The 114,202-nt window shown below is 59.4% G+C and carries 102 protein-coding genes and 3 pseudogenes (2 of these 105 cut by a window edge); 50 read left to right on the forward strand and 55 right to left on the reverse strand.

Features of this window, described 5'->3' with window-relative positions; all coding sequences use genetic code 11:
• The 6 genes from K4O48_RS07805 to minC form a co-directional block, all read right to left on the reverse strand.
• Positions 1-297: the 5' portion of a carboxy terminal-processing peptidase gene (locus tag K4O48_RS07805; RefSeq protein ID WP_222911458.1), read on the reverse strand. 1,800 nt of this gene lie to the left of the window's left edge; only the first 297 of its 2,097 coding nucleotides appear in the window; it begins with the start codon at positions 295-297; the stop codon falls past the left edge of the window.
• Between the two features lie 528 nt (positions 298-825).
• On the reverse strand, positions 826-2,115 hold the full coding sequence (locus K4O48_RS07810; protein ID WP_222911459.1) for a M18 family aminopeptidase: 1,290 nt from the start codon (positions 2,113-2,115) through the stop codon (positions 826-828).
• A gap of 182 nt (positions 2,116-2,297) precedes the next feature.
• Positions 2,298-2,933: an RluA family pseudouridine synthase gene (locus K4O48_RS07815; protein WP_222911460.1), complete on the reverse strand. Its 636-nt coding sequence runs from the start codon at positions 2,931-2,933 to the stop codon at positions 2,298-2,300.
• An 80-nt stretch (positions 2,934-3,013) separates the two neighbouring features.
• Positions 3,014-3,271, reverse strand: coding sequence for a cell division topological specificity factor MinE (gene minE / locus K4O48_RS07820; RefSeq protein WP_019341568.1), 258 nt, complete (start codon positions 3,269-3,271; stop codon positions 3,014-3,016).
• Complete coding sequence (minD, locus tag K4O48_RS07825) at positions 3,268-4,083, reverse strand: septum site-determining protein MinD (protein WP_222911461.1); 816 nt, start codon at positions 4,081-4,083, stop codon at positions 3,268-3,270. Before minD ends, minE begins: the two co-directional genes overlap by 4 nt.
• 92 nt (positions 4,084-4,175) lie before the next feature.
• Positions 4,176-4,907 (reverse strand): septum site-determining protein MinC, encoded by a 732-nt coding sequence (gene minC, locus K4O48_RS07830; protein WP_222911462.1) that lies wholly within the window; start codon positions 4,905-4,907, stop codon positions 4,176-4,178.
• Between the two features lie 160 nt (positions 4,908-5,067).
• Between minC and K4O48_RS07835 the strand changes: the two genes are divergently transcribed.
• A complete protein-coding gene (locus tag K4O48_RS07835) occupies positions 5,068-6,018 on the forward strand; it encodes a lipid A biosynthesis lauroyl acyltransferase (protein ID WP_222911463.1) in 951 nt (316 codons plus the stop codon).
• Here the strand turns inward: K4O48_RS07835 and K4O48_RS07840 are convergent.
• The 4 genes from K4O48_RS07840 to K4O48_RS07855 form a co-directional block, all read right to left on the reverse strand.
• Positions 6,008-6,853, reverse strand: coding sequence for a pirin family protein (locus K4O48_RS07840; RefSeq protein ID WP_222911464.1), 846 nt, complete (start codon positions 6,851-6,853; stop codon positions 6,008-6,010). The genes K4O48_RS07835 and K4O48_RS07840 overlap by 11 nt on opposite strands.
• A 94-nt stretch (positions 6,854-6,947) precedes the next feature.
• Positions 6,948-7,703: a VacJ family lipoprotein gene (locus K4O48_RS07845; RefSeq protein WP_222912033.1), complete on the reverse strand. Its 756-nt coding sequence runs from the start codon at positions 7,701-7,703 to the stop codon at positions 6,948-6,950.
• Positions 7,704-7,710: 7 nt separating this feature from the next.
• Positions 7,711-9,003 carry a serine/threonine protein kinase gene (locus K4O48_RS07850; protein WP_222911465.1) on the reverse strand — a complete coding sequence of 431 codons (1,293 nt, stop codon included), beginning with the start codon at positions 9,001-9,003 and terminating at the stop codon, positions 7,711-7,713.
• 410 nt (positions 9,004-9,413) lie between these two features.
• Positions 9,414-9,638, reverse strand: coding sequence for a DUF2061 domain-containing protein (locus K4O48_RS07855; protein WP_222911466.1), 225 nt, complete (start codon positions 9,636-9,638; stop codon positions 9,414-9,416).
• A gap of 257 nt (positions 9,639-9,895) precedes the next feature.
• Between K4O48_RS07855 and K4O48_RS07860 the strand changes: the two genes are divergently transcribed.
• The 6 genes from K4O48_RS07860 to K4O48_RS07885 all read left to right on the forward strand — a co-directional run bounded on the left by K4O48_RS07860 (position 9,896) and on the right by K4O48_RS07885 (position 16,008).
• Complete coding sequence (locus K4O48_RS07860; RefSeq protein ID WP_222911467.1) at positions 9,896-10,210, forward strand: DUF485 domain-containing protein; 315 nt, start codon at positions 9,896-9,898, stop codon at positions 10,208-10,210.
• A complete protein-coding gene (locus K4O48_RS07865; protein ID WP_222911468.1) occupies positions 10,210-11,865 on the forward strand; it encodes a cation acetate symporter in 1,656 nt (551 codons plus the stop codon). The genes K4O48_RS07860 and K4O48_RS07865 overlap by 1 nt, the downstream gene beginning before the upstream one ends.
• Positions 11,866-11,972: 107 nt before the next feature.
• Positions 11,973-13,192, forward strand: a protein-coding gene (locus tag K4O48_RS07870; protein WP_222910989.1) for an IS3 family transposase whose coding sequence is annotated in 2 segments (ribosomal slippage) — positions 11,973-12,321 and positions 12,321-13,192 — 1,221 coding nt in all. Because the reading frame shifts where the segments join, the coding sequence is not laid out codon by codon here.
• Positions 13,193-13,392: 200 nt separating this feature from the next.
• Positions 13,393-14,199: an SDR family oxidoreductase gene (locus K4O48_RS07875; protein WP_222911469.1), complete on the forward strand. Its 807-nt coding sequence runs from the start codon at positions 13,393-13,395 to the stop codon at positions 14,197-14,199.
• A 109-nt stretch (positions 14,200-14,308) separates the two neighbouring features.
• Complete coding sequence (locus tag K4O48_RS07880; protein WP_222912034.1) at positions 14,309-15,454, forward strand: MFS transporter; 1,146 nt, start codon at positions 14,309-14,311, stop codon at positions 15,452-15,454.
• A 131-nt stretch (positions 15,455-15,585) separates the two neighbouring features.
• Complete coding sequence (locus K4O48_RS07885; RefSeq protein ID WP_222911470.1) at positions 15,586-16,008, forward strand: hypothetical protein; 423 nt, start codon at positions 15,586-15,588, stop codon at positions 16,006-16,008.
• A 3-nt stretch (positions 16,009-16,011) separates the two neighbouring features.
• Here the strand turns inward: K4O48_RS07885 and K4O48_RS07890 are convergent, their stop codons facing one another.
• From K4O48_RS07890 to K4O48_RS07910, 5 genes are all read right to left on the reverse strand, one after another.
• Positions 16,012-16,242 carry a YheU family protein gene (locus tag K4O48_RS07890; protein ID WP_222911471.1) on the reverse strand — a complete coding sequence of 77 codons (231 nt, stop codon included), beginning with the start codon at positions 16,240-16,242 and terminating at the stop codon, positions 16,012-16,014.
• Positions 16,243-16,251: 9 nt separating this feature from the next.
• A complete protein-coding gene (locus K4O48_RS07895; protein ID WP_222911472.1) occupies positions 16,252-19,014 on the reverse strand; it encodes a hybrid sensor histidine kinase/response regulator in 2,763 nt (920 codons plus the stop codon).
• Positions 19,015-19,229: 215 nt separating this feature from the next.
• The gene (locus K4O48_RS07900; RefSeq protein WP_222911473.1) at positions 19,230-20,429 is read right to left on the reverse strand and encodes an osmoprotectant NAGGN system M42 family peptidase; all 1,200 of its coding nucleotides are present in this window, start codon (positions 20,427-20,429) and stop codon (positions 19,230-19,232) included.
• Positions 20,430-20,550: 121 nt separating this feature from the next.
• Positions 20,551-22,293 (reverse strand): N-acetylglutaminylglutamine synthetase, encoded by a 1,743-nt coding sequence (ngg, locus tag K4O48_RS07905; RefSeq protein WP_222911474.1) that lies wholly within the window; start codon positions 22,291-22,293, stop codon positions 20,551-20,553.
• Positions 22,294-22,378: 85 nt separating this feature from the next.
• Complete coding sequence (locus K4O48_RS07910) at positions 22,379-24,151, reverse strand: N-acetylglutaminylglutamine amidotransferase (protein WP_222911475.1); 1,773 nt, start codon at positions 24,149-24,151, stop codon at positions 22,379-22,381.
• Positions 24,152-24,370: 219 nt separating this feature from the next.
• Here K4O48_RS07910 and K4O48_RS07915 point away from each other — a divergent pair, with 219 nt between their 5' ends.
• Positions 24,371-24,844, forward strand: a complete 474-nt coding sequence (locus K4O48_RS07915) for a MarR family winged helix-turn-helix transcriptional regulator (RefSeq protein WP_222911476.1) — start codon at positions 24,371-24,373, stop codon at positions 24,842-24,844.
• 27 nt (positions 24,845-24,871) lie between these two features.
• Here K4O48_RS07915 and K4O48_RS07920 read toward each other — a convergent pair whose 3' ends face one another.
• Complete coding sequence (locus K4O48_RS07920) at positions 24,872-25,726, reverse strand: LysR substrate-binding domain-containing protein (RefSeq protein ID WP_222911477.1); 855 nt, start codon at positions 25,724-25,726, stop codon at positions 24,872-24,874.
• A 95-nt stretch (positions 25,727-25,821) separates the two neighbouring features.
• Here K4O48_RS07920 and K4O48_RS07925 point away from each other — a divergent pair, with 95 nt between their 5' ends.
• Positions 25,822-26,058, forward strand: a complete 237-nt coding sequence (locus tag K4O48_RS07925; RefSeq protein ID WP_222911478.1) for a DUF1127 domain-containing protein — start codon at positions 25,822-25,824, stop codon at positions 26,056-26,058.
• 41 nt (positions 26,059-26,099) lie between these two features.
• On the opposite strand, the gene mnmC is transcribed toward K4O48_RS07925, so the two are convergent.
• Positions 26,100-28,067 (reverse strand): bifunctional tRNA (5-methylaminomethyl-2-thiouridine)(34)-methyltransferase MnmD/FAD-dependent 5-carboxymethylaminomethyl-2-thiouridine(34) oxidoreductase MnmC, encoded by a 1,968-nt coding sequence (mnmC, locus tag K4O48_RS07930; RefSeq protein ID WP_222911479.1) that lies wholly within the window; start codon positions 28,065-28,067, stop codon positions 26,100-26,102.
• Between the two features lie 184 nt (positions 28,068-28,251).
• Between mnmC and pap the strand changes: the two genes are divergently transcribed.
• Together pap and K4O48_RS07940 are read left to right on the forward strand one after the other, a co-directional pair.
• The gene (gene pap, locus K4O48_RS07935) at positions 28,252-29,733 is read left to right on the forward strand and encodes a polyphosphate:AMP phosphotransferase (RefSeq protein ID WP_222911480.1); all 1,482 of its coding nucleotides are present in this window, start codon (positions 28,252-28,254) and stop codon (positions 29,731-29,733) included.
• 140 nt (positions 29,734-29,873) lie between these two features.
• Entirely contained in the window at positions 29,874-31,058 is a 1,185-nt protein-coding gene (locus K4O48_RS07940) for a thiolase family protein (RefSeq protein ID WP_222911481.1), read from the forward strand.
• Positions 31,059-31,503: 445 nt separating this feature from the next.
• On the opposite strand, the gene K4O48_RS07945 is transcribed toward K4O48_RS07940, so the two are convergent.
• Positions 31,504-32,895 carry a class II fumarate hydratase gene (locus K4O48_RS07945; protein WP_222911482.1) on the reverse strand — a complete coding sequence of 464 codons (1,392 nt, stop codon included), beginning with the start codon at positions 32,893-32,895 and terminating at the stop codon, positions 31,504-31,506.
• A 148-nt stretch (positions 32,896-33,043) separates the two neighbouring features.
• On the opposite strand from K4O48_RS07945, the gene K4O48_RS07950 reads away from it, so the two are divergent.
• The 8 genes and pseudogenes from K4O48_RS07950 (at position 33,044) to K4O48_RS07980 (ending at position 40,990) form a co-directional block, all read left to right on the forward strand.
• Entirely contained in the window at positions 33,044-33,553 is a 510-nt protein-coding gene (locus K4O48_RS07950; protein WP_222911483.1) for a DUF2059 domain-containing protein, read from the forward strand.
• 12 nt (positions 33,554-33,565) lie between these two features.
• On the forward strand, positions 33,566-33,865 hold the full coding sequence (locus K4O48_RS07955; RefSeq protein WP_222911484.1) for a BolA family transcriptional regulator: 300 nt from the start codon (positions 33,566-33,568) through the stop codon (positions 33,863-33,865).
• Positions 33,866-33,999: 134 nt separating this feature from the next.
• A complete protein-coding gene (locus tag K4O48_RS07960) occupies positions 34,000-34,935 on the forward strand; it encodes a rhodanese-related sulfurtransferase (RefSeq protein ID WP_222911485.1) in 936 nt (311 codons plus the stop codon).
• Between the two features lie 61 nt (positions 34,936-34,996).
• Positions 34,997-35,629 (forward strand): DsbA family protein, encoded by a 633-nt coding sequence (locus K4O48_RS07965; protein ID WP_222911486.1) that lies wholly within the window; start codon positions 34,997-34,999, stop codon positions 35,627-35,629.
• A complete protein-coding gene (locus K4O48_RS07970) occupies positions 35,622-37,403 on the forward strand; it encodes an ABC transporter ATP-binding protein (protein ID WP_222912035.1) in 1,782 nt (593 codons plus the stop codon). The genes K4O48_RS07965 and K4O48_RS07970 overlap by 8 nt, the downstream gene beginning before the upstream one ends.
• A 1,111-nt stretch (positions 37,404-38,514) precedes the next feature.
• Positions 38,515-38,598: pseudogene (locus tag K4O48_RS20690) on the forward strand (hypothetical protein); the annotation flags it as partial.
• A 201-nt stretch (positions 38,599-38,799) separates the two neighbouring features.
• Positions 38,800-39,504, forward strand: a complete 705-nt coding sequence (locus K4O48_RS20695; protein WP_409518944.1) for a methyl-accepting chemotaxis protein — start codon at positions 38,800-38,802, stop codon at positions 39,502-39,504.
• Between the two features lie 169 nt (positions 39,505-39,673).
• Complete coding sequence (locus K4O48_RS07980) at positions 39,674-40,990, forward strand: APC family permease (RefSeq protein ID WP_222911488.1); 1,317 nt, start codon at positions 39,674-39,676, stop codon at positions 40,988-40,990.
• Here the strand turns inward: K4O48_RS07980 and K4O48_RS07985 are convergent, their stop codons facing one another.
• Positions 40,991-42,031: a metal-dependent hydrolase gene (locus K4O48_RS07985; protein ID WP_222911489.1), complete on the reverse strand. Its 1,041-nt coding sequence runs from the start codon at positions 42,029-42,031 to the stop codon at positions 40,991-40,993.
• 136 nt (positions 42,032-42,167) lie between these two features.
• Here K4O48_RS07985 and arfB point away from each other — a divergent pair, with 136 nt between their 5' ends.
• Entirely contained in the window at positions 42,168-42,581 is a 414-nt protein-coding gene (arfB, locus tag K4O48_RS07990) for an alternative ribosome rescue aminoacyl-tRNA hydrolase ArfB (RefSeq protein WP_222911490.1), read from the forward strand.
• Between the two features lie 103 nt (positions 42,582-42,684).
• Here the strand turns inward: arfB and K4O48_RS07995 are convergent, their stop codons facing one another.
• Positions 42,685-43,992: an MFS transporter gene (locus K4O48_RS07995; RefSeq protein WP_222911491.1), complete on the reverse strand. Its 1,308-nt coding sequence runs from the start codon at positions 43,990-43,992 to the stop codon at positions 42,685-42,687.
• A 287-nt stretch (positions 43,993-44,279) separates the two neighbouring features.
• Complete coding sequence (locus K4O48_RS08000; RefSeq protein ID WP_222911492.1) at positions 44,280-45,170, reverse strand: LysR family transcriptional regulator; 891 nt, start codon at positions 45,168-45,170, stop codon at positions 44,280-44,282.
• 125 nt (positions 45,171-45,295) lie between these two features.
• Between K4O48_RS08000 and K4O48_RS08005 the strand changes: the two genes are divergently transcribed.
• The 8 genes and pseudogenes from K4O48_RS08005 to K4O48_RS08040 all read left to right on the forward strand — a co-directional run bounded on the left by K4O48_RS08005 (position 45,296) and on the right by K4O48_RS08040 (position 53,408).
• Positions 45,296-46,117, forward strand: coding sequence for a MaoC family dehydratase N-terminal domain-containing protein (locus K4O48_RS08005; protein WP_222911493.1), 822 nt, complete (start codon positions 45,296-45,298; stop codon positions 46,115-46,117).
• A gap of 205 nt (positions 46,118-46,322) precedes the next feature.
• Entirely contained in the window at positions 46,323-47,504 is a 1,182-nt protein-coding gene (locus tag K4O48_RS08010) for an acyl-CoA dehydrogenase family protein (RefSeq protein ID WP_222911494.1), read from the forward strand.
• Between the two features lie 147 nt (positions 47,505-47,651).
• The gene (locus K4O48_RS08015) at positions 47,652-48,056 is read left to right on the forward strand and encodes a VOC family protein (protein ID WP_222911495.1); all 405 of its coding nucleotides are present in this window, start codon (positions 47,652-47,654) and stop codon (positions 48,054-48,056) included.
• Positions 48,053-49,405: an MmgE/PrpD family protein gene (locus K4O48_RS08020; protein ID WP_222911496.1), complete on the forward strand. Its 1,353-nt coding sequence runs from the start codon at positions 48,053-48,055 to the stop codon at positions 49,403-49,405. The genes K4O48_RS08015 and K4O48_RS08020 overlap by 4 nt, the downstream gene beginning before the upstream one ends.
• 514 nt (positions 49,406-49,919) lie before the next feature.
• Positions 49,920-50,090, forward strand: a complete 171-nt coding sequence (locus tag K4O48_RS08025; protein ID WP_222911497.1) for a hypothetical protein — start codon at positions 49,920-49,922, stop codon at positions 50,088-50,090.
• A gap of 118 nt (positions 50,091-50,208) precedes the next feature.
• A complete protein-coding gene (locus tag K4O48_RS08030; protein ID WP_222911498.1) occupies positions 50,209-51,414 on the forward strand; it encodes a CaiB/BaiF CoA transferase family protein in 1,206 nt (401 codons plus the stop codon).
• A 121-nt stretch (positions 51,415-51,535) separates the two neighbouring features.
• Positions 51,536-52,363 carry an HpcH/HpaI aldolase/citrate lyase family protein gene (locus K4O48_RS08035; protein WP_222911499.1) on the forward strand — a complete coding sequence of 276 codons (828 nt, stop codon included), beginning with the start codon at positions 51,536-51,538 and terminating at the stop codon, positions 52,361-52,363.
• A 54-nt stretch (positions 52,364-52,417) separates the two neighbouring features.
• A pseudogene (locus K4O48_RS08040) lies at positions 52,418-53,408 on the forward strand (TRAP transporter substrate-binding protein).
• Positions 53,409-53,551: 143 nt separating this feature from the next.
• Here the strand turns inward: K4O48_RS08040 and K4O48_RS08045 are convergent.
• Positions 53,552-53,959, reverse strand: coding sequence for a PA2817 family protein (locus K4O48_RS08045; RefSeq protein ID WP_222911500.1), 408 nt, complete (start codon positions 53,957-53,959; stop codon positions 53,552-53,554).
• 263 nt (positions 53,960-54,222) lie between these two features.
• The gene (locus tag K4O48_RS08050) at positions 54,223-56,670 is read right to left on the reverse strand and encodes an acyl-CoA dehydrogenase (protein ID WP_222911501.1); all 2,448 of its coding nucleotides are present in this window, start codon (positions 56,668-56,670) and stop codon (positions 54,223-54,225) included.
• A 261-nt stretch (positions 56,671-56,931) separates the two neighbouring features.
• Here K4O48_RS08050 and K4O48_RS08055 point away from each other — a divergent pair, with 261 nt between their 5' ends.
• The 3 genes from K4O48_RS08055 (at position 56,932) to queF (ending at position 59,575) form a co-directional block, all read left to right on the forward strand.
• Positions 56,932-57,864, forward strand: coding sequence for an ABC transporter ATP-binding protein (locus K4O48_RS08055; protein WP_222911502.1), 933 nt, complete (start codon positions 56,932-56,934; stop codon positions 57,862-57,864).
• The gene (locus K4O48_RS08060) at positions 57,861-58,640 is read left to right on the forward strand and encodes an ABC transporter permease (RefSeq protein WP_222911503.1); all 780 of its coding nucleotides are present in this window, start codon (positions 57,861-57,863) and stop codon (positions 58,638-58,640) included. The genes K4O48_RS08055 and K4O48_RS08060 overlap by 4 nt, the downstream gene beginning before the upstream one ends.
• A 104-nt stretch (positions 58,641-58,744) precedes the next feature.
• Positions 58,745-59,575 (forward strand): NADPH-dependent 7-cyano-7-deazaguanine reductase QueF, encoded by an 831-nt coding sequence (queF, locus tag K4O48_RS08065; protein ID WP_222911504.1) that lies wholly within the window; start codon positions 58,745-58,747, stop codon positions 59,573-59,575.
• 70 nt (positions 59,576-59,645) lie between these two features.
• Here queF and K4O48_RS08070 read toward each other — a convergent pair whose 3' ends face one another.
• Entirely contained in the window at positions 59,646-59,912 is a 267-nt protein-coding gene (locus K4O48_RS08070; RefSeq protein WP_222911505.1) for a DUF4404 family protein, read from the reverse strand.
• Between the two features lie 224 nt (positions 59,913-60,136).
• On the opposite strand from K4O48_RS08070, the gene K4O48_RS08075 reads away from it, so the two are divergent.
• Positions 60,137-60,838 (forward strand): VacJ family lipoprotein, encoded by a 702-nt coding sequence (locus K4O48_RS08075; protein WP_222911506.1) that lies wholly within the window; start codon positions 60,137-60,139, stop codon positions 60,836-60,838.
• Positions 60,839-60,931: 93 nt separating this feature from the next.
• Here K4O48_RS08075 and K4O48_RS08080 read toward each other — a convergent pair whose 3' ends face one another.
• On the reverse strand, positions 60,932-61,231 hold the full coding sequence (locus K4O48_RS08080; protein WP_222911507.1) for a PilZ domain-containing protein: 300 nt from the start codon (positions 61,229-61,231) through the stop codon (positions 60,932-60,934).
• A gap of 204 nt (positions 61,232-61,435) precedes the next feature.
• On the opposite strand from K4O48_RS08080, the gene rssB reads away from it, so the two are divergent.
• Positions 61,436-62,620 (forward strand): two-component system response regulator RssB, encoded by a 1,185-nt coding sequence (gene rssB / locus K4O48_RS08085; protein ID WP_222911508.1) that lies wholly within the window; start codon positions 61,436-61,438, stop codon positions 62,618-62,620.
• Positions 62,617-63,099, forward strand: coding sequence for an anti-sigma factor antagonist RssC (rssC, locus tag K4O48_RS08090; protein WP_222911509.1), 483 nt, complete (start codon positions 62,617-62,619; stop codon positions 63,097-63,099). The genes rssB and rssC overlap by 4 nt, the downstream gene beginning before the upstream one ends.
• Here rssC and tal read toward each other — a convergent pair whose 3' ends face one another.
• The 4 genes from tal to ccoN form a co-directional block, all read right to left on the reverse strand.
• Positions 63,100-64,026 carry a transaldolase gene (gene tal, locus K4O48_RS08095; RefSeq protein WP_222911510.1) on the reverse strand — a complete coding sequence of 309 codons (927 nt, stop codon included), beginning with the start codon at positions 64,024-64,026 and terminating at the stop codon, positions 63,100-63,102.
• A gap of 123 nt (positions 64,027-64,149) precedes the next feature.
• The gene (gene dusA, locus K4O48_RS08100) at positions 64,150-65,154 is read right to left on the reverse strand and encodes a tRNA dihydrouridine(20/20a) synthase DusA (RefSeq protein WP_222912036.1); all 1,005 of its coding nucleotides are present in this window, start codon (positions 65,152-65,154) and stop codon (positions 64,150-64,152) included.
• A gap of 927 nt (positions 65,155-66,081) precedes the next feature.
• Positions 66,082-66,297: a hypothetical protein gene (locus K4O48_RS08105; protein WP_222911511.1), complete on the reverse strand. Its 216-nt coding sequence runs from the start codon at positions 66,295-66,297 to the stop codon at positions 66,082-66,084.
• Between the two features lie 3 nt (positions 66,298-66,300).
• Positions 66,301-67,749 (reverse strand): cytochrome-c oxidase, cbb3-type subunit I, encoded by a 1,449-nt coding sequence (gene ccoN, locus K4O48_RS08110; protein ID WP_222911512.1) that lies wholly within the window; start codon positions 67,747-67,749, stop codon positions 66,301-66,303.
• A gap of 257 nt (positions 67,750-68,006) precedes the next feature.
• Between ccoN and K4O48_RS08115 the strand changes: the two genes are divergently transcribed.
• Positions 68,007-68,402 (forward strand): MarR family winged helix-turn-helix transcriptional regulator, encoded by a 396-nt coding sequence (locus K4O48_RS08115; protein ID WP_222911513.1) that lies wholly within the window; start codon positions 68,007-68,009, stop codon positions 68,400-68,402.
• Positions 68,403-68,420: 18 nt separating this feature from the next.
• On the forward strand, positions 68,421-69,617 hold the full coding sequence (locus tag K4O48_RS08120; protein WP_260523712.1) for a cytochrome P450: 1,197 nt from the start codon (positions 68,421-68,423) through the stop codon (positions 69,615-69,617).
• A gap of 1,067 nt (positions 69,618-70,684) precedes the next feature.
• On the opposite strand, the gene K4O48_RS08125 is transcribed toward K4O48_RS08120, so the two are convergent.
• The 3 genes and pseudogenes from K4O48_RS08125 to K4O48_RS08135 all read right to left on the reverse strand — a co-directional run bounded on the left by K4O48_RS08125 (position 70,685) and on the right by K4O48_RS08135 (position 72,472).
• Entirely contained in the window at positions 70,685-71,026 is a 342-nt protein-coding gene (locus K4O48_RS08125; protein WP_222911514.1) for a DUF2149 domain-containing protein, read from the reverse strand.
• Positions 71,026-71,106 (reverse strand): annotated as a pseudogene (locus K4O48_RS20700) (MotA/TolQ/ExbB proton channel family protein); the annotation flags it as partial. The pseudogene K4O48_RS20700 and the gene K4O48_RS08125, both read right to left, overlap by 1 nt.
• A gap of 289 nt (positions 71,107-71,395) precedes the next feature.
• Positions 71,396-72,472 (reverse strand): ArsO family NAD(P)H-dependent flavin-containing monooxygenase, encoded by a 1,077-nt coding sequence (locus tag K4O48_RS08135; protein WP_222911515.1) that lies wholly within the window; start codon positions 72,470-72,472, stop codon positions 71,396-71,398.
• A gap of 377 nt (positions 72,473-72,849) precedes the next feature.
• Between K4O48_RS08135 and K4O48_RS08140 the strand changes: the two genes are divergently transcribed.
• The 3 genes from K4O48_RS08140 (at position 72,850) to K4O48_RS08150 (ending at position 77,295) form a co-directional block, all read left to right on the forward strand.
• Entirely contained in the window at positions 72,850-75,051 is a 2,202-nt protein-coding gene (locus K4O48_RS08140) for an OsmC domain/YcaO domain-containing protein (RefSeq protein WP_222911516.1), read from the forward strand.
• 100 nt (positions 75,052-75,151) lie between these two features.
• Complete coding sequence (locus K4O48_RS08145; protein WP_222911517.1) at positions 75,152-76,867, forward strand: amidase; 1,716 nt, start codon at positions 75,152-75,154, stop codon at positions 76,865-76,867.
• A gap of 188 nt (positions 76,868-77,055) precedes the next feature.
• Entirely contained in the window at positions 77,056-77,295 is a 240-nt protein-coding gene (locus K4O48_RS08150; protein ID WP_222911518.1) for a hypothetical protein, read from the forward strand.
• A gap of 241 nt (positions 77,296-77,536) precedes the next feature.
• On the opposite strand, the gene K4O48_RS08155 is transcribed toward K4O48_RS08150, so the two are convergent.
• The 5 genes from K4O48_RS08155 to K4O48_RS08175 all read right to left on the reverse strand — a co-directional run bounded on the left by K4O48_RS08155 (position 77,537) and on the right by K4O48_RS08175 (position 83,101).
• Positions 77,537-78,580, reverse strand: a complete 1,044-nt coding sequence (locus K4O48_RS08155; RefSeq protein ID WP_222911519.1) for a hypothetical protein — start codon at positions 78,578-78,580, stop codon at positions 77,537-77,539.
• Between the two features lie 193 nt (positions 78,581-78,773).
• The gene (locus K4O48_RS08160) at positions 78,774-79,103 is read right to left on the reverse strand and encodes a DUF3325 domain-containing protein (RefSeq protein ID WP_222911520.1); all 330 of its coding nucleotides are present in this window, start codon (positions 79,101-79,103) and stop codon (positions 78,774-78,776) included.
• Positions 79,100-80,626, reverse strand: coding sequence for a PepSY-associated TM helix domain-containing protein (locus K4O48_RS08165; RefSeq protein WP_222911521.1), 1,527 nt, complete (start codon positions 80,624-80,626; stop codon positions 79,100-79,102). The genes K4O48_RS08160 and K4O48_RS08165 overlap by 4 nt, the downstream gene beginning before the upstream one ends.
• Positions 80,623-80,919 (reverse strand): DUF3649 domain-containing protein, encoded by a 297-nt coding sequence (locus tag K4O48_RS08170; protein ID WP_222911522.1) that lies wholly within the window; start codon positions 80,917-80,919, stop codon positions 80,623-80,625. Before K4O48_RS08170 ends, K4O48_RS08165 begins: the two co-directional genes overlap by 4 nt.
• Positions 80,920-80,944: 25 nt before the next feature.
• On the reverse strand, positions 80,945-83,101 hold the full coding sequence (locus K4O48_RS08175) for a TonB-dependent siderophore receptor (RefSeq protein WP_222911523.1): 2,157 nt from the start codon (positions 83,099-83,101) through the stop codon (positions 80,945-80,947).
• Between the two features lie 315 nt (positions 83,102-83,416).
• Between K4O48_RS08175 and K4O48_RS08180 the strand changes: the two genes are divergently transcribed.
• Complete coding sequence (locus K4O48_RS08180) at positions 83,417-83,605, forward strand: hypothetical protein (RefSeq protein ID WP_222911524.1); 189 nt, start codon at positions 83,417-83,419, stop codon at positions 83,603-83,605.
• A 117-nt stretch (positions 83,606-83,722) separates the two neighbouring features.
• Here K4O48_RS08180 and K4O48_RS08185 read toward each other — a convergent pair whose 3' ends face one another.
• From K4O48_RS08185 to K4O48_RS08230, 10 genes are all read right to left on the reverse strand, one after another.
• A complete protein-coding gene (locus tag K4O48_RS08185) occupies positions 83,723-84,811 on the reverse strand; it encodes a polysaccharide biosynthesis/export family protein (protein ID WP_222911525.1) in 1,089 nt (362 codons plus the stop codon).
• A gap of 573 nt (positions 84,812-85,384) precedes the next feature.
• Positions 85,385-86,299 carry a GDP-mannose 4,6-dehydratase gene (locus K4O48_RS08190; RefSeq protein ID WP_222911526.1) on the reverse strand — a complete coding sequence of 305 codons (915 nt, stop codon included), beginning with the start codon at positions 86,297-86,299 and terminating at the stop codon, positions 85,385-85,387.
• A gap of 259 nt (positions 86,300-86,558) precedes the next feature.
• The gene (gmd, locus tag K4O48_RS08195) at positions 86,559-87,590 is read right to left on the reverse strand and encodes a GDP-mannose 4,6-dehydratase (protein ID WP_222911527.1); all 1,032 of its coding nucleotides are present in this window, start codon (positions 87,588-87,590) and stop codon (positions 86,559-86,561) included.
• A 158-nt stretch (positions 87,591-87,748) separates the two neighbouring features.
• The gene (locus K4O48_RS08200; RefSeq protein ID WP_222911528.1) at positions 87,749-88,510 is read right to left on the reverse strand and encodes a WecB/TagA/CpsF family glycosyltransferase; all 762 of its coding nucleotides are present in this window, start codon (positions 88,508-88,510) and stop codon (positions 87,749-87,751) included.
• Positions 88,500-89,384 (reverse strand): glycosyltransferase family 2 protein, encoded by an 885-nt coding sequence (locus K4O48_RS08205; protein ID WP_222911529.1) that lies wholly within the window; start codon positions 89,382-89,384, stop codon positions 88,500-88,502. Before K4O48_RS08205 ends, K4O48_RS08200 begins: the two co-directional genes overlap by 11 nt.
• A complete protein-coding gene (locus K4O48_RS08210; protein ID WP_222911530.1) occupies positions 89,344-90,600 on the reverse strand; it encodes a hypothetical protein in 1,257 nt (418 codons plus the stop codon). The genes K4O48_RS08205 and K4O48_RS08210 overlap by 41 nt, the downstream gene beginning before the upstream one ends.
• A 342-nt stretch (positions 90,601-90,942) precedes the next feature.
• Positions 90,943-92,004, reverse strand: coding sequence for a glycoside hydrolase family 5 protein (locus tag K4O48_RS08215; protein ID WP_222911531.1), 1,062 nt, complete (start codon positions 92,002-92,004; stop codon positions 90,943-90,945).
• Between the two features lie 173 nt (positions 92,005-92,177).
• Positions 92,178-94,388, reverse strand: coding sequence for a polysaccharide biosynthesis tyrosine autokinase (locus K4O48_RS08220; RefSeq protein ID WP_222911532.1), 2,211 nt, complete (start codon positions 94,386-94,388; stop codon positions 92,178-92,180).
• A 15-nt stretch (positions 94,389-94,403) separates the two neighbouring features.
• The gene (locus tag K4O48_RS08225) at positions 94,404-94,841 is read right to left on the reverse strand and encodes a low molecular weight protein-tyrosine-phosphatase (RefSeq protein WP_222911533.1); all 438 of its coding nucleotides are present in this window, start codon (positions 94,839-94,841) and stop codon (positions 94,404-94,406) included.
• A 159-nt stretch (positions 94,842-95,000) separates the two neighbouring features.
• Positions 95,001-96,437, reverse strand: coding sequence for an undecaprenyl-phosphate glucose phosphotransferase (locus K4O48_RS08230; RefSeq protein ID WP_222911534.1), 1,437 nt, complete (start codon positions 96,435-96,437; stop codon positions 95,001-95,003).
• A 372-nt stretch (positions 96,438-96,809) separates the two neighbouring features.
• Between K4O48_RS08230 and yegS the strand changes: the two genes are divergently transcribed.
• The 3 genes from yegS (at position 96,810) to K4O48_RS08245 (ending at position 99,619) form a co-directional block, all read left to right on the forward strand.
• On the forward strand, positions 96,810-97,739 hold the full coding sequence (yegS, locus tag K4O48_RS08235; RefSeq protein ID WP_222911535.1) for a lipid kinase YegS: 930 nt from the start codon (positions 96,810-96,812) through the stop codon (positions 97,737-97,739).
• Between the two features lie 118 nt (positions 97,740-97,857).
• Positions 97,858-98,790 (forward strand): chemotaxis protein CheV, encoded by a 933-nt coding sequence (locus K4O48_RS08240; RefSeq protein ID WP_222911536.1) that lies wholly within the window; start codon positions 97,858-97,860, stop codon positions 98,788-98,790.
• A 25-nt stretch (positions 98,791-98,815) separates the two neighbouring features.
• Complete coding sequence (locus tag K4O48_RS08245) at positions 98,816-99,619, forward strand: MOSC domain-containing protein (protein WP_222911537.1); 804 nt, start codon at positions 98,816-98,818, stop codon at positions 99,617-99,619.
• Between the two features lie 274 nt (positions 99,620-99,893).
• Here the strand turns inward: K4O48_RS08245 and K4O48_RS08250 are convergent, their stop codons facing one another.
• Positions 99,894-101,822, reverse strand: a complete 1,929-nt coding sequence (locus K4O48_RS08250; protein ID WP_222911538.1) for a transglycosylase SLT domain-containing protein — start codon at positions 101,820-101,822, stop codon at positions 99,894-99,896.
• A 269-nt stretch (positions 101,823-102,091) separates the two neighbouring features.
• Here K4O48_RS08250 and K4O48_RS08255 point away from each other — a divergent pair, with 269 nt between their 5' ends.
• Positions 102,092-104,002, forward strand: a complete 1,911-nt coding sequence (locus K4O48_RS08255) for an ATP-binding cassette domain-containing protein (RefSeq protein ID WP_222911539.1) — start codon at positions 102,092-102,094, stop codon at positions 104,000-104,002.
• A gap of 116 nt (positions 104,003-104,118) precedes the next feature.
• Positions 104,119-104,811, forward strand: a complete 693-nt coding sequence (locus tag K4O48_RS08260; protein ID WP_222911540.1) for a DUF6901 family protein — start codon at positions 104,119-104,121, stop codon at positions 104,809-104,811.
• 36 nt (positions 104,812-104,847) lie between these two features.
• Here the strand turns inward: K4O48_RS08260 and K4O48_RS08265 are convergent, their stop codons facing one another.
• Positions 104,848-105,288, reverse strand: coding sequence for a universal stress protein (locus K4O48_RS08265; protein ID WP_222911541.1), 441 nt, complete (start codon positions 105,286-105,288; stop codon positions 104,848-104,850).
• Positions 105,289-105,499: 211 nt separating this feature from the next.
• Here K4O48_RS08265 and K4O48_RS08270 point away from each other — a divergent pair, with 211 nt between their 5' ends.
• The 3 genes from K4O48_RS08270 to K4O48_RS08280 all read left to right on the forward strand — a co-directional run bounded on the left by K4O48_RS08270 (position 105,500) and on the right by K4O48_RS08280 (position 107,344).
• The gene (locus K4O48_RS08270) at positions 105,500-105,967 is read left to right on the forward strand and encodes an MFS transporter (protein WP_222911542.1); all 468 of its coding nucleotides are present in this window, start codon (positions 105,500-105,502) and stop codon (positions 105,965-105,967) included.
• Positions 105,968-106,028: 61 nt separating this feature from the next.
• A complete protein-coding gene (locus K4O48_RS08275) occupies positions 106,029-106,805 on the forward strand; it encodes a class II glutamine amidotransferase (RefSeq protein WP_222911543.1) in 777 nt (258 codons plus the stop codon).
• The gene (locus K4O48_RS08280) at positions 106,805-107,344 is read left to right on the forward strand and encodes a DUF2937 family protein (RefSeq protein WP_222911544.1); all 540 of its coding nucleotides are present in this window, start codon (positions 106,805-106,807) and stop codon (positions 107,342-107,344) included. Before K4O48_RS08275 ends, K4O48_RS08280 begins: the two co-directional genes overlap by 1 nt.
• On the opposite strand, the gene K4O48_RS08285 is transcribed toward K4O48_RS08280, so the two are convergent.
• The 5 genes from K4O48_RS08285 to K4O48_RS08305 form a co-directional block, all read right to left on the reverse strand.
• Complete coding sequence (locus K4O48_RS08285) at positions 107,319-107,849, reverse strand: hypothetical protein (protein WP_222911545.1); 531 nt, start codon at positions 107,847-107,849, stop codon at positions 107,319-107,321. The two genes, K4O48_RS08280 and K4O48_RS08285, sit on opposite strands and share 26 nt — an antisense overlap.
• Before the next feature lie 27 nt (positions 107,850-107,876).
• Positions 107,877-109,055: a VWA domain-containing protein gene (locus K4O48_RS08290; RefSeq protein ID WP_222911546.1), complete on the reverse strand. Its 1,179-nt coding sequence runs from the start codon at positions 109,053-109,055 to the stop codon at positions 107,877-107,879.
• A gap of 48 nt (positions 109,056-109,103) precedes the next feature.
• Positions 109,104-109,502, reverse strand: coding sequence for a GFA family protein (locus K4O48_RS08295; RefSeq protein ID WP_222911547.1), 399 nt, complete (start codon positions 109,500-109,502; stop codon positions 109,104-109,106).
• Between the two features lie 50 nt (positions 109,503-109,552).
• Positions 109,553-110,398 carry an AAA family ATPase gene (locus K4O48_RS08300; RefSeq protein WP_222911548.1) on the reverse strand — a complete coding sequence of 282 codons (846 nt, stop codon included), beginning with the start codon at positions 110,396-110,398 and terminating at the stop codon, positions 109,553-109,555.
• 142 nt (positions 110,399-110,540) lie between these two features.
• Positions 110,541-111,614, reverse strand: coding sequence for a DUF748 domain-containing protein (locus tag K4O48_RS08305; RefSeq protein WP_222911549.1), 1,074 nt, complete (start codon positions 111,612-111,614; stop codon positions 110,541-110,543).
• 143 nt (positions 111,615-111,757) lie between these two features.
• On the opposite strand from K4O48_RS08305, the gene cysK reads away from it, so the two are divergent.
• Entirely contained in the window at positions 111,758-112,732 is a 975-nt protein-coding gene (gene cysK / locus K4O48_RS08310; protein WP_222911550.1) for a cysteine synthase A, read from the forward strand.
• A gap of 27 nt (positions 112,733-112,759) precedes the next feature.
• Here the strand turns inward: cysK and K4O48_RS08315 are convergent, their stop codons facing one another.
• Positions 112,760-113,683 carry a DMT family transporter gene (locus K4O48_RS08315; RefSeq protein WP_222911551.1) on the reverse strand — a complete coding sequence of 308 codons (924 nt, stop codon included), beginning with the start codon at positions 113,681-113,683 and terminating at the stop codon, positions 112,760-112,762.
• A 160-nt stretch (positions 113,684-113,843) separates the two neighbouring features.
• Between K4O48_RS08315 and aceK the strand changes: the two genes are divergently transcribed.
• Positions 113,844-114,202 carry the 5' end (the start) of a bifunctional isocitrate dehydrogenase kinase/phosphatase gene (aceK, locus tag K4O48_RS08320; protein WP_222911552.1) on the forward strand. It continues 1,366 nt past the right edge of the window, so 359 of the gene's 1,725 nt are visible here — the first part of the coding sequence; it begins with the start codon at positions 113,844-113,846; its stop codon lies beyond the right edge, outside the window.

A 114,202-nucleotide genomic window follows, 5' to 3' on the forward strand; every position in this document is an offset into this window, starting at 1 on the left:
GAACTCGTTGCGCCAGGGCTCGAACTCGGCCAGGTCGCTCGCAGTGAAATAGCTGCGTGAAGGGTCGAGCATTTCGATATAGCTATCGAAGATCTTCGCCGAGCGGGCGTCATTGAGTGGCGGCTTGTTGTAGTGGTGACGTTTGAGCAGTTCGACGACGTTGAGGCTGGCAATTACCTGATCACGGTCGGGTTGCAGGTAGTCCCAAGCGTGCCCGTCCGCAGGCTTGGCTAGGAGGGTGTTGGCATGGAGGCCTAGTAGCAGGGCGAGACAGCCTGCGGTCAAAGATCGTTTCATTTTAGAGGGGCGGCGCGAGGCTGAGTAATAACGCATAGTAGGCCATCAAATCAGGCGCCGGGGCAGGGTCCGCCCGGCGGGAAAAAACAACAGCCCGATGGTACCTGGCGGCGAGCAGGCCGCGAGACAAATCCGACCAGGGCGGCAGGGCGAACCCCGCGCCACACAATACCTTATTGGCAGTGAATGGTATTAGACGGGCGTATCGCTATGTAGCCTGAAGTGGAATTCATCAGCAGCCTGCACTGCCAGCGGAGTATCGATTTAGCGGGCGCAGGTATGAACCACTATGGAGGCAGCATCAAGGCATTGCAAGGCGTCGAGGGATTGGTAGCGGGGCGGAGCGAAGCTGTACCAGGTTTCACGCATACAGAGTGTATCGCTCGTCCAGCCCCCTCGCAGCCTTCCGAAGTTTGAATGCGGAAGCTGCCTGTGCAGCGATGCCGCAACCAGGCCGCGGCAGAATAACGTTGGCGATGGATCACCGGGTCGAGGGGACGACCCGGGCTAGTGCGCCTGACGCTCGGGTCAGGGCAGCTCGGGGCTTGAGTAGAACGCGCTCAGCACCTTGACCAAATGAGCCAGGTCCTGGCTGCCAGCGAGTTCTCGAATCGAATGCATGCCAAAGGTCGGCAGACCGATGTCCACGGTCCGCACGCCCAGCTGGCTGGCCGTGATCGGGCCGATGGTCGAGCCGCAGCCCATGTCGCTTCGAGTCACGAAGCTCTGCACTGACACTTCATTTTCGAGGCACAAATGACGGAAGAAACCGGCGGTTTCGCTGCTGGTGGCGTATCGCTGATTGCTGTTCACCTTGATCACCGGGCCGGCATTGAGTTTCGGGCCGTGATTGCCGTCGTGCTTGTCGGCATAGTTGGGATGCACCGCATGTGCGTTATCGGCTGAGATCAGTAGTGAACGGTTGATGCTGCGTTGGAAGGCTTCGCCTTCGGGCAGGATGCGGCGTAAAACCTGCTCGAGAAATGGTCCGTCCGCACCGCACATTGAGGCGGAGCCGACCTCCTCATGATCGGTGCAGACCAGTACGCACGTTTCCTCCGAGCCGGCACGCAGCAACGCTTGTAGCCCGGCGAAACACGACAGCAGGTTGTCCAGCCGTGCCCCGGCGATAAAGTCGCCATTCAGGCCGATGACGGCCGCGCTCTGGGTGTCGTAGAAGCTCAGTTCGAAATCCAGCACTACGTCGGCTACTAGCCCATGTTCGCGGCTGAGCTGATCAGCTAGCAAGGCACGGAAATCCGGTCTGTCCTCGCTCCCGATCTGGGCCAGAATAGGCGGCAGTTCGTTTTGCGGATTGATTGGCCAGCCCTGGTTGGCGTCCCGGTTGAGGTGGATCGCGAGGTTGGGTATCGTCGCGATCGGCAGTTTGAAATCGATTAGCTGGCTCTCAATGCGACCGTCACGGCTATAGGTCACGCGACCCGCTAGAGAGAGATCTCGGTCGAACCAGGGCGCTAGGAGTGCACCACCGTAAACTTCTACGCCGAGTTGCCAGAAGCCCTGACGCTGGAGCTCCGGCTGAGGTTTCACTCGCAGGCATGGGCTGTCGGTGTGGGCGCCGACCAGACGCATGCCATGTTCGATCAGCGCTTTGCTGCCGAGCTGGAAGGCGATGATCGCAGAGTCGTTCCGCGTGACGTAGTAGCGGCCGCCAGGTTCTGTATGCCATGTCTCTCGCTCATCCAGCGCTCTGAAACCAGCGGACTGCAGGGTTTTGGCGAGGCTGGCGGTGGCATGGAACGGGGTAGGGGAGGCCTTGAGGTAATCGATAAGACCCTGGTTAAGTTCTTCGCGCATGACGAGCTCCAGACTGCGAGGCGTGAAAGTCTATAGCATTCGTCGCGTAGCCGATAAGGTGAAGGCCGAAGCTGGATCGCGTCGCAGTGCTGAATCTCAACGGCGCCGCGCAATGCCCTTGTGAAAGTGTCAGTGGTTCGGGTATGCCGTTGCGCCGAGGGTCGCTTTCATAAAATCCGGCATCAGAAGGGAGCGGGGCAGTCCAAGCGCAGGCGTTCCCCTGTCTGCGGATGGGTCAACGCGAGCATGCTGGCGTGCAGACAGAGCCGGTCATGTGCGGCCAGCGCCTGTTCATGCGCATAAAGCCGATCGCCGAGCAGCGGGTGACCGATTGAAAGCATGTGCACTCGCAGCTGATGCGAGCGGCCAGTGATGGGGGTCAGCTCAACGCGACTGTAATGGCCGCACCGCTCGAGGACGCGCCAGTACGTCAGCGCGTGCTTGCCCAATTCGTGATCAACCACGTGGCGCGGTTTGGTTGGCGGGTCGTAGCGCAGCGGAAGATCAATGCTGCCGCTCTGATGTTCCGGCTCGCCCCAGCATAGGGCGGTGTACGCCTTTTCGGTTTCACGGTCGTGAAACTGCCGCGACAGTTCTCGGTGGGTGTCCGCATCACGCGCGAGGACGATCAGACCCGACGTTTCCCAATCAAGACGATGAACGATGCGCGCTTCTGGATAGCCGTTTTCCTGGAGGCGGGTGACCAAGCAGTCCTTGTTGTCATCTGCGCGACCGGGCACGGAGAGCAGCAGGGTGGGTTTGTTGATGACCAGTAGGGCGGCGTCCTGATAGACGAACTGGAGGTTGCTAAGAGGCATTTAAGATTCCGGAAACGCAATCGGCGACCGAAGCCGCCGATGATTCTGTCGCGAGAAGCGAGCTGGCCACTGCGCGTCGATTAACGATCCGGCAGTGTGATGTTCAGTTCAAGGATTGAGCAGCTACCTTGATCTTCCAGGGCGACCTGGACCTGATCACTGTCGATGTTGACGTACTTGCGGATGACCTCGACCAGTTCTTTTTGCAAGGCTGGCAGGTAATCGGGCTGGGTACGCTGGCCGCGCTCATGCGCGACGATAATTTGTAGGCGTTCCTTGGCGATGTTAGCAGGCGTTTCCTTCTTCTTGCGCTCGCGAAAGAAGTCAAGAAGGTTCATTCGCGACCTCCGAACAGTCGTTGCAGGAAGCCCTGCTTTTTCACATCAAGGAAGCGATGATTCACTTCTTTGCCCAGCAGTCGATCAACTGCGTCGCTGTACGCCTGGCCGGCATCGCTCTGATCATCAAGGATGACCGGTACGCCCTGGTTGGATGCCTTGAGCACCGCTTGTGATTCCGGAATAACGCCCAGCAGGCGGATCGACAGGATCTCCTCGACGTCCTCGACACCGAGCATTTCGCCTTTAACGACGCGCTCTGGGTTGTAACGGGTCAGTAGCAGATGTTCCTTGATCGAGTCTTCGCCGTTCTCGGCACGACGGGACTTGCTTGCCAGCAGGCCCAGCATGCGGTCCGAGTCGCGAACCGAAGAAACCTCTGGGTTGGTCACGACGATGGCTTCGTCGGCGAAGTACATCGCCAAATGCGCGCCTTTCTCGATGCCTGCTGGAGAGTCGCAAATGACGAATTCGAACGTTTTGGCCAGCTCATCGATCACCTTGCCGACGCCTTCCAGCGTTAGCGCATCCTTATCGCGGGTCTGGCTGGCGGCCAGCACGAAGAGGTTCTCGAGGCGCTTGTCTTTAATCAGTGCTTGGCTGAGGGTGGCATCGCCCTGGATGACATTGACGAAGTCATACACGACGCGACGCTCGCAGCCCATGATCAGGTCCAGATTACGCAGGCCAACGTCAAAGTCGACGATGACGGTCTTGTGGCCGCGCAGGGCGAGGCCGGTACCGATGGCGGCGCTGGTAGTGGTTTTACCGACGCCACCTTTGCCGGAAGTGACTACGAGGATCTTGGCCAAGGTGATTCACCCTAAATATAGAAGTCGGGACCGTCAGCCGAATCGGCGTCGGAAAGCCCGTTTTGGTGCTTGAAAATTCGCGGCAGTATCCGTTAAAGGCGGGTGATGTTCAACACGTCGCCGGATAGCGTCATCTGTACGGCTTCGGTCCAAAGCGGGTCACGCCGCAGGTCTTCCGCGACCTTGTAGTGCCCGGCGATTGAGACCATTTCGGCGGCGAGCTGCTGACAAAATATCCGCGCATTCGTGTCCCCTTTGATGCCCGCCAAGGCGCGCCCACGAAGCGGACCGTACACATGGATGTTTCCATCGGCGAGAAGTTCCGCGCCAGGACTGACGGCAGCCAGCACAATCAGGTCGCCGTCTCTGGCATAGACCTGCTGGCCGCCGCGGATCGGGGTGGTCACTACGCGGGTAGGGCGGTAGGCCGGTTCGGCTGGTTTTCCCGGCTCTGCCGACGCCTTGCCGGTCAGGTCCAGCTTGCGTTCCTTGGCACCGGACGGCGGCAAAACCGGAAGGTCTAGCGTGCTGGCTGCTTCAACGATTTGCGGATCTCCAGCACGCAGGGCCAAGGTGCGCAGACCATGCTTGCGGCACAGCGCGACGAGCGCCGGCAGGTCCAGATCGCAGCTAGCGGGCAGCTTGTCCAGTGCAAGCACCAACGGCGTATTGTTGAAAAAGTCCGGCGCCTGCCCGACCTTTATGGCGAGCTGTTGATCGAGACGTTCCAGATCGTTCTGCGTCAGCTCCAGTACGGTAATGGCGAGCATGCTGCCTTTGAGCTGGAACACGGGGGATTGGTCGAGAGGATCGGCTTGGCTCATGGTCTGCCTGCTGCGGTAAATGGCGAGGACTTATAGCGGGGCAAACCGTTGCCTGCAAGTCTGCCCGGGTTGAGCGGAGGGATGCCGTGTATCGAGACGCCGCCGCAATGGCAGGCGTTTTCTCGCTAGAATGCGCGCTTTTACCGGTTCGAGCGTGCCGATGGATCGTCCCCGTTTCAATGCTTCGTTTCTCCACCCGCGTTTCTGGCCACTGTGGCTGGGCCTTGGGTTGCTATGGCTGGTCGTCCAACTGCCGTATCGGGCGCTCTTGATGCTTGGGCGCTGCCTCGGCGCGCTCATGTATCGGGTGGCCCGTTCGAGACGACATATTGCGCGGCGGAACCTTCAACTGTGCTTTCCCGAGCTGAGCGATAAAGAACGCGAGCGAATGCTGCGTGAGAATTTCGCCTCGACGGGGATCGCGTTTTTCGAGATGGCCATGAGTTGGTGGTGGCCCAAGGCGCGGCTACAGCGGCTGGCACGGATCAAAGGACTGGAGCATTTGCAGCAGGCCCAGGCGGACGGTCAGGGCGTGATTTTGATGACGCTGCATTTCACCACGCTGGAAATAGGCGGCGCACTGCTTGGGCAGTGGCACACCATCGATGGGATGTATCGCGAGCATAAGAATCCAGTCTTTGACTACGTGCAGCGGCGCGGCCGCGAGCGGCACAACGATGATGCGACGGCGATTGAACGAGAAGACGTGCGCGCCATGATCAAGGTGCTGCGCGCGGGGCGAGCGATCTGGTACGCCCCCGATCAGGATTACGGCCGCAAGCAGAGCCTGTTTGTACCCTGGTTCGGCATTCCGGTGGCAACGGTGACTGCTACCACCAAATTTTCGCGCCTGGGGCGGGCTAAGGTGATGCCTTACACGCTGGAGCGTCTGCCCCGTGGCGAGGGTTATAGCCTGGTGGTGCATCCTCCACTGGAAGATTTTCCAGGCGAAAGCGAGGAGGCCGATTGCGGACGTATCAACGAGTGGATTGAAGATGCGGTCAGGCAGCACCCGGAGCAGTATCTGTGGGCGCACCGCCGCTTCAAGACCCGGCCCGTTGGGGAGCCGAGCCTCTACCGCAAGCTGCCAAAGAAGCCGATTACCCCATAAGGACGCCAGCGCGAAAGTCACGCAGCGCCTGCTCGATCTCCTCTCGGCTGTTCATCACGAACGGGCCGTACTGAACGATCGGCTCGCGGATGGGCCTGCCGGCCAACAGCAGTACACGCGCACCTTCGCTGGATGCCAGGTTTAGCCAGCCGTGTTCCGACAGCCTGGCGAGCTTGTTTTTCGCCAGGCGCTTGCCGGCGACAGTGATCTCGCCTTCGAAAACATAGAGGAGCAACCGGTGCCCGTCGACCAGCTGCGGCTCGATGCTGCCGCCGGCGGGAAGGTTCAAATCAAACAGCTGGGGTTCGGTATCGGGCCGTTGCACCGCGCCTGGCTGATCGACGCCTTCGGCCATGAGCCGGCCGGCGATGACGACCGCTTCGATGCCGCTTGGCAACGTTATCCGAGGGATTTCCGCAGGCATGAAGTCGCGGTAGTCGGGATCATCCAACTTGCTCTTTGCCGGTAGGTTCAACCACAGTTGAAAGCCACGCATCACGCCGTGTTCCTGCTGTGGCATTTCACTGTGGATCACACCGCGCGCCGCCGTCATCCATTGCACACCGCCGCTTTCGAGCAGCCCGACATTACCCAGATGGTCTTCATGGCGCATGCGGCCTTCGATCATATAGGTGATCGTTTCGAAGCCGCGGTGCGGGTGAGGTGGAAAGCCGGCAAGGTACTCATCGGGGTCGTCGGAGCCGAATTCGTCAAGCATCAGAAACGGATCGAACTGCTCCGGCGCGGCGCCGCCAAACAGCCGTGTCAGGCGAACACCGGCGCCGTCAGAGGTGGCGCGGCCGGTGCTGATTGAAAGCACTTCACGTATAGACATAACTGCTTGCTCGCTTTGAAGATCGAGCACAGCGTACTGCCGGGTCGCCGCTTGAAGGGTGCAAATACTCAGTGAGTTCTATCGAATAAGCGGATCATTCCTCGATCTGCAGCTCGCGCGCCCGAGTATAGACATAGCGGACTTTCTCGTACTCGAACGGCGAATTCAGTTGTCCGTAGCGGAGGCTCGTCGTGTGGCGAATGTCGATCAATCGCAGCGCGGTGAGGCCGAATTCGCCACCGCTCGCCTCGGCGTAGCTGAAATAGTCGAATTGCCGTTCAACACCGAAATCCATTGCTTGACCGGCGGTGTCACGCAGGTTGGACGGTCCGAGCGCCGGCAAAATCAGATAGGGGCCGTGAGGGACACCATAAAACCCAAGGGTCTGGCCGAAGTCCTCGTTATAGCGGGGAAGGCCCATGCGGGTGGCTGGGTCCCAGATACCGCCGACACCGAGGATGGTATTGAACAGCAGGCGAGCTGTGGTATTCATCGCGCGCTCGCCTTTCAGTTGCGCCATGCTGTTGAACAGCGTTGGTATTTCGCCGAGGTTGCTGAAGAAGTTACTGACACCGGTGCGCACTATCTGCGGGGTGACGTAGCGATAACCGCGCACCGCGGGCAGCATCACCCACTGATCCAGCCGGTAGTTGAAGTAGTACATGCGGCGGTTCAGCGACTCCCAGGGGTCATAGATATTCAGGGCGTCGAACGTAGCGCGCTCGAATTCGCGTTGATCCAGCCCAGGGTTGAACTCCAGTTCGCGCAGAGGAAAGGTGAAGCCGTCCTCGTCTGCGATAGGCGTCTGGGCGTTGGCAAGTCCGCTGGACAAAAAGAGCAGCGCAAGCAGATAACGTTTAACCACGGAAAAACTCCAGCATCGCTTGGGCATTGACCCGGTAATTAAGGTTGCCGCAATGGCCGCCACGCGGATAAAGCGTCATGCGATCGCCGAAGGTCCGACGCAGGAAGCCCAGGTCACCGGCGCCCAGAATGATGTCATCAGCGTTATGCATGACGGCGATCTTGGGGCTCTCGCGTAAGTAATCTTCCAGCGCATAGAGGCTGACTTGTTCAACCAGTTGCGCCAGGCTCCCCCCATCTTGCTGGGCGCGCCACATGGGGATGAGCTGCTCGGTGATGTAGCAATCGAAATCACACAGCAGTGAACGTCGGAAGAACGGCTCGAGGCTGGTGCCTTCATCGATTGGATAGTCCGGCGGTACGACTAATCCTCTGCGGTTTATCAGATCCGAGGTGAACACGATGTCCGCCGCGGAGAAGCGAAATACCGAGCCGATCAGCATCGCCATCTGTTCGTCGGTCAGCCGCAGAGCGGAGCGCTGGAAGTCGAACAGCATGGCCTCGTCGAGGTTGATCGAACCGTGCTGGCGGTAATATCGGGTGAGCTTCTCCAGGATGACTTCATAGAACGTGGTGGTGCTATCGATGTCCTCGACACGGGTCTGCACCAGCTTGTCGAGGTTGTTGATGGAGGTGTACACATTCACCGGCGGGTTAAGCATCAGTACGCGTTTGAAATTGAAGCTCTGACGCGTCTCGTCAAGCTTGCTGACAAAGGCGGCATGGAGCGCGCCGAGGCTGTAGCCGGTGAGGTTGAATTCGGTTACAGGTAGCTCATGCTGTTGGGCGCGGACCGCTTGCATCACTCGATAGAGGTCCTTCGCATCATCGGGGCTGTAGCCCGGCGTGGCGTAGCGTGAGGCAGCGGCGATGAAATCGAAACTGGTGGGCGAGGACAGCTGCACCACGTGGTAGCCAGCCCCGTAGAAGAGCCGTTTAAGATCCTCGGTCTTGCCCGACGCATAGCTTGCACCGGTCCCTGAGATGATGAACATGAGCGGGGCTGGGCCGGGTTGCCGCGCCAGGCGATAGGTCAGTCGCTTAACCGCCCAGAAATTGTCCGGCAGGGTGAATTCACGTTCGGGGCGCAGCCGCAACTTATAGTCAGCTTGATCAATGTCGTCATCGCTGGGGACCTCGGCGCGCAACGCGGCGGGAGTGGTCGCTATCGTCGCTTCGAATGGGTTGTCCAGCGGGTAGCCATACTGCTCAACGCTGATGTCTGCGGCGAATACTGGCATTCCGGACAGCGACAGCAGCGCAGTGAGGCACGTGAGCAAGCGCATGGACGGGGCTTTCCTGGGACTGGTTTGGATGGTCGGCAAACTCGTAATACCTGAGGTTGGCTAACGATGATGGGGCTGCGGGGAACTGCAGCGTTAGCCGCAATTGCCGTGGAACTGACACAGCGATGACTCGAAGGGATGGTGAGTGTATCGGTTCCATACCCAGCACTTGCCTTTTTATGCAGCGCTTGAAGGCGTCGCTCGTTGTCATGTAGCTCGGGTGGCGAATTAAGCCCTGCGAGGCGAAGCGCGTCATTCATTGACCACAGACAGGTCGGCTGGTTGCGTTCTGACGATATCGGTCGTTAACGATATTTACGACCGACGGTCTGCCAGGACGCTGAGTGCTTCGCCGCAGCGAATTGGCGAGCCCGGCGGCACCGTTGCACAAGCGTAGGGCGTCGTTTGAGCTAGGCCTGATGATGCAGCCAGGCATGAGCGGGAATCCGCTCGCGTGGCTTCTGGCGGGTTTCCAGTCGGTGCCAGATCTTTTCGTGGAAGTAGAAACCCACCGAGTTGCAAAGTGGCTCGATCGCGGCAACGAGGCCACCCGCGGCGAGACTTCCAGTCAAGGCATAGGTCACCGAAAAGGCGATGCAGAAGTGCATCAAGGTGAACGTGATTGTCTTGGTCATGGTGTGTCTCCGAAAACGCAGTCGAGATTGATTCTCTGTTGGCGAGTAGTCTCGCTCCGTCAGGCCCTTATTGAAAATCGCGGTGTTTGATGACCGGCATAGGAATGTCCTATGCGTCCCGATTGATCGTCCGGAGGCTCTAAAACGGCCCTTTCAGAAAATAAAAACCAGACGATGGTCGAGTGGTGTTCGGTCTGTCGGGCTCTAAAGTACCCGCCTGCCCTCATCAGGGGGTTGTGATCCTGTGGAGACAGACGATGCAAAACGAAGATGTTTATCGGCAAATCTATGCCAATCCGCGCTTCCAGGAACTGGTCGCTAAACGTGGCCGCTTCGCGTGGCTGCTGTCGGCCATCATGCTTGGCGCCTACCTCGCCTTTATTCTGTTGATCGCTTTCGATCCAGCCATTCTTGGTATTCCGCTCACGGCGGATACGGTTACCACTTGGGGCATTCCCGTCGGGGTTGGTGTGATCTTCATGGCGTTCATTCTCACGGGCATTTACGTCCAGCGAGCCAATGGCGAGTTCGATCGCATCAATCAGGAAATCCTCAACGAGGCTCAGCAATAATGATCATGCGTCTTTTGATGGCGGCCGTTCTTTTGGCTGCCTCCCCCTTGCTGCTCGCGGACGCCATCACCGGCGAAGTCGAGAAGCAGGCGACGAACTACACCGCGATCATCATGTTCGTGGTGTTCATCGTTTTCACGATGGGTATTACCAAGTGGGCGGCCAAGCGCAATACGTCCACATCTGACTATTACACCGCCGGCGGCAGCATCACGGGTTTTCAGAACGGTCTGGCGATTGCGGGTGACTTCATGTCCGCGGCGTCATTCCTGGGTATTTCGGCGCTGGTTTACACCAGCGGCTACGATGGGCTGATCTACTCCATCGGCTTTCTGGTTGGCTGGCCGGTCATTCTGTTCCTGATGGCCGAGCGTCTGCGCAACTTGGGCAAGTTCACCTTCTCCGACGTGGCGTCCTATCGCCTCGGGCAGACGCAGATCCGCATCCTCTCGGCGTTTGGCTCGCTGATCGTGGTGGCCTTCTACTTGATCGCGCAGATGGTAGGGGCTGGGAAGCTCATCCAGTTGCTGTTTGGCCTTGATTACTACGTGGCCGTGGTGCTGGTCGGCGTGCTCATGGTCATGTACGTGCTGTTTGGCGGCATGCTTGCAACAACGTGGGTGCAGATCATCAAGGCGGTGCTGCTGCTGTCCGGTGCAACCTTCATGGCCGTGATGGTCATGAAAGCGGTGAACTTCGACTTCGGCAGCCTCTTCGCCGAGGCGGTGAACATTCACGAAAAGGGCGCCGCGATCATGAGTCCGGGCGGTCTGGTTTCCGACCCTATCTCCGCGATTTCCCTCGGTTTGGCCTTGATGTTTGGTACTGCCGGTCTGCCGCATATCCTCATGCGCTTCTTCACCGTGGCGGACGCCAAGGAAGCACGCAAGAGCGTCTTCTACGCGACTGGCTTCATTGGCTACTTCTATATCCTGACGTTCATTATCGGGTTCGGCGCGATTCTGCTGGTCAGCACCAATCCGGAATTCAAAGACGCTGCAGGCGCCATCATCGGCGGCACCAACATGGTTGCCATTCATCTGGCGAACGCCGTTGGCGGTAATCTTTTCCTTGGCTTCATCTCCGCCGTGGCGTTCGCCACGATTCTCGCGGTGGTCGCCGGACTGACGCTCGCCGGTGCATCCGCGGTGTCACATGACCTGTATGCCTGTGTGATCAAGAAAGGCAAGGCCAAGGAAGAGGACGAGATGCGCGTCACCAAGATCACCACGCTGACCCTGGGCGTGGTGGCAATTCTGCTGGGTATCATCTTCGAAAAGCAGAACATCGCCTTTATGGTGGGCCTGGCATTCTCGATCGCAGCCAGCTGCAACTTCCCCGTGCTGTTCCTTTCGATGTACTGGAAGGGCTTGAGCACCCGCGGCGCGCTCATTGGGGGCTCGTTGGGTCTGGCGACGGCGCTCGTCCTGACGGTTATAAGTCCGACCGTCTGGGTGGACGTGTTCGGCTATGCCGAAGCGATCTTCCCGTATAAATACCCGGCGCTGTTCTCGATGATTGTCGCGTTCGCAGGCATCTGGTTCTTCTCGGTTACTGATAAGTCCAAGTCGGCAGGCCTCGAACGTGAACGTTTCTTCTCGCAGTTCGTTCGCTCGCAGACCGGGCTCGGCTCGAGCGGTGCTGTTGCGCACTGAGCACCTCGGCAACAGTAAAAAGGGCAGCCTCTTGGCTGCCTTTTTTTGTTCTGGTGTCCCGTCCTGAATAAGGTTTACACCTTCGGCCCGAGAATCTGGAGGTCTCGATGGATCAAGGTGTAAAGCGGACTCAGCGTGATTACTCGCTGACTTTTAAATTGGCTGTGGTTGATCAGATCGAAAAGGGCGAGCTGACCTACAAGCAGGCACAGGGTCGGTATGGGATCCAAGGCCGGTCTACTGTTTTGGTATGGTTGCGTAAGCATGGTCGGCAGGATTGGAGCCAGGGGGCCTCGATTCGAGCCGACAGGAGCCAAACCGTGGCCGACCCGAAAGATCTGACGCCCGAGCAACGCATCAAGGAGCTGGAGCAGCAACTGCAGTTCGTGAGCCAGAAGGCCCAGTTCTTCGAAGCTGTGGTCGATGTGTTGGAGAAAGATTACGGCGTTTCGATCGTAAAAAAGCGACCCGGCAAGTCCTCTCGCAAGAACAAGTCAAAGGGCTGACTATCGTCAGGGCTTGCCAGTTTCTTTCCATCAGTCGTCAGGCTTACTACAAGCGCAACCGTGCCGCTGATCAGCGCCATATGCAGGCCGAGCAGGTGGCTCGCTATGTCGAACGAGCTCGGCTACGCCAGCCGCGGATCGGCACGCGCAAGCTGCATCACCTTCTGCACAACCAGCCCGATAACAGCCTGAAGATCGGGCGCGACCAGCTATTCAGGATCTTGGCCGAACGTCGTCTGCTGGTGCTGCCCAAGCGCGCGTACCACAAGACTACCCATAGTTTTCATCGGTTTTATCGGCATCCAAACCGGCTCAAGCCTGGCCCCGAGCAGATCACGGTGGCTGCGCCTGAACATGTTTGGGTGGCTGATATCACTTACCTACCTGCTCGAAGTGGTCCTCTGTATCTAAGCCTAGTCACTGACGCCTACTCACGAAAGATCATCGGCCATCATGTCCATAAGGGCTTGCATGCCGAGTCCGTGGCGATCGCCTATAGGCAAGCACTGAGAGGGCGCCAGGGTCATCAGGTGCTGGTCCACCACTCTGATCGCGGCATCCAATATTGCTCGGCGCTTTATCAGGCGCTGCACAAACGCCACGGTGTGCAGTGCTCAATGACTGACGGCTACGACTGTTATCAGAACGCGCTTGCGGAGCGGGTGAATGGAATCCTGAAGAACGAACTGCTGCTTCGCAGCCCCAATGATTTGGAACAGGCTAGAACGATGGTCAGCGAGGCCATCAGGATCTACAACACGGAGCGGCCGCATCTGGCCCTGAAATACAAAACGCCCGATGCGGTGCATCGGGCGTTTTAGGGACCGAAATCCAGCTGAAACGGTGTAAACCTATTTCAGGACTAGACATGGGCTGTCTGGCAAACGCCCGATCGGCGAGCTTCGGCAGGCGTCAATCCGGCTCAAGATATGGCTGTCATTCAGCATTTCGATAGAGGACAGGCCCGGCGCCTGCTTTCGCTAGACTCCTTGCAACTTAACGAACAAGAAGGCAGCACACGATGCAAAACCGCATGATGGTCACTGGCGCCGGTTCCGGTCTTGGTCGCGAAATCGCGTTGCGCTGGGCACGCGAGGGCTGGCAATTGGCATTGTCGGATGTCAACGAGGCCGGGCTGGCAGAAACCTTGAAAATGGTGCGCGACGCCGGCGGCGATGGCTTTACCCAACGCTGCGATGTGCGCGATTACAGTCAGCTGACGGCACTGGCCCAGGCCTGCGAAACCAAGCTCGGTGGCATTGACGTTGTGGTCAATAACGCCGGCGTTGCGTCCGGCGGCTTCTTCGACGAACTCTCTCTGGAAGATTGGGACTGGCAGATCGCGATCAACCTGATGGGCGTGGTCAAGGGATGCAAGGCGTTCCTGCCGTTGGTGCAGAAAAGCCACGGCAAGATCATCAACATCGCGTCCATGGCCGCCCTGATGCAGGCCCCCGGAATGAGCAACTACAACGTGGCGAAGGCTGGCGTGGTTGCCCTATCCGAGAGTCTGCTGGTCGAGTTGAAGCAGCAGGAGGTGGACGTCCACGTGGTTTGTCCGTCGTTCTTCCAGACCAACCTGATGGACTCTTACCGCGGGCCGACCCCGAACATGAAGGCGCAGATCAGCAAGCTGCTCGAAGCGTCGCCTATTACCGCCGCCGACATCGCTGATTACATTTATCGGCAGGTGGCCGAAGGCGTATTCATGATTCTTCCGCACGAAGAAGGCCGTATGGCCTGGAAAATAAAGCAGCAAAATCCCCAGGCCATCTACGACGAGATGGCGGTGCTGGCGGAGAAGAAACGCGCCAAGAGCAAAACCTGACCAGCAGGTCCGTTTTGCTTGCCGTGTTCCGGGGTCGGGAGTAGGGTTGCCGGTCCGACCCTGGCCGACCCATGGATTCACAGTGAAAAACCCATCTCGCTGGCTGCTCATGCTGGCCCTGGTGCTTGCCGCCATCAATTTGCGACCCGGTATCACGTCTTTTGCCCCGCTGATCGAGCGTATCGCCACAGAGCTGAGCCTCAGCCGAAGCCTGATCAGCCTGACCACCGCGCTTCCCGTATTGCTGATGGGACTGCTGGCACCGCTGGCGCCACGCCTGGCCGTGCGTTTCGGGCTCGAGCGGACTATTGGTCTGTGTCTGGGCCTTATTGCGCTTGCGCTACTGTTGCGTCTGTTCGGCGAGAACGCCGCACTGTTGATCGGCACCGCCGCGATGGTTGGTGCTGGTATCGCCGTCGCCGGTCCGTTGCTATCGGGCTTTATCAAACGATATTTCTTCGATCGCATGGGAAAGACGGCCGCATTCTACTCATTGAGCATGGCAGTCGGCGGCACCATTGGGGTAGTGCTGACAGCACCGGCAACTCAGTTGCTAGGTGAGCGCTGGACGTGGGGCCTGGCGCTATGGACCCTCCCGGCGATGTTGGCCTTGGCAATTTGGTTGCGCCTACCCAACCAGGCTGAGGCAGCCGTCGAACAGCGTGCCGGATTGCCATGGGGCGAGCCCCGGGCCTGGCTGGTGAGCATCTATTTCGCCCTGCAAGCCGGACTGTTCTACGCCCTCGCGACGTGGCTGGTCGCCCGCTATCACGAGGCAGGTTTCAGCTTGCTGCAGAGCAATGCCTTCTTTAGCGGCTTCATGCTGATTGGTCTGCCAAGTGCGTTTGCCATGCCTTGGCTGGCGCAGCGCTTCGGCAATCGACACCTGATGATGGCCGGGTGCGGTGTGCTGGCGACGATCTGCCTGCTGGTGATCGCATCGCGACCGCAGGTTCAGCCGTTGCTGATCTGCATGCTGCTGGGTGTGGCCCTGAACGGTACGTTTTCCATGTCGCTGGTATTGCCAATGTACGAGGCCAATACGCCGCTGGCCGTGAGCCGCCTGACGGCGATGATGCTCTGCACCGGCTACAGCCTGGCGTGTTTCACGCCTGTACTGACCGGGTTGGGGCGCGATATCGCAGGTGACTATGAGTGGCCGTTCTTCGTATTGGCGAGCATGTCGGCATTGATGTCTGGACTCGCCTTGCGATTGGCGCCGAGGCGAGCCGCAGCTGATGCGATGGCGCCTTGAACATACCCTTTTAATCGGTGGGATGTGGCCCGGGTCACTCTTGCGCGGTCTGGAGGCGCTCCGCTGAGCACGGGTGCTGGAAGCCAGGCTGGATTTCGTTAACATCTCGTTCTTTCGCCTGGAGAACCCCAGTGGAGCCGGAATCCATTGTCTACGGCAGTATCCGTGACTGGCCCTCCGCCGATGCTGAGCAGCATCGACAGCGCCGCGCCGTTAATCGTCGTGCGTTGGATAGCTTGCCGCGGGGGGAGGGGTGGCCCTTTATCGGGCGGGAGATGTTTGCCTGCTGTGCGGACGAGGGTGTGTATCAGACCCAGGTGATTCACTTCGGCGCCAGCTACCGCGCGGTGGAGTATGAATGGGCGCTGTGGGTTCGCAGTTTCGAAGCGTTACTTGACGAGCTCTACTGGACCAGCGCGGTGGTTCATTTGGAGACGGAGCTCAACGGCACTCACACCTTCCGCTGGGAAACAGAAAGCGGCTCTCATAGCCCACATCAGCATGATCTGCGCATGCGCTGTGCATGGGAGCGCGACGGCGGCGTGCTGGGCTGAGCCTCAATCTTCCAGCCATTCCTTGGGCACGTCACGTCTGAGCGCTAGCTGGCATTGCTGGTGGTCGGCGTCGAAGACAATCACCGCCGTGCCCTTGCTCAATGCATGGCGTACCCGTTCAACGCGGACGTCCAGTGGCGTCTCGTCCCCATTGTCCGTGCCTTCACGGGTGACAAAATCCTCGATCAGGCGGGTGAGGGTTTCCGGTTCTAGCTGATTGTGTGGGATGAGCATGGGTTCGTTTCAGGTCGGACGGTCAGATTCGGCGATCGTCGAGGAGTGTAGGAAGCGATCCAGGCAAGCATACAGCTGCTCGCTTTCCAGTGGTTTGCCGATGAAGTCGTCCATTCCGGCGTCGCGGCCTTGCTGGCGGTGGCCGTCGAGGACGTGGGCAGTCAGGGCAACGATCGGCACTGAGGCGATCCCCCGTTCGATCTCGAGACGGCGGATCTGCCGACTCGCCTCGAAGCCATCGAGTTCCGGCATCTCGCAATCCATCAAGATAAGCTGAACGGCAGACGGTTGTTCGCTGTAAACCGACACCGCCCGCCGACCGTTCTCCGCAATCATCACTTCGTATCCACGCTTTTTCAGCAGACTTGAAACCACCATCTGACTGACGGGGTTGTCTTCTGCGATGAGGATGCGCGGAGGCGAGGCCGACGCCTTGGGGCCTGGCGCGGCTGGCTCAACGGATTGGCTGCCCGTGGGTTGGTAGAGGCGATGCAACGCATCACGCAGCGGGCCAAGCAGGAGCGGTAGCGCCAAATTGGCGAGCCGAAGCGTCGGTACCAGAACGGGATATTCGGTGTGCGGCGGGCAAAGCAGCATCACGCGCTGATTCGATTTGAGTTGGGTGCCCAAGGCTGTCAGCCAGTTCCGGGGCTTCCCTGGCCACGGCGCGATGATTATCAGCAATGGCGTGTCGGCGTGATCGTCGAGATAACGCGGCAGTCGTTGCGGTTCTTCGCAGCGCACCACTGACATACCCCAACGCATCAATAGATTGCTCATGGCATCGAGCGCATGAATGTCCTGGGAAGCGATCACTGCCGTGCGACCTTCCAGCAGGGTCGTCAGCGAATCAATGTGGCTGTCCGCATCGAGCAGCGGAAGGTCGAAGCTGAAACAGCTGCCCTGACCAGGAGTGCTCTGCACCTCTATCTGGCCACCCATCATTTCCACCAGCTCCTTGCTGATGACCAGCCCGAGACCGCTGCCGCCATAGCGGCGCGTAGTGCTGGAATCGCCTTGAGCAAAGGAAACGAACAGCTGCGCGATTGTTTCTTCGCGCATGCCGATACCGCTGTCGGAGATCGAGAAGAGCAACCGTGGCGCATCTGCCGGACCCTGAACGCCGACCTCGAGCATGACGCAACCGTGTTCGGTGAACTTGAGCGCGTTGTTCAACAGGTTCAGCAAAACCTGCTTGAGTCGGGTTGGATCGCCACGGACTCGCCGCGGCACACCTGGCATCAGGCTGACATGAAGGCTCAGCTGCTTTTCCAATGCCTGGGCGGTAAACAGGCTGATGGTTTCCGAGACCACCGCTTCCAATTCGAACTCGATGTCTTCCAACACCAGCTTGCCGGCGCCGATCCGCGCGTAGTCGAGAATGTCGTTGATCACCGACATCAACGAGGCGCTTGAGCTTGAAATGGTATCGAGATAGAAGCGCTGATTGCGATCCAGCGAGGTCTCGCGAAGCAGTTGCAGCATGCCGATCACGCCGTTGAGCGGCGTACGGATTTCGTGACTCATTTTTGCCAGAAAACGGCTTTTGGCCTGGTTCTCGCTTTCCGCGCGCGCCGCCGCCTGACGGGACCGGAAGCCTTCCTCCTTGAGGAGATTGATGCGGTCGGCGAGGCCGATGGACAGAGTGATCAACTCGAAGGCGATACCGGCCTTGACGATCCCCGAACCATACATTCCAAACAGATTGAAGCCCAGGGAGCCTGCCGTAACGATGACGAAGGTCATCAACAGCACACCCCACGCCAGCGTGTAATAGAACCCATAGCGAACACCGTGCCGCCAGACGAATGCACCGGTGAGCAGCAGACCGATAGACGAAGCGATCACCATGACGCTGGCAAGAATGCTCCATGTCTGCTGGTTCAGCACAACGCCGGACAGCAGGCCGCCGAACGAGATCAGGAAGGCCACACGCAGCGCGAAATCGAGCCTCGGGAAATATTCACGCGTATGCAGGAAGTGGCGACTGAACTGGATTGATATCAGGCAGTGGCTGAGCATCAAGGCATAGATGGCGACCGCTACGACGCCGCCGTCGTCGGATAGCCATTTAACCAACAGGCCGTCAAAGCTGAGCGCAAACAAGCCGACATTGAGGTTGTAGACCAGGTACCAGAAAAACGCCGGTTCACGGAGCGACAGAAACAGGAAGAGGTTGTAGCAGAACATCGCGAACAGCACGCCGTAGAAGGCGCCGGCAAGGCTCATCGATTCCTCGGCTGCGGCAGCATTCGCCCCGTAGCTGCTGAAATACAGGGGCATGTACAGCGTGCTGCTGCTCTTCACCCGCAGCAGTAGCGTTGAGGTACCGGGTTGCAGGTCGACAGGAAACCAGTAGTTACTGACTTTGACTGAGCGCTCGTCGAAAGAGTGGCTGTCGCCGGACTGCTGTCGGCTTATGCTGCCGTCGGGATTCCGCAGATACAGTTCAATGTGATCCAGCAGGGGGTAATTGATCTCGAAGAAGCCGCCAAGCGATGCGGCGAGGCGGTTGTCCAGCTCGACACGAAACCACCATGTGTCGGTGCTCTTGCCTTTGTTGGCATGCGTGCCACGGACCGGCTCGAAGGTTTTTTCCGGCAGACCGAAGACTTCGTCGGCGCGGAGTTCGGCACCCGGGTCGCGCAGAAAATATGTCCAGTGACCGAGCGGTTGGCGGAACTCTTCCGATTCGACCGGTACGGGCGTGAACGCCGACACCTGCGCCGATAGGCAATAGAGAAAAATAACCAGGCAGAGACGCGGCAGCATGTAGGAACCCGAATGGTACAAAGTCGGCGGTCAAGCGGGGCACCAGTACCCACAGCATGCGGGAGATGGGTGCGCGAATGGCAAGCGAACTTCGCCTGGTGCCTGATCTGCTCAAGCAACCCATAGATATCAGACGCTTGCGACTTTGCCCGGATCAGAGCCGCCTCGCAATCGGCAATTGCCTCAACTTGGCGGCATATCATGAAACCTGAAATTCAATCGGATGAATTGTCGGAACGCTTGTCGAAGATCGAATCGACTGGCGGGACGCGGGTATCGTTTTCCATCTGCGCATCATGCTCGAGCTGGTGGCTGAAGCTCTCGAGCGAGCCATGGCTCGTATTTGCGTCGCTGGCGAACACCGGTGGGCTCAGCAGGTAGGTACTGATCAGACGGCTCATCGCTGCCAGGCTGTCAATATGGGTCCGTTCGTAGCCGTGGGTCGCATCGCAGCCGAACGCAAGCAGGGCGGTACGGATGTCGTGTCCTGCCGCAATCGCCGACTGAGCGTCACTGTGGTAATACCGAAACAGGTCACGGCGCACCGGTATATTGTGGTTCTCACCCAGTTTGATCAGGTGCCGTGACAGGTGATAGTCATAGGGCCCGCCAGAGTCCTGCATCGCAACGGTTACGGCGTGCTCGCTTGACTCCTGACCTTTGGCGCTCGGTGCGATGTCGATGCCGACAAATTCACTGACGTCCCACGGCAACGCGCCGGCCGCACCGGAGCCTGTTTCTTCGGTAATGGTGAATAAGGGATGACAGTCGATTGGCAATTCCTGGCCACTCTCGACCACAGCCTTCAATGCAGTCAACAACGCCGCGACGCCCGCCTTGTCGTCTAGGTGCCGTGCGCTGATATGGCCGCTTTCGGTGAACTCGGGCATCGGATCGAATGCGACGAAATCGCCGATGTTGATACCCAGACCAACGGTGTCGGCTCGGCAGGAGGTATGTGCATCCAGGCGTAGCTCAACGTGGTCCCAGCTGATAGGCATCTCATCGACTGCCTTGTTGAACGCGTGGCCGGAGGCAAGCAATGGCAACACGCTGCCGCGGATGACACCGTTGTCGGTGAACACACTGACGCGGCTACCTTCGGCGAATCGGCTTGACCAGCAGCCGACTGGCGACAGGCCCAGGCGACCCGTGTTGTGAATCTCTCGAACGCTGGCGCCGATGGTATCCAGGTGCGCGGCGATGGCGCGATCGGGGCTGTCCTTGAGGCCTTTGAGTGTCGCGCGAATGGTGCCGCGCCGAGTCAGCTCGAAGGGGATATCCAGTTCTTTCAGGCGTTCGGCGACGTAACGCACGATGGTGTCGGTAAACCCGGTGGGGCTGGGAATCGCCAGGGTTTCCAGTAATACGCGTTGCAGGTAGTTGAGATCGGGCTCGGGTAGCTTTGCAGTCATGATAATTCCTTGGTGGCACGTGAATGGCTGCCGCCATGCGGTTGACTGAATGTGCGCGGTGCCATGTTAAGCGTGGCGCCGCGGACGACGGTTGTGCCGCCTGGTCCGTGGCGCTTCACGGCTAATGGGTGTTATGGCTGAGCGGAAACAGCAGGTCGATGAATCGCTCCGCGGTTGGCTGCGGATGGTGGTTCGCCAGGCCGACGCGCTCATTGGCCTCGATGAATACGTACTCTGGTTGGTCCGCGGCCTGCACCAGCAGATCCAGGCCAACGACAGGAATATCCAGCGCACGTGCGGCGCGAACGGCCGCATCGATCAGCTCGGGATGGAGTCGATCCGTGACGTCATCGAGGGTGCCGCCGGTATGCAGGTTCGCGGTCCGTCGCACGGCCAGATGCTCGCCGCGTGGCAGGACGCTGTCGTAGTCGAAACCGGCATCTTCGATGCAGCGCTGGGTTTCTCTGTCCATCGGAATCCGGCTCTCGCCACCGGTCGCTGCCTGACGGCGGCGACTTTGGGCTTCGATCAGTTCACGGATGCTGTGGCTTCCATCGCCCACCACCTCCGCGGGCCGGCGAATGGCTGCTGCCACCACGTCGTAGCCGATCACCACCACGCGTAAGTCAAGACCTGGGTGGTAGCTTTCGAGCAGCACGCGCTGGTCGAACTGGCGTGCCTGGACGATAGCGCTCCCCAGCGCCTCAACGCTGCGCAGATCAACCGAGACGCCGTGACCCTGTTCGCCATCGACGGGCTTGACCACGACGCTGCCGTGTTCCTCGAGAAACGCGGCGTTGCTTTCTTCTGACCCTGCCAATTGTTGCGCCGGCAGTTTCAGGCCGGCTTTGGCAAGGGTGCGATGGGTCAGGCATTTGTCCTGGCACAACGTCATGCTGACCGCGGAGGTCAGGTCTGACAGCGACTCGCGGCAGCGCACCTTGCGGCCGCCCTGGGTCAGCGTGAACAGCCCAGCCTCGGCGTCATCGATACTGATCTCGATGCCGCGTCGACGCGCTTCGTCGACGATGATCCGCGCGTAGGGGTTCAGCTCGGCTTCCGGCCCGGGACCGAGAAACAACGCCTGGTTAATGGTGTTCTTGCGTTTGACGGTGAAGGTCTGCAAGTCGCGGAAGCCGAGCTTGGCGTACAGCGCCTTGGCCTGCTTGTTGTCATGCAATACGGACAGGTCCAGGTAGGCCAGGCCACGGCCCATGTACTGTTCGATCAGGTGACGGACCAGCGCTTCGCCAACGCCCGGGCGCGTGCAGCTCGGGCCGACCGCCAGACACCAGAGGCTGGAGCCGTTCTCGGGGTCGTTGAACGCTTTCTGGTGGTTGATCCCCATGACGCTACCAATGATCTGTCCGGAGTCGTCATCCTCAGCCAGCCAATACACCGGCCCACCGTTTTCACGTGGTGTACACAATTCAGGATTCACCGGCAGCATGCCGCGTGACTGATACAGGCAGTTGATCGCCTTCCAGTCAGCGTCGCTTTGCGCCCGGCGAATGCCGAAGCCACGGAAACTGCGACGTGCCGGACGGTAATCGGTGAACCAGATCCGCATCGTATCGGAGGGGTCGAGAAACAGTTGTTGCGGGGCGTAGGAGAGCACCTGATGTGGGGCTGCGACATATAGAGCGATGTCACGCTCGCCCGCTTGCTCGTCGAGCAGATCGGTGGCCAACTCGGCCGGGTCGGAATAGGTATGACCGATCAGAATGCGGCCCCAGCCACAATGCAGCGTTACCGGGCGCTGAGGCTCTTCCTGCCCATCTTCGGCAAGACGCGCCTGCAATCGCTCGTAGGTCGGTGCCTGGCCGCGCAACAGCCGCTGTCCGTAAGCTTGAGACTTCTGCATGGTGTTTTCCTTGGAACATGTCATGACGACCGGAACAGGCGAAGCACGCTGCTCACGCTAGCTCAGCGTCGTCACAGACGAGTGCTTATAGGCCTTGCTCGCTCAACCATAGGTTGACTGCTGCCAGTTGCCACAGTTTCGAACCCCGCAGAGGCGTCAGCTGGCCTTCCGGGTCATTGAACAGTTTCTCGAGCATCGCCGGGTTATACAGGCCGCGATCCTGGCTCGGGTCCGTCAGCAATTCGCGCACCCAGTTCAAGGTGTTGCCTTGGAGATGTTTGAGCCCTGGCACCGGGAAATAACCCTTTGGCCGGTCGATGACTGCAGCCGGGATCACCTTTCGCGCCGCTTCCTTGAGAACGTACTTGCCGCCCTCAGGCAGTTTGTACTTGGCCGGAATACGTGCCGAAAGCTCCGCCACGTTGTGATCCAGGAAGGGCACGCGCGCTTCCAGGCCCCAGGCCATCGTCATGTTGTCGACGCGCTTGACCGGGTCGTCGACCAACATCACGGTGCTGTCGATACGTAGCGCCTTGTCTACCGCCGCGTCAGCGCCCGGCTGGGCGAAGTGCTGGCGTACAAAGTCGCCTGAGAAGTCACCCTTGACCCACTGTTGCTGCAGCGTCTCGGCATATTCTTCATAGGTGCGGTCGCGGAACGCGGCGAGATAGGCCTCGACCGGGTCCTGCGCGCCATCCACTTGTGGGTACCAGTGGTAACCCGCGAACAGCTCGTCTGCACCCTGGCCGCTCTGTACAACCTTGCAGTGCTTGGATACTTCACGCGAGAGCAAGTAAAAGGCGATGCAGTCGTGACTGACCATTGGCTCGCTCATCGCACGGAAGGCAGCGGGCAATTGCTCGAGGATTTCCTTTTCCTGGATGCGCAGCTGATGGTGTCGCGTCTGGTAATGCTCGGCGATCAGGTCGGAATATTTGAATTCGTCACCGCGTTCGCCGCCGGCATCTTCGAAACCAATCGAGAAGGTCAGCAGATTGTCCGCTGCGCCGGCTTCGCGCAGCAGGCCTACGAGCAGGCTGGAATCGACCCCGCCGGACAACAGCACGCCTACATCGACCGCGGCGCGCTGGCGCAGGGCGACGGACTGGCGCAGCGTTGCCAGGGTGCGGTCCTGCCAATCTTCGAAGCTGTACTGCTGCTCTTCTTCCGAGGCGCCAAATTCGAGCTGCCACCAGCGTTGCTGGCTGGTTTTACCCGTCGCGTCGACGCGCATGAACGTACCCGGCGGCAACTTTTCAATGCCGGCAATCAACGTGTCAGGCGCCGGGACCACTGCGTGGAAACTCATGTAGTGGTTGAGCGCAACAGGGTTGAGCACGCCGGCAATATCACCCCCTTTGAGCAGCGCCGGAAGCGTCGAGGCGAAACGCAGTCGGTCGCCGGTCTTCGACAGATAGAGCGGCTTGATGCCGAGGCGATCGCGCGCAATGAACAGTTCCTGTACGTCGCGCTGCCATATCGCGAACGCAAACATGCCATTGAGCCGCGGCAGCAGCGCCTCGCCCCAGGCATGAAAACCCTTGAGCAGGACTTCCGTATCGCCGCCGGAGAAGAAGCTGTATCCCAGCGCTTCGAGCTCGGCACGCAATTCCGGGTAGTTGTAGATGGCGCCGTTGAAGACCATCGAGAGGCCCAGCGCGGAATCGATCATTGGCTGGCCCGAGGCCTCGCACAGATCCATGATTTTCAAGCGACGGTGGCCGAGTGCAAGCGGGCCTTGGCTGTTGAAGCCACACGCGTCTGGGCCACGGGAAGTGAGGTGTTGGGTGATGCGTTCAACGGCGGCCAGATCGGCCGGTTGATTATCGAAGCGAAGTTCGCCAGCTATGCCACACATAAGATCCTTACCGGTTCTGCCGTTGGGGAGTGTGACTGACGTGCGGATTGCGAAGTTCAGGTTTTCAGACCAGCGTGCGCCGCTCTGGGCCGCTGCTTCCAAGGCCTGCTTGAACGTTGCCTGCGCCGCCTGAAGTGCGTCCTACTGCGTCAGTCAGGTTTTACAGGGAAACAAAGGAATGCTTTCATGTCAAACCGTTAGGGCATGGAAACGCAGAATATGAGCGTGAAAAATATTCCAGATGAAACTAAGTGGATCGGAGCGGATACCTTGGAGTTATCGGTGTTTAGGGCGCTTCGGCGTTTGCAGCAGGACGCGGAAGTTCATGCCAAACGCCTGGCTCGTTATGGTGGACTGAGCCCGGTGCAGCTGATGATTCTGCAGGTACTGGCTGGCGAAGGGCAGCTCACGGCCAGCGCGCTGAGTAAGCGGGTAAGCCTGACAGCCGCCACCCTCTCCGGACAGCTTGATCGGTTGGCCGAGCGGGGGTTGTTGTTGCGCCAGCGCGACGATCAGGATCGGCGCCGGCAATGGCTGCTATTGACGCAGGAGGGGCGGGCGCTGCAACAGCAAGCGCCGTCGTTGCTGTCGCCTGAGTTCGTTAAGCGCTTCGCTGCGCTACCTGAATGGGAGCAGCACGGCATCGCGGCAGCGCTGCTGCGTGCGGCATCAATTTGCGGTCCATTGGACTAGCGTCAAACCCGACGCAAGCAGTCGAAGTTAAACGCGGAAGCCTTCCACGATGTGTTCAGCCAGCGTTTCGCTGACTTGTGATCGGTTGCGCTCACTGCGCAGCAGCACGATGCTGCTCATCGGCAATTCTGGCATGCCCTCAGCTTCCCCCAGCAGCCGCATGTCGGCGGTGACCAGGCTCTGCAGCTGCGCCGTGACGGCCAGTCCCGCATTCACGACGGCCATCAGCGCGGACAGGCTCGGGCTGGTGTAGGCAACCCGGTAAGGGATATCCAGGCTATCCAGTGCGTTGCACGCCCAGGCGCGGCAGAAGCACTCGGTGTTGAACATCGCCAGCGGCATCGGCCGTTGCTCGTGGGTGTTGAAGCCGGGCGCTTCTGCCCATACGAAGCGCTCGCGGCGCAGCAGCTGGCCGATCTCGGTGCCGGGTTCGCGGGTCACGATGGACAGGTCTAGGTCACGCCGCTGCAGCAACTGATAGGAAGGTTCGCAGTGCACCTCGACTTGCACGAGCGGATACGCCTGGGCGAAGCGCGACAGGATGCCCGGTAGAAAGCGCATCACATAGTCGTCGGGCGTGCCGATGCGGACAGAACCCACCATGTGCGGCTCACGTAACGTCGTCAGCACTTCGCCGTGGAGCTTGAGGATCCTGCGCGCATAGCCAAGGAGAATCTGGCCCTCGGGTGTGAGCCGCACCTGACGACCGTCGCGCTCGAAAACCGAGCGCTGCAGCACGTCTTCTTCCAGGCGTTTCATTTGCATGCTGATGGCCGACTGGGTCCGGTTGACCGCTTCTGCTGCTCGTGTGAATCCGCCGTGATCGGCAATGGCTACAAAGCTGCGGAGCAGCTCGGCGTCGATACTGGGATAGTTGGCCATTCATCAATCTACGAGATGTACATCATCAGAAACATTCGTTGGATTGATCATAAGCCCAGGCAGAAAATGGCGCCATCCACTTGGAGGGACAGGCCATGAAAAGCCATGCTGGGTTTGCAAATATTGGGGCGGCGACCAACCGCCACCTATCCTCGACGGCCTTGTTGCGGGCGTTCTGGCAGCAACTGACGCGCTGGCATGCGCTGTATCGTCAGCGTCAGCAGCTCGCCTCGCTGAGCGATGAAATGCTCAAGGACATCGGGTTAAGCCGTGCCGATATCGAACCGGAAGTGAACCGTCCTTTCTGGGATGAGCCTTTCCGTCGCGGCTGAGTCCGCTGGGTCAACCGGTCGGGCGGCGTGCGAGCAACGATTCAATCCTCCCGACGGATGAGCTTGCGCAGCAGGAAGCGGTTCGGGTGACAGGCCTCGGCGAGCGCGCGAGGCAGCGGGAGCGGCTCATCCTCGATCCAGGAGGCCAGCAGCTCGCCCGCCAGTGGTGCCGTGACCATGCCGCGCGAGCCGTGTGCGGTATTGACGTATAAGCCGTCCAGCCACGGGCAAGGGGTTTCCGGCACCTGGCGCGCGTCTTTTGCCAGTACGGCGTAGGCGGTAGCGAACTGCGCAGGATCAGCCAGAGGGCCAACGATCGGCAGGTAGTCTGGACTCGTGCAGCGGTACGCGACTCGACCGAGCAATGCTTCGGTGCTGCCCGGGCTAAGCCGTTGGTACAAATCTGCCGACATCTCTTCGAGCATCTCCAGATTGGAGCGATGCTCTGCGTCGCTCGGGCCTGGGTCAGCCTCGGCGAAATTGAAGCTGGCGCCCAGCGTATGCAGGCCGTCACGTGGCGGCGCGACATAGCCTTTGGCGCACAGTACGGTACGCAATGCGCGGCTCTGCTCGGTGGCGGGCAGGCCGGTGATCTGTCCGCGGATACGTTTGAGCGGCAGCCAGGCACTTTGGCTGAATCGTGCCGTGTCGGCTGCGCCCGCCATCACCACCACAGGCGCCTCCGCGAGAATTTCCCCGTCCTGCAATGCCTGCCAGCAGCCGTCGATGCGGCGTAGCTCGACCGGCTGGCGGTGCGGAATCAGCTTGATTGCAGGATGCTCGATCATCCAGCGGCACAGCGCCGGCGGGTGTGCCCATCCCGCGTCGGGAAAGAACAGGCCGCCATGATCCAGCGCTACACCGGCTAATTGTTCGGCCTCCGCGCGCTCCACAGCGCGCAGAAGGCTCGGCGGGAACGCATCGGAAAGCGCAGCTTGTCGGGCGGCTTCCTTGTCATCGTAGGCGATCTGCAGGACCCCGCAGGCCTCCCAATCGGTGCCACGCTGGAGACTGGACAGCAGGCGGCGCGTGTATCCGAAACTGCTGACTACCAATTGCGAAAGCGCCGTCCCGTGTGCCGATAGCTTCAGGTACAGCACGCCTTGTGGGTTGCCAGACCCTTCTGGGGCAATATCACTGTGTCGCTCCAGAACGGTGACCTGCCAGCCACGGGCGGCCAGGCTTCGTGCGCTGGCGCAGCCGGCCAGGCCCGCGCCGATGATTATCGCCTTGCGCTGTGCAGGTTTGAAGGCTGGTCGCGCGTACCACGGCGTGTCGGCCGACGCGGCGACTCCGAGAAAGCGGCCGTGTGAGCTCTCCCATTTTTTCCCGAAGCCAGGAATCCGCTTGATTTCAAAGCCGGCTTCCTTGAGTGCACGCCGTACGCCGCCGGCACTGGTAAACGTTGCCAGTGTCGTACCGGCTGCGGACAACCGCGCCAGTTGATTGAATAGCTCAGGCTGCCACATGTCGGGGTTCTTGGGCGGGGCGAAGCCGTCCAGAAACCAGGCGTCGACCCGCGCGTCCAGGCTGCTCAGGCATTCGTGTGCATCGCCTACCAGCAGCGTGAGCACTACCCTGCCGAAGTGAAACTGCTGATACCCGGGGTTGACCGCGACGTACTGGTCCATCAGCTGATGTGCCTGAGCCTGAAGCTCGGGCCACAGCGCCAAAGCGCGCTGCAGATCGCCAGGGCTGAGTGGATGCTTCTCCACACTGACAAAGCTCAGGCGCGTGCCCGCTGGCGCGGTACGCTCGAATAAGGCCCAGGCGCACAGAAAATTCAGCCCCGTGCCGAACCCGGTTTCGCCAATAACAAACCGCTCGCCCGCGCGTAGCGCAGCAAAACGCTCAGCGAGTCGGTTTGGTTGCAGAAACACGTGCGTGGTTTCGGCCATTCCCGATACACGGGAGAAATAGACGTCGCCGTACAAGCGGGAAAGCGGCTGCCCCGTCTCATCCCAATCGAGCTCGGCGTGCTGGAAACCGGTGGTGAGGTCTGGAGGCATCGGACGCGTCCTGGGTACACATGTGTGAAATGGCGCGATTCTAGCAGCGCGGGGAAACCTGTTGCGGACACGCTTTGTCGCATCGATATGCAGGCGAATCGACGCAGGTGGCCCAACCATGCTAGGCGCCTTGGCCATGACGGCCTGCTAGGGTTGCTGCAGCCACCTCTTTCTGGAGAACACGATGTTCGAATCCGCTGAAATCGGCCACACCATCGACAAGGCGACCTATAACGCCGAGGTTCCTGTCCTGCGCGAAGCGCTGCTGGAAGCGCAGTACCGGCTACGTGAGCAGGCGCGCTTTCCGGTGCTGATCTTGATCAACGGTATCGAGGGGGCAGGCAAGGGCGAGACCATTAAGCTGCTCAGCGAATGGATGGACCCGCGGTTGATCCGTGTCGACAGTTTCGACGTTCCCACCGACGAGGAACTGTCCCATCCACCCGCGTGGCGATATTGGCGACGGCTACCACCGAAAGGGCAGACCGGCATTTTCTTTGGAAACTGGTACAGCAAACTGCTCGAAGACCGCGTGCACGGTCGAATCAAGAAATCCGAGCTGGAGCTGGGCATCGACCGCGCGCAGCGCCTGGAGCGCATGCTCTGCAAGGAAGGGGTGCTGATCTTCAAGTTCTGGTTCCACCTGTCCAAGCAAGGAATGATGCAGCGCCTGGATTCGCTGAAAGACGACCCGCTGCACAGCTGGCGCATCAGTCCGCTGGACTGGCAGCAATCGAAGACCTATGACCGTTTCGTGAAGCATGGCGAGCTGATTCTGCGCCGTAGCAGCCGAGACTTCGCGCCCTGGTACGTCATTGAGGGAAGCGATGAACGCTATCGCAGCCTCACGGCGGGCCGGTTGTTACTGGAAGGGCTCAACGCTGCCTTGGATGCGGCTGATCAGCAACGCGTAACGCCCCATGCGGCTACGGTCGAGCTGGACACTGACGGCATGAGCCTGCTCGGCAGCCTCGACCTGGATCAAAAGCTCGACAAGGAAACATACAAAGATCAGCTGGTGCAGGAGCAGGCGCGTCTGTCTCAGCTTTTACGGGATCACCGGCTGCGCAAGCGTGGCGTGTTGGCGCTGTTCGAAGGCCACGATGCCGCTGGCAAGGGCAGCGCCATTCGCCGCGTCACCGGTGCGCTGGATCCGCGTCTGTATCGGACGATACAGATCGCCGCGCCCAGCGAGGACGAGCTGGCCCAGCCCTGGCTGTGGCGCTTCTGGCGCAATGTTCCGGCGCGGGGAGAATTCACCATCTTTGACCGGTCTTGGTACGGCCGGGTGCTGGTCGAGCGGGTCGAAGGCTTTTGTACGCCGGATGAATGGCTGCGCGCCTATACCGAGATCAACGACTTCGAGGAGCAGCTGGTGGAAGCCGGTGTGGTGGTGGTCAAGTTCTGGCTGTCGATCGACAAGAAGACGCAGCTGGAGCGGTTCAAGGAGCGTGAGGACACACCGCATAAGCGCTTCAAGATCACCGAAGAAGACTGGCGCAACCGGGAAAAGTGGGATGAATACGGCCTTGCGGTGGCGGACATGGTTGACCGCACCAGCACGGAGATCGCGCCGTGGACGTTGGTGGAGGCCAACGACAAGCGGTTCGCACGGATCAAGGTACTGCGTACGCTGAATGATGCGCTGGAAGCCGCTATCAGTTGAGCACGCGCGTATGACGAACGATGGCCGGCCATATCCCTGCTGAATGGTCGTCGCCTTCTGCGAATGGCTGGAACTATGCTCGGGCCATCGTCAATAGGCCGGTCGCCGTGTCGGGACCGCCCAACCATTCGAGGTATGCCATGCGTGAAGTAGTGATCGTCGACAGCGTACGGACCGGCCTGGCCAAGTCCTTCCGCGGCAAGTTCAACATGACCCGTCCGGATGACATGGCGGCTCATTGTGTCAACGCGCTGCTGGCCCGCAACAATCTGGACCCCAAACTGGTCGAGGATTGCATCGTTGGTGCAGGCTCCAACGAAGGCGCGCAGGGCTACAACATTGGCCGCAACGTGGCGGTGCTCTCCAACCTGGGCATTCAATGCGCGGGTATGACACTCAATCGCTTCTGCTCGTCTGGCCTGCAATCCATTGCCATTGCGGCCAACCAGATCGCCTCCGGCTGCAGCGATATCATCGTCGCCGGTGGAGTCGAATCCATCACCATGACCGCCAAGAGCAAGAACACCGACAACCTGTTCAACCCCATCCTGCAGGAGCGCGTACCGGGCCTTTATCACAGCATGGGCCAGACTGCCGAGATGGTCGCGCGTCGCTACAACGTGACCCGTGAACAGCAGGACATCTATTCGCTGCAAAGCCAGCAACGCACCGCCCGAGCGCAGGCCGAAGGGCTGTTCCAGGACGAAATCGTGCCGATGAACGTCCGTTATTTCACTGAAGACAAGAACACCGGCGAGCGCACCGAGCATGAGGGCGTAGTCGATCGTGACGATTGCAATCGCCCGGATACCACCCTGGAAAGCCTGTCGGGTCTAAAGCCGGTGTTTGCGGATGATGGTTCCGTCACCGCCGGCAATGCGTCGCAGCTGTCAGACGGCGCTTCGATGACGCTGGTGATGAGCCTGGACAAGGCGCTGGAGTTGGGCCTGAAGCCGCGTGCCTTTTTTCGCGGTTTCACCGTGGCCGGTTGCGAGCCGGAAGAAATGGGTATCGGCCCGGTCTTCTCGGTGCCGCGTCTGCTCAAGGCTAAGGGGCTCCAGGTCAGCGACATCGACCTGTGGGAACTCAACGAAGCCTTTGCTTCGCAATGCCTGTATTGCCGCGACACATTGGAAATCGACAACGAAAAATTCAACGTCAACGGCGGCTCTATCTCCATCGGCCACCCGTTTGGCATGACCGGTTCGCGTACCGCCGGCCACCTGATTCGCGAGCTGCAGCGTCGCAACTTGCGTTACGGGGTTGTGACCATGTGCGTCGGCGGGGGCATGGGCGCTTCGGGGCTGTTCGAAGCAGTGCGTTAACCAGTCGTCGCAGGAACGGTTATGAACCCGCGCCAGATGGCGCGGGTTTTTTATGCCTGACCTTTAGTGGGTCGCTCGTGGGATGGGCTTCAGCCCGCACCAGATGCTTCGCCATCCTCGCTGAGTCTGGCGCCAAGTCAGCGATGCAATGGGGGGTGAGGTCGCGACGTTTACCAGCAAGTGAATGGGTTGCCCTGCGGTGAGGTTCCCGGTGGGCTGAAGCCCACCCTACGCGCTCGCCGCCCGGACCACTCAAACCTCTCACCACCGTAGGGTGGGCTTCAGCCCACCAGTTCAGCCCACCAGTTCAGCCCACCAGTTCAGCCCACCAGTTCAGCCCACCAGTTCAGCCCACCAGTTCAACAGCAAGTTCAGCGCAAGCAGGGCAGGTAGCCTTCGCACGCGGCCGGGGCCCGATCCGGCGCCCAACTACCGCCCGGACCACTCAGCTGCGGCTGGATTCCAGCATGGTTTCCGGTCGCACCCACTGATCGAACTCTTCGTCGGTGAGATAGCCGAGCGCCAACGCCGCTTCCCGCAACGTGGAGCCTTCGCCATACGCCTTCTTGGCGATCTCGGCAGCCTTGTCGTACCCAATGTGCGGATTCAGGGCGGTTACCAGCATCAGGCCGCGCTCGAGGTGCTCGGCCATGCGTCCGGCATCCGGCTCCAGCCCGACGATGCAGTGCGTATTGAAGTTGCGGCAACCATCCGCGAGAAGTCGGATCGACTCGAGCATGTTGTGCACGATCACTGGTTTGAATACGTTCAGCTGCAGGTGGCCCTGGCTGGCGGCGAAACTCACCGTGACGTCGTTGCCCATCACCTGACAGGCGAGCATCGAGAGCGCCTCGCACTGGGTCGGGTTGACCTTGCCCGGCATGATCGAACTGCCCGGTTCGTTGGCAGGCAAGCGCACCTCGGCAAAACCACCGCGTGGCCCCGAACCTAGGAGACGCAAGTCGTTGGCGATCTTCATCAACGCCGTGGCCAGCGTTTTTAGCGCGCCGGAGAGCGCAACCAGCGGTTCATGTCCCGACAATGCTGCAAACTTGTTCGGCGCCGAGACGAAGGGCAGGCCTGACAGCGCTGCCAGCTCGGCGGCAATCGCTTCGGCAAATCCGTGGGGCGCGTTGAGTCCGGTGCCCACTGCCGTCCCACCCTGGGCGAGTTCGAGGACCGCGGGCAGGGTGTGACGAATCGCCTGCTCGGCGATATCCAGTTGCGCGACGAAGGCCGACAATTCCTGGCCAAAGGTAACGGGGGTGGCGTCCATCATGTGGGTGCGCCCCGTCTTGACCAGTTGGCCATGGCGCGCGGCTTTCTCGGCGATGCCGCCGGACAACTCGGCAATGGCCGGCAGCAGGTCGTCGTAGATGGCGCGGGCGATGGCGATGTGCATGGCTGTTGGGAAGCAGTCGTTCGAACTCTGTGCGCGGTTCACGTGATCGTTGGGGTGAACAGGCGTCTTGCCGCCGCGCGTGCCTCCGGCCAGTTCGTTGGCGCGGCCAGCGATCACTTCGTTGACATTCATGTTGCTCTGGGTGCCGCTGCCGGTCTGCCAGACCACCAGCGGAAACTGGTCGTCATGCTGCCCGTGGAGAACCTCATCGGCGGCTTGTTCGATCAGTCGCGCGATATCCGGCGGCAGATCACCAATGCGGTCGTTGACCCGAGCTGCGGCTTTTTTGATCAAGGCCAGCGCATGGCAAACGGCAAGCGGCATGCGTTGATCGCCGATGGCGAAATTGCTCAACGAGCGCTGGGTCTGCGCTCCCCAATACGCCTGTTCCGGCACTTCCACTGGGCCCAGGCTGTCGGTTTCGGTGCGTGTCATGCCGTGCTCCATTGATGAGGTCTTCCTGTTAGGTCGCCGGCTGGCGACACTGGTTCAATCAGCAGTTTGGCTCTTCCTTGAGCGATTGGAACTCCGCGCGCAGAATGTGTCCATTGAGGCTCATCTCTCGTTCGGCAAGGATCACCTTATGCACATTCTCAACTCCTTCGGCGTGTGTGGGGCGCTGTCACTGGCGCTGCTCGCCGGCCATGCCAGCGCGGACAGTGCCGGCCATGAGGCTCAGGCCGAGCGTTTTCTCGAGCTGGTTAACGCCGACCGTATCTCGGTGCCGGTCTATGCCCAGGTTCAGCAGATGTTTGCCCAGCGCTTTGAGCAGACTCAGGCACCGGAAAGCAAGCGGGGCCTGTTGGAGAGCTATCAGTCCAAGGCCGATGCCGCGCTCGATAAGGCCATCGGCTGGGAGCAGGTCAAACCCGATCTCGTGGCGCTGTACACCGAAACTTTCAACGAATCGGAGCTCACGCGGCTCAATGAATTCTACGAATCCGCGCTGGGCAAAAAGATGCTCACCCAGCTGCCGCAGCTCAACGCCCGCTCGGCGCAGGTGACACAAGCCAAGCTGGAAAGCGCTGTGCCTCAAGTGAACAAACTACTGGCTGATATGACAGCCGAACTCGACACGCAGAAGAAGCCCTGATGGAGCAGACGGATGTCCAAACTCGATTTGATTGAACAGGCACTGCGAAGCGCCCTGCAACCTCAACACCTGCAGGTCTTGGATGAAAGCCACATGCACAGCCGCGGGCAGGAAACTCACTACAAAGCCGTGATCGTCAGCGAGCAATTCGGTGGTCTGAACGCCGTCAAGCGCCATCAGAAGGCCTACGCCGCGATGGGCGATTTGATGCAGCAGGTTCACGCCCTCGCATTGCACACTTACACGCCGGAAGAATGGGCTGAGCAGGGCGTTGCGCCCGCTTCACCGGTCTGTGCCGGAGGGCACAAATAACAAGCTGCCAGGCGGCTTGAGGCCTGGTCAGGATTTGTTGCTAGAATGCGCGCCGCGCCGGCTCACGCCGGCGTTGTCGTTTTCGCATTCCCGGTCCGCCCCTTGCGCGGGTGACCACTGGAGAGACTATCTGCATGACCCAGAAAATCGTCGTCGCGGCGCTGTACAAGTTCGTCTCCTTGCCGGACTACGTCGCGTTGCGTGAGCCCCTGCTCGAAACCCTCAATGCCAACGGCATAAAAGGCACGCTGCTGCTGGCTGAAGAAGGCATCAATGGCACGGTATCCGGCAGCCGGGCCGGAATTGACGCGCTGCTCGCCTGGTTTGGCACCGATGCGCGCCTGGCCGACATCGATCACAAGGAATCCTACTGCGACGAGCAGCCGTTCTACCGCACCAAGGTCAAGCTGAAGAAGGAGATCGTCACGCTCGGTGTGCCCGGCGTCGATCCTAATCAGCGCGTCGGCACCTACGTCGATCCGAAAGATTGGAATGCGCTTATCGGAGACCCGGAAGTGCTGTTGATCGACACACGCAATGACTACGAAGTGGCCATCGGTACCTTTGAAGGCGCAGTCGATCCGAAGACGAAATCCTTCCGCGAGTTTCCCGAGTACATCAAAGCTCACTATGACCCGGCCAAGCACAAGAAAGTCGCGATGTTCTGCACCGGTGGTATCCGTTGCGAGAAGGCGTCCAGTTTCATGCTCGGCGAAGGCTTTGAAGAGGTGTATCACCTCAAGGGCGGCATCCTCAAATACCTGGAAGAGGTCTCGCAGGAAGAAACACGCTGGCGCGGCGACTGCTTCGTTTTCGACAACCGTGTGACGGTGCGGCATGACCTCACCGAAGGCGACTTCGACCAGTGCCACGCGTGTCGCACGCCGATCTCGCTGGAGGACCGCCAATCGGAGCACTACGCTCCAGGCATCAGCTGCCCACATTGCTGGGATAACCTCAGCGAGAAAACGCGTCACAGTGCGCGCGAGCGGCAGAAGCAGATTGAACTCGCACTCAAGCGCAACCAGCCGCACCCCATTGGCTACAACTACCGCAAGCAGGGCGCATAGCCAAACGACCTAGCCGTGAACGTACGCAGCCCACGCGTCACCTGACATAACCGGAGCCCCGATGAGCACCCGACTGATCTACGTGATGGACCCGATGTGCTCATGGTGCTGGGGCTTTGCCCCGGTCGTGCAGGCATTGAGCGAGCAGGCGCAGGCGCGCGGGGTGGGTACAGATCTGGTGGTCGGGGGTTTGCGTCAGGAGCGAATCGCGATGGATCAGGCCGCTCGCGAGCGCACGGCTTCGTACTGGCATGCGGTGCACGAAGCAAGCGGGCAACCCTTCAACTTCGCCGCCGGTCTGCCCGAGGGGTTGGTCTATGACACGGAGCCCGCCTGCCGGTCACTGGTCGCGGCGCGCGGTCTGGACACGACGGTTGCCTGGAAACTCGCAGCGCTTATTCAGCGGGCGTTTTACGTCGAAGGGCGTGACGTCACGCTGCCGTCCGTACTCGTTGAGCTGGCAGAGGCGGCGGGCCTTCAGCCGAAGGCGTTCGCCGACCGTTTCGATTCTCAGGCCGTACGTGACACCACCGCTGCGGATTTTGAGTGGGCCCGCAATCTGGGCATCGCGGGCTTTCCCACTCTGATGGCCGAGCACGACGGGCAGCTCGCTCTGTTAACCAACGGCTATCAGCCACTCGACGTGCTCTCGCCGCTGCTGGACCGCTGGTTGGATCACAATGTCGATGCCTGACCAGCTCAGTTGGGCCGAGATTCGTCGCCTGGCGCTGCATCATCGTAAAGCGCTGATTCTGGCGAATCTTGTGGCGGTGCTGGCGACGCTTTGCAGCGTACCGATCCCCTTGTTGTTGCCGCTTCTCGTCGATGAAGTGTTGCTGGGGCAAGGCGATACGGCGTTGCAGGTGATGGACAGGTTTTTGCCGGTGGGCTGGCAGACGGCGATCGGCTATATCGGGTTGATGCTGTGCGTCACGTTGCTGTTGCGGGCCTCCGCGTTGGTGTTCAACGTCTTGCAGGCGCGGCTTTTCGCCCGGCTGTCCAAGGATCTGGTTTACCGCATCCGTGTGCGTCTCATCGAACGCCTCAAGCGTATTGCCTTGAGCGAGTACGAAAGCCTCGGCGGCGGCACGGTTGCCGCGCATCTGGTCACTGATCTGGAGACCATCGACAAATTCATCGGCGAGACCCTCAGCCGGCTGCTGGTGGCGCTGCTATCCATTGCCGGCACGGCGGCAATCCTGCTCTGGATGCATTGGCAGCTTGCGCTGCTGATCCTGCTGTTCAACCCGCTGGTGATTTACGCCACGGTGCAGTTGGGCAAACGCGTCAAGCACCTGAAGAAACTGGAGAACGACAGCACCTCGCTATTCACCCAGGCGCTCACAGAAACCCTGGATGCCATTCAGGAAGTACGTGCCGGCAACCGACAAGGTTTCTTCCTTGGTCGCCTTGGTCTGCGTGCCCGCGAAGTGCGGGATTACGCCGTGGCGTCGCAATGGAAGACCGATGCATCCAATCGTGCCAGTGGTCTGCTGTTTCAGTTTGGCATCGACATCTTCCGTGCCGCAGCAATGCTTACCGTGCTGTTCTCCGACCTGTCCATCGGGCAGATGCTCGCGGTGTTCAGCTATCTGTGGTTCATGATCGGCCCGGTTGAGCAGTTGCTGAATCTGCAGTACGCGTTCTACGCGGCAGGCGGTGCGCTAACGCGGATCAACCAGTTGCTGGCACGCGCCGACGAGCCGCAGTACGCCGGTGGTGAGGACCCTTTTTTGGGCCGCGATACGGTCGACATTGAGGTTCAGGGGCTGTGCTTTTCCTATCAGGATGAGCCGGTGCTGGAAGGTCTGGATCTGTCCATCGCGGCGGGTGAGAAGGTCGCCATCGTCGGTGCCAGCGGCGGTGGTAAAAGCACGCTCGTACAGCTGTTGCTGGGGCTGTATCAACCCCAAGCCGGGCATATCCGGTTCGCCGGGGTCGCGGTGCAGGACATCGGCCTGGCGACGGTTCGCGATAACGTTGCGGTCGTGCTGCAGCATCCGGCGTTGTTCAACGATACGGTGCGCGCCAACCTGCTGATGGGCCGAGAGCGAGATGACCAGGCGTGCTGGCATGCCCTGGAAATTGCGCAGTTGGCGGACACGATTCGGCAGCTTCCTGCCGGGTTGGACAGCATTGTTGGGCGATCGGGCGTGCGCTTATCCGGTGGCCAGCGACAGCGGCTGGCTGTGGCCCGGATGGTGCTGGCAGAGCCAAAAGTCGTGATTCTCGACGAGGCAACCTCGGCGCTGGATGCGGCCACCGAGTACGCGCTGCATCAAGGGCTCAATCGTTTCCTGCAGGGTCGGACAACGCTGATCATCGCGCACCGCCTGTCGGCCGTTAAGCAGGCTGACCGGGTGCTGGTGTTCGATGGTGGACGCATTGCAGAACAGGGCGATCACCAACAGCTGATTGCGGACGGCGGGCTCTACGCCAAGCTTTACGGCCATTTGCAGCAACATTGAAGCCGCGTCAGTCTGCGTTTATGCAGAGTACACGCCATTCTTCGCTTCAGTTGCTGGCAAATGGCCGGTATACCCTGATTAAATAGCTTCGCTTTCGCACTCAACTTTGGTCGACACCGGCCGACTCCAAGACGTGCGCATACTTTCTAGGATTCCCATGCTGTCTTTATTCGCCAACCTATCCGTGGGCAAGAAGCTATTGCTTGGCTTTGCCATGGTGCTCTTGCTGACCTTGGCCGTTGCCGCCACAGGCTTTGTTGCCGTCGATTCGATTCTGGCCCGGTCGGCTCAAACGACCCAGCTGGCAGCCATCAACGCGGCCGTTCTTGAAGCGCGCGGCTTGGAACGTGACTTCGCGCTGACTCGCAGTGATGCGTCGGCCTCAGCACTGCGCGCCACGCTGGCCAAGCTCAATCAGGAGCTGGATGACCTCTCCGAGATCTCGGATGCCAAAGAACAGGTGGCGCTGCAGCAAATTCGTAGCGATGCCGCCGAGTATGCGCGGCAATTTACTGACTACGGTTTGTTGATCAGTAATGGCCTCGAACTGCGCAAACACATGAACGAAGCGGCGCAGAAAAGCCGCGAGGAGTTCGAGTACATCGAGCTGGATATGTACGACGCCGTTCGCGTGCTGCGTCTGGAAGGGGACCATCTCAAAGGCAGTGACCCCCTGACCATTGCGGAGGCGGCGTCCGGCCTGACCAAGCGCATCCTCGACCTGCGCACCTTCGAAAGCGTATTCATCGGCAACAACGCTCAGGAGGCAATCGATGGTTGGAAAGACGCATACAACGACGTCACCACGATCGGTAGCAGCCTGAAGACCTGGCTTAACGACGAACAGAAAACCACCATGGACGGCGCGCTTGCTGCGCTCGCCGCCTACGAGCAGGCCTTTACCGATTTTCGTGCCAATCGCGCGCAACGAGTCGCTCTGGAGAGCGCGATGGTGAGCCAGGCGGAGCGCGTGCTGAATACCGCTAACCAAGCGCTGACTGTCGCCAACCAGGCAATGCAGGCGCAGAGCAGCAACGCCAACTGGCTGCTTGGGGCGATTACCGGCCTTGCCGTGATCCTGGGGCTGGTCGCTGCGACCGCCATTTCTCGCATGATCGTCGTGCCGCTGCGTTATACCGTCGAGCTGGCTCAGCGTGTGTCAGATGGCGACCTGACGCGGTCCGAGACGGTTACGCGCAGGGATGAGCTTGGCCAGCTGCAGCAGGCGATGTACGGCATGACCGACAGCTTACGTACGCTGATCGGGCGCATCGGTGGCAGCGTCAGTCAAATTGCTACCGCTGCCGAGCAACTGTCCGCCGTCACCGCGCAGACAAGCTCCGGCGTACAGAAACAACGAGAAGAGACGGATCAGGTCGCGACTGCCATGCATCAGATGGCGGCGACAGTGCAGGAAGTGGCGCACAACGCGGAGCAGGCGTCGCTGGCAGCGCGTCAGGCGGACCAGCAAGCCCGTCAAGGCGACCTGGTAGTCCAGGAGGCCATCGGCCAGATCGGCAGCCTGTCTGGCGAAGTCGAGCAGTCGGCTCACGCCATCGAAGAGCTGAACACCGAAAGCGGCCGCATCGGTAGCGTGCTCGAGGTGATTCGCGCGGTTGCCGAGCAAACCAATCTGTTGGCCCTGAATGCTGCGATCGAAGCCGCTCGCGCCGGCGAACAGGGCCGCGGCTTCGCCGTGGTGGCTGATGAGGTCCGCGCATTGGCGCGCCGTACCCATGACTCCACTGAAGAGATCGAAGGCCTGATCGGTAACTTGCAGCGCGTCGCTCAGAAAGCGGTTGAGCAGATGCAGACCAGCCGCGATCTGACTCAGCGCACGGTCGACCTGGCCAGTGAAGCCGGCATTGCGCTCGGCCGTATCACAGAGTCGGTCTCGACCATCGAGCAGATGAACCAGCAAATTGCGGCGTCGGCCGAAGAGCAAAGCGCGGTAGCGGAAAATATTTCCGAGAGCGTGACCCGGGTACGCGATATCGGCGAACAGAGCGCCAGCGGCAGCGAGCAAACCGCCAGCGCCAGTGCCGAACTGGCGCGTCTGGGCGTTGAGTTGCAGGGGCTGGTGGCTCGTTTCCGCACCTGAGTGACCCTTCCGCGACAGCGAAGCCCCGGCCCACGCCGGGGCTTTGTCGTTTGGGTCGCTGAACTCCGTCGAGGCTTCGGCTCTCTAGACAGTAACGCGGCGCCGCCGCACGCTTCGGAGTGACCCGATTGAACGCCCATTCCAGCTCCGTCCCAGGGGCACGCCATTTATGAAAGCGAGCGCATTCTCGAACGGGGAGTCTCGCTTACGACGAGCCATCAGCGGCCCCGCACTTTTCCTGTTTATCCTCGGTGACGTGCTGGGCGCTGGCGTCTATGCACTGGTCGGCAAGATTGCAGGCGAGGCGGGCGGGGCGGTCTGGGTGCCTTTGCTGGTCGCGTTGGGCTTTGCGATGCTGACCGCGGCGTCCTACGCCGAGCTGGTCACGAAATATCCCAAGGCGGGCGGCGCAGCGGTGTTCACCGAGCGCGCATTCGGTAAACCCCTGCTGTCCTTTCTGGTGGGCTTTTGCATGTTGGCGGCGGGGGTGACCAGCGCGGCCGGCCTCTCGCTCGCGTTTGGCGGCGATTACCTGGGTGCCTTCATCGACACCCCGGCCGTGCCTACTGCTCTGGTATTCCTGGCTATCGTTGCGTTGCTTAACGCGCGCGGCATCAGGGAGTCGTTGGGTGCCAACGCGGTGATGACCGTCATCGAAGTGTCGGGCCTGCTGTTCGTGGTGGTGCTGGCGGCCCGCTTTCTCTTGAGCGGGCAAGGCGAGCCGTCGCGAGTGCTCGAATTTGCCCCGGACGTGTCGCCTGCCATTGCCGTGTTGGGTGCGGCATTGATCGCGTTCTACTCGTTTGTCGGCTTCGAGGTTTCGGCGAACGTGGCCGAAGAGGTCAAGGACGTTCGGCGCAACTATCCTCGGGCGTTATTCGGTGCGTTACTTGTGGCAGGTTTGGTTTATGTGGGCGTTGGGGTCGCCGCAACAGCCGTGCTTCCCCCGGCGATGTTGGTCGATTCATCAGCCCCCTTGCTGGATGTGGTCCGCGCCACTGGTTATGCCGTACCGGACTGGCTCTTCGCGGCTGTGGCGCTGGTGGCTGTCGCGAATGGCGCCCTGCTAACGATGATCATGTCCAGCCGCCTGGCCTATGGCATGGCCGATGAAGGGTTGATGCCATCCATACTGACGCGCGTGTTGCCGGAGCGCCGCACCCCCTGGCTGGCAATCGTGGTCACCACCTTGCTGGCCATGATTCTCACTGTGACGGGCACGCTCACAGCGCTCGCGGAAACGGTGGTCTTGCTGCTGTTGTTCGTGTTCATGAGTACCAACGTCGCGGTGTTGGTGCTGCGTAAGGACAACGTCGACGAGCCTCACTTTCGCACCCCGACGATCCTGCCGGTCCTGGCGATTCTGTCCTGCCTGTTGCTGCTATCCCAGCAAAGCGCCGGCACTTGGGTGCGTGCCGGCTTGTTGATGGCGCTCGGCGCCCTGCTTTACGGCCTCGGGCGCTGGCAGAAGTCGCGCAGCCGCTAATCAGCGTCGGTTCAGTTCAGCGGCCCATTCGGCCAATGGCAGGGCGGGTTGCTGGTTCCATATCCGCCGCCAGATCATTTCCAGCCGGCTGATGTCGCCGCGTTCCGCCGGCAACCGTGCGACATAGGGGATGAGTTTCCAGTCATCGCCGTTGCGTTCCGCGAGGGCGAAGCGGAACGGGTGAAAGCCGGTCATGCCGAGGCGCAAATCCGTCACCAGCAGCTGACCGTCGACCTCGTCATAACGCATCACGCCGTCAGTGAACCACTGAAGGCGCGCATGTTGTGGCGATGACTGGAGTGCGGCGGCGAGCCGTTCGTCGCGGTCTATACGCACCAAATCTGGCGGACCGTCGTCGAACCAGCTCACCAGCGCTTCGTAATAGTCGTCACCGTCGATGATGATGACTCGCCACAGCAGACTGTTGAATGGCGTTGGCGTGCTGAATACCCGGCTCGCCTGCACGCCTTGGTCGGCCATCGCTGTCTCCACACGCTGCTCAGCCATCTGCTTGCCGGTTAGCGTGAAGCCCAGATAGAGCGACGTCACGACCAATGCCAGCACAGGACCGCGAGGGCTGCGTCCCTTCGAACCCGATACTGCCACGGCCAGCACTGCCACCAGCAGAGGCACGCTGTACAACGGATCGATGATGAACACGCTCGACCACGCCACCGGCGGTGTGGTCAGGGGCCAGAAGAGCTGGGTGCCGTAGCTGGTAAACGCATCGAGCAACACATGGGTCGCCAGCACCAGCCAGATCGTCAAGAACAGTCGCGTACCCGTATAGTTCGGGTCCGGTCTGAATCGTCGAGCCAGCCACGTGAGCGCTATCGCCAGCAGGCTGAGCACAAACAGTGAATGACTGAATCCGCGGTGGTAGGTCATGTCAGCGACCGCGTCGCCATAGTCGATGATCACGTCGAGGTCCGGTAGCGTCCCCAGTACCGCTCCGTAAAGCAGCGCCTTGCGACCTTGCCATCGGCCAAGCAGCGACGCTTGTACCGTGGCGCCGAGAAGGGCTTGTGTTATCGAGTCCATGCACGAGTCCATCTGTTGCGAAGGCGCTACGTTAGCTGAACCGCGCAGGCATCAGCGGCTCGAAATCATATAAAAACATGTCGGCCCCGTGCCGCTTGTGGACAATGCTTTCTCCATTTCCGATCACGAAGGGCCGATGCTCGACATATCCAACAGCGTTCAGCTACCAGACAGCGAAATCGAACTGACCGCGATCCGCGCGCAGGGGGCGGGCGGACAGAACGTCAACAAGGTATCCAGCGCGTTGCACCTGCGCTTCGATATCAATGCCTCGTCGCTGCCCCTGTTTTACAAGGAGCGTCTGCTGGCGTTGCGTGACAGCCGCATCACCAGCGACGGCGTGATCGTCATCAAGGCGCAGCAATATCGCACGCAAGAGCAAAACCGCGCGGACGCGCTGGAGCGACTGGCAGAGCTGATCCGCAGCGTGGCAAAAATCGAGAAGGCGCGCCGGCCGACCCGGCCGACGCTGGGCTCGAAAAAACGCCGCCTTGATGGCAAGAATAAACGCGGTGCAATCAAGGCCGGGCGAGGCAAAGTGGACTTCTAGACGCTCGCCGATGAGTGCGAACCGTCACGGCACGGAAATATAAGGCGCGGTGCGGGGGTGGTTACGGGGCTGTTTTGCGACCGCCACTCCGAGGTAACAGGCGCTAGTGCGTACCCGTACGGGGTTCGACGATGGTTTCGTCGACTACATCGTCGGGGTCCGGTTCGGTGGCTTCCGTTTCCGTGGTCTCGCCTTCCGGGGTGTCTGGCATCAGCTCCAGCACGGTGTGGCTGGTACGCAGCATTGGCGTGAAGTGGCCGTGCGGCTCGGTCACCAGATCGAACACCCGGCGAGCGCGGTAGAAGGAATAAATGGCGAGAAACGCCAGTGTCACGGCGAAGAATACCGGCAAGGCCTTCGGCCCGAAAAAGCTCATCAGGCCACCGGCAACCACAGGTCCGAAGGCCGCGCCGAAACCGTTGGCGAGCAACAAACCGCTGGAGCCGGACAAGATTTCATCGGGGTGCAGTTGGTCGACCATCTGCGCCACGGCAATGGAGTAGATCGAAAAAGCCAGACCGCCCCAGATGAACATCATCCCCAACAGCAGCGGACCGGCTGTCAGCGGGGTGATCAGGCCGCCAATGATGGCGGCGATCGCCACCACCCAGAGCAACACGAGACGACGGTCATGCTTGTCTGAAAACAGCCCGATCGGCCATTGCAGGACGGCGCCGCCCAGGATGGTGATACTCATCAGCAGGCCGACGCCGGACGCATCGAAGCCGCTCTGGGAGGCATAGACCGGCGCCAATCCCCAGAACCCGCCGAGGGTCAACCCTGAAATCCCTGCGGCCATCAAGGGCAGGGGAGCGATACGAGCCAGCTGCAGGAGGTCGGTGGCCGGCATGTCAGGCTGCGCGGGCTGTGCCTGGCGGGTCAGCGTGATGGGCATCAGCGCGGCGCAGATCAGGATGGCCGCCAGCGCGAACAAGGTGAAATTCATCGGGCTATCGAGGCCAAGCAGTTGCTGAGCGGCCGCCAGTGAGCCGAGGTTGACCGCCATATAGATCGCGAACACCTGACCGCGCTTCTCGCCACTGACCTGGGCGTTAAGCCAGCTCTCGATGACCATGTACAGCGTGACCAAGGCGACGCCGTACATCACGCGCAACACCAGCCACACCCAGGGGTTGACGATCAGCACATGCAACAGCACCGCGATCGAAGCCAATGCAGCGTAAAACGCAAAAGTACGGATATGGCCGATTCGCCGAATCAGTGACGGGGCGAGCCACGTACCGACAAGGAAGCCGGCGAAGTAGCCGGACATCAGCAGGCCGATCAAGCCAGTGGAGTATCCCTCTTGGATGCCGCGCAGCGTCAGCAGCGTGTTCAGCAGTCCGTGGCCGAGCAGAAGAAATGCAACGCCACCCAGCAGCGAACCGATGGGGGCCAGTAACGACGTCATAACAAAACAACCCTGAGCAAGTTAATCCGTGAAGGCAGGCTGCTGATCATTGGCAGCGTACCGCTGTGTCGATAAGTGACTGAATCAAATCACTATCTGGTAAACGATGCATTGGCGTATGCAGCTTGGGCAGCATCTTTGGCCGAGGATTCAAAACGAAGCGGATTTTCAGCGAAATGCGTTTCAGCGATGCCAACGGCGTGAGGCGATCGTGCGCGCCCTTGAGTGGGTTTGGCGGTCTGGCTAGCAAGGGGCTGACCGTTTGTGTGCAAGCTTGGACCAAACTTTCAGTTTTGTCCCGGCCGAAGCGTCGCGATCAGTGCACGCACGCTACCGGGCAGCGCGTCCAGTTCGCGCACCAGAATGCTGCGCTCGCGTACCGCCCAGGGTTCGTCCAGTGCCACCAGCGCAAGCTGCATGGTGCGGCTGTGCCGCCTTGCCGCAGATTCAGGAATGATGCCGATGCCGACGCCAGCCTCGATCATCCGGCACACCGCTTCGAAGCTCGAGACCTGGATGCGCAGCGATAGCTGGCTGCCAAGCTTTTCTACCTGATCGCGCAGAAAGGTCAGCAGCGTACTGCCCTCATGCAGGCCGATGTGCTGGTAGGCCAGCGTCTGGCGCAGCGTGAGCTGTTGCTCGCCTGCCAGCGGATGGCCGATCGGCACGGCGAGCAACAGGCGGTCGGTGCTGAAGTGCAGGACCTGCAGTCCCTCGGCGCGCACCGGCCCGGCGATGATGCCCATGTCGGTGCTGCCGTCGAGCACGCCACGGACGATGTCGCGGCTCAGCCTTTCCTGCAGGTCAACGGTTACACCGGGGCGCTCGGCGAGAAAGCCCGCCAGCACTTCCGGCAGAAATTCGGTCACCGCGGTGGTGTTGGCGAAGATACGGATATGTCCGGCCGAATCGGTGCCGTATTCGGTGAACTCGCTCTTCAGGTAGTCGACCTGGCGCATGATCAGCCGTGCGTGCTGCAGCAACTTGTGGCCGGCCGGCGTCAGCTCGACGCCGCGGCTGTCGCGATACAGCAGGCGGCTGTCCAGCTGGCTTTCGAGCGCCTTGATGCGAGCGCTGGCTGCCGCTGGCGACAGGTGGGCGCGGCGTGCGCCCTGAGTCAGGCTGGGCGATTCGGCGATATGAATGAACAGACGCAGGTCGGCCAGATCGAAATGCATGCTTGATACCGGTGCTTGGAACGGCGTTCAGCTTATCCGAATGCCGGTGTCGGTAAATACAAATTCACGGAACGCCGCCTTCGTAGCATTCTCCAGCGAAACAAAGACAACGACCGGAAGCCGCAATGACCGATATCTCTGCCTGGATTGGCCGCCGCGAAGAAGTGCACGACCAGCTCAGCCGCAATCTGCTGATGCGCATCGCCGCGACCTTCGGTGAAAGCACTCCCGCCCATGGCGAGGCCTTGCCGCCGTTGTGGCAATGGTGCTTCTTTCAGGAGCCCATCGCCGAGAGCGGCCTGGGCGAAGACGGTCACCCGGCGCGCGGCGGCTTCCTGCCCCCGGCCGATAACCGCAACCGCATGTGGGCCGGAGGCCGGGTCGAGTTTCTTCGTCCGCTTGAGGCCGGTGGCGAGGCGCGCCGGGTATCCACCATCAAGCACATCGAAGAAAAACAAGGTCGCACCGGTGCGCTGCTGTTCGTCACTGTGCAGCACGACTACTTGCAGGACGGTCGTCTGGCCATCCGCGAAGAGCAGGACATCGTCTACCGTGAGCCCAGCCCGCCGAAAACCAGCAGCGGCGAACCCATGGTCGCCGGTGGCTGGCGCGAAGCGGTCACGCCGACGCCGACGCTGCTGTTCCGCTATTCCGCGGTCACCTTCAACGGCCATCGCATCCACTACGACTGGCCCTACGTCACCGAGACCGAGGGCTATGCCGGCCTGGTCGTTCACGGCCCGCTGATCGCCACGCTCAACCTGCGCGCCTTCTGCCGCGCCAATCCCGACGCCCGCCTGCGCCGCTTCGCCTACCGCGGCCTGCGCCCGCTGATCGCGCCGCAGCCGTTCGAGGTTGGCGGACGCATCGTCGCGCCAGGCAAGGCCGAACTCTGGGCTGGCGATCACAACGGCCTGGCGCAGAAGGCCGAAGTGGAATTCGACTGAGGTGTATGGCGGGACTCTGCCCCCTCACCCTAACCCTCTCCCCAAGGGGGCGAGGGGACTGGTCGGTGTCCGGTTTCTAGATTGGTGTACACGCGATGCCATCTGCCAAGGCATGACTTCCGACGTACACCGGATAGCTCCCTCGCCCCTCTGGGGAGAGGGCTGGGGTGAGGGGCGACCTCTCTAACAACGAGAACGTATCGAGATGACGACGAAGCACAACTACCAAGACGCCAGGCACGAAGAACTCAATTTCATCCGTGAAGGCGTGCGCGCCCTCTGTGCGGAGTTTCCCGCCGAATACTGGCGCAAGATCGACGAGGAAAAGGGCTTTCCCGAAGCCTTCGTCACGGCCATGACCGAAGCCGGCTGGTTGTCGGCGATGATTCCGGAGGAATACGGCGGCTCGGGTCTTGGTCTGGCTGAAGCATCGGTGATCCTTGAGGAAGTGAACCATTGCGGCGGCAATTCCGGTACCGTCCACGGGCAGATGTACAACATGTTCACCCTGCTCAGACACGGCAGCGAAGAACAGAAGCGCTACTACCTGCCGAAACTGGCCAGTGGCGAATTGCGCCTGCAATCCATGGGCGTCACCGAGCCGACCACCGGTACCGACACTACCAAGATCAAGACCACCGCCGTGCGCCAGGGCGACAAGTACGTCATCAACGGGCAGAAGGTTTGGATCTCGCGCATCCAGCATTCGGACCTGATGATCCTGCTGGCGCGCACCACGCCGCTGGCCGAGGTGACGAAGAAGTCCGAAGGCATGTCGATCTTCCTGGTCGATCTGCGTGAAGCCATCGGCAACGGCCTGACCGTGCAGCCGATCGCCAACATGGTCAACCACGAGACCAACGAGCTGTTCTTCGACAACATGGAGATTCCCGCCAGTAGCCTGATTGGCGAGGAGGGCAAGGGCTTTCGCTACATCCTCGACGGTCTGAATGCCGAGCGCACGCTGATCGCCGCCGAGTGCATCGGCGATGGCCGCTGGTTTGTCGAGAAGTCCGCCGCCTATGCCCGCGACCGCGTGGTGTTCGGCCGGCCCATCGGACAGAACCAGGGTGTGCAGTTCCCCATCGCCGAAGCGCATATCGAGATCGAGGCGGCGGACCTGATGCGCTGGCGTGCCTGCGAGGAATACGACGCCGGTCGCAACGCCGGGGCGGCGGCCAACATGGCCAAGTACCTGGCGGCCAAGGCCAGCTGGGAGGCCGCCAACGCCTGCCTGCAGACCCACGGCGGTTTCGGCTTCGCCAACGAATACGACGTCGAGCGCAAGTTCCGCGAGACCCGGCTGTACCAGGTGGCGCCGATCTCCACCAACCTGATCCTGTCGTACGTGGCCGAGCACTTGCTCGAGCTGCCGAGATCCTTTTAACGGGCAGCCGATGCAACGGCGAGGGTTCGGGCAAACGCGTGGAAAAGGCTTCGCTGTTTTTAACTCTACGACGGCAGGTTTGTAGGGAGGATGTCGCGAAGCACATCCACGTGCGCTTTGAGACGTCGGCGTCAATAGGAGGCACACATGCAAATCGATTACCTCGACCATCTGGTCCTCACCGTCGCCGACATCGAGACGACGGTGGACTTCTATACCCGCGTGCTCGGCATGCAGGTGGTGACCTTCGGCGAAGGGCGCAAGGCGCTGGCCTTCGGCAATCAGAAGATCAACTTGCACCAGGCCGGGCACGAGTTCGAACCCAAGGCTGAGCGGCCGACGCCGGGTTCGGCGGACCTCTGCTTTATCGTCGCCACACCGCTGGAGCAGGTTATCGCCTATCTCCAGGCGCAGCAGGTCGCCATCATCGAAGGCCCAGTGCAACGCACCGGCGCCACCGGCCCGATCCGCTCGGTGTATGTGCGCGACCCCGACCAGAACCTCATCGAACTGTCCAATCCGTTAGAGAATCCGCTGGAGCCCAACGTATGAGCCAGCACACCCGTGCCCTGACCGAATTCCTTGCCGGGCTTGCCTACGAGCAGATCCCGGAACCCGTGCTTGCCCGCACCGAGGATCTGTTTCTCGACTGGCTCGGCTCGGCCCTGGCCAGTGCCGGATCGCATCCGATTCCGCTGTTCGAGCGTTACGCGCAGAGGATGGGCCCAGCCGAGGGACCGGCACGCATTCTGGTGAACGGCAAGAGCAGCTCGGCCTATTTCGCTGCGCTGGTGAATGCCGCCAGTTCACATCTGGTGGAGCAGGATGATCTGCATAACAGCTCCGTGTTGCACCCGGCCACGGTGGTGTTCCCTGCCGCGCTGGCGGCGGCGCAGGATCTCGGCAAGTCCGGCCGCGAGCTGCTGGTGGCCTCGGTAGCCGGCTACGAGGCGGGCATCCGCATCGGCGAGTTCCTCGGCCGCTCGCATTACCGCATCTTTCACACCACGGCGACGGTCGGCACCCTGGCCGCCGCAGTGGCTGTCGGAAAGCTGATGAACTTCGACCAGCATCAGTTCACCCACCTGCTCGGGAGCGCCGGTACACAGTCCGCCGGACTGTGGGAGTTTCTTCGTGACGCAGCAGACTCCAAGCAGCTGCACACCGCCAAGGCGGCCGCTGATGGTCTGCTCGCCGCGTACCTGACCGCAGATGGCCTGACCGGCGCGCAGGACATCCTCGAAGGCGAGCAGGGCATGGCCGCCGGCATGTCCAGCGATGCCGATCCGGGCAAGCTGTCCGACCGGCTCGGTACCCGCTGGGCGCTAGCGGAAACCTCCTTCAAGTTCCACGCCTCCTGCCGGCACACTCATCCTGCCGCTGATGCACTGCTGGCGTTGATGCAGCGCGAAGGACTGAAGGCGGATGACATCGCCAGCGTCGTCACCCGCGTGCACCAGGGCGCCATCGACGTGCTCGGCCGAGTGACCGTGCCGCAGACGGTGCATCAGGCCAAGTTTTCCATGGGTACCGTGCTGGGCCTGATCGCGCTGTACGGCAAGGCCGGGCTGACTGAATTCCACAGCCATGCGCTCAGCAATCCGCGCGTGGGCGCATTTCGCGAGAAGGTGACGATGACCCTCGATCCTGAAGTCGACGGTGCCTACCCAGCGCGCTGGCTCGGTCGCGTCGAAGTGACCACCGCCGACGGCCGCACACTGCACGGCGCCATCGACGAGCCAAAGGGGGACCCAGGCAACACCCTGAGCCGCGCCGAGCTGGAAGACAAATTCCGCCGCCTGGTGCAGTTCTCCGCTGCGCGCAGCGATGACGAGGCGGGCGTGATGATCGACACGGTCTGGCGCCTGCGCGAGCTGCAGCAGCTGGACGCGCTGGCCTGAAACGTAGGGTGGATGACGGCGAAGCCTCATCCACCAGTACGGCGCCAGAGTCGCGGGACTTGAACAGACGCGTGGAAAAGGCGTTGCCGTTTTCCACCCTACGCCGGATTTGCAGGAACCGAACATGAATAAGGCCCAAGCCAAACCTCGCGCGCTCGATGGCATTGCGGTGGTCAGGTCGTAGGGTGGGCTTCAGCCCACCACTGATAAACAAGCGTCGGTGGGCTGAAGCCCACCCTACAAGAAGCTGAATCGTAGGGTGGATGACGGCGAAGCCTCATCCACCAGCACGGCGCCAGAGTCGCGGGACTTGAACAGACGCGTGGAAAAGGCGTTGCCGTTTTCCACCCTACGCCAGATTTGCAGGAACCGAACATGAATAAGACCCAAGCCAAACCTCGCGCGCTCGATGGCATCGCGGTGGTCAGGTCGCAGGGTGGGCTTCAGCCCACCACTGATAAACAAGCGTCGATGGGCTGAAGCCCACCCTACAAGAAGCGGAATCGTAGGGTGGATGACGGCGAAGCCTCATCCACCTGAACAGCCCGAGTCGCAAAGCCTTGAACAGACGCGTGGAAAAGGCGTTGCCGTTTTCCACCCTACGCCGGATTTGCAGGAACCGAACATGAACAAGATCCAAGCCAAACCTCGCGTGCTCGATGACATCGCGGTGGTCAGGTCGTAGGGTGGATGACGGCGAAGCCTCATCCACCAGAACAGCGTCAGAGTTGCAGGAACTTGAACAAACGCATGGGAAACGACATTGCCGCTCTCCACGCCACACCGAATGTGCAGGAATTGAGATGAACGACATGCAAGCCAAACCCCGTCCGCTCGACGGCATCACCGTGGTCAGCCTCGAGCACGCCATTGCCGCGCCGTTTTGCACGCGCCAGCTGGCGGATCTCGGCGCGCGGGTGATCAAGATCGAGCGCCCCGGCTCCGGTGATTTCGCCCGGGGTTATGACGAGCGTGTCGACGGCCTGGCCTCGCATTTCGTCTGGACCAATCGCTCCAAGGAAAGCCTGACCCTGGACGTGAAGCAGCAACGTGCCGGTGAGGTACTCGACCAGCTCTTGGGCAAGGCTGATGTTCTGGTGCAGAACCTGGCACCGGGCGCTGCGGCGCGCATGGGACTTTCCTTCGAGGCTCTGCACGCGCGCTTCCCGCGACTGATCGTCTGCGACATTTCGGGCTACGGCGAAGGCGGCCCCTACGAGCAAAAGAAGGCGTACGACCTGCTGATCCAGAGTGAAGGCGGCTTCCTGTCCGTGACCGGCGGGCCGGGTGAAACCGAGATGGCCAAAGCCGGTTGCTCCATTGCCGATATTGCCGCCGGCATGTACGCCTATACCGGCGTGCTCTCGGCGCTGATGCTGCGCGACAAGACCGGCGAGGGCAGTCGTGTCGACGTGTCCATGCTGGAAGCCCTCGTCGAGTGGATGGGCTACCCGATGTACTACGCGTATGAGGGTGCGCCGCCGCCACCTCGGGCCGGGGCTGCCCACGCCACCATCTATCCCTACGGACCGTTTCCCACAGGCGGTGGTGGCACAGTCATGCTAGGCCTGCAGAACGAGCGCGAGTGGCTGCTGTTTTGCGAGAACGTGCTCTTCCAGCCTGCGTTGGCCAGCGATGAACGCTTCTGCAGCAACTCGCAGCGGTCGGAAAACCGCGAGGCACTGCGCGCGATTATCGTCGACACCTTCGCCAGCCTGAGCGCTGACGACGTTATCGAACGCTTGGACGCAGCCACCATCGCCAACGCCCACGTCAATGACATGGCCGGCGTCTGGGGGCATCCACAACTGAAGACGCGCCAGCGTTGGAGCGAGGTCGGCAGCCCTGCCGGACAGCTGCCGGCACTGCTGCCGCCAGGGCGCAACAGCGCTTTTGCGCCGCGTATGGATCCCATCCCCGCGCTCGGTCAGCACACCGATGCGCTGTTGACGGAGCTGGGATACGGGGCCGCCGACATCCAGCGTCTGCACGAACAGGGTGCGGTGTGATCCGCCAGAACGTATCGCAACGCCGCTCCCGCCATATAGGAGCCAGCTTGCTGGCGATCCGGCGCCGCTGTTCGCGAACAAAGTCGCTCCGGCATGAGCCAACAGACATGAAGGTAAAGCCATGAATTCACACATTGTCCGCACGGCGCTCTTCGTCCCGGCGACCCGCCCCGAGCGGTTCCCCAAGGCGCTGGCCTCAGGGGCCGACGCGGTGATCATCGATCTCGAGGATGCCGTTGCCGAGAATTTGAAGGCCGAAGCCCGTGGGCATCTCGACGCCTTTCTCGGGGCGAACCCGGAGGCCGAGATTTTGGTGCGAATCAACGCGTCGGGGCATAGCGAACAGGCTAAGGATCTTGAACTTTGCGCAGCCCGTCCGGGCGTAATAGGCGTGCTCCTGCCCAAGGCTGAAAGCGCGGAGCAGGTGCAGGCCGTAGCCGCCATTGGCAAGCCGGTCTGGCCGATCATCGAGAGCGCCCGTGGCTTGGTTCATCTGGCGGAAATCGCCCATGCCGATGGCGTCGAACGGCTGTCATTCGGGGCCCTGGACCTCGGTCTGGATCTGGGGCTTGCCAGCGGCACCGCGGCGGCCGAGCGCATTCTCGACCAGGCGCGCTACGGATTGCTGTTGCAGTCACGGCTGGCAGGCCTCGCGCTGCCGCTGGACACTGTATTCCCCGATATCAAGAACTTGCACGGCCTTGCCCAGACTGTTGCCGACGCCCGCGACATGGGTTTCGGCGGCTTGCTGTGTATCCACCCCAGCCAGGTCGCTGGGGTGCATGAAACGCTGATGCCCAGCGCTGACGAGCTGGCCTGGGCGCAACGCGTCCGCGATGCCGGCGCGTCCGGCGAAGGGGTCTTCGTGGTGGACGGACAGATGATCGATGCCCCCGTCATCGGTCGCGCCCGTCGCCTGCTGCAACGTGCCGGGCAATCGGTGCCCTGACCGCAACGCTTGCCCGCGAAACGTACCAACCGACAAAAACAAGAGGGTACTTCCATGCTGAGTCACAAGCTCAAGGCGCTCGCCTGCGCGCTTTCTTTCTCCATCGTAGGGTTCGCCCAGGCGGAGCCCATCACCATCAAGTTCTCCCATGTGGTAGCGGACAACACGCCGAAGGGGCAGGGCGCCCTGATGTTCAAGAAGCTTGCCGAAGAGCGACTTCCGGGTCAGGTAGTCGTTGAGGTCTATCCGAACTCATCGCTGTTCGGCGACGGCAAGGAAATGGAAGCGCTGCTGATTGGCGACGTCCACATGCTGGCGCCGTCGCTGGCGAAATTCGAGCATTACGCCAAGGCGGTGCAAATATTCGATCTGCCGTTCCTGTTCGACGACCTCGCCGCGGCTGACCGCTTCCAGAGCAGCCCGCAGGGCAAGGCGTTGCTGACCGCCATGGAAGACAAGAACATCACCGGTCTGGCCTATTGGCACAACGGGACCAAGCAGATGTCGGCGAACAAGCCGCTGGGCGAACCCAAGGACGCCCGCGGCCTCAAGTTTCGGGTCCAGGCCTCTCAGGTGCTTGAAGAGCAGTTCAAAGTCGTGCGTGCCAACCCGCGAAAGATGAGCTTTGCGGAGGTCTATCAGGGGCTGCAGACCGGCGTGGTCAACGGCACTGAGAACACCTGGTCGAACTATGAAAGCCGGAAGGTCCATGAGGTGCAGAAGTACATCACCGAGTCGGATCATGGCTTGATCGATTACATGGTGATCACCAACACCCAGTTCTGGCGCGGGCTGCCGGATGAGGTCCGCAGCGAGCTTCAGAGCATCGTGGAAGAAGTGACGGTGGAAGTGAATCGCCAGGCGGATGAGCTGAACCAGAAGGCCAAACGCACCATTGCCGAGTCAGGCAAGAGCGAGATTATCGAACTGTCCGCTGAGCAGCGTGGGGGAGTGGCGCGAGGCAATGAAGCCGGTGTGGAAGAAGTTCGAGAACGAGATCGGTGCCGATCTGATCAAGGCAGCCGAAGCGGCCAATCAACCCTGACCACTTGGAGCCGCCGGCACACCTGTCGGTGGCTTTCTGGAGCCGCGTCATGATCCTGTCGATCAGCAACGCTAGTGGTCAGCGGCGCGGCCAAGCTTCAGCCGCGACCGCTTGAAAGAGGCGCTTCGCCAATAAGCGCCTTGTCAGTGACGCGGCCCTTCTTCGGGCATGCTCATCAGCTGACGCTCCATGTTCCAGTCGAAGGGCTCCTCGTTTTCCTCGGCTTCGTAGCGGCGCTCTTCCAGGCGCTGGAAGATCTCGATTTCCTCGTCAGGCATGAAGTGCAGGCAGTCGCCGCCGAAGTACCACAGCAGGTCGCGCGGAACCAGATGAGCGATTTGCGGGTAGCGGTGGAAGACCTGGCAAATCATGTCCTGGCCCATGTGCCGCTCTTCCGGCACGTTTTTCAAGTTCATGATCAGTTCGTCGAACCGCTCGAGAAAAAGCGCATGGCTTTCTTCGGATACCTGTTCGGTTTCACCCATGGCAAGCAGGATGCCGCGCAGATGGGCCAGAAGTGCCAGGTTGTGATCGTGATAAGGATTGGCCATGGTTCACCTGAGTCGTTTGGGCGCGCGATTATAAAGGCGCACGAGTTGATTGGGGCGTGTCCAGTTGACTCGAGTGCCTGGACTGGGTTCGGTACGTAGGACGGATGGCAGTCAGGCTGTCACTTCTGGGGGATAGAGAAGGGGTTGTCAGGGCCCGAGACGGCGTTGCACCGCTCAAGTGATCCGCCAACCGTCCCGCGTTGTGGCGCGGAGCAGTTGGCGGATGCGTTCAGTGACTTGTCACTGGTGTCGACTACCTATGATCAGCGGATCCGACCTTCGCCCAGCACGAGCTCCTCCTTGCCGAAGTCATCAACACTGATGACCTTGCGCCGCGCCGCTTCGGCCGCGGTGAGTTGCTGAGCCTCGGCCGCATCGAACACCCCGGCGGCCAGTGCTGCACTGATCGGATCCTCGCCAGCGGTTAGCTTGAGTTCGCCGCTCTTGAGCGCCTTGTGCAGTTTCTTCTGCAGCGGCTGCGAGGCGGCCAGCGTGTCGAACGCGTCGCGCAAGGCGCCGAATGCTTCATCGGTGCCCTGCGGGCGATAGACACCTTCTAGAATCTGCTCCAGGGCAGGATCGCCTTCCGGGCGGCCGAGAATGCCAGCGACTTCGGCATCCAGTTCATCCGACGGCCCTTTGTGGCGAGCGCCAAAGGGAAACACCAGTACCTGCAATACGCCGCCAAGCAGACGGTTGGGGAAGTTGGCCAGGGTGTCGGCCAGGGCTTGCTCGGCCTTGCACAGGCAATCTTCCAATGCCCAGCGCAGCAGCGGCGCCTGTCCGACGGGGTGGCCAAGGTCGTGATAGCGCTTGAGCGCGGCGGAGGCCAGATAGAGGTGGCTGAGCACGTCGCCCAGTCGCGCCGAGAGCCGTTCGCGGCGCTTGAGCTCCCCGCCAAGCAGCATCATGGACAGGTCCGCAAGCATGGCGAAGGCCGCGGCGATGCGATCCAGAGCGCGGAAGTAGGGGCGCGTCAGCTCATTGCCGGGCGCCTTGCCCAAGAGGCCGAACGTGAGCCCGAGAACCAGCGTGCTGGCCGTATTGCTGACGGCAAAACCAATGTGCTGCATCAACAAGGTGTCGAACTTCTTGATCGCGGCATCGCGGTCAGGCTCGTGCACCAGCTCCATTTCTCGAAGCACGAAGGGATGGCAGCGGATCGCGCCCTGACCAAAGATCATCAGGTTGCGCGAAAGGATATTCGCGCCTTCCACCGTGATCGAAATGGGTGCCGACAACCACAGGCGGCCGAGGTAGTTGCTTGGCCCCATGATGATGCCTTTACCGCCATGAATGTCCATGGCGTCGGTGATGCACTCCCGGCCGCGTTCGGTCAGGTGGTATTTCAAAATGGCCGAGAGCACCGAAGGCTTTTCACCCAGATCGACCGCGTTGGCGGTCAGGATCCGCGCGCTATCCATGAGCCAGGCATTGCCGCCGATCCGCGCCAGCGGTTCCTGAATGCCTTCGAATGCCGAGAGCGGCACGTTGAATTGCTCGCGGATCTGCGCATAGCGGCCGCTGACATAGCTGCAGGCCTTGGCGGCACTGGCGCCCGTTGCCGGTAGTGAGATGGAGCGGCCGACCGAAAGGCAGTTCATCAGCATCATCCAGCCTTTGCCGATCATGTCGCGCCCGCCGATGATGGCTTCGAGCGGCACGAACACGTCCTTGCCCCAGTTCGGGCCGTTCATGAATGCAGCGCCCAGCGGCAGATGACGACGGCCGATCTCGACACCGGCGGTATCGGTCGGAATCAATGCGAGGCTGATGCCCAGTTCTTCCTCATCACCCAGCAGGTGCTCAGGGTCGTAGGTCTTGAACGCAACGCCGAGCAGCGTGGCGACTGGGCCGAGGGTGATGTAGCGCTTTTCCCAGTTCAGGCGCAGACCAAGCACTTCCTCGCCCTGCCACTGGCCGCGACAGATCACGCCGCTGTCGTTCATCGCACCAGCGTCCGAACCGGCATAGGGGCCGGTCAGGGCAAAGCAGGGGATGTCAGTGCCATTGGCTAGGCGCGGCAGATAATGGTTGCGCTGTTCGTCCGTGCCGTAATGCATCAGCAGTTCGGCCGGGCCGAGGGAGTTAGGCACCATGACGGTGGTAGCAAGGTCGCCGCTGCGGGTGGCGAGCTTCATCACGACCTGGGAGTGGGCATAGGCTGAAAAACCCTTGCCGCCGAATTCCTTGGGAATGATCAGCGCGAAGAAACCTTCTGCTTTGATGTAGTCCCAAGCTTCCTGGGGCAGATCCATGCGCTGGCCGATATCCCAGTCGTTGACCATGGAACAAAGGGTTTCGGTCGGACCATCGACGAAGGCTTGTTCTTCAGCGGTCAGGGTGGCTTTGGGGTAGCCGAGCAGGACGTCCCAATCCGGTTTGCCGCTGAAAAGCTGCCCATCCCACCAGACCGTGCCAGCGTCGATGGCATCACGCTCAGTGCTTGAAATCGGCGGCAGAACCTTCTTGAACCAATCGAACATCGGACCGCTGAAATGCTTGATGCGCAGGTCGGCGACCAGCAGCGGCACCGCGACGGCAATCAGCATCAGCCAGAGGATTACCATCAGCCAGGTTGGCGTTTCGTAGGCAGAGCCCATGAGCACGAGATAGGCCGCAACTATGGCCAGCGCGGGAACGGGGGAAACGCGTAGATGAGCAATCAGCGCGATGCCGATCAGTAACACGAGCAGCCAGAGCAGGGTCATGTAGTTTTCCTTGTTGGTCGAATGGCGTCCTTCTTGAGCATAGGCTCCGAGGCGGGCGGGGTGAAGGGACAGGAAGACGCGTTTGGTTTCAGATAATGACCGGACCAGAACAAGCGAGTTCGAAAGTGACTGTTTTGGGTCATCATGTTTATTTCATTGGGGTGCGCATTAGCCACCAGCCCCGGTTTTCATTTCGGCGTTGCAATTGCATCAGCGTGCCCTTATCTACTCTGAATCTCTCCGCGTTGTGTGCATTCTTATATGACTACTGCTCTGTCCATTCGGCAGTTGACCAAGGTTTACGGAAACGGCTTCGAGGCCCTCAAGGGCATCGACCTGGATGTGGCTGAAGGCGATTTCTTTGCGTTGCTGGGCCCGAACGGCGCTGGCAAATCCACCACCATCGGCATTCTCTCGACCCTGGTGAACAAGACGGGCGGCTCGGTCAATGTGTTCGGCCATGACCTTGATCGCGACCCGTCCGGATTGAAGCGCTGCCTGGGCGTTGTGCCGCAGGAATTCAACTTCAATCAGTTCGAGAAAGCCTTCGACATTCTGGTCACCCAAGCTGGCTATTACGGCATCCCGGCGAAGATCGCCAAGGAGCGTGCCGAGCAATACCTCAACCAGCTGGGGTTGTGGGACAAGCGCGATGTTTCTTCCCGCATGCTGTCCGGCGGTATGAAGCGGCGCCTGATGATTGCGCGCGCGCTGATTCACCGGCCGCGACTGCTGATCCTCGACGAGCCCACTGCGGGCGTGGACATCGAACTGCGTCGCTCGATGTGGTCGTTCCTCACCGAACTGAACCGTGAGGGCATCACGATCATCCTCACCACACACTATCTGGAGGAGGCTGAGCAACTGTGCCGGAACATCGGCATCATCGATCACGGCCAGATCGTGAAGAACACCAGCATGCGCGAATTGCTCAAGCAGCTGCATGTCGAGACCTTCTTGCTCGATCTAAAGGAGTCGCAGCTGGTGCCGCCGGAGCTGGGCAGCTATCCGGCGCGGCTGGTTGACCATCACACACTGGAAGTTCAGGTGGACAAGAGCCAAGGCGTAACCGACTTGTTCCGCATGCTTTCGGCGCAGGGTATCGAGGTGTTGAGCCTTCGTAACAAGACCAATCGCCTTGAAGAACTGTTCGTTTCGATGGTGGAAAACAACCTGCCGCAGGGGGCCAAATGAACGCTGAATTCCGGCCCAATCTTGTGGCGTTGCAGACCATCGTCCACCGTGAGATCCGCCGCTATACACGCATCTGGCCGCAGACGTTGCTGCCCCCGGCCATCACCATGGTCCTGTACTTCGTCATCTTCGGAAATCTGATCGGCGCGCGGATCGGCGAGATGGATGGCTTCACCTACATGGAGTACATCGTGCCGGGGCTGATCATGATGTCGGTGATCACCAACTCCTATAGCAACGTGGTCTCCAGCTTTTTCAGCAGCAAATTTCAGCGCTCCATCGAGGAACTGCTGGTGTCGCCGGTGTCACCGCACGTGATTCTGATCGGCTTCGCCCTCGGGGGCATTACCCGCGGGTTGGCGGTTGCGTTCATCGTGACGCTGCTATCGATGTTCTTCACCGATCTGCAGGTGCATCACCTGGGCGTCACGCTGCTGGTGATCACGTTGACCTCAACGATCTTCGCGCTGGGCGGCTTCATCAATGCGGTGTTCGCGCGTAACTTCGATGACATTTCGATCATCCCGACCTTCGTACTCACTCCGTTGACCTACCTGGGCGGCGTGTTCTACTCGATCAATCTGCTGTCGCCATTCTGGCAGACCTTGTCGCTTGCCAACCCGATCCTGCACATGGTCAACGCGTTCCGCTATGGCATTTTGGGGGTATCGGATATTCGTATCGGCATCGCCATCAGCTTTATGGCCGTGGCGGCCATAGTGATGTATCTCTGGTGCATCCGGTTGCTCAAAAGTGGTCGTGGCATGCGGCAGTAACTCCGCCTTGAATAGCTAACCGCTCGGGTGGTATAGCGGCTGGGCCATGATAAATGGGTTGGGAACCGATACACTTGCGGTCGTTTTTTGCACAGGTTCCCGCCATGCAGCACCCCGCCGAACTATCCCCGCTGGGCAAATCCAGCGCCTATGTCGCGACGTACAGTCCCGAGCAGTTGTTTTCCATCCCGCGCGCTCCGAAGTGGGTCGAGCTGGGGCTGACGGCCGACACCTTGCCTTACACGGGTGTCGATATCTGGAACTGCTATGAGCTGTCTTGGCTGCTGCCGTCCGGCAAGCCGGTGGTGGCCATCGGTGAATTCAGCATTCCCGCCGACTCGCCCAACATCATTGAATCCAAGTCCTTCAAGCTCTATCTGAACTCGCTGAACCAGTCGATATTCGAGAGCCGCGAGGCGCTCGTGGCTGTGATGACCCGCGATCTGTCTGCTGCGGCGGGTAAGGCGGTTGGTGTCCGCCTGCGGATGCTAAGCGAGGTTGCGGAGGAGGGAATCAAGCCCGTCGAGGGTGTTTGCATCGACGAGCTCGACGTCACCATCGAGCACTATGACCTGCCGCGTGCAGATCTGCTGAGCGCCGATCCGGGCCGTCAGATGGAAGAGTGCATCTACAGCAACCTGCTGAAATCGAACTGCCCCGTTACCGGTCAGCCCGATTGGGGCACTGTAGTGATTGACTACCGAGGCGCCGCGCTGGACCACGGCAGTTTGCTTACCTATCTGGTGAGCTTCCGCCAGCACGCTGACTTTCACGAGCAATGCGTCGAGCGCATATTCCTTGACCTGCAGCGGCTGCTAAATCCGGAGAGGCTGAGCGTTCATGCGCGTTACGTGCGACGCGGTGGGCTGGATATCAACCCGTACCGCAGTACCGAGTTCGTCTCGCCCGACAACGGGCGACTGGTTCGGCAGTAGAAAGCCGAGCGTAGAGAGCGTCCGGTGACGGACGCTCTGCGCGGATTCAGGCGGGCTGCTGGGTTTACGCTTAAATGCCCATATTTGCGAGAGTCTGCATGATGTTGCGCAAGGTCATCGCCGTGTTTGGATGGCTGACCTCAAAACGCTCTACCGCCAAGTTGACGCCATCAACCAGCGAATCGTTTTGCTCGACCATCCCCTCGTTCGCCAAACGAAGCTCGATATCTTGGGCTATCGCCTGCAGCGATGCGCGCTCCTCTTCGGTCAGCGGAGCGTCCTGGGCCAGTTGACTACGCAACTCAGCAAGCTGCGACTGCAGATCATGTTCCGGCATATTGCATCCCTCTGTAGTGTGTTTCCGACGGCGGATTCGCCAACGCTGAGTTCGAAGAAGGGTAAACCAGTGCTCTGGACTTGTCCTTTTTCTTTGAGACGGCGGGGGGCAGCGAAGTTCGGCGCTATCCACATGTCTGCCCGCTGCCGGAAAGCGCTCGAATGGATTTATACTGCTGCGCTTTGATGGGCAGACGCCACCATTCGGATAAGGGGAAGGCTGCAATGCACGTAATCGGCAAGGATTGGATCGGATACTTCAGGGTCTCGCTCGTTGCAGCGCTGACAGTGTTTGGCGCTTCGTCATTGCAGGCTGCAGAGGAAGACCCTTGGGAAGGCGTCAACCGCGTCGTGTTTGAATTCAACGACAAAGTGGACACCTATACGCTCAAGCCACTCGCGCAGGGCTATCAGAAGGTCACGCCTAACTTTCTGGAAGACGGCATTGGTAATGTGTTCAGCAACCTTGGCGATGTCGTTGTGCTGACCAACGATCTGCTGCAAGGCAAGGTCCGCGACGCCGGTATCGATACCAGCCGCATTCTTTTCAACACTACCTTTGGCGTTCTGGGCTTCTTTGATGTGGCAACCCGAATGGGCCTGCAGAAGAACGACGAGGATTTCGGCCAGACGCTAGGCGCATGGGGGCTGGGCAGCGGGCCTTACGTCGTGTTGCCGTTACTGGGGCCAAGTACCGTTCGCGATGCCGCGGGGCGTGTGCCGGATTCCTTCCTGCAGCCATATCCTCACATGGACCACATACCGACCCGTAACGTGACACGAGCAGTCAATATCGTCGACTTGCGTGCCGGCCTACTGTCCGCTGAAAAAATGATCACCGGCGATAAGTACATTTTCGTACGTAACGCCTATCTGCAGAATCGGGAATTCCGCACCCAAGACGGTCAGGTCGAAGACGATTTCTGACTGAAGCGAACCCTGCCCTCGTAACGCAAGAGGGCAGGGCCGGTGTGCTGGGCGTTGCCTCGTTTAGCGGCGCAACGCGTAGTCCGAAGGTGGCTAGTTCATTGACAGTATGGCCAGCCCAAGGCTCTGTCGGCCGTCTTCATGTGTCCCGACCCGTACCACCTCGGTATCCGCTTCGAGACCTTTCAGTTCGTTGTGTTCAGAAGGGATGTGTACCCGTACCTTGTCGCCCATTTGCAGGTTGGTGGCTGCGATCACCTGCATCCCCGTGCTCGACAGGTCAAGGCAGGTCGCCGGAAACTGCTCATCGCCCTGTGTAAGGGTGATCGCCGTTTCGATCTGCATTCGGATGAAATCGCGTTTTTCGCTGTAATCCCGGTCTCTCTGGGTCATTATTTGGTCCTTCGAGTTTTGGTTGTGTCAGCACTTATAGCCCCCGGCAATTCAGCCTGTAAAGCTCAGACGGAGCGGCAGCGCCCGGCTTGAAACGCAGATCGTATGGGAGTACCGTCTGCGCCTTGAAACGATCCCTTGCCCAGCGTTCGCGCGGGGCCGATGCTTTCGCCAATCATCCTGGCGATACCGCCTGGTAGGAACATGCACAACCCAAGCGCGACGCTGCTGATCATAGATGACGACGATGTGGTACGAGCCAGTCTGGCCGCCTATCTGGATGACAGTGGTTTCAAGGTTCTGCAGGCACCTAACGGACCGCGTGGCATGGAGCTGTTTGATGCCGAGCATCCTGATCTGGTGATTTGCGACCTGCGCATGCCTCAGATGGATGGTTTGGAGCTGATCAGGCTCGTCAGTGAGCGCCAGGTCGACCTTCCCGTCATTGTTGTCTCCGGGGCCGGTGTGATGAGCGATGCCGTCGAAGCCCTGCGCTTGGGTGCGGCTGATTACCTGATCAAACCCCTCGAAGACCTGGCAATGCTCGAGCATTCCGTCCGTCGTGCGCTTGATCGTTCACGTCTGCGTCTCGAGAACCGGCGTTATCGTGAGCAACTCGAAACAGCCAACCGGGATTTGCAGGCCAGTCTGCATCTGTTGCAGGAGGATCAAGACGCGGGTCGCCAGGTGCAGATGAATATGTTGCCGGTGACGCCCTGCACCCTGGACGACTTTCAGTTCGCGCATCAAATCATCCCGTCTCTCTATCTCTCGGGGGATTTCGTCGACTACTTCCGCGTCGACGAACATCGCATTGGCTTTTATCTGGCCGATGTATCCGGTCATGGCGCCTCATCGGCGTTTGTCACCGTCCTGCTGAAGTTTATGACGACGCGCCTGCTGTACGAATCGCGTCGGGGTGGGGCGTTGCGGCCCTTCAAGCCATCCGAGGTGCTCGATCACATCAATCGTGGGCTGATCAATTGCAAGTTAGGCAAGCACGTCACCATGCTCGGTGGCGTGATCGATCAGGAACGCAATGTGCTGCATTACAGCATCGGTGGTCACCTTCCGATGCCAGTCATTTATACCGGCGGTTCAGCGAGGTATTTAGAAGGTAAGGGCTTGCCGGTTGGCCTGTTCGTCGAAGCCACCTACGATAATTATGAGATCGAGTTGCCAGCTGCCTTCAGCCTGACACTGCTGTCCGATGGCATTTTGGACCTTTTGCCGGGCGACACCCTCAAAGAGAAGGAAGCCGGGCTGCCCGGTTTGATTTCGGAGGCGGGCGGTACGCTGGAAGGTCTTCAGCGTGTGCTGGGCCTTGCCGATCTAGAGGATATGCCTGATGACATCGCGTTGCTGGTATTGAGCAGGAACCTTGCATGAGCACTGGTAAAATCCAGTTCGCTGAGCAGGATGGAACCTTCGTTCTCAAGTTCGTTGGTGAAATTCGGTTGACGTTATGCTCGGCGCTGGACGCCACGATCGAGAAGATTTTTTCATCGCTGAATTTCTCTGCGATCGTGATTGACCTCACTGAGAGCCGCAGCATCGACAGCACAACGCTGGGGCTTCTGGCCAAGCTTTCGATTCTGTCCCGGCAGAAGATCGGCATGTTGCCCACCTTGGTTACCACCCACGCGGATATCACGCGCCTGTTGCAATCGATGGGTTTCGATCAGGTCTTCAATATTGTCGACCAGCCGCTGCCCTCGCCTGAGAAGTTGTCGGACCTGCCGAGCCAGGATCAGTCCGAAGAAGTGGTGAAAACAAAAGTCCTTGAAGCTCACCGTATTCTGATGAGCCTCAATGAATCCAACCGCGAGGCCTTTCGTGACCTCGTGACTGCGCTGGAACGCTCCTGACTACAGCTTGGTGGGCAGCAATGCTTCCAGCTTTTCCTGATCTCGTGCGAACTGGCGGATGCCTTCCGCGAGTTTTTCGGTCGCCATGGCATCCTCGTTCAGCCCCCAGCGGAAGCTGACTTCGTCCATCGAAACCCTCGGTTCGGACGCACGACCCGGTGACAGCTTGCGTTCCAGCGGGCCTTGCATGTTGGTCAGCTCGCCCAACAGTTCGGGACTGATCGTCAGTCGATCACAGCCTGCGAGGGCCTCGATCTGCCCGATGTTGCGGAAGCTTGCGCCCATCACTACCGTGCCGAAACCGTTCGCCTTGTAGTAGTCGTAGATGCGGCTAACCGATTGGACGCCTGGATCTTCGTCGCCAACGAAGTCGCGGCCTTCATGCTTTTTGTACCAGTCATAGATGCGCCCCACGAAGGGTGAAATCAGGAACACACCGGCGTCGGCGCACGCCACCGCCTGGGTGAAGGAGAACAGCAGCGTCAGGTTGGTCTGGATACCTGACTTCTCGAGTTGCTCGGCTGCCCGAATACCTTCCCACGTGGAAGCAAGTTTGATCAGCACACGGTCCCGCGCCACGCCTGCCTGTTCATAGAGTCCGATCAAACGCTCGCCACGCTGAACCATCGCCTGCGCATCGAACGACAGCCGGGCGTCGACCTCGGTGGATATCCGCCCGGGGATCAGCTTAAGAATCTCCTGCCCAACAGCGACCGCGAACAGATCGCAGCCTAGCCCGATGTCGCCCTGACATTCCGACATCGCCGCCTGCAGATGCTCGGCATAGCGGGGAAGGGCGGCGGCCTTGAGCAGCAGCGATGGGTTGGTCGTGGCATCAACCGGTTGGAGACGGGCAATGGCATCAAGGTCGCCGGTATCGGCAACCACCGTGGTGTACTGCTTGAGTTGTTCCAGCTTGGATGTCATGGGGCGCTCTATCCTCTTATTGACTGACCTCACCCGTGGCGACCGGACCGCTCAACGAGCGGCAGGTCCGGGCGGACTGCAGTTGGATTGAAAATGATCCCTGGTGTTCCTGCTCGAATACTATCAGCGTCCTTCTAGCAGGCTGCCTGCCTGATCCAGAAGAGCAAGCGGGTCTTTGGTTTTATGGATATCGACCGAGAGCAACTGGCGAAAGCGGCGCGCGCCAGGGAAACCCTGGCCGAGGCCCAGCATATGACGTGTGATGTGATGCATCGACCCTCCGGCTTCCAGATGCCGCTGGATATACGGCCGCATCCGCTGCAACGTCTCGGCGCGGCTGATCACGGGTTCCTTGCTGCCAAACAGTCTGGCATCTACCTGAGAAAGCAGGTACGGATTGTGATAAGCCTCGCGCCCGAGCATGACGCCGTCGAAGTGCTGTAGGTGTGCTTCGCACTCATCCAGTGTCTTGATACCGCCGTTAAGAATGATCTCGAGATCAGGGAAATCGCGCTTCAAGCACCCCGCGACGTCGTAGCGCAGGGGCGGAACCTCACGATTCTCCTTCGGTGAGAGCCCTTCGAGGATCGCAATGCGGGCGTGAACGGTGAAACTGCGGCAGCCCGTTTCGCGAACCTGACCTACGAAATCGCACAGTTCGGCATAGCTCTCACGGCCGTTGATACCGATCCGGTGTTTGACGGTCACGTCAATCCCGACGGCATCGCGCATTGCTTTTATGCAATCAGCCACCAACGCTGGGTGGGCCATGAGGCAGGCGCCGATCATGTTGTTCTGCACGCGGTCGCTGGGGCAGCCGACGTTGAGGTTCACTTCGTCATAGCCTGCCGCTTCGGCCATCTTTGCGCACGCAGCGAGCTCGCCCGGTACGCTCCCGCCAAGTTGCAAGGCCAGCGGGTGCTCCGCCTCGTCGTGCCGGAGGAAACGCTCTGCATCGCCATTCAGCAGGGCGCCGGTGGTGACCATCTCGGTATACAACAGCGCATGTCGGGACAGCTGGCGCAGAAAATACCTGCAATGCCTATCGGTCCAATCCATCATCGGTGCGACGCTAAATCGCCTAATGACTGAAGGCCTCGTATTTTCTGGGCTTGAGGGGAACGTCATCATGTAATGGGCTGAGTCTGGTGAATGTGTAGGTCAACGGGGTGCGAGCGGGTTGCTGGTCGATGGTAACGCCACGGGCACAACTTTACCCCGTCTGAGAGGCGTCCTCGTTGGCGGCCCGCAGAGCCAGAAGAGCTGTGTCGGTGCAACATCGCTCCAGCGCGCAAGACATGCGATGCAAGTCTATCAGGAGCACCAGGCTCTCGAACGAGCGAAGCTGCAGAAGCCTGGGCATCTACAGGTAGTTCTAGCATTGCTTTAACGCGGAGTTCCGCCATCGAATGGCCCAGTTCACGCTCTACGAGCGATACAGAAGTGGCGGGTTGCCGTGACGGCGGATGAAGTGTGAAAAGCGTGAGAGAGCAATGTGTTTCCCGGACGGTGAGCACAAACACTTTTGCCGACCCACAGCAGCCGAGGATCGCTCCGCGGCCCAAAGGTCCTAGAACCGCTGGCGGCTTTTTGTCGAGCTGTTTCTAAGTAAAAGCTTCTTAAAAAATCGTTGACAAGTTTTTTATGCACATTCGTGAAGCGTAGGTCTCGGATTGCACTCGTAGCGCTTCGGTAGTTCCTTAGGTTTAATCTAAATTCATGATTTTAAAGGGATAAATCTTACCGGCTAAAAATCCGTCGATCTGTGATCAGGCCCCGCCGGCCGGGCGTTTGGCTCATTGATCAACCTTTTGTTAACAGCGTTATCCACAGCTTCTGTGGATAATTCGTGCAGCCTCGGTGCGCTGGGCGTTTGGAGGGTTTGTGCCCGGTAAAGGCGTGGGGTCGTCAAGCGCGTTTGGCTTCATTGGCAACCAGCAACCCCACCCGTTTTTTCTTCCAGGGCTAATGAGCACATGCCCGATGATTCATCGAACGGCGTTGCGAATGCCGAGCCAACCGCTGGAACCGAGCCTCTGAAACACGGAAGCTGAATCAAGCGACCCAGACATCTGGTTGCTTCGGCTGCTCGGCTGGTTCCACAACACGATCGCAGATCAGGCCCGTCTCGGCCGTCAGCTGACGGGCCGCCTCCGGATCGTCCGCAAATGGCAGCAGAGCAGCCTGCCGCGCGTCATGGCCGGAAAGGTTCGCCAGGCATGGGATCGTGCATACGAACGTCAGTATGGTGAGACCTATGAGCATTTCCATGCATTACCTCGCGATTGCCAGTCCGGGAATCGAGGCGTCTACTGCCTCGCTGCTGGCGCGAACGGTGCGCCACGCGTTGTAGGCCATGAGCAGCATTCCCGACGCGAAAAGACCCCCTCCGATCAGCCGCACCACATAGCCTGGATGGCTGGCTTGAAGCGCCTCCACGAAGGAATAGGTCAGCGTGCCGTCTTCATTGATGGCTCGCCACATCAGGCCCTGCGTAATTCCGTTGACCCACATCGAGGCGATGTAGAGCACGGTGCCAATGGTGCTCAGCCAGAAGTGGGCATTGATCAGCGCAACGCTATGCATCTGTTGGAGGCCCCACAGCTTTGGGATCATGTGGTATAGCGTGCCGATACTGATCATTGCCACCCAACCAAGGGCGCCTGCGTGTACGTGGCCAATGGTCCAGTCGGTGTAGTGGGAGAGGGCGTTGACGGTCTTGATGGCCATCATCGGGCCTTCGAAAGTCGACATGCCGTAGAACGCGAGGGAAACGACCAGGAAGCGCAGGATCGGATCGGTGCGCAGCTTATGCCAGGCACCGGAGAGGGTCATCATGCCGTTGATCATGCCGCCCCAGCTCGGCGCCAGCAGGATGATGGACATGACCATGCCCAGGCTCTGTACCCAGTCGGGGAGCGCGGTGTAGTGCAAGTGGTGCGGCCCCGCCCAGATATAGAGGCTGATGATGGCCCAGAAATGCACGATCGACAGACGATAGGAATAGATTGGCCGTTCGGCCTGCTTGGGCACGAAGTAGTACATCATCCCGAGGAAACCCACCGAGAGAATGAAGCCCACCACGCTGTGCCCATACCACCATTGGATCATTGCATCGGTCGCGCCTGAGTAGACCGGGTACGACTTCAACAATGTAACCGGCACCAGCACGTGATTGACGATGTGAACCATCGCCGTAACGATGATGAATGCACCGTAGAACCAGTTACCCACATAGATGTGGCTGACACGGCGCCGGGCGATGGTGCCGAAGAACAGCCATGTGTAGGCGACCCATACGACCGTGGCCAGCAATGCAATGGGCCACTCCATCTCCGCATATTCCTTCGACGTGGTGTAACCCAGCGGGTAGGTCACTAGCATGGCGACGATAACCGTTTGCCAGCCCCAAAATACGAAGCGGGCGATGCGATCGGATATCAGCCGTACACGGCTGGTGCGCTGAACGACATACAGGGATGTCGCTAACAGGGCATTACCGCCAAACGCGAAAATGACGAGGTTGGTATGCAGCGGGCGGATCCGACCAAAGCTGGTCCATGGCAGATCGAAGTTGAGATGCGGCCAAACCAGTTGCGCGGCGATAAAAACGCCTAGGCCCATCCCAACAATCCCCCACGTGAGGGTCATGAGGGTGAACTGGCGAACGATACGGTAGTTGTAGGTTTCGCCGGACGAGTCGGCCGCAATCACGTCGAACATGAAAATTCCAATTGCACGCAAGGAAATTGAGCTACCCGACCTTTGCCGCAACCTCTCTTCGAAGGTTGTCGCTTGCTAGGCGAGGCGGGTGGACTGGATAAACGACGCCAGTCTGGTTGCCTCGTTAAGTTAAGACAAACGAATATTAGTCTGTCATAAGTGCATTATTTCTGATGAATACGCGTCGTGACGATAGATCGTAATGTGATATGTTTTTTGCCGATGCCGGAAAGGGCGCGAGAGCCAGGCCCCACATAATGGAAAAATTTGAATACGAGCGACTGGCCCACTTTCGCCATCGACTGCGGTTGTTTCTGCGCAGAAGCGAAGTGCTGTGCAAGGGAAACGGAGCGACTGCTCTGCAATACCAGCTTTTACTGCAGGTTCGTGGTGCATCGGCGCGCGACTGGGCGACCGTCGGGGAGCTGGCAGAACAACTGCAATCGAAACACCACAGCACGGTTGCGTTAGTTGATCGTTGCGAACGGATGGGGTGGATAGAACGACGACCTGGTCGGCATGATCGTCGGCAGGTCGAAGTGCATCTGCTACCCGACGGCGAGGCCCTGCTTTCCCGTATCGCCGCGTTGCATCTCGAAGAAGTACAGGCGCTCCGTGACACGATCAGCTTGCAGGGCTGGGAGAGGGAATAGGTCATCCAACGTGTCGTTATGATCGTGATCGACGGCAATAAAATCGGAGTCGTTATGGACGAACACGCATTACCTGACTGGGACCCGAGATCCGAGGCTGTACTCACGGATCAGACCGCAACCTATGACGACATGCGCCGGCGCTGTCCAGTTGCCAATAGCCGCTATGGTTATACATCCCTGTTCCGGCACGAAGACGTGGTCCGGGTGCTGGAGGACCATCAAACCTTCAGCAGCGCAGTCTCCCGTTTCCCCTCGGTGCCCAATGGCATGGACCCGCCTGAACATACGAAGTATCGGCAGCTTATCGAGCCGTACTTCGATCAGGCACACATGGATGCGTTTGCGCCAAGCTGTCGGGATACGGCGGCTCGTCTCGTTCAAGCGTTGCCGACTGAAGGCACCATCGAACTGATAGCAGAATTTGCACAAATTTTTGCCTTGCGGATTCAGTGTGCCTGGTTGGGCTGGCCCGACGATTTGCATGAACCGTTACGCCTTTGGACACTGAAAAATCAGGCTGCAACCCTGGCTAGGGACGAAGCGGCAATGGGCGCGGTGGCGCTGGAGTTCGACCGCTACATCAAAGAGCTTTTGGCGGCGCGTCGCGCAGCGGGCAATGCCGCACCGAACGATGTCACCACCAATCTGCTGCGTGACCAGTCCTTGGGCCGGCCTCTGACAGACGATGAAATCGTCAGCATCCTGCGAAACTGGACGGTCGGTGAGCTGGGAACCATCGCTGCGTCGATCGGAATCGTGGTGCACTACCTGGCGGTGCACGACGACCTTCAGCAGCAGCTGCGCGAACAGCCTGTACTGCTACCGGCAGCGATTGACGAAATACTGCGTATTGAAGCGCCGCTGATCATGAACCGCCGCGTTACCACGAAACAGGTCACGATCAGAGGGCGCACACTGGCTGCCGGTACGCGCCTGGCGCTCCTCTGGGCGTCGGCTAATCGCGACGAAGCAGTGTTCGGCGATCCTGATGAGTTCCGCCTCGACCGTGATCCGAGCTTGAACCTGCTTTATGGTGCCGGTATTCACGTCTGCCCGGGTGCGCCACTGGCCCGATTGGAGTTACGGGTGCTGATGGAAGAGCTTCTCGCCCGGACTCGCAAGATCTCTGTTGCCCCCGGTAGCGAACCGATAAGAGCCTACTTTCCAGCCAGTGGGTATGCTTCGCTAACCGTGCTTGTTCAAAAAGCCTAATTCGAGTGCCCACCTGTCGCCACGGTCAAGTCTTGACCCCAGCGCAGACCTATAGGCGAAGCCGCTGTGACGTGATCCTGCCCGCCCGTGCTGTCGAGAAGCTACCGGGTCACCATGGGCTGTGGTGTGGCTGGCTCATGTTTTTTTCAGGGGTAAGTCTGATTCCTAGAGAGTGTGCTGTTCGTTATCCAACCGTTTTGTTGTTCGCACTATCTTCACGCGCCTTGCTTCGACCAGTGAGTAGTGTGTTTGGGTTCGAATAGTCAGTGGTTCGCGCGGCTCTGTCGCGTTCCAGGTTGCGGTAATCAAGAAGCGCGCCCGTGCCGATGAGACCCAGACTCAACACAGCGCACAAGACGATCTGAAAGCTATTCATGAGGAGAACTCTAACGAGGGATACGGAGTTTGGGGGTTGTTTTACGGCCGCAATTGAACAGCGGAAGGGTGAGGCTGATCAACACCTTTTAATGATGCTTTCGCCCCGTTGGTACGACGCATTCGCAAGAGGGCTGATGAATGCAGCGGCCTAGAACCGCTGGTGGGATTTGTCGAGCTTTTTCGCAGCAAATTCTTCTTAAAAAGTCGTTGACAAGTTTTGTTGTGCACATGGCTGCGAGGCTGGTGCAAGGTTGGCCGTGCTGTGTTTCGGTTGCTCATGCCATTTGATGTAAGTAACTGATTTTCAAGTAATTAATGCTATCGAATAAAAATGAGCCGATCTGTTAGCAGGCCCCGCAGGCCGGGCGTTTTGGTCAATAATCAACCTTTTGTTCACAGAGTTATCCACAGGTTCTGTGGATAAAGCGCGCAGCCTCGGTACGGTGGGCGTTTGCCGCAGCTTCCGTTGGTTGAACGAATGGGTCAGCTAGGCAGCAGACGTCTTTCAGAACCTGGCAGCCTCCGACGGTTTTCGCTTCCTAGATGCCGACGAGACCTCGGTGCTGATCATGCGCCGCTCATCCGAGGTTGCGATGACCGCAACGGGCGTCCTTACCTCTGCGGGTCGTTTTGTCCTTGGCGCAACTTGTCTGGCATCGCGATCGCGATCCTGCAGCAACTGTGGAGTCTCAATCATCACGCTCAACGCTTGGCAGCTCTGTTGATTGCTCCGGTACGTAGACCATTCGGCCGTCGCTGAGCCGGTAGGTGACGCCCGCCTTAGCGCCTTGGCCTTCTCCAATCTCTCCGCTCGATTCGTATTGCTTAAGTTCCTCACCCTCCTTGATGACCATACGCATATTGGCTTGGCCTGGGTTTTCGATGAGAACGACATTGTTCTGGGCGAAGGGATTGAGCGGGTTCTGCACGATGACGATCAGCAGAATGCCGATCACTACGAGAAAGACATCGATCAGATTGACCACTGACAGCAGTGGGTCATCATCGTCTTCGTGGTCGAGAAAGCGCATCAGTGCTGCTCCCCTGCGTGCTCTACCGCGCGTAACTCAAGCAACAGCCAGCGGCGCCGTACGGTGAGTACAAAAAAGCTGCTTAGTCGCTGCGCCAGGGCGCGGCTGTTGTCGGCCAGCACATTACCCGAGGTGTCGCATCGGATCGATGCCGACATGTCTTGCCAGGCGCGAAACGACGTTCTGCTGAGTCGGCACTGAAAGTGGTTCGGCAATCGGTCGCAAAACCAGCGACGCGCGCCGGAATGCGAGGGTAGGGACGACATAGGACGTCCCGCGGGTGCCCGCAGGCGCTGGCGCGAACGTTGCTGCCACGGCGCGCCAGTCAAAGGGTTTTTAGCGAAGTCGGTTCAGACTCAGGGAAGGCGTTCAGGCGTCGGACGGGGCCAGAAGCTCTTCGATTTCGGCGACGGTGCTGCGTGCCGTGCGGGTGACGCCGATCAGGGTTGCAGAGGCCGAGCCGGTCCATTCGCCATAGCCCACCAACCAGAGCTTGGTCTCATGGACGGCGCGAGTCCCTTCGACATCGACTCGTCCCTGATCGTTGATCAACTGTAGGGAGGCCAAGTGCTCCAGTGCTGGTTTAAACCCTGTACACCAGATGACCGAATCAACTGCTGTCTCTGCGCCGTTGGGCCAGACAACGCCATCTCGGGTGAAACGTTCGAAAGGGCGCACCGCATGCAGCACGCCGCGCTCACGCGCCTCCACCACGGGCGGCACCATCACCACATCGCCCAGCCCACCCACGGGTTGCCCGATGTCGCGACCTTCCTGTTGGGCTTTCCAGCGCTCCGTCGCGCGCTCGAACAACACACGGCCATCGACGTCATCAGGCAGAAACATGGGCTCGGTCGGCGTCACCCAGGTGGTGTCGGCCACTTTCGAAACCTCTGCCAGAATTTGCGCGCCGGAGTTACCGCCGCCTACGACCAAGACACGTTGGCCTGAGAAAGGCCCGGCCTCGACGTAATGAGCCGAATGCAGTTGCTGGCCCTGAAACAATTCGATGCCCGGATAGGCAGGGATGAAGGGGTTGCTCCAGGTGCCGGTGGCGCTAACAACAGCCTTGGCATCCCAATGCCCGTCCTCCGTATGAACTCGGAGCATGTCATCTTTGCGCTCGACCGAGGTGACCCGCACAGGACGCTCGATGGGGAATTGATAGCGCGCCTCATAGCGTGTGAGGTAATCAATGACGTGATCGCGCTTAGGGTAACCGTCTTGAACGGGAGGCATCATCCAGCCGGCGATTGAACTCCAGGTTGCGGGCGAGAACAGTCGCAGGGAATCCCAGCCGTGACGCCAGGCGCCACCGGGACCTTCCTCCGCATCGAGCAGCATGAACGACAAGCCGGTGCGCCGCAGGAAATAGGCCGTGGCCAACGCAGCTTGGCCGCCGCCGATGACGATCACATCCTTCGCGGTTTTTGATTGATCAGTCATCCGAACGCTCCACTGGGTTTTGAAAGGAAAGAGTCTAGCGACTCGGTCACTCGTGCTGCTGACATGCGCCATGAGTCCGCTGCGCACATCCGTTTCGGCGATTGATCGTGCTCAGGAGCTCGCGCTACGCCTGAGGCGCAGGCAGCTTTGTCGCGACGCAGAAACGGGCAAGCCGTTGATCAGCCGCGTTACGCGGTCATCATGGCAACCCCGCCCTTGACCGAGGGATCGGGGCGCAAAGACTTCCGGCTGCGCGGCAGACATCGAGGCAGCATGCGCTAGCCCGGTGCAGCACGGGCGAAAAGGAATAAACAAAAGACATCCAGGCGAGAAGCCGGATAATGGACGGCCACATCGTGTTGTTCTGGTAATCCCGCATGGAAATCAAGGTTAATTTTCTCGACAACCTCAGGCTCGAAGCCAAATTCGACGATTTCACGGTGGTTGCCGACCAGCCGATTCGCTACAAGGGCGACGGTTCGGCGCCGGGCCCGTTCGATTACTTTCTAGCTTCGTCTGCGCTCTGTGCGGCGTACTTCGTAAAGCTCTACTGCAACACCCGGAACATTCCGACCGACAACATTCGCCTGTCGCAAAACAACATCGTCGACCCCGAAAACCGCTACAAGCAGACCTTCAAGATTCAGGTCGAGCTGCCAGCGGACATCTCCGCGAAGGATCGCCAGGGCATCCTGCGCTCCATCGAGCGCTGTACGGTGAAGAAGGCGGTGCAGACCGGGCCGGATTTCGTCATTGAGGAAGTGGAGAACCTGGACGCCGACGCCCAGGCACTGCTGATGCCCATGGCCGAATCCGGAGAAGGTACCCGCGTGCTGGGCAAGGACCTGCCGCTGGAGCAGACCATCGCCAACATGTCCGGCATCCTGGCCGAGCTGGGCATGAAGATCGAGATCGCCTCCTGGCGCAATATCGTGCCCAACGTGTGGTCGCTGCATATTCGCGATGCGCAGTCGCCGATGTGCTTTACCAACGGCAAGGGCGCAACCAAGGAGGCCGCGCTGGCCTCGGCGCTGGGCGAGTTCATCGAACGGCTCAACTGCAACTTCTTCTACAACGATCAGTTCTGGGGCGAAGAGATCGCCGACGCCGAGTTCGTGCATTACCCGAACGAGCGCTGGTTCAAGCCAGGCCGCAAGGATGCGCTGCCGGCCGGCATTCTCGATGAATATTGCCTGGCGATATACAACCCTGATGGTGAGCTGCACGGCTCGCATCTGATCGACACCAATTCCGGCAACGAGCAGCGCGGAATCTGCTCACTCCCCTATGTCCGCCATTCGGATGGCGAGGTGGTCTACTTCCCCTCCAACCTGATCGAGAACCTGTTCCTCAGCAACGGCATGAGCGCTGGCAACACGCTGGCCGAAGCGCAGGTGCAGTGTCTGTCGGAGATTTTTGAGCGTGCGGTAAAGCGCGAGATTCTCGAAGGCGAAATTGCCCTTCCCGATGTGCCCCAAGAAGTGCTGGCGAAATACCCCGGTATTCTCGCGGGCATCCACGGCCTCGAAGAGCAAGGCTTCCCGGTACTGGTTAAGGATGCCTCTCTGGGCGGTAAATACCCGGTGATGTGCGTCACCTTGATGAACCCGCGCACCGGTGGCGTGTTCGCCTCGTTCGGCGCGCACCCGAGCTTCGAAGTGGCGCTGGAGCGCAGCCTGACCGAACTGCTGCAGGGCCGCAGCTTTGAAGGTTTGAACGACCTGCCTCAGCCGACCTTCGAAAGCCAGGCCGTGATGGAGCCGAACAACTTCGTCGAGCACTTCATCGATTCCAGCGGTGTGGTGTCGTGGCGTTTCTTCAGCGCGAAGGCCGACTACGCATTCGTCGAGTGGGATTTTTCCAGCCAGGGCGAAAGCTCGAATGCCGAGGAAGCGGCCACGCTGTTCGGCATTCTCGAAGGCATGGGCAAGGAAGCGTACATGGCCGTGTACGACGACCTGGGCGCCACCGCGTGCCGCATTCTGGTGCCGGGTTATTCCGAGGTGTATCCCGTCGAAGACCTGATCTGGGATAACACCAACAAGGCGCTGTTTTTCCGCGAGGACATCCTCAACCTGCACAGCCTGGACGATGACAGCCTGCAAGCGCTGAGCGAGCGCCTGGAAGAAAGCGAGCTGGATGACTACACCGACATTCCAACGCTGATCGGAATCGAGTTCGACGACAACACGCCCTGGGGCAAGCTCACCATCCTCGAGCTCAAACTACTGATTCGCCTCGCTCTGCAGCAGTTCGACGAGGCGAAAGAGCTGGTCGAAACCTTCCTGCAGTACAACGACAACACCGTCGAGCGCGGCCTGTTCTACCAGGCTGTGAACGTGGTGCTTGAGGTGGAACTGGATGACGGGCTGGAGCTGGACGATTACGAGGTCAACTTCCGCCGCATGTTTGGCCATGAGCGGATGGACGCCGCGATAGGTGCAGTCGACGGCAGCGTGCGCTTCTTCGGTCTAACGCCCACCAGCATGAAACTCGAGGGGCTCGATAGACACCTGCGTCTGATCGACAGCTTCAAGAAGTTGCACACTGCACGCGCCAAGGCGGCTCTACTGCGCTGAGCACTGACAAGGGGTACGGCAACGTGCGCTCGGAGGTCGTTCGATATATCGCTATATTGTCGCCACAGTTTTCAATGCACAGCCGTCATGCGAGGACCAAATGGCAGCACCCATCGAAGTCACCGAAGCGTCCATTGCTGAATTGCGCGAGGCGCTAGAATCCCGCCGGGTCACAGCGGTTGAGATCGTGGAAGCCTATCTCGCACGGATCGAGGCTTACGACGGCCCCGACACGCTAACCGCGCTCAACGCGGTGGTCGTGCCAAATCCTGAGGCCGTGCGAGAAGCACAGGCGTCCGATGAGCGTCGCGCGCGGGGCAAAACCCTGGGGCCTCTGGACGGCATTCCCTACACCGCCAAGGACAGTTACCTGGTCAAGGGCCTCACCGCGGCATCCGGAAGCCCGGCCTTTGCCCAGCTAATCGCTCACCGCGACGCCTTTACGGTGGAACGGCTGCGCGCGGCCGGGGCGATCTGTCTGGGCAAGACCAACATGCCGCCGATGGCCAATGGGGGTATGCAGCGCGGCGTTTATGGGCGGGCCGAGAGCCCCTATAACAGCGCTTACCTGCCTGCGCCTTTTGCATCGGGCTCTTCCAATGGTGCAGGGACCGCGACCGCAGCCAGCTTTGCAGCGTTCGGCCTCGCGGAAGAAACCTGGTCGAGCGGGCGAGGGCCTGCATCGAACAGCGGTCTCTGTGCGTATACCCCGTCGCGAGGGGTGATCTCGGTACGCGGAAATTGGCCGCTGACGCCGACGATGGACGTGGTTGTACCCTTTGCCCGGACCATGAAGGATCTGTTCGAGGTGCTTGATGTGATTGTGGCGGAGGACGCCGATACCCGCGGCGATCTGTGGCGCATGCAGCCGTGGGTTTCTCTGCCGAGTGTCGACTCGGTTCGTCCGGCTTCCTACCTGGAGCTGGCGGCAACGGGAGACGCGCTCGCCGGGAAGCGGTTCGGCGTGCCACGGATGTACATCAATGCTGATCCTGAAGCCGGCACGAGTGCTGAGCCTGGTATTGGCGGACCGACCGGGCAGCGCATCAATACGCGGCCATCGGTCATCGCGCTTTGGAACAAGGCTCGCCAGGCGCTCGAAGCGGCGGGGGCAGAGGTGGTCGAAGTCGATTTCCCGCTGGTCTCGAACTGCGAAGGCGATCGTCCCGGCGCGCCTACGGTGTTCAACCGGGGCCTGGTTTCAAAAGAGTTTCTGCATCACGAGTTATGGGACTTGACGGCGTGGGCGTTCGACGACTTTCTTCAGGCCAATGGCGATCCCGCCTTGAATCGACTGGTCGATGTGGACGGGCTGCAGATATTCCCCCACGACCCCGGAACGCTGCCCAACAGGGAAGGCGACCTTGCCGCCGGAATGGATGAGTACGTGCGCATGGCGAAGCGCGGCATCACGCCTTGGGACCAGATTGAAACGCTACCGGATGGCCTTCGCGGGCTTGAGGAAACGCGTCGAATCGACCTGGAGGACTGGATGGATCGCCTGGGCCTCGACGCGGTAGTTTTCCCGACCGTGGCGGATGTTGCGCCTGCCGATGCGGATGTTAATCCAGCGTCGGCGGACATCGCCTGGAGCAACGGCGTATGGGTCGCCAATGGCAACCTCGCGATCCGGCATCTGGGTGTGCCCACGGTCACAGTGCCCATGGGCATCATGGTGGACATCGGGATGCCGGTCGGGCTGACATTTGCCGGTCGCGCTTATGACGATTCCTCATTGCTGCGCTTGGCTGCAGCCTATGAGTCCACCGGTAGCAAGCGGCAGATTCCTCCGCGAACCCCGCCGCTCAACCGGTAGTGACATCGGTCCTCGGGAAGCCTGGTCAACGCACTTGCAGGCTTCTTGGTGTGCCTCCGATCAGCCTTTGCAGTGGTTCCTGAACTTGGCTGCGGCGCCCTTCGCGTGGTGCGATAGGTGGGTCGCACGAATCTTGCTGACGCGCCTCAAATGCAGAGAGCCATTCTCGGCTCAACCGGAGGTGATTCATGAGTATCGATCCGCTCGACCGGCCCCACGATCAGCAGCCCGTACCGGGGCAGGACCAGAACCCTAGCCATAACCCCGCGCCAGATTTCATTACTGATAACCCGGACATTCAGAGAGACCGCGGCAACGATGGCGCTCCCTCTGGTCGGCCGGCGACTGGGCCAGACGTGAAAGATCCCGACGGATCGGGTAATACACGAGACCCGAACGAACCCGGTCTTGGCAATCCGCTTCCGTAAAGTACCGCCTGAAGGCGAACCCAGCCGAGGGCGGGTTCGCCTTCAACTCATGGCCGTAAGTCGCAAAGGGCGCCGACTTAAAAAGGCATGATGGTCAAATCGCTCGGGCTAATGTTCTGGTCGACGCTAAGGATGATCCGACCACGTCATGAGTGTCGGGCTGTTGCCGCGTTCGGTTAGAGCCGCGCTCGCTTAAAGGCAGGCGCGGGCCGGTACCCCCGTTTGCAACCACGACATCTGACTATTGCTGGTTGACCGTTGCGACATTTCCGTTGCCGTTCTGATAGATGCTGGCGGAATGACCGACAAGCGACACGCTTTCTTGCCTCAAGAACGCACGGTTACTGTCACCCGATTGGCTGACAAGCGCGTCGTGGGCGTTGAAACCTTGGTAGGCATCGACCTGGTTATACGAACCCAGCTGAGCGATGTCCAAGTCATTGTCGTCACCAAATTGCGTGATCTCGACCAAGTTGTAGCTTCCGTCCGAGTACCCATCGATGCTCGACCCATGTCCGACGAAGGAGGCGCGCAGCTCGTTCCCGGTGCCTCGCTGCGAATAGTCCAGCGTGCTGTGGCCATCGCTGGATCTCACTTGCGCGATATTGGCGGTGCCAACCTGTTGCAGAAAAACATCGCCCGCCGGGTACCGGCCGGAGGACTGTACAACGTCTGCCTGGTTGGCAGTGCCTTCTTGGCTGACCACGGCGAAACCGCCGCCGATGCCCGAACTGTGTTGATCGATTTGAACGAGATTGGCCGTGCCGGCCTGCTGGATCATTGCCGTGCTGAAGCCGGTTTGATCCGCTCGGACGGCGTTGTCTTGCCCGACCGACAGTACGTTAAGCCGGTTGCCAACCCAAGTCTGCCGAGCATCGAGCTGGTTAGCAGTACCTTCCTGGCGAACAGTCGCACCCGCGGCGAGGTCGCGGGAATAAACCCGCTGTTCGACCCGAGCGCTGTTGGCATCTCCGACCTGATAGATGTCCGCACTTGCCACTCCAGGCTGGCTTCCATAGATCTGATACACCGCCGCGAAATTGGACGTGCCTGCTTGTTCGATACTCGTCTGTCTGTCGTCGGCACTGATGCCGGATTGGTCGGTGAGCGCGCGGTTCGCAGTCCCGTCCTGACGGATGAAAGAACGCAGCAAGACGCCGCTTTGTACCTGCTCAGCGATGTTATCGGTGCCGTGCTGATCTATTCCGGCTACGTGCTCGTTGGCCATAAGGCTACCGCTAACGGCTAATAACAGCGCTACGGTGAGAGGCGTTGACGTGGACATGGCAAGCTCCTGGTCGCGATGGATGAGCTCCGTACATCACAGGCGAAGCAGGGTAAGTGTCGCCCCTTCTTACTCCCTTATAAATCGACCATAAGAGCCAAAGTCCTGTGGCAAGCGGGTGCGCTCCAGACAAAAATTAAGGCGCACACGCATTTGCTGGGTGAGCGGTGCCGCTTCTTCCCAGCACGATGGTCTAGCCTCCAGCGACCGCCGCCAGTAAACCCATCAGGCCGAGCAAGGCGCCGACCGGCAAAACCCACCTTTGCTGCCAGGCAAGGGTCAAGCTGACCGCTAATCCAGCGAGCATCACCTGTGTAAAGCCGACGATCAGGCCGATCGCAACGCCTAGTGCCTGGACATTCAGGACCGCGGTACCGAGCAGCAGTCCGGCCCCTGCTACACGAAACACGCGCTTGCGCCCGGGCGACGGAGCGTTATCGAACACGGCTCGATGGTGTCGAGTCATTGCCAGGCAGAGCGCGAGCATGCCGAGGTATGCCAGTGCCAACGCGAGAGAAGTCATGGTGCCAGCTCCCTTTCAACTGTACTCGAGACCCTGAGTGCAGCGGGCTGCTGAGGTGCCTGACGAAGCGCGCGCCAGGCACACAGGCCACCCGCTATCACCAGAGCCATGTCGATGCCTGCCAGCATCAAGTCCCCACGGAGGAGGCTGGCAAGGAGGTGACCCTCAGGCGCAGTCAGGCCGTTGAGCAACACAAGACCCAGCCCAAGCGTTGCCAGTAAGGCGAATAGCCCTCGACTCAGCTTGAACGGTTGGTTTCGAAACAGGTACGCCGTGATAGCGACGACGAGCCAAGCCAGGGAGAAGCACCAGGCCTCGGCAGAGCCGCGTGCCGCAATGGAATCGGGCAGCAGACGATTCGCCCACAGCAGAACCAGCGAAGCAGCGGGCAAGCCGAAAAACACCGCGCCATTCAATGCACGAACGATTTCCAGGCCTCGAGTCTGACGGCCCTCCCGCTTACGTAACCACACACAGGCGCCCGCCACTAGCATGGCGCACCCGGCCAGCCCTAGAAGTCCGTACAGCAGACGCACAACGTGACCGCCAAACTGAGCCATGTGCAGCCCTACCAGCCACATATAGACCCGGTAGCCAGTGGGCGCTTCCTGCTGATGAAGGAGGTCGCCGGTGAACGCGTCATAGCTCAGCGTGTCTTGCGGCGAGCCTATACGAGACGGATCGAAGCGATGCACGCTCACTACAGCGGATGCATCTGAGGGATGCTCGACGATAATCCAGCCCGCTTTCCCTCCGTCCCAGCGCTGGCCTGCATCTATCAGCATGTCATTCACGGGGGCCAGTTCGCCGGCAGCTTGGTGAAGCTCGTTGCGGTGGAATCCGCCTTGCACGTCTTCGAAAAAAGCGAGCGGATCGCTCTCGTACGCCACCATCGCCCCTGCGGGCATGTAAGACGCAACGAAGACCGCCACACCGGTGTAGGCGAGAATCAGGTGAAACGGCAAGCCGATGACGCCGAACAGGTTGTGGGCATCAAGCCAGGCGCGCTGACCGTTGGCCTGGGGGCGCAGGGTGAAGAAATCTTTGAACAGCCGCCGATGGATGATGATCCCCGACACCAGGGCGACCAGCATGAACATACCCGCCAGACCGACGATGTACATGCCGACGGTTCCGGCCTGCAGGTTGTAGTGCAGCGTGAAGAAGAACTCGCCGCCTACCGTTTCAGGCATAGGCTCTGCCGAGCGAGGATCAAAAGCGACACGACCCCGCGTACCGGATCCGTCTTCTTCCCAACCCAGCCGCCAGTACGGCTCACGTTCGGTCGGGCCATGCATCCAGTAGGCGTGTAGCGTTTCCTTAACATTTGTCTGAACCCAGCGGCTGACGTCGTCGGCGGTCATTGTCGTTGTCGACGGTGTATGCAGGGCAGGCCGCATCCATCGTTCCAGCTCTTTGTCGAAACAGGCCAGGGTGCCAGCGAAAATGATCACGAACAGTAACCAGCTGGGCAGCAATCCACCCCAGGTGTGCAGCCCGGCCATCGATTGGCGAAGGGTCATGGTCGGGTCCTCCACTCGACGGGTAGGAAGGCGCCCAAGCAAAACAGAGCGGCCAGTACGGCGATTACCAACCAGGCGTGAAAGGCACTTTTAGCAGCGAAGGCGTAGATGACCGCCGCCACCCATACGGCGAAGCAGAGCAGGCTGGCTGTCACAACTCGGTCAGGCCGAGGCATCGGTAGATACACCGAAAAAAACGCGGTGAAACCGAAGGCGAGGGCATAGCCCCCCAACAGGGCTGCCGAAACGCGTCCGGCGAGATTGGCGAGGCGGGAAGAAGCGAATGTGCTCATTGGTGTGTTCTCCATTGCCAGCCCATCAGAAGCTGTAACTGACGGTGCCGACTACCGTCCTGCGATTGCCGAGGAAGCAGTCGCCGCGCGACAGGCAGGTGGTGTAGTAGGTTTCGTCTTCCAGGTTGGTGGCGTTGAGCGCAAAGGCCCAGTCCTGGAAGCGATAGCCGACCATGGCGTCGAAGAGGGTAGTTGAGGGCGTTTTCAGCGTGTCGGTGCCGTCCCAGCTTGCGCCGACGTAACGCACGCCAGCGCCCGCGCTGAAACCAGGGATACCGAACAGCTCAAAGCGATGCTGGGACCAGAGGGAAGCCATGTCCTCTGGAATCGTTGCCAAACGCGCACCTTCCTCACGTGAGGTGCCCTCCAGCACCTCGGTATCGAGGTGGGTATAGGTGCCAATCAGGTCCCAGTCCGGGGTAACGGCGACCAGCGCTTCCAACTCCAACCCTCGGGCGCTTGTTTCGCCGGTCTGTACGGTATTGGACGGGTTGTTCGGGTCCGGCATCTGCCGATTCTGTTCACGCAAATCGAATACCGCAGCGGTGTACAGGCTGTTGCTGTCGATCGGCTGATACTTGATTCCCAGCTCCCACTGTTCGCCTTCCAATGGTTTGTAGGGCTCTCCGGTCGACGTGTTCAATCCCACTATCGGCTGGAACGACTCGCTGTAACTGATGTAAGGCGCGATCCCGTTATCGAAGAGATAGGTCAGGCCAACTCGCCCGGTGACCGCATCGTCTTTCTGTCGCGTACCGCCATCGGTCCGGTTGTCCGCCCAGTCCTTTCGCAGCCCTAAGGTCAGCATCCAGCGTTCGTACCGGAGTTGGTCTTGCAAATAGATGCCCTCTTGCGCAACCGTTTGCTCGGGATCAGCTGTCAGGTTGATGATCGACGGGTCGAAGGTTCCGTACTCCGGATCGTACAAATCAAGCGGCGTCGCAGCCCCGCCGGCTTGTTTGCGGTTGGTAAGCGCGTGCTGGTAGTCAGTCCCGATAAGTAGTGTGTGCTGAACGGGCCCGGTGTCGAATAGGGCTTGGGCGTTGTGGTCCGCGACCCAGACATCCACCTCTGGTTTGGACACGTGGTAGACGCGGTCGAGGGTGCGGTTGTCATTGTTGAGAACCGGAGGCCAACCGTAGATCTGTTGGTAGCTGACTTCGCTTTCCTGATAACGCAGGTTCTGCCGCAGCGTCCAGGTCTCGTCCAAGCGCCAGCTGAACTGCGATGTGAGCGCCATCTGTTCCGTATCGTACTCGTCGAATCCGGGCTCGCTGACGAACAGGTCCGTGTCGTAGTGGCCATACGGCGCACCAAGAACCGTCCCGCGGTGCGGGAGAAACTGCGAGGTTGAGCCACTGTCGTCTCGCTGTATGTTTGCCAACAGGGTCCATTCGATGTCGTCTGTCGGTCGCCAGGTGATCGATGGCATCAAGACCAGCCTGTCGTCCTTCACGTAATCGACTTGCGACTGACTGTCCCGAGCAATGGCTACGACACGATAGAGGAGGGTGCCTTCATCGTTCAGTGGGCCCGTGCTGTCGATTGCGATCTGCTTGCGGTCATGAGTGCCGTACTGCAATTGGAGTTCGGTCCTTTGCTCATCGCGGGGGCGTTTGCTCACCATGTTGATCAGCCCGCCGACCGGACTTTGGCCGTACAGCATCGACGATGGTCCCTTGAGAACTTCGAGGCGCTCGAGGGTGAAGGGATCGGTGCGGGTATTGGTGTAATTGCCGAAGGTTTGTTGCAACCCATCGAGAAAGAACACCGGGGTGCTGCCGCGAATCTTGGATGAGTCGCCTCGTGCATCGAGACCGAACGCTTCGCCGCGCACGCCTGAGACATAGCGCAATGCGTCCTGCACGGTCTGTACGCCTTGGTCCTGCATACGGTCTGCGGTGATTACGCTGACTGACTGCGGTACCTGCAGGATGGGGGTATCGGTCTTGGTGCCGGTCGCGGAACGTGTCGCGACGTAACCATCAACTGGCCCGTCGGCACGCTCCGCCTCGCTGGAAACAATCTCCTGTGTGGGTAGCTGGAATGCTGACGGATCTCGTCCTGATGCTTCATGTGGAGACTGCGCCAAGGCAGTCGAGCAGAGTGATGCGGCCGGAACGACCAGGCTGGCGGCGCGTAACGCTACGAAAAGCGGGTGCAAGACTGGACGGCGGCACATGAGCATCTCCATTGTATTGTTGTTGGAATGCGGATAGTAATGCGAATACGGTGCATTAATAAATAGTGCGAGCGCAAAGAGTCGTGTAAACGTAAAGATGGATGTGCAGATGGGCGATCAGCAGTCGGTTAGCGTCGAGAACGGCAATAAGGGGAGCAGACGCGGCGGGTAGTGGGGCTTAGCGGTACGGCAACAGGAGGCGATGCGGGCGTGATAGCTGCGCGCTTCGCTGCCCTGACTGGTGGTCGTGCACGAATTGCCAGTTCATCGTTCGAATTTGCACAGGCCACTGGTGGCCTGACTGCGAGGTGAAGCATGCAAGACGAAACCGTGATGTTCTCAGGGGTCATGGCGGCAAACGATCCTGATGCCGACGCCCCTCTGCCCGGCGATCCAGACGGCGCCAGTATCAATGACGCGCCGATGTCGGAGCCGGAGGAAACCGAGCTGACCGATGAAGACATCGACATGTTTGAAGATGATCCGACCATACCGACAGAATGATCACCCTGCACGCGCATACCTCCGGGCCTGTTTGGTCCGCGCAATAAAAAACCGCAGTAGCCCAGGGCTGACTGCGGTTTTTTACATCAGGTCGCTGACCTGATGTGTGTCGACCGTTTAACGGTTAAAGGCAGCACCGGTGCCGATGACGCTAGCGGACGGCAGCAGCTGGCTGATGAAACGGTTCCAGCGAGTGATCCCTGCCGGACCAACGAATACCACGTCTTGCGGTTGGAGAGGGAAGTGCTTCGCTAACGCGAACGCCGCTGGAGAGGCTGCATCCAGCTGGAAAACAGTCGCTTTTTCGGTCGCGATGTTCTCCGCACCACGGATCACGTAGACCGCCTCGCCGTCAGCCGTTTCTTGACGAATGCCGCCGGCAGTACCGATCGCATCCATCAGATTGAGGCTGGTGGCTTTGAATGTCATGGCCTGCGGCTCTACCACTTCACCCAGTACGTAGACTTTCTTCTGGTCGTTGTATGGCAGGTGCAGCTGGTCACCGTCTTTCAGGTACACCTGATGGAGCCAGGAATCAGGGCGATTCATGTCATCGAGGTTCAGCAGGTACTCGCGGCCGTCACGCTTGAGAATCAGGCCGGACAGATCCGCTGTTTCAGTATCAACACCGGCCTGACCGATCGCCTGCACGACGGTCATGGGTGCGGTGGTGACTTCGACTTGGCCTGCGGTGGTAAACGCACCCGAGAGAACGATGCGCTGGCTGCCGAAACGCAGGAGGCTGACGTCTACCTGAGGGCTGTCGATGTAGTTGGCAAGGCGGCGGGCGATGTCAGAACGCAGCTGTTCGATAGTCTTGCCGGCTGCGTCGACGTTGCCGATGTAGGGATAGAACAGGGTGCCATCAGGGCGCACGAGACGGCCGTTGGCGTCCAGCTGCTGCTGCGGACCCGACGGAGCGGTCAGCTCGGGATGGTCCCAGACGGTGATGTAAAGAAGGTCGTTTGCACCGATGCGATAAGCTTCGGGTTTGTAGCCCAGTAGTTCTTGCTTGCTAGACGTCCCTCTGTCTGAAGGCAGTTCACCTTTGAGCATTTCTGGTGTGATGCGCATCAGCTGTACGGTGCCGTCTTCTGTTTCCGCGCCGTCCTTGAACTGGTCGGGATCCAGATGCTGGCCAGGAGAAAAGACGCATCCTTGTAGGACCAGTACGGAAGAGAAAGCGAGAGCAAATAGTGGTTTCATGGTTCTTCATCCTTGACGGAATAGTTATTTTTACGAAGTGAAACAGCGAAATTCACTTTTAGCCGAAAGAACTAGCGGATCGATTCGTCTATTCACAACCGACGTTGACTTCGAAAGTGCATAACAACGAATTCAATAGACGCCGTTCCGGGTGTCGCTACCGCAAAGCTTGGAAGTTAAAAACTTCTTTCTATACGAAAGAGCGATCTACTCAGATAGTCGCTCAACCCTGCCTAGCAACTTCACCAGACTGTGCAGGCAGCCTTGCTGCTCAGTAGCCATAGACCGCTCCGTTTCTCCGGGGTTCAAGACGAGGTGCATAAATGAGGCGTTGATGCAGGGAAGATTGCTGCACGACACATTAGAACCTGTCTGGAACGGGCGATTGATCATTATCGAGCCTGGCCTCGGATCGCGGTGTAAACGCAGCCGACGCCGTAATCCTGCAGAGACCAGTTACGGCGCACGTTTCCGCACCGCAGTTGCACATCAATAAGCGCACCGGCCAACTTCGAGTTAGCACTGTGTTGAGGGCTCGATGTTGGCAGCGCGTAAATCTTGGACTACTGGTAATTAATTCCTGGACGGTTGTTCGATCATCCAGCGCAGCGTGTCTCGCAGCTCAATGAGCGGCGTGCTGCCAATGAGCGAGTCCAGCTTGGTCCGGCAACCGAAGAGATTTTTTACATCCGAACTGCGTACAAAGGCTGGATTGACCCTGACCTCCAGCCGGTGCCCGGAGATGGCTGCCGCCTGCTCAAGTACATACTGAAGCGTATAGGCGGAGCCTGAGCAGATATTGACGGTTTCGCCAATCGCGGCAGGTGTTTCGAGCAGGCGTCGGTAGGCCTGTACAACCTGGCGAACATCGCAGAAGTCGCGAGCGATATCGAGATTTCCCAGCTCGATAATGTCTGCGCGCCGTCGGGTGTGCGCGACGATCTTCGGTACTAAAAACTGTTCAGCCTGGCCAACACCGGTGTAATTGAACGGGCGACTGACAATGATGGGTAGCCGTCCTTGGTAAAGCCTCGCGAGAAACTCCATCGCAACTTTACTTACCGCGTAATCATTGGCTGGAGCGAAGGTTGCATTCTCGTCAAGCACGCCTTCGGTCGCGTTGCCGTATACGTTCGCGCTACTCGCCAACAGCACTCCTTCGAGATTGGTCGTGGTTGTGCGTAGCGCTTCGAGAAGGTGGCGAGTGCCGAGGAGGTTGGCGTTGTAGATGCCATCCGCGTCAGTGTGAGCGACGAATGACACTGCTGCGAGGTGAACAACGTACGTCGGTCTTATTTCTGCCAGCAATGTCCGCAGCAACTCGGGGTCATTCAAGGCGCAGCAATGAATGGCTGAAACTGCCGCAGGCAGGTCGCCGGCGGGTTGGCGATAGCTGAGGCCATGAACTTCGTAGCCGCATGCGGCGAGCTCTTCTGCCATATAGCGTCCGGTAAAACCGGTAACGCCGGTAATCAGCACTTTACGCATGATCTTCCCGGTGGGGTGAAAGTCCAATTTCAGCGGAGCGAGTAGTCCCTGGTATAAGCATGAGATGTTGCGTCCCGGTTACTAGCGACGGTGGATCGGTACGGGCTGCCGAAATAGCAACCCGCCCTGATAAAGCCGATCGTGTCCCATCAGTAAGCTTACTAATGAGGCCGAAGGCACCCGGCGGTGCGGTACAGGAGCGAATGCGTTGGAAACGTCAATGCGCCCGTACGGCATCTTTGGCCGTCAGCCGATTGGCTTAGAACGAAAAGCCTTGCTGATTCCGGCGCATATCGGCGTCAACCATCATGCGGCACAGTTGTTCCAGGGAGGTTTTGGGTTCCCATCCCAGGATATCTTTCGCTTTCTGCGGATTGCCAATCAGCAGGTCAACTTCGGCCGGCCGGTAAAACTTCGGATTCACGCGCATAACGACCTTGCCCGTGGCGGTGTCGATCGCCTGTTCCTGTTCACCCGAGCCTTTCCACTCAAGCTCGATATCGACCGCCTTGAAGGCCAGCGTGACAAAGTCACGCACGGTCTCGGTACGGTTGGTCGCCAGTACGAACACGTCGGGCTCATCAGCCTGCAGCATGCGCCACATGCCTTCGACGTACTCCTTGGCAAAGCCCCAATCACGCTTCGCGTCGATGTTGCCCAGCTCGAGCACATCTAGTTGCCCCAGTTTGATCTTCGCTACCGAATCGGTGATTTTCCGAGTAACGAACTCGCGGCCACGAAGCGGGGACTCATGGTTGAAGAGAATGCCGCTGCAGCCAAATATGTCGTACGACTCTCGATAGTTGATCGTCATCCAGTGAGCGTAGAGCTTGGCGACACCATAGGGGCTGCGAGGGTAGAACGGTGTGGTTTCCAGCTGTGGAATGGCTTGGACCTTACCGAACATCTCAGAAGTCGATGCCTGATAAAAGCGGATCTTCGGATTAACGATGCGAATGGCTTCGAGCAGGTTCACGGCGCCCGCGCCGGTGATGTCCAGCGTGGTCAGAGGCTGTTCGAAGGAAACGCCTACGAAGCTCTGTGCCGCGAGGTTATAGACTTCGGTTGCGCCGGTCGTCTGCAGCAGGCGGATGCTGGAAGAAAGGTCGGTCAGGTCGTACTCGACGAGGTGCAGGTTGGGGTGCTTGTCGATGCCAAGCTCTTCGATGCGCCAGAAGTTTACGGAGCTGGTGCGACGAAAGGTGCCATATACGGTGTAGCCTTTTTCCAATAGAAGCTCTGCCAGGTACGCGCCGTCTTGACCAGTAATGCCCGTGATGATTGCTTTCATTTTCTTCCCTGTATGAGGTTAGTTTTTTAAAGCGACGGTGCTTCGCCCTTGCCTGGCACGTGCGCTGAGAAGCAGCGAGGCATCGTCAATTAGTTACGCTTGTTTGATCGCACCCTGCTTCGCAAACATGCAGGGCGAAGGTCGTCTTTGACGTTCGCTCAGGACTCCTGTTTTGCGGGGCTGGCTTTTTGTCTGGCATTTTTCTCGCGCAGGTAGGCCGGGACGATGTACATGGCATCAATCCAATAACGCTTGGCTAGACGGCGGGGTTCCATGCACATGCGATGGAGCCACTCGAGCTTGTATTCGCGCATCCACTTTGGCGCTCGCTTGATCGTGCCTGTCGCAAAGGAAATGGACGCGCCGATACTGAAGCCCATACCTGTCCGTTCACTGGGTTGAGTTGCTGCAGCCAGGACTTCTCCACGTGGTGTGCCCACGGCGTACAGCACCAGTTCAGAAGGGTGCTCGCGGACGAACTGCAAGCACTTCTGCACCTCCTCTGGCTTTTTGATAAAGCCCATCGGCGGGTTGTAGTGATGAAGAACGATGCCCGGATAGATAGCCCTGAGCTTTTCGGCTTCGGATTGCACGGAACCTATCAACACTACACGCAGGCGTTCGCTATCTGCCCACTTGAGCAGATCGAGGGTCAGGTCGCTGCCAGGAATGGCCTCATCCAGATGCACGCCAAGGCGGGTCAGTAACGACAGCAGAATGCGACTGTCACAGAGCCTCCAGCGTGCTTTGGCATAGGCGTCGCGCAGCTGTTCGTCATGCTCAAGTTGAACGAGGTGGTCAACGTTCGGCGTTACCACAAACGAATAGGGCTGTTTGACACCCTCGCGGATGCAGCTCAATAAAGTTTTCTTATTGCCGGAATAGAAGTCTATTCCGAACGCATTAGTATCACTCGACACTCATTGCTACTCCCTTGAAGGCGCCCTTGATACCCGACCAGGCGAGGGTGGGATTCCTGTATTCCTTGATCGTCGTAACGGCCGAGAGCAGAAATGCGGAAACGACCGCGAACACTGGGCCGTAGAAACGTTTGTTGAAGCGAGTAGCTGCGCGGTTGCGGTAGTAGTGGTAGAACGCCGAGCGGCTTCCAAGGCTGAGCGAGCCATAATGGAACAAGCGACTTTCAGGGATAACTTTGGATGAAATCCCAAAGCGCTTCGCACGGTATTGCCAGTCCACTTCTTCGAAATACATGAAGTATTCCTCATCCATCAGGCCGATCTCTTCAGTGAGCGCAGCGGAAAACGCAAGGCTGCAACCCATGATGTAGTCCGGGTTGTGCTTAGGATGCTGTTGCTCGGAGGCTTCGATGCTTTGATCCTTTCCAAGCAGCCGAGCCTTGCCAAAAATCGGATACAGCTTTCCACCACCGTAACATTCGAGACGGCCCGTATCGGCGCTTAGCACGAGTGAACCGACGAACTGCCGTTCGTTCTGCTGCAATGCCTCGAGTAGTGGGGAGAACGCGTCGCTGTCGACATAGGTGTCGTTATTGATCACCCAGAAATACTCGGGCTGCAGGTTCGCCATCGCCCAGCGAAGGCCATAATTATTCCCCCCGGCATAGCCGTTATTTTCGGGGTTGGAGAGCAGCGTCACCTTGGCAGACGGCTTTTCGTCCTGCCATTGTTGAAACGCTAGAGCGGAGCCGTCCTGAGAGTCATTGTCGACGATGACGATGTGGTCGACGGTCGGACAATGGGTGAGAAGGCTTTCCGCGCAGCTGATCGTTTCAGTAGCAGCTTTGTAGTTGAGAATAAGCGCGACGTTCATGTACTCGTTCCTTGCTGCGTAGATGGCGTGCTCTCAGAGCATGTATAACGAAAAGCAAACAGATGACCGGCTGCAGGTATTCAAATAATCCCTGAAGTGGCCAGATCACGAAAAATGCAAGTATTACTGCGTAGCTAAATCCCATGTCGGGATTGATGTTTCGGGCGATACGTTGATAGACGTACAACGACAGCGGGACCAGGAAGAAGGTCAGAAAGCCGAAACGAAACAGCGTGCCGATAATGCCGATGTCCGAAAGGAAGAAGTGTTCGCCGAAATAAGGAATGAAGCCGTCCTGCCACATCAGTGACAGCGAGCCGCTAGGGAGCCAGTTGACCAGGTCAAGGTGACTGAAAACCGATGCAATTGTATTAATTCGAACACCGTCTTCAACATCACCTTCCAGGTTGCTGCCGTAGAACTCGACATTGAGGCCGAGAATTTCAAGGAGTTCGGGGAAGAAGAAGAACGGTGACAAGAGAACGCAGAGCGAGGCTGCCCATACGACGGCTTTGGCTCGCAACGAAAACAACGTAAAGGCCAGGCAAAGGACGATGAGCTGTCGGGTTTGAGTGGCAAAAACCAACGTAAGCAGCAGCACTGCAGCGACAACCAGATAGAAGTTTCGCAGACGGGCGTCACCATTGATCGGTGACTTGCCTTTAGCCCAAATCTGTATGCAATAGAAATAGGCGAAACAGATTAGAAACGGGCCGATAGAGGACCGATCTGGGCGGTCCCAGGCGGTCTGCTCTTCGCGCAGATCCGGGATCAAACCAAACTTGAACGCCCAGGAAAGCACTACGGCCAAGAGCGCTGCGTAGATGATCGAGCGTTCAAACTGCGAGACGCTGATGTGCTTGGCGAGCAGCAGCAGAGGCACGAAACCGAACGCAAAAAGGATTCTTCGCTCTTCAATCAAGCCATACATGATGGGCTGGCCAAAAGTGTAATACGCGAAGACTGCCGGCAATACGGTAAACACCAGCACGCTGAAACAGGCGTAATAGGTAAGGATGCGAAATTCCCTGGCCGTGGTTTCGGTGCTGGCGAGAATCAGGAGAATTGACGCACCAAGGCAAATGGCCAGGTAAAGTTCGTTAAGAAATTTAAAGCCAATAGGGTTGTGAGTGCTGTCGCCAAACACGGAGAAGTGCAGGATGATCGCCAGGACGGCCAACGGGAAATAAAAGAATTTTGAGCTAATGTTTGTCATCACCTGGGTCCTTAGGTGCGTCTCATTTGTCCAGTTAACTACGTCGCAACAAACTCAAGCTTTTGACTTTGCTCTGCTGATGCCTTCGATGCGTCGTGACTCTACGAACAGCTGATTTGGTGATTTTTTACAATCTGCCAGCGCGTCCCGTACCAAACGCTTCGAAACCGCGGGGCCGTTTGAGTTCCGCTCGTACTGACCCACTATGCTCGACTGAACTATGGACAACCGGTTCGTGGTGGGGTTGCGTTTGAATCTTGGGATTTGCCAAAAATATACGACGGTGTCTCACATCGCCTCTCGCGACCGCCGCAGTCTGACGAAAGGCGAAGCGAAATCGGGTTACGGTTTTGGCGTGGGTCCAAACTCGGTGCAGGTGTTTGACAGGTGCTTTTGCAAAACCTGCATCTGCGGCCTGTCCTTGCCGCCCACTGGCTCAATCGCCATGACGTAATCACCCCAGCCCGGACCGCCGGCCCAATAGGCGCTGGGAATGCAGTTTTCGTTCAGGTAAGCGAGCAAATTGTCCATCGCGACCAGCATCGACTCGGAATGCGCGGGCACACCGTATTCGCCCAGGAAGCCTTTCACGTTGTGCTCCTTCAGCCATTCAACAAAAGGCCGCGCGCGCTCCACGCCAAGCATCGGATCGACTATTTCCTCAGACGCGTAGCGCCCCGAGAAGTCCTTGTCGAAGTACATATGCCCTTCGTAAATAATGTTGTTTGCCGGATCTTCGATCAGGAAGTCTTCGTTGACCTTGCGCCAGTGAAACGTACTGGCCCAGCGGTCGCCTTCCACGAAAATCGGTGTCTCCATATCGACCTGGCGGATCGCGTCGACCGCGGCCTGTGCCGCGGCCGGCCACAAGCCGTCGGTCGAGTAGGGTTCGTTCATGATGTCGTAGCCCAGCAGTGCTGGGTGATCTTTAAACTGTTCTGCGAGTTTCCGCCAGACGCTTGCGTAGGCTTCGTAAGGGACTTCGGGCGAGCCGATCAGTTTTCCCTTGTATCGCGCATAGTTGTGCATATCCAAAATGATTTTCTGGTTATGCGCTGCCGCATAGTCAAGTGTCCTGCGTAGCAGACGTACCTGATCGAAGTTTATGCCCTTGTACAAATCATGCTGCAGGCGCTCCCATATGAATGGAAAACGAATCAGGCGAATATTCTTGTCTGCGTAATACTTAAAGTATTTCTTTTCTGGATAGAAATAGTTGGTGCCGACTTTGCCAGGTGTTATATGCGGCGCGAAATTGGCACCGGACATATTTATACCGATCAGATCGATACCCGGTTTCTTTTCGCCGGTTTCAGCCTGCACGGTCGAAACGGAACCGAAAAGCGTCAGGCCGGCAATCAATGGTATGGCGCTCAATAGTGGTGAAAGAAAGCGACGGTCCATATTTTACCTTGATCTCCAGTAGAGTCTTGGGGCGTGGCTCCCGACTGTCATCCCCATAGGGATGCCGATGCCAGCCGTTCGCCTGGAAATCCGGGCGAACGAGGCGGGATCAATGCGGGTGGGGAGCGACAGAGCTTCGTTAGACCCGATATGCACCGCATATCGGGTTCGGGTCACTTGCTCTGGTATTCGTACTGGTAGTAACCGTACTCGCTGTAATTCGAGGCCTTGCGAATGACGGCGTTGAAGATGACACCTTTGACCATGAGTCCGTTCTGCTCGAGGCGGCGCTTGGCCACTTCGATTTCCTTCACGCCGTTCAGGCCGTAGCGGGTCACCATCAGCGTGGTTCCGGCCTGGCTTCCGACAAGTGCCGCATCGGTGACGGCGAGGATAGGCGGGGTATCAAAGATGACCATGTCGTACATGGTGCTGATCTCTTTGACGAAGCGAGAGAAGTTCTCGTGCATCAACAGCTCGGACGGGTTCGGCGGCAACTGACCGTGAGTGATCACGTGCAGGTTATTCAGCTGAGTCTTCTGAATGGCGTCAAAAAGCGTGATACGGCCGGACAGAATGTCGGAAAGACCTTTCTCGCCCTGACAACGCATGACCTTGTGCAGGTATCCCTTACGCATGTCAGCATCAACCAGCAGGACTTTCTTGCCGGACTGTGCGATGACGGCCGCCAGGTTACTCGTTACGAACGACTTGCCGACTGCCGGGCTCGGACCGGTAATCATCAGGATGTTGTTCTTCGCCTCGATCATGGCGAAGTGCAAGCTGGTACGCAGGCTGCGCATGGCTTCGGTTGCCAGATCGGCCGGATCATTGATGGTCAACAGATACGAGGCGCTGCTCTTGTCCCGCTTGAAGTTGGCCAAGCGTTTTTCGAGTGACCCTTGCTTCTCACTGAAGGGGATCGCAGCGTAAACCGGAATACCGACGCGCTCGATTTCTTCGGGGTTCTCCACGCCGCGCTTGAGCGCTTCGCGTACATAGACGAAAGCAATGGCCAGGATCGCGCCGAGCAGGGTGGCAACGATGACGATCAATGGTTTGTTCGGCTTGATCGGTTTGTCGATGTCTGCTGCTGCGTGGTCGACAATGTGGACGTTGCCCACGGTACCGGCACGGATGATGTCGAGTTCCTGGGTCTTGTTCAGCAGCATCGAGTAGGTTTCAGACGACACTTCGACATCACGGGTCAGACGCAGCAGCTCTTGCTGGGTCGAGGGTAGGGTGCCGATCTGTTTTTCCAGCTCAGTCTTCTGCGTTTGCAGTTGATTGATCTGGTTCATCAGGGCCTGGAAGTTCGGATGCTGGCGGGTAAAGCGGCGCTCCATCTCGGTGCGCTTGAGGTTCTGCTCGGAGATCTGCTTTTCCAGATCGACGATGCGATCCAGTACAGATTGGGTTTCCGCCGAGATATCGACTGAGCGATTGCCGGTCTGGTACTTGTTCAACGCGGTTTGTGCCGCGTCGAGCTTCTTGCGTACTTCCGGAACCTGTTCGCTCAGGAATTCCAGGCTCTGAGTCGCTTCCGCGGCGTTGCGTGCGACGTTCTGGTCGACGTAACGCTGCGCCACTTCCTCCAGTACGAGGATGGCCTTGGCCGGGTCCGTGTCTTCCAGCGTTACGCTAACGATGCCGGACTGCTTACCGCGTTCTCCCGCGGCCAGGCGCTCCTGGTAGTCCTCGGTCGTGGCATAGGTCCGGTTCTTGGTAACGCTGAAGGTGGTACCTGGACGCGCGTTGAATTCAGCGACGGTGATGCCGTAGTCAGGTGTTTCGACAGGTTCGCCAACCACTCCCTGGGCAACGACTTCACCTTCCGTGTCGCGCAGGATAAACCCATTGTTCTCTGCCGCTTCCAGCGTCAGTTCCTCACCATGCATCTGGTCAGGCACGATCAGCTGCGTTACGCGCAGCGACTCGCCACCCCAGGCATAGGATTCGAATCCTTCTGGATACCAGCCGAGCTCACCTTCCTCGGACGGCACGAAACGGCGATAGATGAAGCCGCCGATCACTGGGAAATGGTGCGGCTCAATGAGGATGTCGAGATTCAGCGCCTCCACGGCACCACCGACCACGGAACGCGACTTGAGCAGTGCGATCTCGGTCTGTGCGGGTGATACAGCCGGCGCAGTCCCTACCACATCAGTGAGGCTCGGCAAGCCGTTCTTTGGCTCAATCTGAATCATTGCGCTGGCGAGATAAACGGGTGTGGCCAGCAGCGCGTAGGCGATGCCCAATGCTGCGAAGAACCCGGTTATCGTGAGGATGAGTGCGCGGTTGTTGAGGAAGGTGTCAAAGAGGTGGGCAAGGTCAATATCCTTATCCTCTTTGGTTTCGTAAATGGGTCGCGGCATGGTGGTCATTGAAGTTCCTTCTTCTTATTTCAGGTAAGGAAGCCAGCTTTCGACAGACTGCGTCAGAAGGCTATGAACATGTTCGAATGCGGGCTTGGATTGACGAAAGGGATCCGGAATTTCCATGCCGTCTAGCCATTTACCCATCAGAAAGGTCTTGCCATGGACTTCAGGCGCTATCTGGCGGATATGCTGGATGTGGCTCTGTTCCATGGCGAGGATCAGGTCAGCGTGGTGAAGCATGTCGCTATCGACCTGTCGGGCACGGTGGGTTCTGTGTTCCAACCCGTGTTCGGTAAGCACTTCGTGTGCGGTCTTATCCATTGGGTTGCCTACTAATGCACCTATGCCTGCCGAGGTTACGGTCAGGCCTTTTCCCTGGAGTCTGTGAATCAACAACGCTTCTGCCGCTGGGCTTCTACAGATGTTACCGACACAGACGATCAATATGTTCTGGAACATCTCGCTAGCCTCGCAGCCCTGGGTTTACGGGCAGTTGGGCATGCGCGTGACAGAACGCAAATCTGATAATTGCTGTCTTCATTAGTTCAATCTTCCTGCGGTGCTCGCGCATGAATTTGGCGTGTGCCGTGATGGCGCTGATCAATGCGTGTGCGGCAGTCAGTAGACGTCCCTGTTGAACAGCAGAGCGGGTATGGTTCGGGCGAGGATGTAGATGTCGAACCAGACGGACCAGCGCTCGATGTAGTCCAGATCGTATTCGACGCGTTTCTCGATTTTTTCGAGCGTGTCGGTCTCGCCACGGTAACCGTTGATCTGGGCCCAGCCTGTGATCCCAGGCTTCACGCGATGGCGTGCGGAGTATTCAGAAACGGCATCCTCGAACAGCACGCCGGCGGCCTTGGTGGCGGTCGCATGTGGGCGAGGGCCGACCATGGACATGCTACCCAGGAAGACGTTGAGCAACTGAGGTAGCTCATCGAGGCTGGTCTTGCGGATGAAACGGCCCACACGAGTGATGCGATCGTCGTCACGCGTTGTTTGGCGTTCGGCGTTAGCGTCCGACTTGGCGTGGTACATCGAGCGGAACTTGAAGACTTCGATCAGCCGGTTGTTGTAGCCGTAACGCTTCTGCTTGAACAGGACCGGGCCGGGCGAGTCGATCTTGATCGCCAGTGCAAGTAGGAGCATGACCGGTGCAGCGGCCAACAGGGCCACGCTTGAAAGGATGATGTCTTCGATGCGCTTGAACATCGGCGACCAGCCACGTAATGGAAGATCGGAGGCAATCAGCGTCGGCAACCCGCCAACTTCGGTGATGCGCTTGTTGGCGTGACGGAAGGCGACCATGTCCGGTACTAGCAGCACGTTCACTGGCAGCTTGCGCAGCTCGTTGATCACCTGGCCGATGCGGCTGTCCGCGAACCAGGGAAGGGCGACCAGCACCTGGGTGACTTTTTCCTCACGGATCATCTGTTCCAAATCACGGGTGTTGCCCAGCAGCGGCAGGTCAGCCAGCGTTTTGGGCAGGCGCTCCAAACGATCGTCGATGAACCCAAGAACGCCGGTACGGATGTCACGGTGATGAGCGAGGTATTCGGCCACGCGTACGCCGTTATCGGTGCCGCCGAGGATCACCGCATTCTGCAGGTAGACGCCCTTGGCCATCAGTCGGCGGAACAGTGCGAGCATCATGAGTCGCTCTGCGCCGAACAGAACGCCGCTGGTCACAAACCAGAACGTCAGATGCTTGGCTTCCAGGTAGCTGAACATGCCCAGCCCTTGGTGCATGAAAATCAACAGGCTGAACGCTGCGGCCCAAGCCACGAGCATCGTGCGAAAACGCAGCAAGGTGCTGAACACTTCCTCGCTGTATATACCCACCGACTGAAAGATGACGACGCTGATCACGCCGAAGAACATAAGAAAGGTGCTGAAGGTTCCGCCGCCCGCTGGGAGCTCAAGCGGCAGAAACAGCAAAAGAAGGACACCAGGCAGCACAGCGGTGAGCCCGTGAATCAAGCGGACGCTGGCTAAAAAGTAATCGACGAAACTGGGGTGGGCGTACTCAAGGGTTCCAACGGACTGTAAGCGCATACAAGGCTCCTTCCTACGGCTATTGCTAGCTCAATACTCGTTTTGATCGCCGCGATCCGCGGTTCTGATGGCAGGCCGCTATCGCAACCTTCACCTGGACTAGTGCTCCGACCGCCTTCCATGAAATGAGTTCACCGCGCCGGCGCAAAGTGTTGCGCTTACTGAAAGGATTAACTGACATTCACAAGACGTTGAAAAATAAGAATAAAAACTCTTGGCTTCCGTGGGGATGAGTGTTTTCGACAGCGCAGTTCTGACCGGTGGTCGCTAGCAGCCGGCAATCGGCTTAAGCCATGCAGGTCGATGGCTGCACAACTTTCCCGCTACGAAACGGGTCTTATCTGGCGGATCCCCAGATGGAAGTAAAAAGGCATGAATGAATCCAAAGCATTGCTCGTGCTTCACGGCAAGCAAGGACTCAATGAGGACGTGCGTGCAGCGGTCAATGACTGGCGCCAGCTTGGAAATGAATTGGCCGTCCGGGTGACCTGGGAGCCCGGCGATACGGCACGTATCGTGGCGGAAGCCATTGCTGAGGGGTACAGATCACTTGTGGCTGGCGGTGGGGACGGCACTGTGCGTGAAATGGTGCAGGCGCTGCTGGACAGCGGCTCCGATGTGAGCATGGCCGTGCTGCCGCTGGGTACCGCCAACGATTTCGCACAGGCCGCCGAGATCCCGCTTTCACCCTTCGATGCGCTGACGCTGCTCAACCGTGAGCCGACCTGGGTTGATGTCGGCGAAATGAACGGTGAACCCTTTCTCAACATGGCGACTGGCGGTTTCGGCTCCAAGGTAACCGCTACGACGTCGAATGAATTGAAGCGGATGCTGGGTGGTAGCGCTTATCTGCTGACGGGCTTGTCGCGGTTCAGCGAGCTGCGCAGTGCGTGGGGACGTTTCGCTGGCCCTGATTTCACCTGGGAGGGAGAGTTTCTTGCGCTGGGTATTGGCAATGGTCGCCAGTCCGGCGGTGGGCAGCAACTTTGCCCTCAGGCTTCGGTTGATGACGGGTTGCTGGATATCTGTATCGTTCCGGCGCCCGCGGATGCGGTGGGTACCTTGGGTACATTGCTGAGCGGTGGATTGCTTGGGATTGATACCGTATCGGTAACGGCGCGCGTGCCTTGGCTCGATGTCGATGCGCCGGATGAGATAGATATCAATCTGGATGGCGAGCCGTTTGCCGCCAAACGCATGCACTTTTCGGTAAAGCGCCGAGCGCTGCGGCTGCACCTACCGGTCGATAGCCCGGTGTTGCGTGACGAGCCCCTGCCGCCACCGAACCACGAGATCGCATGAAAGCAGGCCTGTCCCACCGCTCATGCTGCGGCGGCTGATAAATACTTGTTCGGACACATAAAGCACAGGGCATTGCGGCCGATAGCTCCTTAGTCCCGTATTTAGCCAGGAGCCCCCAATGGCCGGCATTCTAGAGTCAGTCGATCAACGCACCCGTTTGGTGGGGCAGAATCGTCTTGAAATCCTCATGTTCCGGCTCTCGGGCCGCCAGCAGTTCGCAATCAACGTCTTCAAGGTTCAGGAGGTCGTGCAGCTGCCGAAGATGACGCTCATGCCGCACCGCCATGGTTCGGTATGCGGTGTGGTCAACCTGCGCGGTCAGACGCTGCCGGTCATCGATCTGTCGCGGGCCATTGGCTTGCGCCCTTTAGTGCCGGATGAGCGCAGTACCATCATCGTGACCGAGTACAACCGTTCGGTTCAGGCGTTTCTGGTGGGCGGTGTGGAGCGCATCCTCAACCTCAACTGGGAAGAAGTGTTGCCCCCGCCGACGACCGCCGGACGCCAACATTACCTCACGGCGATCACCAAGGTTGACGACAAGCTTGTCGAAGTCATCGACGTTGAAAAAGTGCTGGCTGAGATTGTTCCCTACAACACCAGCATTGCGCCGGAACGCTTGACGGACCCGGTTCTCGAGCGCGCGCGGGGTCGCGAAGTGCTGTGCGTTGACGACTCGACCGTTGCGTTGGCGCAACTGCGCGAGACGTTGAGCCAGCTCGGCATCACGGTTCACTCCGCCAGTGACGGTATGAAGGGCTTGAACAAGCTCAAGGCCTGGGCGGATGCCGGAGAGGTGCTCACCGATCGCCTGTTGATGGTGTTCACCGATGCCGAAATGCCGGAAATGGACGGCTACCGGCTCACCACCGAGATTCGCAACGATCCTCGTCTGCGCGATTTGCATGTGGTCCTGCACACCTCGCTTTCCGGCAGCTTCAATCTGGCAATGGTAAAAAAAGTCGGCTGCGACAACTTCCTTTCCAAGTTCCAGCCGGAGAAACTGGTGGACGTCGTCCGCGAACGCTTGTTGCTGGACGAACCAGGCTAACCCGACCACTCCTCGAGGCGTCCGCATGCACCTTTCCTCGTTGTACCGCTTTCCCCTCAAGTCCGGTTCCGCTGATGCGCTTGAGGAGGGGTGGTGCGATGAGCTGGGTCTGAGCGGCGACCGCCGTTGGATGGTGGTTGACGCCGCGAGCGGGAAATTCCTTACCCAACGAGTGCTGCCTCGAATGGCATTGCTCGCAGCCCGGTGGCAGGGCGAAACGGCGTTGCTGCTGAGCGCACCTTTGATGGACCCGATGTTCGTGCCGGTTCCTGGCTCGGGCAGTGCGACCCGTGGTGTGCTGATTTGGCGTGAAAGTCTGCAAGCCGCTGATGCAGGCGACACGGCGGCGGCATGGTTGACACGGCTGCTGGATCGCCCGTGCCGGCTGGTTTATCTGCCAACGGGCCAAGGCATTCAGATCGACCAGGATTTTGCTCGTCTCGGCGAAAAGACTGGGTTCAGCGACGGGTTTCCTTTTTTGCTGATCGGCCAACGATCGCTGGATGACCTGTCAGCACGTGTGGGGCAGCTCTTGGACGCACGGCGGTTTCGGCCGAATCTGATTGTGGCCGGCTCGGCACCTTATGCCGAAGATGGTTGGCGGCGCATTCGCATTGGGGACATTGAGTTTCGCGTGGTCAAACCTTGCTCACGCTGCATCATCCCGACGATCAATCCACTGAACGGCGAAAAGGCTGCCGATCGGGAGCCGCTGGCCACGTTGATGACCTACCGCAAGGGTGAAGGCGGCGTGTTTTTCGGTCAGAATCTGATCGCCGAAGGCACCGGCTCCCTGAAAGTGGGCATGCCTGTCGAAGTGCTGGAGTAGGTCGGCTGACTTGTCGGGCGGTTTAAGGGTAGTCCTCGACCCTTCACGCACATTCCGGTCTGTAGACACCGTCCAGTCGTTCATTGAACTAGGCGCATCGTAAAGCGGAGACGTCCGTCGACGATGGAGCTGTGCAGTGCGCTTGCCGACGGGTAGCGGTGCCGAGGGAGGCCAGGCAGCGGTGCAGAGGCCAGCAGCGGTGGGCTGAAGCCCACCCTACCTGCTCAAGCCGACCCGACTGGCCAATGCTTCGTTCATTCGGCTGTTCAGCGCATCATTGGCTGTCGAAGTAACGCTCGTGCCATTCCACCAGTGGTTGCGGTGCGTTCAGCTTCTGGCCATAGATCACTGAATAGGTCAGGACGTTTTGCACGTATTGGCGGGTTTCGTCGAACGGGATGTTCTCGACCCAAACGTCGAAGGGGAGGTGCTCGGCGCCCTTCAGCCATTGGCGAACACGACCGGGCCCCGCGTTATACGCGGCAGAAGCCAGCACCCGATTGCCCTTGAATTGACCGTAGATCTGGCTGAGGTACGCCGCGCCCAGCTGGATATTGACGTTGGGATTCAGCACTTGTTGCTGTGAAGACAGCGGAATGTCGAAGCGTCTGGCCGTTTCCTTCGCGGTGGCCGGCATTAATTGCATCAGCCCCGTGGCGCCAACATGCGAGCGAGCATCGGCCATGAATGCACTTTCCTGCCGGGTGATGGCGAATGCCCAACTCGGATGAATCTCGCGCGCTTTAGCTGCGTTGACCAGGCTGCTGCGATAAGCCATCGGGAAGCGGATATCCAAGTCGTCCCAATACTTCGCTTGGCTGATCGTACGGATGGCGGGGAAGTACCACTCCATGTCATAGGCGAGTCGCGCCTGTGCCACCAACTCGTCGCGGCTGAACAGGCGGCTCACGTGATACCACTCGCGGCGCCCATCGACGATCTGTCCACGCGCATGGAACTCCATGGCGCGACGAATACCTGCAGTATTCCGCACCTTCTGGATCATCTTTGGGTCAAGCGCCAACGGCTGATGATTGAGCTTGTAAGGTGCCTGAATGCGATCGGCCGAGAGGAATCCGTAAAAGTCCCGCTCGCCCGCAACCGGCTGATAGAGCTGCGCTGCGCTCTCATTGTTGGGCTTGGCCAACTCCAGGCTGCGTGCCTTCCAATAACGCCAGCGGTTGCTGTTGGCCAGTTCTTCTGGGAACCGCTGAGTCAGTGCATGGGCATCGTCCCACCGGCCAAGACGGAGCAGCAGGCGAGCACGCCACTCGCTCACGGTGTCGTCACGTAATTCGGGATCGTACTCCGCCATGACTTTCAGCGCGCGGGCGTCGAAACGCTTGGCGAGGGTCAAGCCGATCTGCCGCGCGATTGCGACCTTCTCCTCGGTCGAGAAGTCCAGGCGTCTGGCGTAGCTGTCGAGCAGGCCGAGCGCTTGCTCCGGATCCTTTCGGGCAAGGCGGCGTAGACCGATCGAGACGATGTCGCCCATGGCCTCGGTGGACGGTGTGAAGCGGTCAGTCTGCGCCAGGATCTGCGGTTTCTGCGCGACGTCGACCAATAGCTCGCCGTGTCTTTTCAGCGTCGGCAGGCCCTTAATCAAAAAATTGGCCAGGCCGTAATTGCTACTCTCGACAGCCAGTTTGGTGCGCTTCCAGCGCAATGTCTCGGTTAGCTGCCCTGCAGTCTCCCAGCGCTCGAACAGCGCATCGCACGCCTTGTGTTGGGACTTACCGACCAACCACAGCCGCTCGGCTGTTTCATAGCCCTGTTTGGTCTGGCCGCTGGTGAGCTGATACTGGCCGAACAGGCAGTCCAGCTCGGTGAAGTTCATCTTTGGGTCGTAGTGCGCTACGAAGGGTTGCCAGTCACCGCGGGCTGCCAGCAACCGCAGCCAGCGCAGTTTCATCCAGCTGACCTGAGGCAGGTCGCCATGCTCGGCCAGAAACTTCTCGACCTCGTCATTACTCGCGCTCTTCAGCCTGGCCGTTAAGTCGTCGTATGCCAGATAGGGTTCGAGCGGGTAATCCCGAAGCGCGGCGGCATAACGCCGGTATGGGCCGCTATCCCCTTTGGCCAGGGCGCGTTTGGCTTCGTCGTAGAACTGCCGTTGCTGCTGAAGACTGGCGGCTTGAGTGGTTTGGAGTGTGATGGCAGTGAACAGGAGGCAAAAACAGATACTGGAGAGTCGACCGCGCATGAGACTTCCGAAGACGGGGGCATGGAGTTGCTGTGGCTAGCTTAGCCCGGCCGGCCTGGCAGTTAAACGTGGATTAAGCGCTTCAACCCCATAAAGCAGGACGTTCCGACGAACGTACGCTAGCGGCTCTGGATCGCGCGAACGGCCGTGATAAAGCAGTTGATTCGGCTTGCTGGCGAGGTGCGTCGGAACGGGCTGGAAACGCTCTGTTGCATCCGGCAGCCATGCGCGTTCTGCTAGACTGCGCGCCCTGTTTTCCGGAGGTAGTCATGACCCTGCTCAAATTGACCAATGTGTCCCTCGCCTATGGCAACAATCCCTTGCTGGATGGCGTGTCCTGGCAGATTGCGCGAGGTGAGCGGGTTTGCATCATCGGCCGCAACGGCACAGGCAAATCCAGCATGCTTAGCCTGGTTAAGGGCAGCCAGCTACCGGACGATGGTGAGATCTGGCGCGCACCGGGTCTGAAAATCGGCGAGCTGCCTCAAGAGCTCCCGCTCGCCGACGCGCGGACCGTGTTCGACGTGGTGGCCGAAGGCTTGGCCGGCGTCGGTCAGCTGTTAGCCGACTACCACCATCTCAGCCAGAACATCCAGAACGAAGCTGACCTGGACAAGCTGATGCACGTTCAGCAGGAGCTCGAAGCGAAAGACGGCTGGCGTCTGCAACAGCTGGTGGACAGCACCCTGAGTCGTTTGCAGCTGCCAGCCGATAAGACGCTGGCCGAGCTTTCCGGTGGCTGGCGACGCCGGGTGTTATTGGCTCAGGCGCTGGTCTCCGAGCCCGATCTGTTGCTGCTGGACGAACCGACCAACCACTTGGATATCGGCGCGATCGCCTGGTTGGAAGAGGCGCTGACGGGCTTCAACGGGGCTGTACTGTTCATCACGCACGACCGTGCGTTCCTGCAGAACCTGGCGACCCGAATCCTGGAATTGGATCGTGGGCACATGATCGACTGGAACGGCGATTACGCCAGCTTCCTGGTGCACAAGGAGCAGCAGATGGCGGCCGAAGAAACGGCCAACGCGTTGTTCGATAAGAAGCTCGCCCAGGAAGAGGTCTGGATTCGCCAAGGCATCAAGGCCCGGCGCACCCGTAATGAAGGTCGTGTACGTGCGCTCAAGGCATTGCGCGCTGAGCGCAGTGAGCGCCGCGAGCATCAGGGCAAAGCCAATATTCAAATCGACGCGGCCGAGAAATCCGGCAAGCAGGTGATTGTCGTCGAGCATGCGAGCTTTGCCCATCCCGGTGGCGAACCGCTGATTCGAGACTTTTCGATGGTCCTGCAACGAGGCGATCGCATCGGCTTGCTCGGGGCCAACGGTACTGGCAAGACGACGCTGTTGAAGCTGTTGCTAGGTGATCTTCAGCCAACCAGCGGTAAAGTCGAAGCCGGCACTCGTCTGGAAGTGGCGTATTTCGACCAGCTGCGTCACCAGCTGGAACTGGAAAAAACCGTCATCGACAACGTGGCCGAAGGGCGGGACTTCATCACCATCGACGGTCAGAGTCGCCACGTACTTAGCTACCTCGGGGACTTCCTGTTCAGCCCGCAGCGCGCCCGCACGCCGGTGAAGGCGTTGTCCGGTGGTGAACGGGCACGTCTCTTGCTGGCTAAGTTATTCAGCAAGCCAGCTAACCTCCTGGTGCTCGACGAACCGACCAACGATCTGGACGTTGAAACCCTCGAGCTGCTGGAAGAAGTCCTGCTCGCTTTCCAGGGCACGGTGCTGATGGTCAGCCACGACCGGGCGTTTCTCGACAACGTGGTTACCAGCACGCTGGTGTTCGAGGGCAACGGGGTCGTTCGCGAATATGTCGGCGGCTATCAGGACTGGCTGCGTCAGGGTGGCTCACCGAGGCTCTTGGGGGTCGCCGAGGCGAAAGAAACAAAAGAGGAAAAGGCTGAGACCGCTCAAGCCAAGCCCGCGGCGGCGGCTGCTGAACCCGCACCCACCAAGAAGAAGTTGAGCTACAAGGTGCAGCGCGAACTTGAGGCGCTACCGGCGAAAATTGACGCAGTCGAGAAAAACATAGCCGCCGTACAGGCCGAAATTGCAGAGCCGGCGTTCTACCAGCAAACTCCGGAGCGCACGGGTGAAACCATTGCACGTCTCGACGCGCTGCAGGCGGAACTCGACGAATTGCTCGAGCGCTGGGCGGAGTTGGAGGGCTGAGCGAGGAAGGGAAGGGGGATCGTTACGATAGCCCTTCACGCCTCACTGTTCTGCGCGGCTGGCTTGGTTGTCACTGAAACTACTCACGGGAACTGTCAGCACCAGACGGAGCATTAATGGCAATTGATTACCGCATCGTCCTGGATGACGAGCATGAGTTCAGCTACCGAATTGAGCTGGACCGCGTTTACGATAACGAAACAGCCGCGAAGGCACCCACGTGGACACGTTTGGATCATCAGCGATGCAACAATTGTCCGCTAAGTAAGGATCACTTTACGCATTGTCCCGCCGCCGTGGACCTGCATCGCGTTATTGAAGATTTTCAGGGCTTGCCGGCCGTGAAGAAAGCGCAGGTTCGGGTGCGAACGCCGGAGCGCGAATACAACAAGCTGGTGGGGCTGGATGAGGGGCTACGGGCTTTGCTTGGCGTCATTATGGCGACCAGCGCATGCCCGGTACTGAGTAAGCTCAAGCCGATGGCCCATCAACATCTGCCGTTCGCCAGCAATCAGGAGTTCGTGCTGCGCGCGGTCTCACTCTATCTGGCCCAGCAGTATTTCAATCTGCGCGAAGGGCGTCATGCTGATTGGGAGCTGCGCGGGTTGGTGCGCTCGTTTCAGCAGTTGCAATTGGTCAATCAGGCGTTCTGGCAGCGCATTCACGACACCTGCCACGGCGATTCGAATCTGAAGGCGTTTCTGACCTTCTTCTCGATGTCATCCAGCCTGACCTACTCGCTGGAAACCCAGCTGAAGAAGATCAGGCCGTTAGTCATGTGTGCTGGCGAGGATGTCGAAACAGCCTGAGCTTCGACGCTCACGTCTACGCATATTCAACGCATATTATTCGGGCTTTTTCAGGCGTACGGCGAGCACATCGCAAGGTGCTCCGTGGAGGATGTCGTTGGCGGTGGAGCCCAGCAGCAACGCCAGGCCATGACGGCCATGGCTACCGACAACGACCAGATCGCAGCCTTGCTCTTTTGCCAATCGATGGACTTCCTGGCGAGGCTGCCCGTAAGCGAGATGTCGCTGCTCTGCGGTCAGGCTGGGGTAACGATCGGCAAACACGGCCAGGCGCTCGCGCGCTTGGTCGAACTGTTGTTGTTGAAGCATCGATAGGTCCATCGGCACGTCCCCACCGAAAGCCATGGCCATGGGCTCGATGACGTGGACCAACGCCAGTTTGGCGCCGCTAGCAGTTGCCAGCGCCTGGGCGCGCGCGACGACCGGGTGGCAGTCGTCGTTCAGGTCGGTTGCGACCAGAATATGCTGGTAGGTCATGGTGAGTCTCCTGATGTTTCCGTGTGACAAGTATGGCTTCTTGCACGCTATTAAGGGGCTCTGAGCCTTCTATTTTTCAGCGTTTATACGGCGTTACATGCACGATGACCAGTGGCATTACATCGCGAGCTGGCAGTCGGCAGGCTAACGACTGGTATCATGCGCGACGTCACGCGCCGGTGCGCGCATCCGGCTCACACAAGAGACTGCCATGTTCCTATTTGCCAACGATTACTTGCTCGCCTGGACAGCGTACGGGATTGCCGCGCTGGGTTGTTTGCTGGTGTGGTTTCGCATCACGAGGCCCATGTGGCGCTGGTTGCGTGAGCCGCTGCGATTGATTGCCGCGGTGCTACTGCTGACGCCAACCATCGTAGACCCCGCGCGCGAGCTGTTCGCGCCAGCGGTGGCCATCACCGCCCTGGATGTGCTGTTCAAGGTTGGCAACAACGCATGGCGGGCGGTTGCGGATCTGGCGCTTTACGGACTCATCGCATTTGCGCTGTACGCTGGCTTTGTAGCGCTGCGTTGGCCAATCGAGCGCAAGCTGAAATTGCGGCGCGCAGCGTCCGAAACGAGCGAAGACCCGCGTACCTTACGGGAGCGGCTCGAGGAAGATGATGACGATGATTATCGCCCCGCCAGTCGCTATCAGACCCGGACCGAACCCAGATTATGAGCGAGTCGATCGGACCGCATCTGAGCATCCAGACGTGAACAAGACGTAACGGGAGACCTGCATGTGTGAGCTGCTCGGCATGAGTGCCAACGTACCGACCGACATTCACTTCAGCTTCACTGGGCTGATGCAGCGCGGCGGGCGCACCGGGCCGCACAAGGATGGGTGGGGTATCGCGTTCTATGAAGGCCGGGGTCTGCGCTTGTTCCAAGACCCGGTCGCCAGCTGCGAGTCGGAAGTGGCAAAGATGGTCCAGCACTATCTGATCAAGAGCGAGGTTGTGATCGGCCATATCCGGCATGCAAACGTGGGTAAGGTCTCGCTAGTCAACACTCACCCTTTTGTACGTGAACTGTGGGGGCAGCATTGGTGCTTTGCCCATAATGGCCAGCTTGCTGATTTCGAACCTACGCGTGGCTTCTATCGACCGGTCGGTGACACGGACAGTGAAGCGGCATTCTGTGACCTGCTCAACCGGGTGCGTATCGACTTTCCAGAACGCGTCTCCCCTGAAGATCTGCTGCCCAGAATGTTAGAGGCGTGCACGGAGTATCGTGCAAAGGGGGTATTCAACTGCCTGCTCAGCAACGGGGAGTGGTTGTTCAGCTTCTGCACCACCAAGCTCGCACAGATTACTCGCCGAGCGCCCTTCGGTCCGGCTCAACTAAAGGATGCCGAGTTGACCGTGGACTTCACCGCCGAAACGACCCCTGACGACATCGTGACCGTGTTGGCAACCGAACCTTTGACCGATAACGAGCAGTGGCACGTTCACCAGCCAGGCGAATGGACCCTGTGGCGGCTGGGCGAATGCGTCGCTCGCGGGCAGGTGCAGTGATGCTGAGGAGCTATCTGCGGTTGTCCTTGTTCGCGCTTGGCTTGCTGGTCGGGATCCAGGTGCCTGGTTTCATCGAAGCATACGAGCGACACGTCGAGGCGCGCCGGCTCGAGGCGCATCAAGGCCTGATCGGATTTCAGGAAACGGCAGGGCGTTTCTTCAAAGGCGACTTGAATGCACTGGTTGAGCATTACCGCACCAGTGATGACCCGGTATTCCAGAGTGATGCACGTAGCGTCTCTGCACTGGTGGAGCGTGCCCGCTTGCTGGACCGCGAGTGGCGGATCATGCAGGGGCCTTGGTACGCCCAAGCCTGGCATGTATTAATTGGCGCTGACGGAGATTTTCGCAACCAGGTCTGGAATAACTATCGCTTCCAAGTGCTGTTAGCACCCGACGCGATCGCGTGGGGATTGTGCGCTGCGTTGTTACTGGCCTGGATCTTCGAAAGTTTCTATCTGCTCTTGCGCAACGCGCTGTTCCCAGAGCACCAGCGGCGCCGACGCCGTATCGCTAAGCCGATTCCACCCGCGAAGTAGAGCGATCCTTCACCGGTTGGGCCGAAGACCAGCCGGAGCGATACGCAAATTCGCCGAGGGCCAGCTGCAGGGCGGGCACGCACAGCGTCAAGGGGATCAGCCAGCTGAGTGACGTGCCCGTGATGATTCGCAGCGTATTGCTCGCGGTAAGCCCATCAGCAAAACCCGCTACCTGATACAAGACGCCAAGCACGGCGGCCCATACCGCCACCGTCTGTATCACGAGCCAGCCACTGAATGTGGCATTGGCCAGCCTGAGGTTGGGGCGGCGGGCGGGTTTTATCATCGCCACCAACCACCAGAGCAGCATTAGAGTTGATGCGATCAGTTTCGCGCTGCTGATGGGGCCTTGCTGCTCAAACAGCCAATTGCAAAGTGCGGGTGCCCAAGCAGCCTGGTATTGAATGGCTGGCGCATCACGCAGCCGCAGCGCTAGGGTCAGATCTCCAAATGCTATGAGCGCCGTCAGCGCTACTACAGCGCATAGCGCCCAGCGATAATTCATCGTGCATCCTTGCAGGGGTGGGTCTGGTTATTTCGACAGGAACTTCATACCTTCCTCAAGCCCGCTTAACGTCAGCGGATACATGCGGTCTTCAACTAGATCGCGAACGATGCCGGTGGAGGAGGTGTAGCCCCAGGTGTCTTTCGGGTAGGGGTTGATCCAGATGAGCTTTTTGTATTTCTCCATAAAGCGCTGCATCCAGACGTAGCCGGCTTCTTCGTTCCAATGTTCGACACTGCCTCCGGCTTGGGTGATCTCGTAGGGCGCCATCGCGGCGTCGCCGACAAAGACAACCTTGTAGTCAGCGCCGTACTTGTGCAGCAGATCAAGCGTTGAGGTGCGTTCGGAAGTGCGGCGGAAGTTGTTCTTCCATACCGATTCATAGATGAAGTTATGGAAATAGAAGTACTCGAGGTGCTTGAATTCCGTCTTGCAGGCTGAGAACAGCTCCTCGCAGACCTTTACATGCGCGTCCATCGAGCCGCCGATGTCGAACAGGATGAGCAGCTTCACCGCGTTACGCCGCTCCGGGCGCATTTGAATGTTGAGCAGGCCCCCGTCTCGGGCGGTGTGGTCAATAGTACCGTCAAGATCGAGCTCATCCTGAGCGCCCTGGCGTGCGAATTTGCGCAAGCGGCGCAGGGCCACCTTGATATTGCGCGTGCCCAATTCGACTTGGTCGTCCAGGTTTTTGTATTCGCGCTGGTCCCAGACCTTCACCGCTTTGCCTTGACGTTTTCCTGCATCACCGATGCGGATGCCTTCAGGGTTGTAACCTCCTGAGCCGAAGGGGCTGGTGCCGCCTGTGCCGATCCACTTGTTACCCCCGGCGTGCTTCTCCTTCTGCTCCTCCAAGCGCTTCTTGAATTCTTCGATCAGCTTGTCCAGCCCACCCAAGGACTCAATCTTCGCGCGCTCTTCATCGCTCAAGGAACGCTCGAATTCCTTACGTAGCCATTCTTCAGGGATCAGCGCTTCGATGTGCTGGTTGAGATTCTCCAAGCCTTTGAAATAGGCCCCGAAGGCACGATCGAACTTGTCGAAATGGCGCTCATCCTTGACCAGGATGGCCCGGGACAAGTAGTAGAACTCATCCATGTCTGAGAAAACGACGTTGTGTTTCAGCGCGTTGATCAGGTCGAGCAATTCGCGCACCGATACCGGCACCTTGGCGGCGCGCATCTCATTGAACAAGCCAAGCAGCATGGCAAAACCTCGAACGTGCCGTCGTTGCGGCACCTTTGTAAGGGAAAGTCAGCGGTCTTCGTCGTGCGTAGGGAGTCCTTCACGGATCTCGTACCAGCTCGCCTTGGAGGCTACGAATATGTGCTCCTGTGGCGGGACGGGTAGAGGCGAGTCGAGCGTACCGGCAGCAACACCCAGCTCGTGCTCACGATTATCAACGAACTGCAAGTTGGAGCCGCAGCGTATGCAGAACGTCCGCGTCACATGCTCGGAAGAGTGGTAGACGCCCAGCTGATCCTTGCCCGAGAGGAAGTGAAACGCTTCCAGCGGCACGCCCGCATAGGTGGCGAAGGCCGCGCCGTGGGCTTTGCGACACATCTTGCAGTGACAGTGGGTCAGCTCGTTGATAGGCGCGTCGATGCGATAGCGCACGACGCCACAGAGGCAACTACCGATATGCGTTTGCATGGCTCTTCCTCCAGTAAGTGAGGCGGCCGGCTCCTGTGAACCGCCGCCAATCAGCGGCTAGCGCGACGACTCATGAACGCGAGGCGCTCTAGCAACTGTACGTCTTGCTCGTTTTTCACCAGCGCTCCAGCCAGTGGCGGTATGGCCTTGGTCGGATCACGCTCGCGCAGAACGGCTTCGCCGATGTTGTCGGCCATGAGCAACTTCAGCCAATCGACCAGTTCGCTGGTGGACGGCTTCTTCTTGAGCCCCGGGACCTTGCGTACGTCAAAGAACACGTCGAGGGCCTCTGCGACTAGGTCTTTTTTGATGTTTGGGTAGTGCACGTCGACGATCTTCTGCAGCGTTTCGCGATCGGGAAACGCGATGTAGTGGAAGAAACAGCGGCGCAGGAACGCGTCTGGCAATTCCTTCTCGTTGTTCGATGTGATGATGATGATCGGACGCTGTTTGGCTTTGATCGTCTCATTTGTCTCGTAGACGTAGAACTCCATCTTGTCGAGCTCTTGGAGCAGGTCATTAGGAAACTCGATGTCTGCCTTGTCGATTTCATCGATCAGCAAAATGACCCGCTGATCGGACTCGAACGCCTCCCAGAGCTTGCCCTTCTTAATGTAGTTGCGCACGTCGTGGACCCGGTCGGAATCCAGCTGCGAATCGCGCAAACGGCTCACCGCATCGTACTCGTACAAGCCCTGATGGGCTTTCGTGGTTGATTTGATGTGCCAGGTGATCAGTTGCGCACCGAAGGATTCCGCCAGCTGCTCGGCCAGCATGGTTTTGCCGGTGCCTGGTTCGCCCTTTACCAGCAACGGGCGCTCAAGCGTAATGGCGGCATTGACTGCGAGTTTCAGGTCGTCGGTCGCGACGTAGGACTGGGTGCCTTCAAACTTCATCAGGTTTTCCTTTGATCAGGCCTGGCACGCAGGCACTTTCATGTTTGGATAGGCGAACGACTATAAGGGATGGGCTCGTCACTGTGAACGCGAGTGGATCATTCAGTCACTGAATGGGCGCCAACTTGCGGGGCGTGCACAGTTATCCGTCCTCTTCATTCAACGAGCGTTCGAAACGGGTAGAGAACGCTTCTACGAAAGCGTTTCGCAAGATCGCGACAAACGCTTGAAAAGGGCTGACATCGGTATCTTTGGTACTTCCCGAGAGCGCTACCCGGGTCGCGAACTGATCCTTGCTCTGGTTCTGAAGGACTTCTTCACTCCCACCTACCACGGCTTCCCAGATGCCACGGAAGAATCCCTTCTCCTCGTTCGCTACGTCTTGCTCGAAGTCGAATACCTCAACGTTGCGCAGCAATGGCTTGATGTAGCCTGAAAGCTGACTGTCGTTGGCCTCGACTTCGACGACGAGGTCGCCAGTCCCGCCAGCAAAATCAAAATTGCCGTAAGCGTTGCTGAAGTCGTTCAGCTTGGTCAGGTCCACGTCAGTCATGCGCAAATTCACCTCGAAATCTTCCCAATGGGTGTAGGGATCGAAGTTCGCCGAGGCTTCCATCGGGGCGTGATTGAGGAACTTGGCCGTACCTTCGAACGTCGCGACGCGGCCTTCCCCGTCTTCGGAATTGGTCAGGTTATAAAGGCTTGCGTTGATGGCGCTGGCGTAGATATGTACCGGCGGATCGGAATCAAAGTTACGAAACGACAATTGCCCGTCAACGACACGAAGCTCGTTGAGGGTGAATGGCATAAGCCCTTCCAGCCGCTCACGCCAATCAACGCCTTCGCCCGTCTGGGAGTCGTCAGCCGCTTCGCCATCGACGAAGTTAAGCTCTGGTTGCTCCAGCGTGACTTCGCCTACCAGCGCTTGGTCTTTCCAGAGCGCTCGCCAGCTCAACCCGATCTCGACTGACGGTGCGGTGAACAGCGGAGCCTGCACTTGCTCATTCTTTTTCTCGATGAGCAGACCGTCGGCGCGATAAGCACCACGCCACCAAGCGAGATCCACGTCGTCAATATGGCCCCGATATTCACCCATGTCCGCCAGCTTATCGTTCAGATAGTTGAGCACCAGATGGGGCAGGGCCAAGTGAACGATCAGCAGCAGTAGGGCGATTGATAACAAGATCCAAAGCGGGAGCCGGTAGCGTTTTTTCATGACGGGTCTGATCTGGGTGGAGAGTCAACATTGATGAGGTGGCTTCTGGTGGACCCTGACTCGCATCGGTGAGTTCGGCTGGACGGGCCATCAGACTGGGCATACGCTCATCAGTCAGATTTTCCACTCGCAGGGACACTGTCATGAGCCGCATCTTTGCTGACAATGCGCAGGCCATCGGGAATACCCCGTTGGTCATGATTAATCGGCTGGGCCCGAAGGGCGTCAGCATCATGGCCAAGATTGAAGGTCGCAACCCGGCTCACTCGGTCAAGTGCCGGATCGGGGCGGCGATGATCTGGGACGCTGAAAAGAGCGGTCGCCTCAAGCCAGGCATGACGATCGTTGAACCGACGTCCGGAAATACCGGCATCGGTCTGGCGTTTGTCGCCGCAGCGCGCGGCTATAAGCTGATGCTGACCATGCCCGCTTCGATGAGCTTGGAGCGGCGAAAGGTGCTGAAGGCCCTTGGCGCAGAACTGGTGCTCACCGAGCCGGCCAAAGGCATGAAGGGCGCTATCGAAAAGGCAACGGAAATTGCTGCATCGGATCCGGAGCAATATTACCTACCCCAACAATTTGAGAACGCGTCCAATCCGGCAATCCATGAGAAGACCACGGGCCCGGAAATCTGGAACGACACCGAAGGCAACATCGACGTACTGGTTTCGGGTGTTGGCACCGGCGGCACCATCACCGGTGTCTCGCGCTACATCAAGAACACCAAGGGCAAGAAGATTCTCAGCGTGGCGGTCGAGCCGATCAGCTCGCCGGTGATCAGCCAGACGATCGCCGGACAGGAAGTCAAACCCAGCCCGCACAAAATTCAGGGCATCGGCGCAGGGTTTGTGCCGAAGAACCTCGACCTGTCCATGGTTGATCAGGTCGAGCAGGTGAGCGACGAGGAGTCCAAGACCATGGCGCTGCGCCTGATGCGCGAAGAGGGCATTCTCTGCGGCATTTCTTGTGGTGCCGCCATGGCTGCTGCGGTGCGCCTGGCCGAGCGTCCGGAAATGCTGGGCAAGAACATTGTGGTGATATTGCCGGACTCCGGTGAGCGCTACCTGTCGACCATGCTGTTCGCAGACATGTTTGGCGAGCAGGAGCTGCAGCAGTGATTTGGCTTGGCGGCTCTTCAGGCGCGTCTAGTCGCTAGTCGCTTCGGGAGCAGGTGCCGCCGCTGTTTTGGGTGGTGCCTGCCTGAGGACCAGCCACAGCGCAATGGCGATCATCGCGCCGCCGTATGCATACGCCCAGTCCAGCGGTTCGTCGAGAAACAGCGCGCCCCAAAGCACACCGAAGGGTGGAATGATGAAGGTCACCGTGAGGGTGCGGACGGGACCGATATTCGCAAGCAGGCGAAAGTACAAAATATAGGCAAAGGCCGTGCAGACGATACCGAGCCCGAGAAGGCTCAGCCAGACGGTTCCATCACCCCAGTTGTCCGGCGGCGCGACCAACAGCGATAGGCCAAACAGGGGTAGCAAGCACAGTGCTGCTCCCGCTTGGCTGCCGAAGGCGACCAGCTCACTGCTCAAACCCCCGTGCTGGTTGATCCAGCGTCGCGTCAGGAACCCGCCGAACCCATAGCATGCCGTCGCGCCCAGGCATGCAAGTGCACCTATCAGCAGCTCTATGTCGAACGCCACCGGCCCGGTCCGAGTCAGCAAGGCGACGCCGCTCAGCCCGAACAGGACGCCGATGGTTTTCGCTACTGTCAGCGTTTCGGAGAAAAACAGCGCACCGATGAGTACCCCCATCATTGGCGTAGTGGCGTTGAAGATCGCGGAATAGCCCGTCGGTAGAAACTGCGCCGCCAATGCATAGAGTGCGAAGGGGACGCCGGAGTTGATCATTCCCAAAATCATGCACAGCTTCAACTTGCCGCGAAAATCCCATTGGATACGCATGACGGCCAATATGGCCAACAGGCCGATGCATGCGAACAACACGCGGAAGAAGGCGGTCGGAAACGTCCCGAGTTCCGGCGCGATGATTCGCATGAACAAGAAACTGGCGCCCCAAATGGCAGCGAGACCGAGTAGACGCAGGAGGTCTGAGGGGCGCATGTGAGTTGGCTCCGACGCAGGGACATCGAAGTGTTGGTGAGCCCTGCCGATCTGACAAGGGCGGATCACGCTTTCAAACTTTCTTCCGGTCCGCTGATCCTTTCATTGCGACCGGCCTCTGGCTAAGCTCGGGCTTTCGTCGCTGCAGAGACCCATCTAAATGCCGCAGATATCAAGCGATGCCGAAATTGCCCGGCACATCCTGTTGGGCTTCGACGACTACCGTGAGCACTTCCGGTTGATCACCGAGGGTGCGAGGTCTCGCTTTGAGCAGGCGCAATGGCAAGACGCCCAGCGTGCCTCGGCGGCACGGATCAACCTATACGAAGAAAAGGTTGGCGAAACGGCAGCCGCACTTCGCTCGGTATTTGACGACGAGGTGCTGCTGGACGTGCGGCGCTGGCCGCAGGTGAAGGGTGCTTACATCGATCAGATCAATCCGCGCTTCGATGATGAGCTGTCCGAGACCTGGTACAACTCAATCTTCTGCACGCTGTTCAGTCATGACTGCATCAGCGA

The organism is Pseudomonas sp. DNDY-54 (assembly GCF_019880365.1).
In the GTDB taxonomy this organism is placed as follows: Bacteria; Pseudomonadota; Gammaproteobacteria; order Pseudomonadales; family Pseudomonadaceae; genus Stutzerimonas; species Stutzerimonas stutzeri_P.

Coding starts and splice junctions, on each gene's coding strand:
- ngg (WP_222911474.1), bottom strand. CDS start 22,293: ATGCAGAAGTCTCAAGCTTACGGACAGCGGCTGTTGCGCGGCCAGGCA.
- K4O48_RS08145 (WP_222911517.1), top strand. CDS start 75,152: ATGGCAGCACCCATCGAAGTCACCGAAGCGTCCATTGCTGAATTGCGC.
- K4O48_RS08315 (WP_222911551.1), bottom strand. CDS start 113,683: ATGCGCCCCTCAGACCTCCTGCGTCTACTCGGTCTCGCTGCCATTTGG.
- K4O48_RS20695 (WP_409518944.1), top strand. CDS start 38,800: ATGGCGGCGACAGTGCAGGAAGTGGCGCACAACGCGGAGCAGGCGTCG.
- K4O48_RS08010 (WP_222911494.1), top strand. CDS start 46,323: ATGACGACGAAGCACAACTACCAAGACGCCAGGCACGAAGAACTCAAT.
- K4O48_RS08205 (WP_222911529.1), bottom strand. CDS start 89,384: ATGAACGTCGCGCTTATTCTCAACTACAAAGCTGCTACTGAAACGATC.
- queF (WP_222911504.1), top strand. CDS start 58,745: ATGCAGCACCCCGCCGAACTATCCCCGCTGGGCAAATCCAGCGCCTAT.
- K4O48_RS07945 (WP_222911482.1), bottom strand. CDS start 32,895: ATGACACGCACCGAAACCGACAGCCTGGGCCCAGTGGAAGTGCCGGAA.
- K4O48_RS08030 (WP_222911498.1), top strand. CDS start 50,209: ATGAACGACATGCAAGCCAAACCCCGTCCGCTCGACGGCATCACCGTG.
- K4O48_RS08155 (WP_222911519.1), bottom strand. CDS start 78,580: ATGTCCACGTCAACGCCTCTCACCGTAGCGCTGTTATTAGCCGTTAGC.
- K4O48_RS08150 (WP_222911518.1), top strand. CDS start 77,056: ATGAGTATCGATCCGCTCGACCGGCCCCACGATCAGCAGCCCGTACCG.
- K4O48_RS07925 (WP_222911478.1), top strand. CDS start 25,822: ATGAAAAGCCATGCTGGGTTTGCAAATATTGGGGCGGCGACCAACCGC.
- minC (WP_222911462.1), bottom strand. CDS start 4,907: ATGAGCCAAGCCGATCCTCTCGACCAATCCCCCGTGTTCCAGCTCAAA.
- K4O48_RS08215 (WP_222911531.1), bottom strand. CDS start 92,004: ATGGACCGTCGCTTTCTTTCACCACTATTGAGCGCCATACCATTGATT.
- K4O48_RS08290 (WP_222911546.1), bottom strand. CDS start 109,055: ATGCTGCTTGGCTTGTTCAATGAGATGCGCGCCGCCAAGGTGCCGGTA.
- K4O48_RS08035 (WP_222911499.1), top strand. CDS start 51,536: ATGAATTCACACATTGTCCGCACGGCGCTCTTCGTCCCGGCGACCCGC.
- K4O48_RS08280 (WP_222911544.1), top strand. CDS start 106,805: ATGCTGAGGAGCTATCTGCGGTTGTCCTTGTTCGCGCTTGGCTTGCTG.
- K4O48_RS07835 (WP_222911463.1), top strand. CDS start 5,068: ATGGATCGTCCCCGTTTCAATGCTTCGTTTCTCCACCCGCGTTTCTGG.
- K4O48_RS08265 (WP_222911541.1), bottom strand. CDS start 105,288: ATGACCTACCAGCATATTCTGGTCGCAACCGACCTGAACGACGACTGC.
- K4O48_RS08045 (WP_222911500.1), bottom strand. CDS start 53,959: ATGGCCAATCCTTATCACGATCACAACCTGGCACTTCTGGCCCATCTG.
- pap (WP_222911480.1), top strand. CDS start 28,252: ATGTTCGAATCCGCTGAAATCGGCCACACCATCGACAAGGCGACCTAT.
- minE (WP_019341568.1), bottom strand. CDS start 3,271: ATGAACCTTCTTGACTTCTTTCGCGAGCGCAAGAAGAAGGAAACGCCT.
- mnmC (WP_222911479.1), bottom strand. CDS start 28,067: ATGCCTCCAGACCTCACCACCGGTTTCCAGCACGCCGAGCTCGATTGG.
- K4O48_RS07855 (WP_222911466.1), bottom strand. CDS start 9,638: ATGACCAAGACAATCACGTTCACCTTGATGCACTTCTGCATCGCCTTT.
- K4O48_RS08170 (WP_222911522.1), bottom strand. CDS start 80,919: ATGAGCACATTCGCTTCTTCCCGCCTCGCCAATCTCGCCGGACGCGTT.
- K4O48_RS08255 (WP_222911539.1), top strand. CDS start 102,092: ATGACCCTGCTCAAATTGACCAATGTGTCCCTCGCCTATGGCAACAAT.
- K4O48_RS07865 (WP_222911468.1), top strand. CDS start 10,210: ATGATCATGCGTCTTTTGATGGCGGCCGTTCTTTTGGCTGCCTCCCCC.
- K4O48_RS08050 (WP_222911501.1), bottom strand. CDS start 56,670: ATGACCCTGCTCTGGCTGCTCGTGTTACTGATCGGCATCGCGCTGATT.
- ccoN (WP_222911512.1), bottom strand. CDS start 67,749: ATGTTCGACGTGATTGCGGCCGACTCGTCCGGCGAAACCTACAACTAC.
- gmd (WP_222911527.1), bottom strand. CDS start 87,590: ATGAAAGCAATCATCACGGGCATTACTGGTCAAGACGGCGCGTACCTG.
- rssB (WP_222911508.1), top strand. CDS start 61,436: ATGCACAACCCAAGCGCGACGCTGCTGATCATAGATGACGACGATGTG.
- K4O48_RS08175 (WP_222911523.1), bottom strand. CDS start 83,101: ATGTGCCGCCGTCCAGTCTTGCACCCGCTTTTCGTAGCGTTACGCGCC.
- K4O48_RS08115 (WP_222911513.1), top strand. CDS start 68,007: ATGGAAAAATTTGAATACGAGCGACTGGCCCACTTTCGCCATCGACTG.
- K4O48_RS08025 (WP_222911497.1), top strand. CDS start 49,920: ATGACGGCGAAGCCTCATCCACCTGAACAGCCCGAGTCGCAAAGCCTT.
- K4O48_RS08135 (WP_222911515.1), bottom strand. CDS start 72,472: ATGACTGATCAATCAAAAACCGCGAAGGATGTGATCGTCATCGGCGGC.
- K4O48_RS08270 (WP_222911542.1), top strand. CDS start 105,500: ATGTTCCTATTTGCCAACGATTACTTGCTCGCCTGGACAGCGTACGGG.
- K4O48_RS08000 (WP_222911492.1), bottom strand. CDS start 45,170: ATGCATTTCGATCTGGCCGACCTGCGTCTGTTCATTCATATCGCCGAA.
- K4O48_RS08080 (WP_222911507.1), bottom strand. CDS start 61,231: ATGACCCAGAGAGACCGGGATTACAGCGAAAAACGCGATTTCATCCGA.
- K4O48_RS08125 (WP_222911514.1), bottom strand. CDS start 71,026: ATGCGCTTTCTCGACCACGAAGACGATGATGACCCACTGCTGTCAGTG.
- dusA (WP_222912036.1), bottom strand. CDS start 65,154: ATGACGTTCCCCTCAAGCCCAGAAAATACGAGGCCTTCAGTCATTAGG.
- K4O48_RS08250 (WP_222911538.1), bottom strand. CDS start 101,822: ATGCGCGGTCGACTCTCCAGTATCTGTTTTTGCCTCCTGTTCACTGCC.
- K4O48_RS08165 (WP_222911521.1), bottom strand. CDS start 80,626: ATGACCCTTCGCCAATCGATGGCCGGGCTGCACACCTGGGGTGGATTG.
- K4O48_RS07875 (WP_222911469.1), top strand. CDS start 13,393: ATGCAAAACCGCATGATGGTCACTGGCGCCGGTTCCGGTCTTGGTCGC.
- K4O48_RS07985 (WP_222911489.1), bottom strand. CDS start 42,031: ATGGACTCGATAACACAAGCCCTTCTCGGCGCCACGGTACAAGCGTCG.
- K4O48_RS08210 (WP_222911530.1), bottom strand. CDS start 90,600: ATGACAAACATTAGCTCAAAATTCTTTTATTTCCCGTTGGCCGTCCTG.
- K4O48_RS07810 (WP_222911459.1), bottom strand. CDS start 2,115: ATGCGCGAAGAACTTAACCAGGGTCTTATCGATTACCTCAAGGCCTCC.
- K4O48_RS08220 (WP_222911532.1), bottom strand. CDS start 94,388: ATGACCACCATGCCGCGACCCATTTACGAAACCAAAGAGGATAAGGAT.
- K4O48_RS08240 (WP_222911536.1), top strand. CDS start 97,858: ATGGCCGGCATTCTAGAGTCAGTCGATCAACGCACCCGTTTGGTGGGG.
- K4O48_RS07910 (WP_222911475.1), bottom strand. CDS start 24,151: ATGTGTGGCATAGCTGGCGAACTTCGCTTCGATAATCAACCGGCCGAT.
- K4O48_RS08120 (WP_260523712.1), top strand. CDS start 68,421: ATGATCGTGATCGACGGCAATAAAATCGGAGTCGTTATGGACGAACAC.
- K4O48_RS08015 (WP_222911495.1), top strand. CDS start 47,652: ATGCAAATCGATTACCTCGACCATCTGGTCCTCACCGTCGCCGACATC.
- K4O48_RS07955 (WP_222911484.1), top strand. CDS start 33,566: ATGTCCAAACTCGATTTGATTGAACAGGCACTGCGAAGCGCCCTGCAA.
- K4O48_RS08105 (WP_222911511.1), bottom strand. CDS start 66,297: ATGGAAATGCTCATAGGTCTCACCATACTGACGTTCGTATGCACGATC.
- K4O48_RS08225 (WP_222911533.1), bottom strand. CDS start 94,841: ATGTTCCAGAACATATTGATCGTCTGTGTCGGTAACATCTGTAGAAGC.
- tal (WP_222911510.1), bottom strand. CDS start 64,026: ATGACATCCAAGCTGGAACAACTCAAGCAGTACACCACGGTGGTTGCC.
- K4O48_RS07995 (WP_222911491.1), bottom strand. CDS start 43,992: ATGACGTCGTTACTGGCCCCCATCGGTTCGCTGCTGGGTGGCGTTGCA.
- K4O48_RS08075 (WP_222911506.1), top strand. CDS start 60,137: ATGCACGTAATCGGCAAGGATTGGATCGGATACTTCAGGGTCTCGCTC.
- K4O48_RS08245 (WP_222911537.1), top strand. CDS start 98,816: ATGCACCTTTCCTCGTTGTACCGCTTTCCCCTCAAGTCCGGTTCCGCT.
- K4O48_RS08060 (WP_222911503.1), top strand. CDS start 57,861: ATGAACGCTGAATTCCGGCCCAATCTTGTGGCGTTGCAGACCATCGTC.
- K4O48_RS07965 (WP_222911486.1), top strand. CDS start 34,997: ATGAGCACCCGACTGATCTACGTGATGGACCCGATGTGCTCATGGTGC.
- K4O48_RS07840 (WP_222911464.1), bottom strand. CDS start 6,853: ATGTCTATACGTGAAGTGCTTTCAATCAGCACCGGCCGCGCCACCTCT.
- K4O48_RS08020 (WP_222911496.1), top strand. CDS start 48,053: ATGAGCCAGCACACCCGTGCCCTGACCGAATTCCTTGCCGGGCTTGCC.
- K4O48_RS08305 (WP_222911549.1), bottom strand. CDS start 111,614: ATGAAAAAACGCTACCGGCTCCCGCTTTGGATCTTGTTATCAATCGCC.
- K4O48_RS08140 (WP_222911516.1), top strand. CDS start 72,850: ATGGAAATCAAGGTTAATTTTCTCGACAACCTCAGGCTCGAAGCCAAA.
- K4O48_RS08300 (WP_222911548.1), bottom strand. CDS start 110,398: ATGAAGTTTGAAGGCACCCAGTCCTACGTCGCGACCGACGACCTGAAA.
- K4O48_RS07915 (WP_222911476.1), top strand. CDS start 24,371: ATGAGCGTGAAAAATATTCCAGATGAAACTAAGTGGATCGGAGCGGAT.
- K4O48_RS07960 (WP_222911485.1), top strand. CDS start 34,000: ATGACCCAGAAAATCGTCGTCGCGGCGCTGTACAAGTTCGTCTCCTTG.
- K4O48_RS07850 (WP_222911465.1), bottom strand. CDS start 9,003: ATGCGCTTGCTCACGTGCCTCACTGCGCTGCTGTCGCTGTCCGGAATG.
- K4O48_RS08185 (WP_222911525.1), bottom strand. CDS start 84,811: ATGAAACCACTATTTGCTCTCGCTTTCTCTTCCGTACTGGTCCTACAA.
- K4O48_RS07900 (WP_222911473.1), bottom strand. CDS start 20,429: ATGACTGCAAAGCTACCCGAGCCCGATCTCAACTACCTGCAACGCGTA.
- K4O48_RS08055 (WP_222911502.1), top strand. CDS start 56,932: ATGACTACTGCTCTGTCCATTCGGCAGTTGACCAAGGTTTACGGAAAC.
- K4O48_RS07980 (WP_222911488.1), top strand. CDS start 39,674: ATGAAAGCGAGCGCATTCTCGAACGGGGAGTCTCGCTTACGACGAGCC.
- K4O48_RS08260 (WP_222911540.1), top strand. CDS start 104,119: ATGGCAATTGATTACCGCATCGTCCTGGATGACGAGCATGAGTTCAGC.
- rssC (WP_222911509.1), top strand. CDS start 62,617: ATGAGCACTGGTAAAATCCAGTTCGCTGAGCAGGATGGAACCTTCGTT.
- K4O48_RS07940 (WP_222911481.1), top strand. CDS start 29,874: ATGCGTGAAGTAGTGATCGTCGACAGCGTACGGACCGGCCTGGCCAAG.
- yegS (WP_222911535.1), top strand. CDS start 96,810: ATGAATGAATCCAAAGCATTGCTCGTGCTTCACGGCAAGCAAGGACTC.
- K4O48_RS07890 (WP_222911471.1), bottom strand. CDS start 16,242: ATGCTCATCCCACACAATCAGCTAGAACCGGAAACCCTCACCCGCCTG.
- arfB (WP_222911490.1), top strand. CDS start 42,168: ATGCTCGACATATCCAACAGCGTTCAGCTACCAGACAGCGAAATCGAA.
- K4O48_RS07895 (WP_222911472.1), bottom strand. CDS start 19,014: ATGCTGCCGCGTCTCTGCCTGGTTATTTTTCTCTATTGCCTATCGGCG.
- cysK (WP_222911550.1), top strand. CDS start 111,758: ATGAGCCGCATCTTTGCTGACAATGCGCAGGCCATCGGGAATACCCCG.
- K4O48_RS08005 (WP_222911493.1), top strand. CDS start 45,296: ATGACCGATATCTCTGCCTGGATTGGCCGCCGCGAAGAAGTGCACGAC.
- K4O48_RS08275 (WP_222911543.1), top strand. CDS start 106,029: ATGTGTGAGCTGCTCGGCATGAGTGCCAACGTACCGACCGACATTCAC.
- K4O48_RS08070 (WP_222911505.1), bottom strand. CDS start 59,912: ATGCCGGAACATGATCTGCAGTCGCAGCTTGCTGAGTTGCGTAGTCAA.
- K4O48_RS07920 (WP_222911477.1), bottom strand. CDS start 25,726: ATGGCCAACTATCCCAGTATCGACGCCGAGCTGCTCCGCAGCTTTGTA.
- K4O48_RS07950 (WP_222911483.1), top strand. CDS start 33,044: ATGCACATTCTCAACTCCTTCGGCGTGTGTGGGGCGCTGTCACTGGCG.
- K4O48_RS07860 (WP_222911467.1), top strand. CDS start 9,896: ATGCAAAACGAAGATGTTTATCGGCAAATCTATGCCAATCCGCGCTTC.
- K4O48_RS07880 (WP_222912034.1), top strand. CDS start 14,309: ATGCTGGCCCTGGTGCTTGCCGCCATCAATTTGCGACCCGGTATCACG.
- K4O48_RS08190 (WP_222911526.1), bottom strand. CDS start 86,299: ATGCGTAAAGTGCTGATTACCGGCGTTACCGGTTTTACCGGACGCTAT.
- K4O48_RS08295 (WP_222911547.1), bottom strand. CDS start 109,502: ATGCAAACGCATATCGGTAGTTGCCTCTGTGGCGTCGTGCGCTATCGC.
- K4O48_RS08180 (WP_222911524.1), top strand. CDS start 83,417: ATGCAAGACGAAACCGTGATGTTCTCAGGGGTCATGGCGGCAAACGAT.
- K4O48_RS07970 (WP_222912035.1), top strand. CDS start 35,622: ATGCCTGACCAGCTCAGTTGGGCCGAGATTCGTCGCCTGGCGCTGCAT.
- K4O48_RS08230 (WP_222911534.1), bottom strand. CDS start 96,437: ATGCGCTTACAGTCCGTTGGAACCCTTGAGTACGCCCACCCCAGTTTC.
- K4O48_RS08285 (WP_222911545.1), bottom strand. CDS start 107,849: ATGAATTATCGCTGGGCGCTATGCGCTGTAGTAGCGCTGACGGCGCTC.
- K4O48_RS08160 (WP_222911520.1), bottom strand. CDS start 79,103: ATGACTTCTCTCGCGTTGGCACTGGCATACCTCGGCATGCTCGCGCTC.
- K4O48_RS07815 (WP_222911460.1), bottom strand. CDS start 2,933: ATGCCTCTTAGCAACCTCCAGTTCGTCTATCAGGACGCCGCCCTACTG.